80 protein-coding genes and 4 pseudogenes (1 of these 84 cut by a window edge) are annotated in these 90,711 nt (G+C 54.1%); 31 read left to right on the forward strand and 53 right to left on the reverse strand.

The features are described 5' to 3' along the window. From K1V27_RS17150 to K1V27_RS22940, 14 genes and pseudogenes are all read right to left on the reverse strand, one after another. Positions 1-1,209 carry the 5' portion of an alpha/beta hydrolase gene (locus tag K1V27_RS17150; RefSeq protein ID WP_258931275.1) on the reverse strand. The gene continues 291 nt to the left of window position 1, outside the view, so only the first 1,209 of its 1,500 coding nucleotides appear in the window; the start codon lies at positions 1,207-1,209; its stop codon lies beyond the left edge, outside the window. Between the two features lie 242 nt (positions 1,210-1,451). Next, entirely contained in the window at positions 1,452-2,645 is a 1,194-nt protein-coding gene (locus K1V27_RS17155) for an alpha/beta hydrolase (protein ID WP_258931276.1), read from the reverse strand. Next, positions 2,624-2,809 carry a DUF202 domain-containing protein gene (locus K1V27_RS22930; protein ID WP_353740610.1) on the reverse strand — a complete coding sequence of 62 codons (186 nt, stop codon included), beginning with the start codon at positions 2,807-2,809 and terminating at the stop codon, positions 2,624-2,626. The genes K1V27_RS17155 and K1V27_RS22930 overlap by 22 nt, the downstream gene beginning before the upstream one ends. Positions 2,810-2,935: 126 nt before the next feature. Further along, the gene (locus K1V27_RS17160; RefSeq protein WP_258931277.1) at positions 2,936-3,523 is read right to left on the reverse strand and encodes an HdeD family acid-resistance protein; all 588 of its coding nucleotides are present in this window, start codon (positions 3,521-3,523) and stop codon (positions 2,936-2,938) included. 192 nt (positions 3,524-3,715) lie between these two features. Continuing rightward, entirely contained in the window at positions 3,716-4,189 is a 474-nt protein-coding gene (locus K1V27_RS17165; protein WP_258931278.1) for a DUF1269 domain-containing protein, read from the reverse strand. A 215-nt stretch (positions 4,190-4,404) separates the two neighbouring features. After that, complete coding sequence (locus K1V27_RS17170) at positions 4,405-4,707, reverse strand: putative quinol monooxygenase (RefSeq protein WP_258931279.1); 303 nt, start codon at positions 4,705-4,707, stop codon at positions 4,405-4,407. A gap of 42 nt (positions 4,708-4,749) precedes the next feature. Next, positions 4,750-5,034, reverse strand: a complete 285-nt coding sequence (locus tag K1V27_RS17175; RefSeq protein WP_258931280.1) for a DUF4410 domain-containing protein — start codon at positions 5,032-5,034, stop codon at positions 4,750-4,752. A 254-nt stretch (positions 5,035-5,288) separates the two neighbouring features. Next, the gene (locus K1V27_RS17180) at positions 5,289-6,626 is read right to left on the reverse strand and encodes an ArsB/NhaD family transporter (protein ID WP_258931281.1); all 1,338 of its coding nucleotides are present in this window, start codon (positions 6,624-6,626) and stop codon (positions 5,289-5,291) included. Positions 6,627-6,659: 33 nt separating this feature from the next. Next, positions 6,660-7,136, reverse strand: coding sequence for an ecotin (locus K1V27_RS17185; protein ID WP_258931282.1), 477 nt, complete (start codon positions 7,134-7,136; stop codon positions 6,660-6,662). Positions 7,137-7,152: 16 nt separating this feature from the next. Further along, positions 7,153-7,563 carry an SH3 domain-containing protein gene (locus tag K1V27_RS17190; protein WP_258931283.1) on the reverse strand — a complete coding sequence of 137 codons (411 nt, stop codon included), beginning with the start codon at positions 7,561-7,563 and terminating at the stop codon, positions 7,153-7,155. Positions 7,564-7,604: 41 nt separating this feature from the next. Next, positions 7,605-8,639, reverse strand: a complete 1,035-nt coding sequence (locus tag K1V27_RS17195; protein ID WP_258931284.1) for a transporter substrate-binding domain-containing protein — start codon at positions 8,637-8,639, stop codon at positions 7,605-7,607. A 37-nt stretch (positions 8,640-8,676) separates the two neighbouring features. Further along, positions 8,677-8,919 (reverse strand): aluminum activated malate transporter family protein, encoded by a 243-nt coding sequence (locus K1V27_RS17200; RefSeq protein WP_258931285.1) that lies wholly within the window; start codon positions 8,917-8,919, stop codon positions 8,677-8,679. A gap of 629 nt (positions 8,920-9,548) precedes the next feature. After that, a pseudogene (locus tag K1V27_RS22935) lies at positions 9,549-10,589 on the reverse strand (sigma-54 interaction domain-containing protein); the annotation flags it as partial. Positions 10,590-11,003: 414 nt separating this feature from the next. Then, positions 11,004-12,686 (reverse strand): annotated as a pseudogene (locus tag K1V27_RS22940) (ABC transporter substrate binding protein); the annotation flags it as partial. A gap of 231 nt (positions 12,687-12,917) precedes the next feature. On the opposite strand from K1V27_RS22940, the gene K1V27_RS17210 reads away from it, so the two are divergent. From K1V27_RS17210 to murB, 7 genes are all read left to right on the forward strand, one after another. After that, the gene (locus tag K1V27_RS17210; RefSeq protein WP_258931287.1) at positions 12,918-13,145 is read left to right on the forward strand and encodes a hypothetical protein; all 228 of its coding nucleotides are present in this window, start codon (positions 12,918-12,920) and stop codon (positions 13,143-13,145) included. A 31-nt stretch (positions 13,146-13,176) separates the two neighbouring features. Next, entirely contained in the window at positions 13,177-14,037 is an 861-nt protein-coding gene (locus K1V27_RS17215; protein ID WP_258931288.1) for a transposase, read from the forward strand. Positions 14,038-14,112: 75 nt separating this feature from the next. Further along, entirely contained in the window at positions 14,113-14,346 is a 234-nt protein-coding gene (locus K1V27_RS17220; protein WP_258931289.1) for a hypothetical protein, read from the forward strand. A 95-nt stretch (positions 14,347-14,441) separates the two neighbouring features. Further along, positions 14,442-16,937 carry a plasma-membrane proton-efflux P-type ATPase gene (locus tag K1V27_RS17225; protein ID WP_258931290.1) on the forward strand — a complete coding sequence of 832 codons (2,496 nt, stop codon included), beginning with the start codon at positions 14,442-14,444 and terminating at the stop codon, positions 16,935-16,937. 104 nt (positions 16,938-17,041) lie between these two features. After that, entirely contained in the window at positions 17,042-18,079 is a 1,038-nt protein-coding gene (locus K1V27_RS17230; RefSeq protein ID WP_258931291.1) for an agmatine deiminase family protein, read from the forward strand. Between the two features lie 14 nt (positions 18,080-18,093). After that, entirely contained in the window at positions 18,094-18,969 is an 876-nt protein-coding gene (locus K1V27_RS17235) for a carbon-nitrogen hydrolase (RefSeq protein WP_258931356.1), read from the forward strand. 17 nt (positions 18,970-18,986) lie between these two features. Next, positions 18,987-20,009, forward strand: a complete 1,023-nt coding sequence (gene murB, locus K1V27_RS17240) for a UDP-N-acetylmuramate dehydrogenase (RefSeq protein ID WP_258931292.1) — start codon at positions 18,987-18,989, stop codon at positions 20,007-20,009. Here the strand turns inward: murB and typA are convergent. The 5 genes from typA to K1V27_RS17265 form a co-directional block, all read right to left on the reverse strand. After that, positions 19,983-21,860, reverse strand: coding sequence for a translational GTPase TypA (gene typA, locus K1V27_RS17245; protein WP_258931293.1), 1,878 nt, complete (start codon positions 21,858-21,860; stop codon positions 19,983-19,985). The two genes, murB and typA, sit on opposite strands and share 27 nt — an antisense overlap. A 325-nt stretch (positions 21,861-22,185) precedes the next feature. Continuing rightward, on the reverse strand, positions 22,186-22,704 hold the full coding sequence (locus K1V27_RS17250; RefSeq protein ID WP_258931295.1) for a cob(I)yrinic acid a,c-diamide adenosyltransferase: 519 nt from the start codon (positions 22,702-22,704) through the stop codon (positions 22,186-22,188). Positions 22,705-22,874: 170 nt separating this feature from the next. Next, entirely contained in the window at positions 22,875-23,171 is a 297-nt protein-coding gene (locus K1V27_RS17255; protein WP_258931297.1) for a hypothetical protein, read from the reverse strand. Between the two features lie 20 nt (positions 23,172-23,191). Then, positions 23,192-23,836, reverse strand: coding sequence for a zinc-ribbon domain-containing protein (locus K1V27_RS17260; RefSeq protein ID WP_258931298.1), 645 nt, complete (start codon positions 23,834-23,836; stop codon positions 23,192-23,194). 143 nt (positions 23,837-23,979) lie between these two features. Next, entirely contained in the window at positions 23,980-25,194 is a 1,215-nt protein-coding gene (locus tag K1V27_RS17265; protein ID WP_258931299.1) for a THUMP domain-containing class I SAM-dependent RNA methyltransferase, read from the reverse strand. A 248-nt stretch (positions 25,195-25,442) separates the two neighbouring features. Between K1V27_RS17265 and K1V27_RS17270 the strand changes: the two genes are divergently transcribed. The 4 genes from K1V27_RS17270 to K1V27_RS17285 all read left to right on the forward strand — a co-directional run bounded on the left by K1V27_RS17270 (position 25,443) and on the right by K1V27_RS17285 (position 28,835). Further along, positions 25,443-26,294, forward strand: coding sequence for a polysaccharide deacetylase family protein (locus tag K1V27_RS17270; RefSeq protein ID WP_258931300.1), 852 nt, complete (start codon positions 25,443-25,445; stop codon positions 26,292-26,294). Then, positions 26,287-27,573, forward strand: coding sequence for a radical SAM family protein (locus K1V27_RS17275; RefSeq protein WP_258931301.1), 1,287 nt, complete (start codon positions 26,287-26,289; stop codon positions 27,571-27,573). Before K1V27_RS17270 ends, K1V27_RS17275 begins: the two co-directional genes overlap by 8 nt. An 80-nt stretch (positions 27,574-27,653) precedes the next feature. After that, complete coding sequence (locus tag K1V27_RS17280) at positions 27,654-28,073, forward strand: hypothetical protein (RefSeq protein WP_258931302.1); 420 nt, start codon at positions 27,654-27,656, stop codon at positions 28,071-28,073. 168 nt (positions 28,074-28,241) lie between these two features. Further along, the gene (locus K1V27_RS17285; RefSeq protein WP_258931303.1) at positions 28,242-28,835 is read left to right on the forward strand and encodes a hypothetical protein; all 594 of its coding nucleotides are present in this window, start codon (positions 28,242-28,244) and stop codon (positions 28,833-28,835) included. 44 nt (positions 28,836-28,879) lie between these two features. On the opposite strand, the gene K1V27_RS17290 is transcribed toward K1V27_RS17285, so the two are convergent. The 14 genes from K1V27_RS17290 to K1V27_RS17355 form a co-directional block, all read right to left on the reverse strand. Continuing rightward, complete coding sequence (locus K1V27_RS17290) at positions 28,880-31,171, reverse strand: LPS-assembly protein LptD (RefSeq protein ID WP_258931304.1); 2,292 nt, start codon at positions 31,169-31,171, stop codon at positions 28,880-28,882. Positions 31,172-31,210: 39 nt separating this feature from the next. Next, complete coding sequence (locus K1V27_RS17295; protein ID WP_258931305.1) at positions 31,211-32,515, reverse strand: bifunctional folylpolyglutamate synthase/dihydrofolate synthase; 1,305 nt, start codon at positions 32,513-32,515, stop codon at positions 31,211-31,213. A gap of 254 nt (positions 32,516-32,769) precedes the next feature. Next, on the reverse strand, positions 32,770-34,062 hold the full coding sequence (locus K1V27_RS17300; protein ID WP_258931306.1) for a phenylacetate--CoA ligase family protein: 1,293 nt from the start codon (positions 34,060-34,062) through the stop codon (positions 32,770-32,772). Positions 34,063-34,064: 2 nt separating this feature from the next. After that, on the reverse strand, positions 34,065-34,808 hold the full coding sequence (locus K1V27_RS17305; RefSeq protein ID WP_258931307.1) for an ABC transporter ATP-binding protein: 744 nt from the start codon (positions 34,806-34,808) through the stop codon (positions 34,065-34,067). 5 nt (positions 34,809-34,813) lie between these two features. Then, positions 34,814-35,605, reverse strand: a complete 792-nt coding sequence (locus K1V27_RS17310; RefSeq protein ID WP_258931308.1) for an ABC transporter ATP-binding protein — start codon at positions 35,603-35,605, stop codon at positions 34,814-34,816. Further along, complete coding sequence (locus tag K1V27_RS17315; protein ID WP_258931309.1) at positions 35,553-36,506, reverse strand: branched-chain amino acid ABC transporter permease; 954 nt, start codon at positions 36,504-36,506, stop codon at positions 35,553-35,555. Before K1V27_RS17315 ends, K1V27_RS17310 begins: the two co-directional genes overlap by 53 nt. Positions 36,507-36,652: 146 nt before the next feature. Then, positions 36,653-37,528 carry a branched-chain amino acid ABC transporter permease gene (locus K1V27_RS17320; RefSeq protein ID WP_258931310.1) on the reverse strand — a complete coding sequence of 292 codons (876 nt, stop codon included), beginning with the start codon at positions 37,526-37,528 and terminating at the stop codon, positions 36,653-36,655. Positions 37,529-37,601: 73 nt separating this feature from the next. Further along, complete coding sequence (locus K1V27_RS17325; RefSeq protein WP_258931311.1) at positions 37,602-38,762, reverse strand: ABC transporter substrate-binding protein; 1,161 nt, start codon at positions 38,760-38,762, stop codon at positions 37,602-37,604. Positions 38,763-39,011: 249 nt separating this feature from the next. Continuing rightward, the gene (locus K1V27_RS17330) at positions 39,012-39,443 is read right to left on the reverse strand and encodes an ACT domain-containing protein (protein WP_258931312.1); all 432 of its coding nucleotides are present in this window, start codon (positions 39,441-39,443) and stop codon (positions 39,012-39,014) included. Between the two features lie 53 nt (positions 39,444-39,496). Then, on the reverse strand, positions 39,497-40,798 hold the full coding sequence (locus K1V27_RS17335; protein WP_258931313.1) for a phenylacetate--CoA ligase family protein: 1,302 nt from the start codon (positions 40,796-40,798) through the stop codon (positions 39,497-39,499). Positions 40,799-41,152: 354 nt separating this feature from the next. Next, on the reverse strand, positions 41,153-41,917 hold the full coding sequence (locus K1V27_RS17340; protein ID WP_258931314.1) for a YfgM family protein: 765 nt from the start codon (positions 41,915-41,917) through the stop codon (positions 41,153-41,155). Positions 41,918-41,952: 35 nt separating this feature from the next. Continuing rightward, positions 41,953-42,435, reverse strand: coding sequence for a hypothetical protein (locus K1V27_RS17345; RefSeq protein WP_258931315.1), 483 nt, complete (start codon positions 42,433-42,435; stop codon positions 41,953-41,955). 407 nt (positions 42,436-42,842) lie between these two features. Then, positions 42,843-43,406: a tRNA (cytidine(34)-2'-O)-methyltransferase gene (locus K1V27_RS17350; RefSeq protein WP_309574024.1), complete on the reverse strand. Its 564-nt coding sequence runs from the start codon at positions 43,404-43,406 to the stop codon at positions 42,843-42,845. Next, positions 43,369-43,752: an Lcl C-terminal domain-containing protein gene (locus K1V27_RS17355; protein WP_258931317.1), complete on the reverse strand. Its 384-nt coding sequence runs from the start codon at positions 43,750-43,752 to the stop codon at positions 43,369-43,371. The genes K1V27_RS17350 and K1V27_RS17355 overlap by 38 nt, the downstream gene beginning before the upstream one ends. A 316-nt stretch (positions 43,753-44,068) precedes the next feature. Between K1V27_RS17355 and K1V27_RS17360 the strand changes: the two genes are divergently transcribed. Further along, positions 44,069-44,872 (forward strand): alpha/beta fold hydrolase, encoded by an 804-nt coding sequence (locus tag K1V27_RS17360; RefSeq protein WP_258931318.1) that lies wholly within the window; start codon positions 44,069-44,071, stop codon positions 44,870-44,872. 34 nt (positions 44,873-44,906) lie between these two features. Here K1V27_RS17360 and K1V27_RS17365 read toward each other — a convergent pair whose 3' ends face one another. After that, complete coding sequence (locus K1V27_RS17365) at positions 44,907-45,545, reverse strand: alpha/beta hydrolase (protein WP_258931319.1); 639 nt, start codon at positions 45,543-45,545, stop codon at positions 44,907-44,909. A 124-nt stretch (positions 45,546-45,669) separates the two neighbouring features. Here K1V27_RS17365 and K1V27_RS17370 point away from each other — a divergent pair, with 124 nt between their 5' ends. Beyond that, complete coding sequence (locus tag K1V27_RS17370; protein WP_258931320.1) at positions 45,670-46,626, forward strand: patatin-like phospholipase family protein; 957 nt, start codon at positions 45,670-45,672, stop codon at positions 46,624-46,626. Positions 46,627-46,628: 2 nt separating this feature from the next. Here the strand turns inward: K1V27_RS17370 and thiD are convergent, their stop codons facing one another. The 7 genes from thiD to K1V27_RS17405 all read right to left on the reverse strand — a co-directional run bounded on the left by thiD (position 46,629) and on the right by K1V27_RS17405 (position 53,447). After that, positions 46,629-47,441, reverse strand: a complete 813-nt coding sequence (thiD, locus tag K1V27_RS17375; RefSeq protein WP_258931321.1) for a bifunctional hydroxymethylpyrimidine kinase/phosphomethylpyrimidine kinase — start codon at positions 47,439-47,441, stop codon at positions 46,629-46,631. 144 nt (positions 47,442-47,585) lie between these two features. Continuing rightward, positions 47,586-48,608 (reverse strand): thiamine-phosphate kinase, encoded by a 1,023-nt coding sequence (thiL, locus tag K1V27_RS17380; RefSeq protein WP_258931323.1) that lies wholly within the window; start codon positions 48,606-48,608, stop codon positions 47,586-47,588. 56 nt (positions 48,609-48,664) lie between these two features. Continuing rightward, positions 48,665-49,318, reverse strand: a complete 654-nt coding sequence (thiE, locus tag K1V27_RS17385; RefSeq protein ID WP_258931324.1) for a thiamine phosphate synthase — start codon at positions 49,316-49,318, stop codon at positions 48,665-48,667. Positions 49,319-49,323: 5 nt separating this feature from the next. Continuing rightward, complete coding sequence (locus K1V27_RS17390; RefSeq protein WP_353740611.1) at positions 49,324-50,520, reverse strand: type IV pilus twitching motility protein PilT; 1,197 nt, start codon at positions 50,518-50,520, stop codon at positions 49,324-49,326. Positions 50,521-50,680: 160 nt separating this feature from the next. After that, positions 50,681-51,763 (reverse strand): type IV pilus twitching motility protein PilT, encoded by a 1,083-nt coding sequence (locus K1V27_RS17395; RefSeq protein WP_258931326.1) that lies wholly within the window; start codon positions 51,761-51,763, stop codon positions 50,681-50,683. A 26-nt stretch (positions 51,764-51,789) separates the two neighbouring features. Further along, positions 51,790-52,716, reverse strand: coding sequence for a radical SAM protein (locus K1V27_RS17400; protein ID WP_258931327.1), 927 nt, complete (start codon positions 52,714-52,716; stop codon positions 51,790-51,792). Between the two features lie 92 nt (positions 52,717-52,808). Further along, positions 52,809-53,447, reverse strand: a complete 639-nt coding sequence (locus K1V27_RS17405; RefSeq protein ID WP_258931328.1) for an MBL fold metallo-hydrolase — start codon at positions 53,445-53,447, stop codon at positions 52,809-52,811. A gap of 168 nt (positions 53,448-53,615) precedes the next feature. Here K1V27_RS17405 and K1V27_RS17410 point away from each other — a divergent pair, with 168 nt between their 5' ends. Together K1V27_RS17410 and nusG are read left to right on the forward strand one after the other, a co-directional pair. Beyond that, positions 53,616-56,564 (forward strand): DEAD/DEAH box helicase, encoded by a 2,949-nt coding sequence (locus tag K1V27_RS17410; protein WP_258931329.1) that lies wholly within the window; start codon positions 53,616-53,618, stop codon positions 56,562-56,564. A 295-nt stretch (positions 56,565-56,859) separates the two neighbouring features. After that, positions 56,860-57,459, forward strand: coding sequence for a transcription termination/antitermination protein NusG (nusG, locus tag K1V27_RS17415; RefSeq protein ID WP_258931330.1), 600 nt, complete (start codon positions 56,860-56,862; stop codon positions 57,457-57,459). 110 nt (positions 57,460-57,569) lie between these two features. On the opposite strand, the gene K1V27_RS17420 is transcribed toward nusG, so the two are convergent. Beyond that, complete coding sequence (locus K1V27_RS17420; RefSeq protein WP_258931331.1) at positions 57,570-58,811, reverse strand: molybdopterin molybdotransferase MoeA; 1,242 nt, start codon at positions 58,809-58,811, stop codon at positions 57,570-57,572. A gap of 254 nt (positions 58,812-59,065) precedes the next feature. Between K1V27_RS17420 and K1V27_RS17425 the strand changes: the two genes are divergently transcribed. Continuing rightward, positions 59,066-59,431, forward strand: coding sequence for a winged helix-turn-helix domain-containing protein (locus tag K1V27_RS17425; RefSeq protein ID WP_258931332.1), 366 nt, complete (start codon positions 59,066-59,068; stop codon positions 59,429-59,431). On the opposite strand, the gene sucD is transcribed toward K1V27_RS17425, so the two are convergent. Both sucD and sucC read right to left on the reverse strand, forming a co-directional pair. Continuing rightward, on the reverse strand, positions 59,428-60,294 hold the full coding sequence (gene sucD, locus K1V27_RS17430) for a succinate--CoA ligase subunit alpha (RefSeq protein WP_258931333.1): 867 nt from the start codon (positions 60,292-60,294) through the stop codon (positions 59,428-59,430). The genes K1V27_RS17425 and sucD overlap by 4 nt on opposite strands. A gap of 12 nt (positions 60,295-60,306) precedes the next feature. Then, positions 60,307-61,470 carry an ADP-forming succinate--CoA ligase subunit beta gene (sucC, locus tag K1V27_RS17435; RefSeq protein ID WP_258931334.1) on the reverse strand — a complete coding sequence of 388 codons (1,164 nt, stop codon included), beginning with the start codon at positions 61,468-61,470 and terminating at the stop codon, positions 60,307-60,309. A 478-nt stretch (positions 61,471-61,948) separates the two neighbouring features. Between sucC and gatB the strand changes: the two genes are divergently transcribed. Together gatB and mtnA are read left to right on the forward strand one after the other, a co-directional pair. Then, positions 61,949-63,385: an Asp-tRNA(Asn)/Glu-tRNA(Gln) amidotransferase subunit GatB gene (gene gatB, locus K1V27_RS17440; protein ID WP_353740612.1), complete on the forward strand. Its 1,437-nt coding sequence runs from the start codon at positions 61,949-61,951 to the stop codon at positions 63,383-63,385. 23 nt (positions 63,386-63,408) lie between these two features. Continuing rightward, a complete protein-coding gene (mtnA, locus tag K1V27_RS17445; protein WP_258931336.1) occupies positions 63,409-64,458 on the forward strand; it encodes an S-methyl-5-thioribose-1-phosphate isomerase in 1,050 nt (349 codons plus the stop codon). A gap of 227 nt (positions 64,459-64,685) precedes the next feature. Here mtnA and radA read toward each other — a convergent pair whose 3' ends face one another. Then, a complete protein-coding gene (radA, locus tag K1V27_RS17450; RefSeq protein WP_258931337.1) occupies positions 64,686-66,053 on the reverse strand; it encodes a DNA repair protein RadA in 1,368 nt (455 codons plus the stop codon). A 433-nt stretch (positions 66,054-66,486) separates the two neighbouring features. On the opposite strand from radA, the gene trxA reads away from it, so the two are divergent. The 3 genes from trxA (at position 66,487) to rho (ending at position 69,616) form a co-directional block, all read left to right on the forward strand. Beyond that, positions 66,487-66,819, forward strand: coding sequence for a thioredoxin (gene trxA / locus K1V27_RS17455; protein ID WP_258931338.1), 333 nt, complete (start codon positions 66,487-66,489; stop codon positions 66,817-66,819). 452 nt (positions 66,820-67,271) lie between these two features. Beyond that, on the forward strand, positions 67,272-68,051 hold the full coding sequence (locus K1V27_RS17460) for an outer membrane protein assembly factor BamD (protein WP_258931339.1): 780 nt from the start codon (positions 67,272-67,274) through the stop codon (positions 68,049-68,051). A 317-nt stretch (positions 68,052-68,368) separates the two neighbouring features. Beyond that, positions 68,369-69,616 (forward strand): transcription termination factor Rho, encoded by a 1,248-nt coding sequence (rho, locus tag K1V27_RS17465; RefSeq protein ID WP_258931357.1) that lies wholly within the window; start codon positions 68,369-68,371, stop codon positions 69,614-69,616. Between the two features lie 90 nt (positions 69,617-69,706). Here rho and K1V27_RS17470 read toward each other — a convergent pair whose 3' ends face one another. From K1V27_RS17470 to K1V27_RS17480, 3 genes are all read right to left on the reverse strand, one after another. After that, a complete protein-coding gene (locus K1V27_RS17470) occupies positions 69,707-70,522 on the reverse strand; it encodes an ATP-grasp domain-containing protein (protein ID WP_258931340.1) in 816 nt (271 codons plus the stop codon). A gap of 176 nt (positions 70,523-70,698) precedes the next feature. After that, positions 70,699-71,379, reverse strand: a complete 681-nt coding sequence (locus tag K1V27_RS17475) for an ISAs1 family transposase (protein WP_353740514.1) — start codon at positions 71,377-71,379, stop codon at positions 70,699-70,701. A gap of 53 nt (positions 71,380-71,432) precedes the next feature. Then, positions 71,433-72,485, reverse strand: a complete 1,053-nt coding sequence (locus K1V27_RS17480) for a Druantia anti-phage system protein DruA (protein WP_258928225.1) — start codon at positions 72,483-72,485, stop codon at positions 71,433-71,435. Between the two features lie 276 nt (positions 72,486-72,761). On the opposite strand from K1V27_RS17480, the gene rpmE reads away from it, so the two are divergent. From rpmE to K1V27_RS17510, 6 genes are all read left to right on the forward strand, one after another. After that, positions 72,762-72,995 (forward strand): 50S ribosomal protein L31, encoded by a 234-nt coding sequence (rpmE, locus tag K1V27_RS17485; RefSeq protein ID WP_258931341.1) that lies wholly within the window; start codon positions 72,762-72,764, stop codon positions 72,993-72,995. Between the two features lie 41 nt (positions 72,996-73,036). Then, the gene (prfA, locus tag K1V27_RS17490) at positions 73,037-74,110 is read left to right on the forward strand and encodes a peptide chain release factor 1 (protein WP_258931342.1); all 1,074 of its coding nucleotides are present in this window, start codon (positions 73,037-73,039) and stop codon (positions 74,108-74,110) included. Between the two features lie 14 nt (positions 74,111-74,124). Next, on the forward strand, positions 74,125-74,997 hold the full coding sequence (gene prmC, locus K1V27_RS17495; RefSeq protein WP_258931343.1) for a peptide chain release factor N(5)-glutamine methyltransferase: 873 nt from the start codon (positions 74,125-74,127) through the stop codon (positions 74,995-74,997). A gap of 3 nt (positions 74,998-75,000) precedes the next feature. Continuing rightward, positions 75,001-76,257: a UDP-N-acetylglucosamine 1-carboxyvinyltransferase gene (murA, locus tag K1V27_RS17500; RefSeq protein ID WP_258931344.1), complete on the forward strand. Its 1,257-nt coding sequence runs from the start codon at positions 75,001-75,003 to the stop codon at positions 76,255-76,257. Positions 76,258-76,326: 69 nt separating this feature from the next. After that, a complete protein-coding gene (locus tag K1V27_RS17505; protein WP_258931345.1) occupies positions 76,327-78,813 on the forward strand; it encodes a DNA internalization-related competence protein ComEC/Rec2 in 2,487 nt (828 codons plus the stop codon). 7 nt (positions 78,814-78,820) lie between these two features. Then, positions 78,821-79,642, forward strand: a complete 822-nt coding sequence (locus K1V27_RS17510) for a metallophosphoesterase family protein (protein ID WP_258931346.1) — start codon at positions 78,821-78,823, stop codon at positions 79,640-79,642. Positions 79,643-79,749: 107 nt separating this feature from the next. Here K1V27_RS17510 and hldE read toward each other — a convergent pair whose 3' ends face one another. The 3 genes from hldE to galE all read right to left on the reverse strand — a co-directional run bounded on the left by hldE (position 79,750) and on the right by galE (position 83,147). Further along, the gene (hldE, locus tag K1V27_RS17515) at positions 79,750-81,204 is read right to left on the reverse strand and encodes a bifunctional D-glycero-beta-D-manno-heptose-7-phosphate kinase/D-glycero-beta-D-manno-heptose 1-phosphate adenylyltransferase HldE (protein ID WP_258931347.1); all 1,455 of its coding nucleotides are present in this window, start codon (positions 81,202-81,204) and stop codon (positions 79,750-79,752) included. Between the two features lie 24 nt (positions 81,205-81,228). After that, positions 81,229-82,056: a DsbC family protein gene (locus tag K1V27_RS17520; RefSeq protein WP_258931348.1), complete on the reverse strand. Its 828-nt coding sequence runs from the start codon at positions 82,054-82,056 to the stop codon at positions 81,229-81,231. A gap of 137 nt (positions 82,057-82,193) precedes the next feature. Further along, a complete protein-coding gene (galE, locus tag K1V27_RS17525; protein ID WP_258931349.1) occupies positions 82,194-83,147 on the reverse strand; it encodes a UDP-glucose 4-epimerase GalE in 954 nt (317 codons plus the stop codon). A gap of 426 nt (positions 83,148-83,573) precedes the next feature. Here galE and tnpA point away from each other — a divergent pair, with 426 nt between their 5' ends. Beyond that, the gene (gene tnpA / locus K1V27_RS23185; RefSeq protein WP_435051676.1) at positions 83,574-83,720 is read left to right on the forward strand and encodes an IS66 family insertion sequence element accessory protein TnpA; all 147 of its coding nucleotides are present in this window, start codon (positions 83,574-83,576) and stop codon (positions 83,718-83,720) included. Continuing rightward, a pseudogene (locus K1V27_RS22945) lies at positions 83,687-83,794 on the forward strand (HepT-like ribonuclease domain-containing protein); the annotation flags it as partial. The gene tnpA and the pseudogene K1V27_RS22945, both read left to right, overlap by 34 nt. A gap of 16 nt (positions 83,795-83,810) precedes the next feature. On the opposite strand, the pseudogene K1V27_RS17530 reads toward K1V27_RS22945, so the two are convergent. Together K1V27_RS17530 and K1V27_RS17535 are read right to left on the reverse strand one after the other, a co-directional pair. Further along, positions 83,811-86,696, reverse strand: a pseudogene (locus K1V27_RS17530) (TOTE conflict system archaeo-eukaryotic primase domain-containing protein); the annotation flags it as partial. Between the two features lie 252 nt (positions 86,697-86,948). After that, positions 86,949-87,245, reverse strand: a complete 297-nt coding sequence (locus K1V27_RS17535; protein WP_258931351.1) for an AbrB/MazE/SpoVT family DNA-binding domain-containing protein — start codon at positions 87,243-87,245, stop codon at positions 86,949-86,951. 785 nt (positions 87,246-88,030) lie between these two features. On the opposite strand from K1V27_RS17535, the gene K1V27_RS17540 reads away from it, so the two are divergent. Continuing rightward, a complete protein-coding gene (locus K1V27_RS17540; protein WP_258931352.1) occupies positions 88,031-88,975 on the forward strand; it encodes a PAS domain-containing response regulator in 945 nt (314 codons plus the stop codon). Between the two features lie 39 nt (positions 88,976-89,014). Then, complete coding sequence (locus K1V27_RS17545; RefSeq protein WP_258931353.1) at positions 89,015-90,580, forward strand: coiled-coil domain-containing protein; 1,566 nt, start codon at positions 89,015-89,017, stop codon at positions 90,578-90,580. Positions 90,581-90,711 lie beyond the last annotated feature (131 nt).

Genomic DNA, 90,711 nt, shown 5'->3' on the forward strand with positions numbered 1-90,711 from the left:
TGACAGATCGAGGTGTGTGATCTCTGCAGCGGCCCTTGCAAAGGGAGCCTTGCGGCGGGCGATCACACTGCGGCTCTGCGGGCTTTCGTTGGTGACCAATGTGACAGTGAACGGCAAGGTCGCGTCGGTCATCAGCCGATCGGACAAAGGGCTCGGATCGTCGATCAGCAAAGTGGACTTGGCCGCGAACCGATTGATGTCGAATAAAACCAGCTCATGGCCGTCAGCCCCCAAGTGTTTGAGCAAATTGTCAACCACGGCATCTGCCGAAACCGTTGCATCGACAGCAGATTTAAAGACCAACGTCGGTGGGAAGCCTCTTATGGGACCGGACCGTCCTCGAACAGCGATGCGCCTCGCCACATCACGGGTCAAGCGAGAAACCTGCATGCCGGCATTGGTCGCAAAGGAATTGTATTTGAAAGGATCGAATTCAGGCTCTATCGACAGCCAGGCAAGACGAGCCAGTCCGGGTACAGCGGACAGCCGGTTGAGGACGCCTGCCAGTTTGGCCGCCGGATGGAGTCCGACGGCCGGAGAAATCAGCACCAGGCCGGCAGGCAACGGCGAGGCTTTTCCTTCCAACGCATCGAGGGTGAAATTTAGAGCTAACGGAGCCCCGGTCGAATAGCCAAGGACATGGATCGGTTGATGTCCCACCTTGGATGCGAGGTGCTCCATTCCCAGTTGCACGGCAGCCGCCATGTCCTCCCAGGTAATGTTCAACAGCCCCGATGGAGCAGTTCCGTGACCGGGCAGGCGCAGCCCGACGACCCAATATTTACGCTGGTTGAGGGCCACACCCAAGGCCCGAAAGGTGTATGGAGAATCCGACATGCCGTGCAACAACAGGGCACCGCCGACGGGTGAATCGGTTGCCAGCTCGAAGCTGCGGTTCCAGTTGGGAGCGTAGAGTTGCGGGTCAGCGGCACTGCCGGAGCTGTAGCGAACGAGCGCATAGGCGGGCCCGGTTCCAACTCGGAGGTAGACTTGCTCTTCCAGTTGGGCGAACAGTTTGCCCTCCAATTGCCTGTAGTCGTCAAAGGTTCGTACGGCATCCACTTCTTTTGCCGTAAATTCCGCCGACAGTGCTTCGGTGTGCCAGGGTTCAAGAGAAGGACCGCCGCGTCCGACAAAATACCAGGTCATTGCGACTCCGATACAGCCGAACAGACCCCAGATGAGGCACCGACTAATCCGTCCAATCATGCGGGAACTCTCCTCCCTTACCGAAGAATCATGATCAGTGAGGTCACAAGACCGTTAAGTAACTCGTTTTTTGAGCAGGTCAGGGTGCGAGTGAAAGGAGCTCCCTGACATGACGATTTGTCAGGGAGTGCTTCGCGCACCCTGACCTCTGAAGGGTTGCACGCACACTCCGAAACATTTTACAAAATTCTGCCGCAAGGAGGACTAGACGGTTAAGGCCGACCAATAACCCGGCCACTGCATCACCGTCCCCGGGTCAATACCCAATATACCGCGCCCGATGGTGTTGTTATGCGATACTCCGGTCGACTGCTTGGCATAACGACATTGACCAGCCGCAGATACAAATCGTCGAAAAACTGCGGTGTTTCGAGGCTGAAATTGTGAAAATTGCGGGTCCGATTCACCGGCGTCACGTCCACCAGGGTGACCAATTCCTTATCCGGTTCAACCAATTCGAAAATTCTAGCGGCCGCTTCCAACTGGTCCGGATTCTGTGGATTCAGCGTGCTTTCGCCCAAACGTCTGCCGCGGTTTAGAATGCGGCTGATCAACAATGCGCGATCATTGGAGGACACATACACGGTGAGGTTCCTGGCCAGGGCGGCGATCTCTCGTTTAAACTGACTGTTGAACTCGTCTTTGTCGACATCGGGCGCCGTCAGCACCACTTTTTCGATCTCGGTTCCCGCATCGGCCAAGTCGGCAGCGCGATAAAGAATGTGAAAAGCATGAACGACCACCTGACCGCCCATGCTGTTGGCAACCAGCCACAACCTGGCCGGCTCAACCTGGTGAATGATCAGGGACAGGACCGAGGCAAGTTCAGCTCCGGACTCACTGGCAATTCTCTGTGCGCGCCGATAACCCTGCGGCGTCGATCCCTGATCGCCCGGCCAGTCGAAAACCAGTACCGGGGAGTCGATGTCCAGGACGTGACTCAGAAAAGCAGTCTTGCGCAAGGCGGAGGAAAAGCGCTCACGGAATCCGTTCACATTGACGAGAAGCGAGCGTAATGGGGAGGCTTTAACCTGTTGCCGGATCTTCGCAATGAATTCATTCCGGTCGAGCGGCTGCACTTGTTTGAGCTGTATTTCCCTATTCTGGAACCAATCGGTCGGATTGATGATCATACCGATGCCTAAAGTGGGTTCAATCATGGTGTCAAAATAACCGAACTTGAGCATCTCCGCCCGCTGGTTGCCGAAGCATTCCTCCAGCGGTCCGTCCTGGCATTCCAAGCGACGATTGGTGACATAAAAGAAGCGATATGCATCTTGCTCGCCGAGCCTCGTCACCAGCATTCGTCGGAACTGAAAAGATTCGGCCCGTTCCAAAGCCACCCGCGTGGGCCGGTAGAAGAACAGCGCCAGCCCTGTGAGAAGGAGCACGATCAGCGACGTGCTAATCCATATCAGACGTTTGAAACGCACCACGACGCCCTCCCCTTATGGTGCTCCCCACGAGATCTGAACGCGATCCGGTCGATAAAACTCATGCCTGCATTGATGCCGAAGCCAAAGCCAATCAGGGATAGTGAAGTGCGGATCCACCCGATTAGAGTACGGTCATCCGCCCAAGGGGTTCGGTCGGCAGCCATGGCGGTGCGCTTGCGGGCCGGTTCAGTGCGCTCCCGGGCGAACTCAGCGGTCGTCTCGACCTTTTGCAAATCCTGGGTCAATTATTTCACTTCGCCTTCTTAAGAATCCCGGCGCATCCTGAGAGCTCACGAACTTGAGACATTTCGAACCTGCCAGGCAAGGTAACCGATGGCGGCACCTTCGCTGAGCAGCACGATGCCGAACAGAGGACACAAAACCCAGATCGCCGTAACCGGAAGCTTACTCCAGGTGAGAATGGCCGCCACAATTGCGATCAAGCCGCTGACAAGAACCCATTGCCAATTGGGCAAGGGCCGGATAGTCAGGGACAGGATTAGTTTGGAGATGCCCTCCGTAATGAAGTAGACAATGAGAAGCATTGTCAGAACAAAGAGCCGATCTCCGGGAACGCGCAAAAACATCAGCCCAATGATCACAGAAATAAGGACTGACAGCAGTTGCACCCAGAAATGGGGCACATCCCGGGCTCCAATCAAACTTGCGCCCTGGACAATACCGCTGGCGATGAGCAGCCAACCGAGGAGATGCGGAACCGCGGAAGACGGCAGAATGGGGTACGCGAATGCAAACGCGCCGGCCAGCATCATCAAGCCGCCCTGCACGACGTACCAGATTGAATAACGTTTGATCGTCTGCCGCATGGCCTCACGCATTACTCGAGAAGCGGATTTTAGGGATATTGTATCGTTCATGTAGCCTCCCATAATGTCATCCGGCGTTTGCTCGAGACCGAATGGCAAGAACAGAGCGCCGCGCCCGCGCAGGAACCCTCACCAGATAGCCGATGGCTGGCGGCAGCTCAAACAGCCACAGCAACAGGAGGAATTTATCGATCCCCACGGGGTCTCTTCATGTTCCTGCTTGCTCTCCGTGGTGTGAATCAATTAACTTTCAAGGACTTTGCGAAGCTCGTCTTCCGTGTCAACGTTTAGCGAAGTTTGAAGAACTTTTCCTTTGAAACCCTTTTGCTTCAGTCTTTCGAAAACTTTTTCGCCGGTCGCATGGCGAACGAGAATAAAAAGGGCCGACGTCCCATTTGTGAGGTCTGCCGCCAATTCCTTCATGAATTTGTCATTGATCCCGATGTCGTGCAATTTGCCCGATAGCGCACCGGCGCCAGCCCCTACGGCGACGCCTAAAAGTGGGTTGAGGAAGATCATGCCGATCAGCAGTCCCCAGACTGAACCACTCGCCGCTCCCGCCGTGGTTAAGTTATAGGCCTGGTGCAACTTGACCTTGCCTTTTTCATTCTTGGTGACCACCACGATGTCGTCCATTTCGAGCAAATACTCTTTCTCCATCTTGGCAAGCTCGGCACGCATTTGAAAAGCCGCTACCTGATCGTCGAACTCGATCACGACTAGATTACTCATGAGTCATACTCCTTTCCTATCATACCGGTTAAGCATTAGATGTTTCATTGTTTGCAGGCCTTGTTGACGGGTTCCGCGACGCTCCACCCATCCTGCATCACGGTGGTTGCGGGCAGTGCCGTAATGCCGAAGCAAGAGAGGGTGGAACGAAACGAAACTCATCAGTGACTGCGGGTATAGAAGTGCATGCAGCGTCTCCATTAACAGACCAATGCCGATGACTCGGAAACCGTGTTGACAATGATTTCCGGAGGACGAATCAACAGGCTCCTGGCCCCCATCAACACGGCAAATCGTTCTGAGCATAGATGTTTATCCAAAGCTTCCCGATTCACCCACTGAAGTAACAGAGTGAAGTAGTTTTCGTGTTCGATATCGCGGAAGACGTGATGGCCCAAACACCCCTTTTCATTGCGCGTGGGCTTAATGAGTGCGAGCAGCGTTTGTTGGAGCTCCAAGCACTTTTCAGGAAGGGCTCTCATATTTATGATGGCAATGACCATAAGCACCTTTCTGTGACCTGGGAGACATGTTTCCGTAAGACCTCACGCCGACCGATTACTTCCAAAACCCGAGAAAAGGGCATTTTCGCCAGCTCCAGCCCTTTCACCTTCTACCTCTGCGATGCGCTGCGCCCGGCTTCCCTCCTGGATGGTAATGAGCTGACCCTTCACGACCAACGCGTGAAGCGGGACCGGAGTCGAATCCTTGGCGCGCCGCGCGGCAATGCCGACCGCTTCAAGTTTTCTCACCACCGCCTCGCAGAAGGACTTGGCAATGGCCCGTCCACGTTTGATCTCCTCAGAGGGCGGAGATTCCTCGGGCGCCACGGCAAACTATTTGACCCGTCTGTGAAATTTGCGGGGGAGATGCCACAAGGCCCGAAGGCACAACTAAGCCATTGTCAAGATCCGTGCCAGCAAAATTCGTTTGCGATTTGTAAGGCTAAGGTATTGTTTTCGATACACTTTTTGTGACAATAAGCAGTCGGAAGATGTCACTTCTCTATGCCCATATGTGGACAGCTGCCCATATATGGGCAAAACGGGTACAGGAAGAGCGATGGTTGAGAGCACATTATGCTTCATAGCAACCGCGCCAAAATAAGGACATAAATCACCGCGAAGGTCAGTTGCACTGCAGTCAAGGGAACTCCATAGCGAGCGAAAGTAGCAAAACTCAGAGGTCTGCCGTAGCTGGCGCAGATCCCGGCGCTCACCACATTGGCGGAAGCACCGATCAGGGTGGCATTGCCGCCCAACGTTCCACCGAACATCATGGCCACAAATACAGGCAAAGTGAAAGCGGGCCAGGCAGTGAAAGCCGCCCCCAGAGCCAGCTCCGGCACGAATTCGGCTGCCACCAGATACCCTTTCACCACCAGAATCATCGCCGCAACCACGGGGATGTTGGCCAATAAACTGGACGCCACGGCTACGCCCACGAGCATGACCACGGCCACCGTGAGCAATTGTGTTCCAAACCATCCATACATACTGTGAGAAATGCTCTGCAGAATGCCGGTCCTGGTAAAGGCCTCCACCATAAGAAACATGCACATGAGGAAAAGCAGGGTCTTCCAGTCGACGTCCTTAAGCACCTTATCTATCGGTTCGACTTTCACCCCATAAACGACAAGAAGCGCCAAAGAAGCGCCAATAATGGCCACAGTAGGAGGAACCAGCGGGTTCGGCAACATTTCCCCGAAAAGAAAAAGCAAAATCATCACCACCAGCACGAGCAGAGCCAATATGCAAAAGCTGGGGCGATCCAGGCGCGGCAGCGGAAGATCTGAAGGCAGGGATCGTTGCGTCTGCCAAATGTCCTTCATGAGCCACGGGAGGACCGGAGCCACCGTGAGAACGGCGAGCAGCCCGCCCAGACTCACCTTTCCGAGGTAAAAACCGAAGCTCATGCCGATAGAACTGCCAACCAGGAAGGTTGCAGGGTCTCCCACCAAGGTCAGCAATCCTGCGGAATTGCTGACAATAGCCGTAAGAACAACGGGCGCTACGTAATCAATGTCCAGAACTTTGGCCACACGGATGATGATAGGGGCCAGCAGGATCACGGCCGTTGCATTGGGGAGAAAGGCGCATACAGGGGCCGTTAGAACAATGATGCCCAACAGGAAGCGCTTGCCGCTCCCCCCGGTCGCCCGCAGAAAATGCGTACCAAGTTGATCGAAAATTCCCGTAGGCACTAAAGTTCGGGCAACCACCATGCCCCCAAAAAGAAGAGAGATGGATCCTCCGGCAGTCTGCGCTGCATTGAGAAACTCCTGGCGAGTGAACACGCCGAACAAAAGCATTGTGCTGACTCCCATGAGGGCAGCCAAAGCCATGTCCAGGACATTGAAGGCGATGGAAAGAATCACCCCGGCAAAAACGATAAGGGTAACAGCAACTTGTACGTCAGTCATGGGAGACCTCACCTGAGGGAATCATTGGGCTGCTTATCCCTTTTCTATCGGTTTTATGTTAGGTTCGGCCCGCCATATCCGATAGCGTACTTCAACGCCTTCAGGTACGTAAACAACGACGGGCAAACGGCTGTTGTAGCGGATGAGGTAAGGCTCTCCGCCAAGCGTGACAAACCGGGACACCTTCGGTTCGTTTGGATCGACCGCCATGAGGGTCCCCCCCATCGGACCGAGCTCCTTGACAATGTATTTTGTGAATCCCCAACCCTCGATGGTTTTTTCCTCAATCGTACCGCCGAAAAAGTAGATGTTCTTTGCGTCAAGCAAAACGGTTTTACCGACCATCAATTCCACCCGGCATAGAGATTCATCATCCAGCTCTGGCAGCTGAAGAACATGTCGAGCCATACCCTTCTCAGCTGGTGGGAAAGCTACCAGGTTGTCCGCCGCCTGGCCGACCAGGACTCCCGAGAAAAACGAAAGAAACGCAATCAGTACCAGTCTTTTCACGGACTCTCCTTTTCCGTCACGATTTGGCTCCTGCGGCCGGTCGGGCCGAATCTTCCGGCGTCGAGGGTGGATTGCTGTCTTCCATCAGATAGCGGCCGGCAACCCAGCCCACAATGCCCCGGTAGCGTACCTTGCACCAACGGTTCCGACCGGCTCGCTTGCGCTCGGCCTCGCTCATCTTTAGCCATTCGGCAAAGGTTGGCCCGCCGGTACAGCCAAGATTTCGAAGACCGCGGGCGTCGTATGGAATTTCACCAACTTTCCTGCTCTCTGCCGAAGGTTCCGCTCGAATGTTTAAGACACCCTTGGCGGCAACGCCGGTGACGGCATAATAATCCGGTCCACCGTCCGCTGTGGCCGTAGCGCAGGCATCCAACAGAACCAATCCGAACACGACCCAAATTGCCCACACCTTTTTTGACATCATGACTCGCCTTGTTCCGGAAGTTGTCATATTTTCGCTTATTCTCATCGAAAAGGCGGAGCGTACATGAGACCGCCGTCTTTCCAGAGTTTGTTGAGGCCTCGTTCTAACTTCAGCACACTGTGCTCTCCGAGGTTGCGCTCAAAGATTTCACCATAATTTCCGGCGCTTTCCACCGCGCGGATTCCCCAGCCGGCCTCGATGTTCAGGGATTTGGCTATGAGCCCATCCAGCTCTTTCCAGGACCTTGCCCGATAGTCGTCCGAATGGTCGAGCCGCGCGCGGACGTTGGCCTTAGTGTAGCCCCCATCCTCAGCCCTTATCAGGGTAAAAAGGATCCATCGGACAAGGGTAAACCACTCGTGGTCCCCCCCCAGAACTACCGGTCCCATGGGCACCGTGGAAACCTCTACCGGTAAAATAAGGTATTGGTCGGGTCCGCCGGCAGCCCCCCCCATTGCAGCCATCAGTTGAGGTCTTTCGGAAGTGTAAGCCTTACAGCTTCCCTCACGCAGTGTCTCTACCGCCATCGCCGGGGATTCCACAAGCACAGGCTGAAAGTCCCAGCCCTTGACACCGAATATCTGTGACAGCTGTCCTGCATGATTGGTTCCATTCACAACACAAATTGTGGCTCGGTTTAACTGCGACAGCTCCTGGATTCCGCTTGATTTTGAGACCAGAAATCCCTGTCCCTCGTAATAGAGAATGCCGGTGAAAAGTACTCCCAGAACGGCTTCACGTTCCATGGTCCAGGTGGTGTTGCGAACGAGAACGTCCACTGAGCCTCCTTTGAGCGCTGAAAATCGGGCGGAGGCCGCAAGGGGCACGAAGCTCACGTTTTCGGAATCGCCCAGAACCGCAGCACCCAAAGCCCGGCAGAAATCCACGTCGATGCCCGACCATCGCCCGTTTTGGTCCTGCATGGAAAGTCCCAGGATGCCGTCGCTCACCCCACAACGGAGGTTATTGCGGGCTTTGATGCGAGTAATTGTATCCCCTGCCTGCACCGGCACAGATAGAAGCAAGAGCGTCCAAGTGGCCAAAATGCCAACAACGATCTTTCCCAGTTGACTCATGCTACCCCTCGCTCCAGGTTCTTTTGTAGTTGTTTGTCTAAGAGCCGATGCGCTCTATTAGGGCGGGGTTTATCCCCCTCCCATGGACATCAATGACAAATCCCGCCCCTACCGACACAGTGTAAATTTGCTGATGGCTCCAGGATTGCTCCGCTTTGGTCATGACCTGATCGATGGTAAAGCCGGCCGGCTTCATCCGCGGCGGAAATTCGGCGAACGTGGCCAGGAACCGGGTCACCGGGGATTGCGTGGCATAAGTCAAACAGGCCTGGTCCATCATCCAGTCCCAATAGGTGTCGGCAATGACGTCGGTCCGTTCAAAGGGTCGGTCCGCAGTTTCAGCATTTGCCTCACGGGCTTGTCGTGCTCGACCCCGTGCTTTTGCAGCAGCCGGGGGCCGCGCATTATCCGGTCAAAGGTCGGTTTGCCGCTCCCGTCCACCCGCTGGGCATTGGGGAGCCTGCGTGAACCCGCGGGGGAACACTTTTTGGGGTCATGAGAGGAATCCCATTTAATATGCAAACCTGCGGGAGTGGCGATAACCCGAAAGCACGACCACCCAGATGTCAAGATGTGTGCCAACGGATCAGTTTGCGGCCTGCCAGGCGAGCATGCGGCTTTTTTGGGCGAAACTTATGGCGGTTAGAAACTGCTGCAAGTCACACGGACGTGCCCATATATGGCCAATTGCCCATATCTCGGCAGAAAATGATCCAAAAAGATCGGCTTTGTATTCAGGGAGGGATTGTGGGGGATTAGATTTGTGAACTCCGCTGGTCATCAACGTGAACTGCGGGAAGGTGTCGAAGATTCTTGCGAGATTATAAGTCATCATGCTGGGTTAGGATCTATGATATTTCGCCCCGTCGGGAGAGCCATATGAGTCAATTACGATGGCACGATGAAGGCCTACGGCTTGTGGATACCCAGCTTCTTCATGCGCGCCAGCAGCGTGTTGCGCTTCAGCCCGAGAATCTCGGCGGCCCCGCCCTTGCCGCTGACTTTCCAGCTGGTCTGCTTAAGCACACCCAAAATATGGTCGAATTCAACTTCCTGCATGGTTTTGGGTAGCGCCGGTAATGCCAATGGCGACGGCTTCAATTCATCCGCCAGCCGCAGCTTGGGACCAGACGATGCAATCACCGCCCGCTCAATCACATTTTCCAATTCCCTAACGTTTCCAGGCCAATGGTACTCCTGCAGGTTCTTCATAACGTTCGCCGGGATTTGTTCAATGGACTTGCCAAGCCTTTTGGACGCATTGCGAGTAAAGAATGTGGCGAGCAAGGGTATATCTTCAAGCCGTTCCCGCAGGGGGGGCACGGTGATTGGAAAAACGTTGAGGCGGTAGAAGAGATCTTCCCGAAACTGGCCCTTTCGCACTTCCTCCTGCAGGTTGCGGTTGGTGGCGACAATGATCCGCACATCGACTTTGATCGTCCGAGAGTTGCCCAACCGCTGGAACTCCCCATCCTGGAGCACCCCCAGCAGCTTGGCCTGCAACTCAAGCGGCAATTCACCGATCTCATCCAGAAAGAGAGTGCTGCCATGGGCCACTTCAAACCGACCCGCACGCGCCTGGGCACCCGTAAACGCGCCTCGCTCGTGCCCGAACAGCTCGCTTTCGATGAGGTTTGCGGGCAAAGCGGCACAGTTCACTTTCACCAGGGGGCGTTTCTCACGCAGACTCGTGCTATGGATGGCCCGGGCAACCAATTCTTTACCCGTACCCGTTTCCCCAAGTATCAGAACAGAAGTATCTAAAGCAGCGACTTGCTTGACCTTGAAAAGAACGTATTGGATGGCGGCACTACTGCCGATGAACTTGTCAAAATTGTGCTCCAGCTTGATTTCCTCCTGCAGGTAGTTGCGCTCGGCTTCGAGTTGATCCTTCAAATGCTCGATCTCCCTGTAGGCATGCTGCAGAGCGGTTTCCGCCTGTTTTCGTTCAGAGATATCAATGTGGGTGATGATCACTCCGCCCTTGGGCCCGCTGAAGGGAATGACTCTCATCCAGAACCAGCGCCTTTCAACCGGCGAATCGCAGGGGTATTCCAGCTCGAATAGCTCGAGGGCCCCATCGAGCACCGATTTTATTCCGTCCAGCACGGTTTGTGCCAATTCAGCACCGTCGGCGGCGCTTCGGCGGCAAACCTCTAAATAGTTGCTGCCAACCCCGATGCGATCCAAACCGTGTGCATCATTTTGGCGGGCAAATTGAATCCAGCTTTCATTGACATCCAGAATGTTTCCTTCGCTATCCGCAACCGCAAGGAGGTATTTGAGGGAGTCCAGCACAGACCGCTTGAATTGTTTGCTCTCGATAAGAGCTTCATCGGATCGTTTGCGCGCTATGGCATTGGCGAAGACCGCAGCCACCAGCTTGAAACGACGTATTAAGCTGTCGCGCCATTCTCTGCGGTGTCTCAGCATCGCCATGGTCAGTACACCCAGGGTCAACTGACCCGCCACAAGGGGGATCACGACCGCTGACTGGACCCCTTGAGAACGAAAGTAGTCCTTCTCGACCCCGGCCTCAGCGGGCAATTCATCAATGTGGGAAAATATCACCATTTCCCCGTTGTAGATCTTTTGTCTGCCCCAGGTGAGCCCGGTCCAATCAACCTTTGAGGGTGGGGCAGCGATATCAGAGTTCGTGTAATAATGAAAAGCGATGAGCATTTGTGTGTCTGCAGAAATTTCAAACACACTGACCCGATCCACTTCGAGCTGCCTGGCAATCGTCTCCAAGTTGCGCCTTATTTCGGGACCTACCTGATCCGGGGGCAGATTCACAAAACGGACCGACAACGCAGATAACATCTCCTCAAAGCGCAATTCTCTCTCGAGCTCGGATTCGGACCGCCGAAGCCGCCTTCGCTGCACCAGCAGAACCGAAACAAAGCCATAGCCAAACACCAGGAGCAAAACGCCGGCAATGATGTACTTGCGGTAGAGTTGCCATGGTGTCGGGGTCTTAAACCGTACAATGCTTTCGGGAGGCAAACGATCTTCACTGATCCCCCAGCGCTTTAGCTGGCGCCAGTCATACATCACGTGATTGAGCAGTCGCGCGGGATAGATGTCCGCCGGGGACTCGCCTGTCAGAATGCGTACGGCAATTTCAGCGCATCTTCTCCCCTGCTCTTCGGCGCTGAGCAGGTGGCCGCCAACAATTCCCTCCCCGAGGTAGGAATCCAGAATGCCGAACACGGGAGCGTTGGCTTTTGCGGAAACGGCACTCACAAAGCTTTTCGAAACAACGGGGGCTCCTGTAGCATCAAGGCTGACGACGGTGTAAAAAAGCGCCGAGTCTGCCGGCAACCGGGCAACCCTTGCAAGCAGGTCTTCTTTGCTACAATTGCCGATATAATTGATTTCAAAAGGTCCCCTATACTGCTGCAACGCCTTCCGCACCACTTTTTCCGCTTCGCGGTCGGTCCGCGAGGAACCCGAAATAATATAGAGATGGCGGGTTTGGGGAACCAATTTTTCAATGAGCTGTATGTTGCTCGGGACATCAGCCTCCCAAACAAGAGACGTCATGTTTGGTTTCAAAGAATCCCGCTGCAATGTCTTGGGGTTGGCCGAAACGATGACCATTGGCATTGTTCCGAACAATACTTCGCCGTTTGCGATCAAAAAATCGGCTGCTTCATCTCCCACGCCGATGATAAGGTCCATTTGAGGATAACAATATTTGTAGCGGTACAGTTCGACCAGTTTCTGCCGGTAAGCTTCGTCAGTATAGCTCACAAGATCCGAATACTCGATGTGCAGCTCGATGGGATAGGGCGAATCTGACTCAAGTTTGGTGCGCAGGCTTTCGGCCATCTCATCCTGCCAGGGTATACCTGCATGCATAAAGAAGATCACCAGAATCCGCCTGGGAGGCACCGATTTTTGGACGTCTGAGGCAAAAGCCAACGTGCTGATCGCCGGCCACGCGAAGCACAGAAAAAGAATGGCTCTTTGGACTCGTCGTACGTTCAAGATTCTTTGCAGTCCAACAAGGAAATCCAAGCGAAACGATCTCCACCAAACCATTACCAACTGCCGTGATTGAAGAACCGCGGCAGACTGCCGGGGCGAAGTGAATCTCTCATCTGCAAACGTACCCAAAAAACTTTATGGGAATCTGCTTGCTGATTGCAGTTGCCGGTAGGATTATGACCGACGTCTGGTAATTTTGCAATGACTTCGCTTGTTCTCCAGCAATTCCCATTTTGGGTTTTGTCGGAATGACTCGAGCCCGGGAAACGCTTTGAGCTTCTGGGAATGCAGGATATTGACTTGAGCTTTGCTGCCCGCTACCCTGCTCAACACAAGATCCATGCTCGTCTTGCCAGGCTCCAACCAGGGGATGCGGCAACCCTGAAAACAGGAAATGGCAAGTTGGAAATAGTCGACGACGAAGGCTGCTGCCGGGCACAGTTATCCAAGGCGGCAAGCAGGTTGTGGTCATCCCGCCTGGCTCAAATCGTGGAACACAGGGTCAGGTCTTGAAATGTAATATTTCGACTGCTATGGATAAGCTATGGCACGGCCTTTAAGAATCGAATATCCCGGCGCAGTGTATCATGTCACCTCGCGCGGCAATGCACGAGCCGACATCTTCCTTGGGGACGGCGACCGTCAGACATTTCTCAATGTTTTGGCCGATACCATTGAGAAATACAACTGGCTGTGCCACGCTTTCTGCTTGCTCGACAACCATTATCACGCCATCATCGAGACGCTCGATCCCAATCTGTCGATGGGCATGCGGCAGCTAAACGGCGTCTACACGCAGGCCTTCAATCGCTCGCATAAAAGGATCGGCCACGTCTTTCAGGGTCGTTACAAGGCGATTCTTGTCGAAAAGGGAAGCCACTTGCTGGAATTGTGCCGTTATGTGGTTCTCAATCCGGTGCGGGCCGGTATGGCAGCCACACCCGGTCAATGGCAATGGAGCAGCTATAAGAGCACGGCCCATGCCGGGAAGGTGCCGCAATATTTGACCGTCGACTGGGTGCTGGGACAATTTGCCAGGAACAGAACCACAGCCCGCCAGCGATATCGTGAATTCGTCGCCGACGGCTTGAAAAACCCGGTGTCTCCATGGAAAAAGCTTACCGGCCAGGTTTTCCTGGGTAGTGAGAATTTCGTTGCGTGCATGCGCGAGCTTGTAGGAGACAGTGAAAAAATAAGAGAAATTCCTCGTGCCCAGCGATATCCCGGACGTCCGCCACTCGATCAGCTATTTGCCGATATCACCGGGGGCGACCGGCAACGTCGAAACAACCGGATTATGCAGGCTCACATCACCCATGGATATACCTTGAAAGAAATTGCCGATTGTCTCGACATCCATTATACGACGGTCAGCAAAATAGTGGCCGCTGAAAGAAAAAACTGATTTTTCAAGACCTGACCCCTAACGCAAAGCCGGGCCAAGCTCAAAACGACTGCAGACGACCCGGAGCCATGCCGGGTGACTGAGACTTGCATAGATGAAAGCCGGCTGGAACTGGAGCCAATCGTTTTTGACCAAAGACTCAGGCGCAAACCGGATGAACTGATCTCTGTCAATAAAGAGCAGGAGGGAAAACCTGAAAGCAAACGGATAAACAATGGATGGCTTGGCAAACCGGATAAAAAACATTATTGGTACAACATTGGTAGTGAAACGATTGATGCGGATCCTGAGCACTGCCAATTTATGTGAGTATACCCAAAGCAGCGAATGGCCGGTCCTTCATTATGGGGTTGCCGGCCGCCACCGATTGCCGATGTCAAGATGAAGAATTGCGGAGCTCTCAAATGGAAAATGCACCCTTGGTCCAAGTGGAGGAGGCCAGAGGCAAGTCATTGCAGGAGCTTTTTGGGGAATTGCAGAGCAGCACCGACGGCTTGAGTGGTTCCGAAGCAGTAAGCCGGCTTGAACGATACGGCCCGAATGCCCTGGAGGAGCACAAAACTCATCCCCTGCTCAAATTTCTTTCCTATTTTTGGGGACCTATCCCCTGGATGATCGAGGTCGCAGCGATTTTATCGGCGCTGGTGAAGGACTGGGTTGATTTCACCATCATCTGTTCTTTGCTTGGTTTTAACGCCGTGATCGGCTTCTGGGAAGAACATGAAGCGGATAACGCCCTGGACGCGCTAAAAGATCAGTTGGCTTTGCTGGCGCGGGTCAGGCGCGACAACAAGTGGGAGGAAGTTCAAGCACGCGAACTGGTACCGGGCGACGTGATTCGCTTGCGCGCCGGCGACATCGTTCCCGCCGATTTGAAACTGTTTAACGGCGATTATGTGAGCATTGACGAGTCCGCTCTGACGGGGGAATCTCTGCCCGTGAGCAAAGAGCCGGGAGAGATTGCCTATTCCGGTTCGATCATCAAGCAGGGCGAAATGGAAGGTCTGGTAACGGCCACCGGCGGCAACACCTATTTTGCCCAAACCGCCAAACTGGTCGAAAGCGCGGGTGCGGTATCCCACTTCCAGAAGGCTGTAATGCGGGTGGGGGATTTCCTCATTTTCATTGCGCTGGGTCTGAGTATCGTACTGGTCGTAGTTCAACTGCTGCGCGGCGTTCCCGCCCTCGAGCTTGTGCAATTTGTGCTCATCCTGGTCGTGGCTTCCATTCCCGTCGCCATGCCGGCAGTGCTCTCGGTCACCATGGCGCTGGGTGCATTGGCCCTATCGCGTATGAAAGCCATTGTGTCCCGTCTGCAATCGATAGAGGAAATGGCGGGAATCGACATTCTCTGCTCTGATAAGACGGGGACTTTGACCCAGAACAAACTCACCCTGGGTCATCCCGTCACCTTTGCGGCCAAAGACGGTCAGGAACTGATACTGGCAGCTGCTTTGGCTTCCAAAGAAGAAAACCGAGATGCCATTGACCTAGCGGTTTTGCAAGGGCTTGCGGATTCGTCTCGGCTGAATTCCTGCCTGCAGGTTGATTTTGTGCCCTTCGACCCCATCAACAAACGTACTGAAGCGACGATCAAGAAAGGAGATGAAACTTTTAAAGTAGCCAAAGGGGCTCCTCAAGTGATCATGGAGATGTGTCGCCTGGATCAGGAAAGCAGCGCAAAAGCTGAAGAGGCGGTCAATGCCCTCGCAGCCAAAGGGTACCGCACAATTGGGGTCGCCCGCAGCCCGGATGAAGATTCCTGGGAATTTTTGGGTATTCTGCCGCTCTACGATCCGCCACGCGAAGATTCCGGCGAAACCATCGCCAAAGCTCAAGCATACGGCATTCAAGTCAAAATGATAACGGGTGACAATGCGGCCATTGCCAAGGAAATTGCCAGGCAACTGGGAATGGGCGCTAACATCCAGCCTGCCGCCAAACTTTTTGCTGGCAACGAGTCCGAAACCCTGAGCAGGGACGCGGCCGGCATAATTGAAGCGGCGGACGGCTTTGCCCAGGTTTTTCCCGAACACAAATACCACATCGTCAAGACCCTGCAGGATCGCGGTCACTTGGTGGCCATGACCGGCGATGGAGTAAATGACGCGCCGGCTTTGAAGCAGGCGGAGGTCGGCATTGCTGTGTCGGGTGCAACCAATGCCGCTCAGTCGGCCGCCGCATTGGTTCTCACGCAAGCCGGGCTGTCGGTCATCATCAAGGCTGTCGAAGAGGCGCGCCGCATTTTCGAGCGGATGATGAGCTACACTATCTATCGCATTGCCATGACCATAGACATCATGTTTTTTGTGGTTTTGGCCATGCTGGCGTTCAACTTTTATCCTCTGACCGCCGTTATGATCATCATCTTGGCGCTGCTCGACGACATTCCCATCATGACCATTGCCTACGACAATACCTATCTCAATCCCAAGCCAGTGCGCTGGGATATGCATCGAGTCCTGACCGTGTCCTCGGTTCTTGGCTTGTTGGCGGTGCTGGAAACTTTCGGTCTGCTGCTGATTGGAAAACTCTGGATGGGTCTCGATACGCCTCACGTTCAAGCCATGCTCTTTCTGCAGTTGGTAGCCGGCGGTCATTTGATGCTCTTTGTCACGCGCACGAAGAAGGCGTTCTGGCGGTCGCCCCACCCCTCCTGGTCTTTGTTTTGTGCCATTGTCGGCACGCAGATCTTCGCCGTATTGATGTGCGGGTTCGGATGGCTGGTACCCAAACTACCGTGGCGTCTAATCGGCATCGTGTGGGTGTACAATCTGGTTTGGATGCTCTTTCAGGATATGGTCAAGCTTGGCGTCTACCGGCTCGTTGAGAACCGGGCAAGGCACAAGCGACGCTTTCTCGAGGTCGTCAATCGCTCGCTGCGTTCCCATGTTTTCTGATCACGCGCCGTCAGAGCTTATCTGGGGAGGCAATCGTTCGGTGCACAGATGGCGGAGTGCGCGGAGACGCAACAAGCCGGCAAGGGAAGCAAGGCAAATCTGCGATGAATCATTCCGACTGTTTTTGGCCCGCTGAATGGCATCGCCAAAGTGCCGTCCAGATCAGCTGGCCCGATGAGCAAACCGACTGGGGCAATGATCTGGATGAGGTGCTGGCGTGCTACCATGAAGTGGCTCGAGAAATCACCCAAAGGCAAACTTTGATCATTGTCTGCCGAAACCCGGCAACAGCGCAGCGACAGATCAAGCTCGCCGGCCTCAGCCGGGAGAATATGCTGTTCGTTGAAGCGCCCATCAATGACACCTGGGCCCGCGACTATGGTCCCATTACCCTACTCTGCGGGGGGAAGCCGGTTCTGCTGGATTTCAAGTTCAACGGCTGGGGACTCAAGTACCCGGCCAATTACGATAATCAAATCACGGCGAAGATCTACTCGTCCCGCATCCTCAGCGACGCAGCGCAATACCGCAACCACCTCAATTTCGTTCTGGAAGGCGGCAGTATCGAATCGGACGGCCAGGGCACCATTCTGACCACAACTTCGTGTCTTTTGTCACCCAACAGAAACGGGGGATACACCCGAGCCGACATCGAAGAGGCTTTAATTGGGCACCTCCACGCCCAAAGGGTACTGTGGCTGGAAAACGGCCAACTGGCGGGAGACGACACCGACGGTCACGTGGACACCCTGGCGCGGTTCTGTTCCGTCGACGCCATTGCCTATGTCGCCTGCAACGATCCCGCAGACGAACACTACGCCGCCTTGAAACACATGGAACAGGAGCTCCTGCAGTTCAAAACACGCGCCGGCGATCCTTACCAACTGATACCGCTACCCATGGCCGATGCCGTTCTTGACGATCAGGGCCGGCGTCTTCCGGCGACTTATGCGAATTTTCTCATCATCAACGGAGCGGTTCTGGTCCCCTTTTACGGTTCGCCGAAAGATGATTTAGCAGTGCAGATATTGCAGCCGTGGTTCAGGGAAAGGAACATCATCGGCATCGACAGCCGGGCCCTCATAAAACAGCATGGATCCCTGCACTGCATGGCCATGCAATATCCCGAAGGAGTGATCTGATGGTACATGGCGCGATGCGGATCGGCCTGGTACAACAGGCCAACAGCTCCAATGCCGAAGCAAACTGGCTGAAGCTGCGCCGGAACATCCGGCAGTGTGCCGCCGCGGGGGCGCAGCTTGTGATATTGCAGGAGCTGCACAACACCCTCTATTTTTGCCAGACGGAGGACGCCGCCAATTTCGATCTGGCAGAACCGATTCCCGGCCCGTCCACCGAGAGGTTCTCTCAGCTCGCCAAAGATTCGGGGATTGTCCTGGTCACGTCGCTTTTTGAAAGGCGAACCGCCGGGATTTATCACAACACCGCCGTCGTTATTGAAAAGAACGGTCAAATAGCGGGCAAGTACCGCAAAATGCACATTCCCGATGATCCCAACTACTATGAAAAATTTTATTTCACGCCGGGCGATCTGGGCTTCCAGCCGATCGACACTTCGGTGGGGAAACTGGGAGTGCTCGTCTGCTGGGACCAATGGTTTCCCGAAGCCGCCCGCCTGATGGCCCTCAAAGGTGCGCAAATCCTCATTTATCCTACGGCAATCGGCTGGGAAGTGCCGGAAAAGGACAGGCCCAGGCAGCTGCAGCTGGATGCCTGGGTGGTTTCGCAAAGGGGTCATGCCATCGCCAATGGGCTTCCCGTCGTGGCCGTGAACCGCACGGGGCATGAAGCGGATCCCTCGGGGCAAACCGCAGGCATTCAGTTTTGGGGAAACAGCTTCGTGGCAGGCCCGCAGGGCGAGATCATTTACCAGGCGAGCGCCGATGAGGAAGTGCAACGAGTGGTGACGGTTCATCTGGAACGTATCGAGAAGGTGCGCAGGATCTGGCCGTTTTTTCGCGACCGACGCATCGATCAGTACCACCAGCTGGCCCGCCGGTTCATTGATTGAGCCAGGTTGACAAGCCATTGGAACGGTTCACCCTCATCAGAAACGCGCGTCTCGATCAGCGCACCACTTTTCGCGTGCCGGCTCGCGCGGCATGGCTGGCGGATGTTTGGAAGAGTTCCGCGCTGCCGCCGTTGCTCGCCGAAACGGCAGCCGGAGAGAGGCCTTTGCTCCTGCTGGGCGACGGCAGCAATATTTTGTTCACACGGGATTTTGAAGGGCTGGTCATCCACCTGGCCACTCGCGGCATCGAAATTCTCGCGGACGATGGGCAGCAAGCGACAGTACGGTCGGCCGCCGGAGAGAACTGGGACGGCTTCGTGCGCTGGACTCTGGCCCATGGGTTTAGCGGCCTCGAAAACCTTATCCTGATTCCCGGCACCGTCGGGGCCGCGCCCATTCAAAATATCGGCGCCTACGGTGCGGAGGTACGGGAATTTGTGCAGGCAGTGGAGGCGTTCGATATCATCGAGCAGCGCTTTACCCGACTGAGCAATGCGGCATGCGAGTTCGCCTATCGCGACTCCCTATTCAAACGGCGGCCGCAGCGCTACATTGTTACCGCGGTCGAATTCCTCCTGCACCGGCAAAGGCCCATGCAACTGGCCTACTCCGGTGTGCGCCGGCAACTGGACGTGATGGGAATCAACCGACCGACGCCCACAGATCTTGGCCGCGCCATCGAGTGCCTGCGTCGGGGCAAACTGCCGGACCCAACGGTGATCGGCAATGCGGGCAGCTTTTTCAAGAATCCCGTGATACCGATCGAGCATCTCAAGCTGCTGCAGCGCGCGCATCCCGATGTGCCATACCATGCGCACGACCACAGGGCGTGCAAACTCTCGGCTGCATGGCTGATTGAAGCGTGCGGTTTCAAGGGAATGCGCGAAGGCGATGCCGGCGTCGCGGATACCCATGCATTGGTTTTGGTCAACTATGGAGGCGCCGACGGGGCACAAGTCTGGGCCCTTGCCGAGCGCATTCGTAACACCGTCGCAGACCGCTTTGGCGTCAGTTTAGAGCCGGAGCCGCTGGTCATTTGATGCGGCCTGGCCGTTTTCTTCCCGTTTCCTGGAAGCTCTCTGATTATGCCTTTCCTGTGCGGACAGGATACTTTTGCGCAGACGCAGCGACCTGGGCGTGACCTCGACCATTTCATCGGCGCGGATGAAATGTATGGCACGTTCCAGGGTCATGGGAACCACCGGCGTGATGATGATATTCTCATCCTTCCCTGCCGCGCGCATGTTGGTGAGCTTCTTTTCCTTGCACGGATTGACATTGATGTCTGTATCGCGATTGTGCTCTCCCACGATCATGCCTTCATAGACGAGATCTCCGGGAACGATGAAAAGCTGCCCCCTGGGCTCAAGATTAAAAAGAGCATAGGCAACGGCATGACCCTGCCGATCGGAAACGATGGAACCGGTAAAACGGGTGGGAAAATCGCCGCGGTAATCCTCGTAGCCAACAAAATAGGAATTGAGAATGCCGGTTCCCTTGGTGTCCGTCAAAAACTCGTCGCGGTATCCGATCAAGCCGCGTGACGGAATCGTGAATTCGATGCGAATCCGTCCGGTCCCCTTGTTGACCAGATTGAGCATCTTGCCGCGGCGAACGGACAATTTTTCCGTCACTATCCCCAAGAAGCTCTCGTGACAGTCAACAAACAGGTGTTCAATGGGCTCCATGCGCGTGCCGTTGGAGAATTTACAAATCACTTCCGGCCTTCCGACACACAGCTCAAAACCCTCGCGTCGCATGGTTTCGATGAGAATGGCCATCTGAAACTCGCCACGCCCCTTGACGATGAAATGTTCCTTGTCTTCTGCTTCTTCCACACGAATGGCCACATTGCGCAGGGTTTCCTTGAGCAACCGTTCACGGATTTTGCTGGACTGCACAAACCGTCCGTCTTTTCCTGCAAAGGGCGAAGAATTGATGGTGAAGCTCATGGAAACCGTCGGCTCGTCCACCCGGATGCGCCTCAGCGGTTTGGGGGAATCCTTGGTGCAGATGGTGTCGCCGATCTTGACTTCTTCGATACCCGACAGAACAATGATGTCTCCCGGTTCGGCCCGCTCCACCTCCGCGAAGCTCATTCCCTGGTAAACCTGCAGTCTGGAAATTTTTAAGGGGATCTGCCCGTTCTGTTCGGTCATACACACCAGGCTGTCGTTGCACTGCACGGTTCCGTTGATGACCTTTCCGATGGCCAGGCGACCGAGATAGTCCGAGTACCCCAGGTCCGCAACCAACATCTGGAAGGGTTCCAGAGGATCATAGGCAGGCGGCGGAATTTCCTGCAGGATGGCGTCAAACAGCAGGCCCAGATTGCTGCCCTGATCTTCCAGAGCCCCCTGCGCAATGCCTTCTCTTCCCACCGCATAGACAATGGGAAATTCGAGCTGTTCATCGTTTGCGTCGAGATCGATAAACAAGTCGTAGATCTCGTCCAATACCTCGTGCGGCCGCGCGTCCTTGCGATCGATCTTGTTGATCACGACAATGATCTTCAGCCCCGCATCGAGGGCCTTTTTCAAGACAAACCGTGTTTGCGGCAGGGGCCCCTCGGATGCATCGACCAACAGTAAGGCACCGTCTGCCATCGCCAGGGCGCGTTCCACCTCACCGCCAAAATCGGCGTGCCCGGGGGTATCGATGATGTTGATTTTGGTCTCTTCCCAAACCACCGAACAGTTCTTGGCCGCAATGGTGATCCCCCGTTCCCGTTCGAGGTCCATGCTGTCCATGAGTCTTTCATCGACTTCCTTACCCGCTCTGAACAACCCGCTTTGCTTGAACATGGCATCCACCAGCGTGGTTTTGCCATGATCCACATGTGCGATGATCGCGATATTTCTTAAGCCTCTATTTTCCACGATGTTTGCCACTGGTACCGGTTCCTTCCTTATTTCACGGATCAATAATGGTGCGCCGCAATATGAACCTTTTATTGCGAGCAGGTCAATCACCGCTCATTTTGCACCGCTGTCGAACTGCCGCGGGGACTGTAAGCGGGTGCGCAATCTGCGGGTGAACCCAAGTGCAGAATAGAGTGTCCGAGATGCAGCGGACTTGCAATGGCGTAGTAGGTTGGGTTTCGCCGCACTCAACCCAACCTGCGGAATTTGGCCACTTCATCGTGTGGGGCTGCACTGAGAATCTATGGCTTGAGGGCTTTTAACGAGAAAAACGCAGGAGAAATGATGGCGGGGGTTAGGCCTTTTTTTCTGCGTACCTGGCCAAAGTGAACAGCAAATCCGCCAGCCGGTTAAGATACGCCTGCAGTTCGGGACGAACATGGCCATCGGCTTCCTGCAAAGCCACGACATTGCGCTCCGCTCTGCGTATGATGGTCCGTGCCAGATCCGCCGAGGCGCTGCAGGGATTGCCGCCGGGATAGACAAAGCAGCGTGGCAGAGGAACATCCTGCTGCAGTTCTTGAATCCACTGCTCGAGTCTGCCAATCTTATCCGGCCCGACCATACACTTTTCATCCACTGAGCCCTCACAGGAGAGCTCCGCACCGACCATGACCAGATCCTCCTGCACGGCGCTGATCATCTGCCGGATGTTCTCATTTTGGGTGAAGACTTTACTGAGTCCCAGTGCTGAGCTCGCTTCGTCCAGGGTTCCGTAGGCTTGAGGCCGCAAGCTCGCCTTGGAAACTCGCTCACCCGTCAGCAGACTGGTCTCTCCCTGATCCCCCCTCTTGGAAAATGTAAACGCTCCCACCCCTCGACTCCTTCCATATCGTATTTCGTTCAGGACCCGCCTTGTAGACCATTCTTGCATGAAGATCAAGGGCGACCCATCAGAAAAAATGGTTCACAATCTCAAAACGAGTTTACCAGCCGGAAAAAGTGGGCACAGATATGTATCGATCCAGGTTCCCGGCATCCCATTCAGTGGGTCAGACCTTTGAACAGTGTGTCAATGGGCTTCCCTTCGTAGGCAACGCGAATTTCCGCCAGAAGTTCGTTAGTTGCCTGCTCAATGCGATGGATATCCTCTTCGTCCACCTGATCATCCTTGACGTAGCGAAGGGATTCCTTCAGTCGCTCGAAATGCTGGACGATTTCCGGCTTGATCTTGCCCTCGCCGAGGGACTTGTTCAGCTCCAGCACAATGGTGACACAACTCTCGATGCGCTTGCGAAGATGCCTGTTGTCGTGCTTATGACGTGAGCGTCTTAAGATCATCAGCTCAACCCCTGCATGTATTATAATTGTCCTTTTTGGGCAAGTTCTTCTTCAAATATTCGATAGTTATGCTCGTACACCTGGATGGCGCGATTCACCACAGTTTTTGCCTTATGTAAATCCTGGATGTTGAGAATCATGTTGACGCCCATCCTGAATGCCTGCAGTTGATCCAAAGTGGGCATGGTCCGGCTGAGCAAACAGAGGAAGAATCTCCTCCTCACGTGCATCGGCAACAGGTTGACTTGCTCCAGGAGATCATTTTCCCGCGAGGCCTCATCAATCACGACCAAATCATAGGGGTTGTGGCGCAGTCTGTTGATGGCGGCCTGTGGCTTTGCCACCTCGGATACATGGAAATCCATTGCGTGCAGGGCTTGCGCGATCCGCCTGGAGATGGTCTCCCGGGATATGCAGGTGAGGGCGCTCTTGAGTCCCTCTTCCACAATTTCCAGAGGAGGAATATCTTCCCCCAGGTCATCCGCCTCAAATGAATCTGCTTGCTGCAAACCGGTGCCGGTGGCATGCTCCGAGGACTGATCCTGCACGTTCAATTCAATCGCATTGCCGCACTTCGGGCAGGCGATTCTCAGTTCTTTGCTCTGCGGAATCTTCTCATCGGCGATGGTGAAAACCGCACGGCATCCAGGGCAACTGAATTTCACTGTGGACTCCACAATCCGACACGGGGCAGCATAGGCTCATTGATCGATCCATTTTGTACAATACAGGTGGACAACCCCATTTGACAATGCAAAAAGCTGCCGCCGAAAGAATTCACAGCCGCACGAGCAGCTGCAGGATGCCGTCACAAGCGGGTAAATACCACAACTATGGGAAGGCCGCCATGTTTGATGTGCCAGTAGCGTGCCCTGGCCAATTTCAGGCGCAGCGCCCGCGGTCTGTCGGGAGCCATGACGGCCGCCTGCCAGCCGGGATAAAAGCGCCGCAGGTGTGCACCCAAACGTTCGTAGAAATCGTCCTCTTGCGGTAATCGCTTTCCATAAGGCGGATTCAAGAAAAGCAGCCCGGGTTCGACATTCAGTTCCTGCGGCCGGATGGAAAAGAAATCGCGCTGATGCCACACGATGTCTTTCCCGACCCTTGCATGATCAGCATTTTGCCGAGAGGCAGCGATCGCCTCGGGATTTTCATCGATGGCGATGATGGGCACAGGCGCCTTTGCCAAAGCATGATCGTTAGCCTGACGCAATAGATAACGCCAGGTTTTAGCCTGATAAGACGGCCATTGCTCGAAGAGAAAAGCCCGTCCGGAGCCCGGCGGCAGTCGTCTTGCCAGCAAAGATGCTTCAATCGGAACTGTCCCCGACCCGCACATCCCGTCTACGAGAGGACGATCTCCATGCCACCCGGCCTTCATGAGGATGGCAGCCGCCAGAGTTTCCCGCAGCGGCGCGCCGGTGTGCACCCGGCGATAACCGCGCTGGTGGAGATGAGCGCCGCTGCTGTCCAGGCTGATTTCACAGGCATTGTCCACCACTCGGACCAGGAGTCGTTGCACCGCGTCGGACGCGCAATCCTCTTGCGCATGGAGCGCTTGGCACAGGGCCGGCGGCACTAAACGCAACTCTTCAAAACGCCTCTGTATTCCCTGCAGAACGGTTTTTTCGATCAGGCCTTCATGCTGCATGCGCGAACGTCTGACATAAACATCGATGTGCAAGCGAAGCCCTGAGTGCAGCCACAATTCCCAACGAAAGGTGCTCACTTTATGAAACAACTGTTCGACGGCGCCACAGCGAAAACGGGCAAGGCGCATCACAATGCGGCCGGCGGTTCGCAGCCGGAGGTTGCACAGATAGCCTGCGGTCAATTTCGCCGAAAACTCTATTCCCGCCTCGGTTGGGGCAAGCTCGAGCAAGCCGATCCCTCTCAGCTCCTGCTCGCAGAGCGGGATAAATTCCGGTGCAGTGATTGCCGCCATGCGATGTTCGACGGCCAGCACATGGCGTTTGAGCTGTCTTCCAAGAGCCTTGTTGGTTTTAACCGCACACTCTTTCATCCGTCCTCCCCTTCTTCAGTCGCCTCGTCTCGTGGTTTGTTTGTGAAAAACTTTTTTAGCACGCTTATCAAGGCGTTATGCTTTTCCACAAATCGTTGCTTGACGAATAACTTTGGTCGGTTCTAATATGTTTCATCGCGCTGGGGCTCAGCTACGTTTAGCTTTTGTGCTCTCCCGACTCCTGCTACGGTGCATTCAGACAAATAGACTTACCATTCCCCATACAATTCGGAAGGGAGTAGTATGTTTTGAAACATGACAGCAGTCCAACACCGCAGGATTTGAAACTACCGGAACACTATCGCCCACGACACTATGCAGCCGTCTGGCGTTCACCACTGCACGGTTGGCGCGAACGGCTTACACAAATTATCGAGCAGACCTCGGCCAGTCACACGGCCGAGGTTTTCTTTCGTGCCGACGACATCGGCGCCGGGGGGCGCGCCTTCGAAGCACTGTGTCACATGTTTCGCCGCCATGCTGTCCCGCTGGGCATGAGCGTCGTGCCGGCATGGCTGAGCACCATCCGCGAACAGCAGCTGTTTGCCAGTGCTCCTGTGGAAGAACCGCTCTGGGGCTGGCATCAGCATGGCTGGCGCCATGTCAACTGGCAGCGTTCCGGCAAGAAATCCGAGTTTGGCGACCATCGCCCCTTCGAAAAGCAGTGGCGCGACATCTGGCAAGGGCGGCAAAAAATGGTCAGCATCTTTGGAGAGCACTTCCTGCCGGTTTTCACACCCCCCTGGAATCGGCTTTCGGGATGCACTCTCAAGATACTTCAGCAACTGGATTTCAGAGCCGTATCCCTGTCCAAACCCTTTCCCAAAGGTCACAAGAATCCTTTGGGCTTAAACAACTTGAAGGTGCCGCTGGACCTCCATACCAGAAAATCAAAGGACGCGGCGAAAGATTTTGACGAACTGCTCGCCCAGTTGACCACCTTGCTGGGTCGCAAAGAGCCTGTCGGAATTATGATCCATCATCAGAGGATGACCACTTTTGCCTATCAGTTCCTTGATGCCCTGCTGCAGTTGCTGAACGGGGCCGAACATATCACCGTTCTTGGCTTGCAAGAACTCCTGGACAGGGGAAATGAGTAGCAGGCCAGTCCTGGTTTACGCCGATGCCAAGGGGAACATCTTTGATTTTCCCGAACTCGAAATGGCAGGGAGCAGCGCCGGTAGATGGCATCGTGTCAGTCCACGGGACTGGATACCGTTGCCGGAAGGCAGCGAGCTCTTCCTTCTGCCGGAGCGTCTCCCGGTCGGCTACCATTCCAGAAGCAAGACCTTCAGAGTCCTCTCGCACGACCCTTACGAATCGGCCAAACCGGTGCAGGCGGTAGCCGCTTTTGCAGCTCCCGCCCACACACAGACCTATTGCGCTGCCTATCAAAAATTGCCTGGAGCAAAACTCCTTCCATTGTTTGCTTATACGGCAGTGGGCTGGCAAAGGGATCGTTTTGTGGTAGCGGCTCGTCGGGTAGACCCTGATGAACGTCAAGACTTCCGTCACTTTGATTTGGCGAGAATTGATAAAAACGCCCGCAGGCGCATGGCGCAGCAATCCACCAACAGGCTGATGCAACATCTTGGCAAATGCGCCCTCACCTACGGCTGCCCTGCCGCCAGAAACCTTTTTTTGGATCGCTGGGAAGCTCCACTGCCGACTTCACCCGATTGTAACGCCCGCTGCCTGGGGTGCATCAGCCGCCAGGACCACCCCGGACTGTGTGCCACCCAGGACCGTATCACCTTCGTACCAACCGCGGAAGAGATAGTGGCCATTGCCGGCCCTCATCTGCAGAATGCTCCCGGGGCGCTGGTCAGCTTCGGCCAGGGTTGCGAGGGGGAGCCGCTGCTGCAGGCCAAGACACTGCAGCAGGCAATCGTTTTAATGAGGGAGACCACTCGACGCGGTACCATAAACCTGAACACTAATGCCAGCCTGCCCAGGGCGGTCGAGAAGCTGCGCAGAGCCGGCCTGGACAGCATGCGGGTGAGCCTGAACAGCTGTCAGCCTCAATTTTATGGAGCCTACTATCGGCCCAGGGGTTATACTTTCGACGACGTGATGCAGTCCGTCAGGATAATGAAGGCATCAGCAGGGTTCGTTTCGCTCAACTATTTCGTGCTGCCGGGGTTCACCGACGATCTGGAGGAATGGAACTCGCTGCGCCGGCTCATCGACGCAACCGGCATCGACCTCATTCAGCTGCGGAATTTAAACATTGATCCGGAGTGGTATCTCAGCAGTCTTGACTTCCGACCTCACGGAAAGCCAATCGGCATCAGCAGACTGATTGAAAAATTGCGAACTGAATTCCCTCGTGTCCGGCTGGGCTATTTCAACCCGCCGTTGAATTCCGCCGAGCACTGATTACGGTCCGGCGGGTGGCCGATCCGCCCGATGCTTACAACTCAACTCACGTCTTATGGCGTGACATCGAAGTGGAAACGATGCTGCAAAGACTTACCCCCTCGGTACAACGCCACTGGCTATGCCTTTTGTCGGGACTGTCGTGGTCTGTTATGGGCATCATGCTCTGCACCATGGCGGCCCATTGGCTGTCGGAGATTATCTGGCCGGTGAGCCTGCTGGCATCCGTTGCCGGTCTCCTGCTCGGCACATGCATCTACCGTTTTGCTTTTGCACCCATGGCCCGAAAGAATGTCGAGCGCATCCTGCGGCTACCCAGCCGAGTGTGCCTGTTTGCATTTCAGGCCTGGCGGAGCTATGCGCTCATTCTCGTCATGATGCTTTTGGGCTTTGTTCTGCGCCATTCGCCAATACCGCGGGTTATCTTGAGCGTCATCTATTTGACCATCGGTACCGCACTGACCTTTGGCAGTTCGCTGTATTACGAGAAATTCTTTTAGGTTGCATCAGAAAACCAGCTGACAATAGTTGAATTTTTCACCTTTTCAAAGTAGCCTTCGTATGTTTTGTAAAAATGAGCTGAGGCGTTCGAGCCTTGGCGGCTGGACTAGCCAGACCGGGTCAATGCGGCAGCCAACAGGAGTATCGCGGAAGGAGTCCACCGACGAATGAATTCAGAACTTATTTATCAGATCTTTGCCGGTAGCTCTGCCATCGTTTTTATTTTTGCGGCCGGCTTTTATCTCGGGCATCGCAGGAGCTCTCGCAAATACCACGCACAAAGCGCCCATGATCGGGCAGAAATGCTGAGCATTGAACGAGCACTCAAACAGTTTTGGGATCATGAAAAGCAAAAGCTCGAAGAGGAAAAGCTTGAATTGCAACGCCGCATCGACTTCCTGGAGGGAAGGCTTGCGCAGTACCGCAGAAAGGCGGCCGGAATCGGCATGATGGGATTGCGCAAGAGCAAGCTCAGCGATATGTTCATATCGCTTCTGATTGAAAACGAAACCCTGGAAGAAAAACTGTTCCTGCAGAATTTAAAGCTTAAGCAGGAAAGGGATGAATTTCTGGAAAATGAGCTCAGGCACATCAGCTACAAGAGAATTCTGCTGTCGGAGCTCATCAGCCAGGGCGAAGTACGTCGGGAAATGGAGCGGGTGATCAATGACAAGGGTCACTGGAAGCGTCTGGAAATCAAACAGCGGGAATTGAAACCCGTGTCATCGGAATCACTGGTCGAGGAAGGGGAGTCCGCCTGACATGATCACCATGGCCGTTCCAACCTCTCAATCTTTTGCCCGCGTCAGCGCGCGCCAAACTGCCCCAGTCCGAGCAAATCTATAGAAAAAGCCAAACGATTGTCCTCGCCTTCTCTCTGGTAAGTCAGCCCCACTCCCCAGCATCCATGCTGGTATTTAAGACCGTAGCCCTGCTTGAAAAGCTCATCTTTGTCAAATGAGTAGTCATGGTAGGTGGTCAAAAAAATACTTGACAACACCTTGACCCCCGCCTCGATGATCATCTCATCGACAACCGTATCCTTGAAAAACTGGTACCCGGCTCGCACATAGTAGCCCGTCCCGCTGTCGAGAGTAGCGTACAAATCATGCCGGTTGATGGCTCCCTCGTCGGGAGAGAACTGGGTATCGTAGGTCACAGTCAAATAGCGACCCGGGAACACGTCCAACAACAGGTTCACGGGAGAAAACCGCTTCTTTTCAAGGGCAGGACGGTCTGATCCGTCGTCTTCATCCTCATCTTCGTCACTGACCAGGAAGTCATCAAATTTGGGATTGGAAAAGTCGGAATCGGATGTGCGCGCCTCTCTGATGTTCAGCGTCTGAAAAATCTGCAGCCGTGCCAGTTCGCGATAGCTTGCGACTTGATTGCCCTGGCCGTCCGACTGAACCCCTTTGGCAATCAGAAAATTGGATAACCCATAAGTGATTCCATGGCGTTCCTCGATATCATCGAGACGGTCGAATTGCGGCAAATCGCCCTGCTTGACGTCGGGCTGGTATTCATAGACGATTTCCGGGCGGATTCCATGCTGCATAGCAACATAATTCCATACCTTAAAGGGATAGACACGATTGAGGCGGCTGGTCATTGCCAGTTTGACGTCCGGCAGAGTCCTCTGTTGCCATGCGTCCCGTGAATCTTCTTCCCAGTCTACACGATAACTCGTGGATCGCAGTCCGACCGAGGGCTCGACATCCAGATAGTTGTTCCAATGGAGGGGGTAGTTGACGCGTGGATACAAGTCCAAGCGGTAACCCTTGTCCCCTTCCCGGCGCCAGTAATTGACCCCTGAGGTCTCGAGGCTGTAGTAGAGAGGCAACCCGTCAATCCAGTCCGGGATGACATTGAAGGATAATTCGGGAAGCCTCTGCAGAGTGAACTGATCGATGGAACGATCCAGCTGATCCCAATAAATCGCGTCCATGAAGAGCAGTGTGGAATCGCCACGGCGGTTGAGATAAAGGGTGTTCTCCCGTGCCTGGATGGTTTCATCGTTGAGGATTCCACGGCCGGTGGACTTGCGGAATAAATCATCGGTGAAATCGTAGGAGGTTGAACCATTCTTAAATTCTTTCAGGTAATTCTTGTCACTGGCAATATCGAGGTCCAGCTTGCCCTCGATTCCGTAAGGCAATTCGATGGAATGGCGGGCGCGGATCCAGTACCGGTCACTCTTGATGAAGGGGTAGTTGAGGTCGGCCAAATGATCCTTGCTCGCCTGATCGCGCAAATAGTTGCCGAACCAGATCCCCTCACCCCAGATCGGATGGTCGATGCGATACTCGAGACCGCTCATCCATCCGCGCTCCTGCATGTAACGACCATAAAAAGTCATGTCCATATCCTGGCGCATTGCCCAGTAGTAGGGAAGCTCAAACTGCAGGCCGTTGAGGCTTGATGAACCTGCCCAGGGAAGCAGAAAGCCTGACTGCCTGTCTTTGTCCACCGGCAGGGCGACCAGCGGCGCATACAGGAGCGGGATGCTGCGGGCATAAAACGACGTGTGCTTCGCCCAGGCAAACCCGTCGGTATTCACTGTCATCTCTTTGTATCTGACTTTCCAATCGGGATTTTGCGGATCGCAGGTGGTGATGAATCCATCTTTGAGCTCGTAGTCGGTCGGACCGGTCTTGGCTATGTGCTTGCCCTGCACATAAAAATGATTTCCCGCGAAATAGAGCAGACCGCCATCCACGTTGCCGGTCTCTTTTTCCAGGTCCCATATGACATGTTCTCCCTTGAGCCAGTCGCCGCCATATTTCAGGAACACACTGCCCTTTAAATCGGCCGTGTGATGTTGGGCATCCAGACGCGCCCAATCGGCCTCGATGGATCGGTCTCCGGAACTGATCTGAACATCTCCCTGGGCTTCATAGACATGATTCTTCTTGTCATAGCTGACCTGCTGCGCACTGATCTGCCACGTGCCCTTGGTTTCACTGACAAAGGATTGCTGATTCAAGCCGTTGCTCATCAAACTCCGGCTGAGCGCTTCGTCCGCCGCAAGAATCGTCACACACAAGGACAACGCCCACAGGGTGAGGGCAAACGCGGCAGCTGCCCTGGGATGCACCGAAAATCTCTTTGGAAACATGGTATCGTAAGCCCGTTTTCAGCCCGTAAGGTCCGCCTGTGCGGAATCAAGAGCCCGCTCACCAAACAATTCTTTCACTTCTCCCGCAAAATAGAGGGACCCCGTTATGCAAATCAAATCGCCTGCTTCCGCCTGAAGCTTGGCCTGTTCTATGGCAGAGGCAGCATCCGGGATAACGTACTGCTTTTGAATATAGGGTCGTGCCAGCCGTTTCAGCATCTCTGCCTTGGCGGCACGGACATACCTTGGCTGGGTGAAGATCACCGACTCGGCCATCGGCAGCAGCCTCCGGAAAATGCCTCGTATATCCTTGTCTTCCATAATGCCCAACACGAGATGCAGCTTATTATAGGAGAAGGATTTTTTTAAAGCTTCCCGCAGCGATTCCGCACCCTGAGGGTTATGGGCACCATCCAAAACGATGAGCGGGTTCTCCTGGAGAATTTCCAGCCGTGCCGGCCACAAAACTGCGCTCAGCCCAGCTTGAATTGCCTGCGGGTTGAGCGACAAACGCTTTTGCATTTCCAGAACTTCAAGTGCGCCGAGAGCAACAGCGGCATTATTCACCTGATGCATGCCTTTGAGGTTGAGCCTTAAAGACGGCAGCTGAAGCCGTAAACCCCGGTACTGGAACGAACCGTTGGGATTGCGCCGCACTCTGAAATCGGTCTTCAACGAATACAACGGCGCTTTGTGCCGAAAGCATGTGGCCTTGAGTATGCCCGTAACCGACGGTTGGCCGGCACCTGTAACGACCGGCACTCCCGGCTTGATGATGCCGGCCTTTTCCCGGGCTATGGCACTCAGGGTGTTTCCCAAATATTCTTGATGATCCATGGCGATGTTTGTGACGATGCTCACCCTGGGCGAGATGACATTGGTGGCATCGAGCCGTCCGCCCATCCCCACCTCGATGACCGCCCAGTCAACCTGCTCCTCGGCAAAGTACAAAAAACCCATGGCCGTCACCATTTCAAAGAAGGTGGGCGGCTCACGACCATTCAACACCTTCTGAATCCTGCCGAATACGTCTAAAATGCGCTGGACCGGGGCTTCCGCATCATTGATTCGAAACCGTTCGGTGAACCGCACCAGATGCGGCGACGTGTAAAGACCGACCCTGAAACCGTGCTCCCTCAATATGCTCGACAGCATGGCTGCAGTGGACCCTTTACCATTGGTTCCGGCAATATGAATGCAGCGCAATTGTTCATGCGGATTGCCCACTCGGCTCAGCATATTTCCGGTACTGTTCAAACCAAATTTAATGCCGTGTTTCTGCAATCCATACAGATAGTTGAGGGACTCTTGATAGCTGAGCAAGTAATGTATACTCCGTCCATTCCTGTCGTTGGCGTCCATGCAGAGGTCGGGGCACGGCGGCAAATGGCGCTGCCGGGAGTTCGTCCCCGAGGCTCTATACTATTACCACACTTTGTTTTTGTGCAAAATGAGGAAAATCAGCCCGGCAGGTAACAAGCACCGGGAAAGCGCCGGCTCTTGCCGACAAACAATAAGGATTGCGGGAAAGTACGCAGAACCTGTGCGCATATCAGAGGAGATTAAAGGCGCCGCGCTCAGCGCAAGTCCTCCAGCGAGGAACCGGTAAAGGCTTCCATGGAGCGCCTTTCCTTGAGGCGAATTGTCACGGGAAGCCCCAACTCCTGAGTCAATTCGGCCGTTAAATTGTGGATGATTCTTTCCACTTCTTTTATTTCGTCCGAAAACAAATGGTCGTCCAGGCCCAGCCATACCTCGATAAAATCTCGACATTCCTGCCGTTTTATAAGGATGCGGACAGATTCGGGGAGATATCCCAGGGAGCGTTCGAGCAACAGCATGATCTGCTGATGATGGACCTTTACCCCGCGCACGACCACCAGTTCATCAGTACGTCCCGGGGACCACACGATCCGTCTGAGAGTTCTGCCGCACGGGCAGGGATCGGCCATAAGGCGCACCCGGTCGCCCGTCCGAAATCTGATGAGGGGAAACGCGCGCGTCGTCAATGTCGTGAGAACCAGCTCCCCTTCCCCACTTTCGATTACGCTTTCGCCCGATGTGGGATCGACCACCTCGGGGAAAAAGTGATCTTCATTGATGTGCAGTCCACACCGGTGTTCGCATTCAAATGCGATGGCCGGTCCGGGAATTTCACTCAATCCGTAATGCGCCCATGTCTCCACATGAAGCTGTTCTTCCAGGCGATTGCGCACGTCCGCCGCGGGCGCTTCCCCCACAAGAATGAGAGTGCGCAGTGCCAGGGCATTGGGATTGAGATTGAGATGAAACAACAGGTTCATCAGCTGGCAGGCGGCTGAAGCACTGGCGATGAGCACCGAAGTCTTGTAATCATGCATGACCATCAGATTTTTTTCCGGTGGCAGCACAGTCAATGGAATCACGCTCGCTTCTATGGCCTCGGCACCGTCCTTATAGTCGCGTCCCCAATTGGCCAGGCCGGGATCGAGTACAATCTGCAGGATATCCGAACTGGTCACTCCGGCAGCCGTAAAGGCCCTGGCCACCATCTCCTGCCAAACTTGCAGATCATGCCTGGTGTAGCCGCTCACCATCGGCTTCAAAGTCGTTCCGGGAGCGGTATGGATCCGAACTACATCACGCAACGGCACGGCAAACAGTCCGTACGGGTAATTGGCGCTCAGGAACTCTCGTTCAGTGAACGGAATGCGGCGCAAATCAGTTAATGTTTCAATGTGCGACGGATCCACTCGGTTTGATTCAAACTGATTGCGATACAGGGGAACATTCTTGAAAGCGCGATTGAGAGTACTCTGCAGACGTTCCAATTGCTGTTGGGCGCGCTCTTCCAAATCAAGGCATTCCTCCGTCTTGTTCCGTATGGGCATGGTCACTCCCTCCCGTCGTAAAATTCCCGGTAATCCTTACCCAGATAAGCCCGCTTGACTTCCTGATCGGCCAACAGATCGGATGACAGCCCCTCGAGGACTATCTGACCATTTTCCAAAACATAGCCCCGGTCGGCAATTTGTAAGGCGGCACGGGCATTCTGTTCAACCAGCAGCACCGTCATGCCCCGTTCTTTCAGTTTGAGCAGCACGTCCAGAATGAGGCGCACCAGGAAAGGAGCCAGCCCCATGGAAGGTTCATCGAGCAACAGCAGGCGGGGCCGCGCCATAAGCGCTCTCCCCATGGCGAGCATTTGCTGTTCACCGCCCGACAGCGTTCCAGCCGCCTGCCTGGATCGTTCCCGAAGAACCGGAAACAACTCCAGGACTTCCTCGAGATCCTTGCCGACATTCTCATGATCGCGTTGTCTATACCTCAAGTAAGCGCCCAATTTAAGGTTGTCGAGAACGCTCATGGGCGGGAAAAGCAATCTGCCTTCAGGAACCAGGGAAATGCCTTTTTTTACAATCTCAGGGGGCTTCAGCCCGTGCAGCGAATTCTTCTCAAATTCGATTTCCCCCTCCCAGCTGGGCAACAGCCCGCAAATGGTCTGCAGCAGGGTGCTCTTACCCGCTCCATTAGCCCCGATAAGGGCGATCAGTTCCTGCTCTCGAACGGACAGGCTCACACCGCTGATGGCACGGATTCTCCCGTAATAGCACTTGAGATTGCGAATACGCAGCATGCCGTTCACTCTCGACCAAGGTAGGCATCGATGACGGCATCGTCGGCCTGAATTTCTCTCGGCGTCCCTTCTGCCAGCTTTTTGCCCTGGTTTAGGACCAAGATCTTGTCCGAAATACCCATGGTCAGGCTCATGTCGTGCTCCACCAAAAGAAGCGTAACCCCTCTTGCCCGGATCTGCTGCAGGAGTGCTGCAAGCTGCTCCGTTTCCACTGCATTGAGTCCCGAAGCAGGCTCATCCAGCAGCAGCAGGTGGGGCTCAGCCGCCAAAGCGCGGGCAATTTCGAGGAACCGCTGCCAGCCGAACGGCAGATCCGCACTCCGATGCCCGCCCACATCTTCAAGCCCTACAAACTTCAGCAGCTCGACGGCTTTCTGTTGAGCATGCTGCTCCTCCCGCTTCACCCATGGCCAGCGGCAGATGGCACCCCAGAAGCCACATCGAGTTCTGACGTGCTGCCCCACCAGCACATTCTCGAGCACCGTCATGCTGTCAAACAGTTCAACGTTTTGAAAGGTTCGGGCAATGCCCCGCCGGACCAGCTGGTGCACACTCCTGCCCCGTATCGGCTGCTGTTCATAAAAGACGCCGCCCTCTTCCGGCGTATAGATGCCGGTGATTACGTTAAACAAAGTGGTCTTGCCTGCCCCGTTGGGCCCGATCACGGCATAAATATGACCGGCCGCCACCTCAAAGGAAACGTTGTATAAAGCCTGGATGCCGCCAAAGGATTTGGAAACGGCTTCAACCTTGAGGAGAGGTTGAAGGACGCGAGTATCTGCTTCTAGCCCGTTCATATATATCTAACATTCCTCGGGTGAATCCCTGGGGAAGAAAAATCATCACCACCATCAAAATGAGCCCGTAAACGACCATTTCATAATCAGAGAAAACATGCAGCCAGTCCGGAAGGAAAGTCAATACCGACGCCCCCAGAAGCGAACCCCAAATGCTTGCCATGCCCCCGATCACAACCATCGTCACAATGCGTATCGAAACAATGAAATCGAACGAGTCCGGGCTGATGAAAGTCACCAGATGCGCATAGAGGAATCCTGCCAGCGAAGCGAACACGGCGCTCAAAACAAAGACCCAAACCTTGAGCCTGCTGGTGTCGACACCCATGGCGGCGGCCGCCCGTTCGCTGTCGTGAATGGCGCGCAGTGCTCGACCGACTCTCGAATTCACGATGCGTTCACATATGACAAAACAGACGACCACAATGCCCCACACCAGATAAAAGTAACCGCTTCCGGTATCCAGAGTGAGCGCACCAATAGAAAGGGGGGGGATGCCCACCAGACCGGATGTGCCCCCGGTGAACCCGGTCCACTCACGAAACAGGATATAGAAAATCATACCGAATCCAAGCGTTCCCATCCCCAGATAATAGCCGGTCAGCTTGAGCATCGGCAGAGCAATCAGGAAGGCAATCACAGCCGTCAGCCCCAGAGCCAGGAGAAGACCCAGCCACGGCGGCCAGTTCCAGTGCACCGTCGCGATGGCGGTAGTATAAGCTCCAATGCCGTAAAAAGCCGCATGTCCGAGAGAGATTTGCCCCGCGTAACCCATGAGCATATTGAGGCCGAGGGCCAGGACGGTGTAGATTCCGATGAAGGTCAGAAGCTGCAAATAGTAGGGATTTGACACCCACCATCCGGTAAGCACAATAGACAGGGAAAAAAGAGCGTACTTCATATGGCTGTTTCGATTCTCCAAACCGCGCATCGGGTTGGCTGCACACCTCTGTTTTTATTGATTGACGCCGCTGCCGTTGAGCCGGTCGCGCCCGGGCTCCATCCCAGGGCAGCATGTGCGCCCAACCCGGCGGATTGCCGTCCCCGTCAGAAGCGCTGAACCGCTTTGGCGCCAAGGATTCCCGTCGGACGTACATAAAGGATCAGGAGCAGCAGAATGAACGCGATGGCATCCCTTAGACTGGAGGAGACAAAACCTACGCCAAAAGCTTCCAGGATACCCAGCAGCAGCCCACCCACAATGGATCCCCAGGAGCTCCCCAGACCACCGAGCATGGCGGCACAAAACCCTTTGAGTCCCAGCATTGTGCCCATGTCGTAGCTGCTCATGGTGATGGGAGCAATCAATATGCCACCAACACCTCCCATGGCAGAGCTCAGGGCAAAAGCAAGCAGCACCATGCGCTCGCTGGGGATGCCCAGAAGCGAAGCGGCTCTCTTGCTGATGGCACACGCCTGCATGGCCTTGCCCGTCAAAGTTTTTTTGTAGAAGAATTGCAGGCCAAGCACAATCAGCAGAAGGCTTCCCAGTATCCACAACGTCTGGGGCAGCAAAGTGGCGCCGGCCAGCTCGAAGGAGGAGAGCCTGGAGAACGACGGAGCACTGTGAGCATCCTTTCCCCACTGCAGCATGCCCACCCCTCTGAGCAGGATCGAGGCGCCGACGGTTATGATGATCAACACGATGGGATGCGGTTTACGTACGCTGCGGATTGCCAACCGCTCGAGCACCAGTCCCACCAGTGAGACTCCTGCAACTGTGGCAACAAAGGCTACGGGGAGAGGCAGCTCGAGCCCGCGCCAGAAGGTGATCAGCCCTAAAGCTCCGAGCATGACAAACTCGCCCTGGGCAAAGTTGATCAAACCCGTAGCATTGTAGAGCATGCTGAATCCAAGGGCGATTATTGCGTAAATGGCACCGTTGGTTATTCCGGAGAAAAAATACTGAAGCAATTCCTGCATGATTATCGCGAGGCCGCAATCCGAAGGGAACCAGGGCGAGCCCGCAAGTCAGCGCCGCCCAGGTTCTGGTTGATTATTCGTCCAGGAGCTTCCACTGGCCATTTTCAATGTTGACCATCACAAAGGCATCCGATCCCAATCCGTTATGATCCTCCGGTGTGAAATTGAATGTGCCCGTTACACCGGTAAAACCACTGACCTTTTCTATTCCCTCGCGAATTTTGTCGCGCTCTCCACCACTGCCCTCCAGGGCCCTGGCCAAGATATGCATGGCATCATAGGCATAACCGCCAAAACCGGAAACGGGCATGCTGTAAAGCTTTTCGAACTGGTTGATATAGTCGAGCAACACCTGTTTCTGCGGATCACTGTCCGGCAATTGCTGTGCAATCAGGATCTTGCCGGTAGGCAGCAGGTTGCCGTTGGCCGCATCTCCGGCCAGTTCAATGAACTTGGGAGAGGCCACTCCATGGCTCTGGTACAAAGGAATGTCCAGCTTCATCTGCTGCACGTTTTTGGCCACAACGGCAGGACCGGGATTGGTTCCCCAGCAGATGATGGCGTTCGGTTCTACAGCGCGGATTTTAGTCAACTGGGCGGTCATGTCGGTATCCTTTCCGCCGAACGTTTCCGCCTGCACCACCTTGATGCCAAACTCGGGCGCCTGCTTAAGCAGCTGCTCCTTGCCGCTTTCTCCAAATGCATCCTCTACGGTCAGTATGCCGACGGTTTTGATGCCCTTGGACTGCATGTGAGTGTACACGGTCTTCACCGCCAACATGTCACTCTGAGCCGTCTTGAACACATAGGGCTTGACCGGCTCAGTGATCTTGATACCCGCAGCGCAGCTTATCAGAGGAATTTGAGCTTTTTCGAAGATCGGTATGATAGCGAGTGTGGTGGGGGTCAGACTTGGTCCGATGACAGCCAGAACACCATCTTTGCTGATCAGCTTATTGGCCGCCAGAACGGCTTTGGTCGGATCACCCTCGGAATCATAGATGACCGCCTCCAATGGATGCCCGTCGATGCCGCCGTTCTTGTTGATTTCATCAACGACCATTTCAAGGCTCTTCTTTTCAGGATCTCCCAGAAAGGATGCGCGCCCGGTGATGGAAAAAATTCCCCCGATCTTGTAAGTATCCTGGGACCAGCAGGCCGGCACAGAAATTCCACCAATGATCAGCGCCAGCACAACACAGGCTGTCAACAAAACAGATCTCCCGTACCTCATAATGTCCTCCTTTGCAATTTTCGATCAATTGTACGGCTGCGCACGCGGCCTTGTTCCCGCATATTCCTCCAGTCGTCTCACAGACAGTGCGACACTTATGAGCCCGCTGCGGCAGGCCGCGCCGCTGTCATTCCCCTGAAATACCGCCACGGCGGCAGCAATCCAGAATGTTACAGAGTCTCCCGGCCCCCCATCGCCGGGTGACGGTTGCACCGAGTCTTTCAGGAGGTTCCCATGTAAACGCTGCCATCAAATGGCATAGAGCTTTTCGGCTTCGATCACTGTGACGCCGTTGGCCTGCAGCACCTTCACGGCTTCGTCAAGGTTATCGAAACGGAAGATGATCACCGCATTACTGCCGCTTTGCTGAACAAACGCATACATGTATTCGACATTCACATTGGCGTGGAAAAGACTGTCGAGGATTTTGTGCAACCCGCCGGGCCGGTCCTCTACCTCAACAGCCACCACATCTGTCTTGCCCACGGTGAATCCATGCTGCTTCAGCGCTTCCTTGGCTTTGTTGTTGTCGTTAACGATGAGGCGCAAAATGCCAAAGTCCGAGGTATCCGCCAGGGACAACGCCCTTATGTTAACGCCGGCCTCAGACAGAATTCGGGTCACCTCAGCCAGACGGCCCGCCTTGTTCTCAAGAAAGACTGAAATTTGCTCTACACGCACTTTTAAGTCTCCTCTCCGGTCTCAAATAGTGTTTAAGGAAATGATTTTGGAAGCTACAGCTTACGATTGTCGATGACTCTCTGGGCTTTGCCCTCACTGCGGGCGATGGTCTTCGGCTCGACCAGCTTGACCTTGGCAGAGACCCCCAAGAATTCTTTGATGTTCTTGGCGATTTTCTTTTCCAGCTCCTGCAGTATCCTCACTTCGTCGGAGAATGCGTGTTCACCCACTTCCACCATGACCGTCAGGCTGTCCAGGTTGCCCACTCGATCCACCATCAATTGATAATGAGGCTCCACTTCCTCGATTTCCATCAAGACGCTTTCAATTTGTGAGGGGAAGACGTTGACACCGCGGATGATGAGCATGTCGTCCGTGCGACCGCTGATACGGTTCATGCGCACATGAGTTCGCCCGCAGATGCAGGGTTCCGGATTGAGGGCCGAAATATCCCTGGTGCGGTAGCGAATAACCGGAAATGCCTCTTTGGTGATGCTGGTGAACACGAGCTCTCCGGTTTCGCCGTACGGCAACACCTCTCCGGTTTCAGGGTTGATGATTTCAGGGATGAAGTGATCCTCAAAAACGTGCAGTCCTTTCTTGGCCTCCTGGCATTCCACCGACACCCCCGGCCCCATCACCTCACTCAAGCCGTAGATATCCACCGCACTGAGATGAAGCTTGCGCTCTATTTCTTCGCGCATTCTTTCCGACCATGGCTCGGCACCGAAAATGCCGGCGCGGAAACGCAGCTCCTTGAAATCGATCGCCGCTTCCTGGGCAACTTCGGCAAGATGAAGCGCATAGGAAGGAGTACAGGTGAGGATGGTCGGCCCAAAATCTTTCATGATCAGTACCTGCCGACGGGTATTGCCACCCGAAATGGGTATTACCGAAGCACCCAGACGCTCCGCCCCGTAGTGAATTCCCAGTCCTCCGGTAAACAGCCCATATCCGTAGGCGTTGTGTATGATATCGCCGCGCCCCGCCCCGCCTGCCGACAGCGCCCGGGCCATGAGCTCAGACCACGAAGCAATGTCCCTTGCGGTATATCCCACCACGGTGGGCTGCCCGGTGGTTCCCGATGAAGCATGGATGCGCACGACGTTGTCCATCGGCACCGCAAACATTCCGAACGGATAGTTGTCCCGCAGATCCTTTTTGGTTGTGAAGGGCAGTCGCTGCAGGTCATTGAGGGTCTTGACATCGGCCGGGGTGATTCCCGCCTCTTGAAATTTCCTGCGATAAAACGGCACCATCGCATAGGCCCTCTCCAACACGGTTTTCAGGCGGCGAAACTGAATCGCCTCGAGAGCTTCTCGCGGCAGTGTCTCAAATTCGATGTTATAGATCATCCTCGCACAATCCTCCCTTAGTTCAAACCTTCACTTTTGCCAAAAAAAAACCGTGAGTTTTTCACCCACGGCTCTTCAAACAATATCACCACGGGCTTCGTCGTTGAGTCTACCCGTGGTTTTCTTCATTACCAGGTGCGGTACTGCCTACTTAGCACGCCCACAGGTAGACTTCCTAAAAAAGAAGCCCGAAAAATATCGAAAGCAGCTATAGCAGAAAGACCGTCCTTTCACATCACTCCTCACCAGCAACAGTGTGATCTCTGTTAGCCAAAATGCTCTGCACTGTCAAGGGAAAACTATGGAAAACAATAATAATTTTATGCAACACCCATGATTTCCGTGGAGTGCCGGTCAGCTGTCTCGTCCCTCTTTCGAAGGAGCCTGAGGGGCTTCCTTGTGTGATTCACTCGAGGCGGGAGCAGCTTTGAGCTTTGCCATTTCCAGGTCTTGCTGCACCCGATGAGCGCTGGGATAAGAACCCTCTGCTTTCAACGCAGCCTCATACTGTTCGACCGCTTTGGCATAATCCTTCTTGACGGTATAGAGTCTTGCCAGGTGCCAACTCACCTCACGCTCGAAACCCTTCAGCCCGCTTCCGGCGAGACTCTTCCACTGCTCCATGGCCGCATCGATGTTACCCACCTGTTCATAGGTTAGAGCCAGATGATAGCGCACCAGAGGCCGCAATGAACTGGCTGGCGGGGTTTCCTTCAGCACCGCCTCGGCAGCCTTGACGGACTCATCGTAGCGTTTCATGTGGAAATATGCCTGAGCCAGATCAAACTGGGCGTTCAAAGCCGGCTGTGTCCCTTGATGTTGCTCGCTAAATTTCTGCAACTCGGCCACCAGATGATCCCAGTTCTGGTAATCGGTGATGTCGTTGGTCGGCCATTCCTCTATTATTTTGAAATATTCCGCGCGCGCGCGCCGTTCGTTTGCCTCCCGATAGCTGTTGACTCCCCACACAATCCCCATGATCAACAGTACCCCTGCGACTGCAGCGATGATCCAGTGCGGGTTTTCTCTGGCATAATCGGATGCACGCTGCGAAAAACTCAGGAGCTCCTCGCTGGCTTCAAAACGCTTTCTTGATCCTTTAATCTTCGTGAAACTCAAATATCACCTCGTCAAAACGTTGACATCGACCAGCCTCAATCGCGCTGTTTGCGAGCCGATTCGATCCGGTCTTTGATTCTATTCATTTCTGCCTCGCTCGTCTGGCGGGTCAGGCTGCACTCTGCACTATCCAGGGCTTCAATGTGGCCTTCCTGGAACATCTTGATCCAGAAGGGAATGCTCTCTTCGTTGGCGTTCTTGACACGAATGATGCCCGGATCCTCCACATAGAGCTCTCCCTTAAAAATCCTTTTGAGATATCCCAGGGCTTCTCTGCCGCCACCTCGTCTTTTCGGCCCCATGACCTCCAAATAGTATAGCGTGATCTCCTTTGCGCCGTTTTCTGAAAGCGACAGGCTCAACTGCCCACGGAATGTCCCGGGTTTTTCAAACTGCAAGATCTCCATTGGGCCGAAGCCTTTCAAAATCGTCAGCAATTCCTTGACCGAAAGGTCACCATAGGCAGCGCTCCAGATGATGCCTTTCCACTCGATGTCCGCCAATTTTCCCAACCTCATTGTTTCTGTTACGATATCTGCCAGGATGCGGTTTTCTTGCGACGGGCTTTTTAGGCGCAGCAGTGGTTTTCAACTTGGCTCCCGCCTCCATGACTGCGCGGCGCAAATCCTCTTCCCAGGGAGGCGCCATCGAAACCACATCCACCATTTCCTGATTGTGTCTGATTTTGAAGGAGCTCAACGGAGGATTCTTGCGAGAGCAATCCTTGCTCTCGAAGAAAACCACTCAGTAGCGCGCTCCCTTGCCGATTACTATCGGATATAGACCCAGTTGATCAATCTCGGGACAGAGTTCATATATTCTCGCCTTTAAACCATCCTTATCCTGACCGCTCATGTGGCTTCACCTCTTTGGACTGGTGGCTGCCTGTGAATTGACGACTCAGTAAAAACTACTCCGCATGGCGCTAAATCGACCGTTTTTCCAGCAATGCAGACTGTCGCAGAGCCTCGAACAAGACGATCCCCACGGCTGAAGAAAGATTCAAACTTCTGACTCGAGTCTTATCTACCGGGATCTGCAGAACCGTTTCCTGCTCACCGGCCAGCATCTGCGCAGGGAGTCCCCGGGTCTCGGAACCAAACACCAGGCAATCGCCCGGTTGAAAGGCAAAATCGAAATAGGATCGTTGCGCATGGCTGGAAAAATAAACCCATCGGCTGTGCGCCAATTGTTCACGCACAGCCTCAAAGCTCGGATGAACCGTTAAATCAACATATGGCCAATAGTCCAGCCCCGCCCTCTTCAGATAGCGGTCAGTCAATTGAAAACCAAGAGGTTCGACAAGATGAAGGGGAACATGGGTCGCCGCACATGTTCTAGCAATATTTCCTGTGTTCTGAGGGATCTCAGGCTGAAACAATATCACCCTAAACTGGGGTTGATGAAGATATAGCTCCGTCTTTACCTTGTCACAGCTGCGCATCCGCTGATTATTTGCTGCGCACGGCTCGGACAAAGTGGTTGGCATAATTTTCTTCTACCAGATAGATGTCGCCGTAGTAAAAGTCGGCATAACAGGCGCGATGATGCTCCGCTGTGGTGGAGCTCCAGCAATTTCTTTGATTGCCGAATTGGGGTGCGACATAGAGTCCACTGTGGCGGTCTTCTTCGGGAAGAATGATGGTCCGCAATTCATCCTTTGAAGGGTAGTGCCAGTCACCATAGCCTGCAAATTCCTTCTCATTGAGCTGATCAATGTAGGCAAAACCGTCTTTCCAAACCATACGATCTTCAGATGCTGCGCGCTGCCACATCAGACCCGTCTCTCGGTCCAAGACGATGAGGTTTCCCTGCAACACGAAACGTTCGCTCATGACATCTCCTTCACTTCAGACGACGATTACTGTGTGCTCGAACGGATTCAGAGGATCGGACGGAGGATTTTGGATGAACGATTTAACGTCCATATTGAAAGTGTTGAAAGGCCATCACGTCCGTTTCCGACAAGTTGAAATTTTTATCACAAAATATGCTCCAAACAAAAGCGAAAACGAATCGGTCCATGAATTTATCTTTTCCGCTTTCATCTTGACGAGTCGCAAGGCCTTAATCTACCATACCCCTTCCTGATGCGGCGAATTCAGAGCCGAAAGTTTGTGGAACCGGCAAGCACATCTGCGAGGAGGGAAGATGCCTTCGTGTCACTGCCAGGGAATCGACATCTACTATGAAATCCAGGGCGCGGGACAGCCGCTCTTGTTTATCAGCGGCCTGAGTGGCGGAACCTGGTCATGGTATAAGCAAGTTCCTTTTTTTCAAAAACACTTCCAAACCATTGTGTTCGACAACCGAGGCGCCGGACGTTCCAGTATGCCCGCCGGCCCTTACTCCGTCCGGCAGTTGGCAAACGATGCCGCCTGTCTGCTGGATCACCTCGACAACAAAAAAATCTTTCTCGTGGGTCTCTCCATGGGAGGGATGATCGCCCAGGAATTGGCTCTGCTGCAACCGGATCGAGTTGCAGCCATGGTTCTCGGTTGTACTCATTGCGGCGGCACTCTCCGTGTGGCGCCCTCCCCGCATGTGCTGGCAACCCTTATGAACAACGAGGGGCTGGATCAGGAGCAAATCATCGATAAAAACCTTCCCTTGTTTTTCAGCAACCGCTGCAGGGAGAAGCACCCGGAAGTGGTCGCGGCCTACCGCCAGGTGCAGCTGCAGGCGCCGCTTCAGCCCGAACACGCGTTTCACGCCCAGCTTCAGGCCATCGGCAACTTCGACTGCTGCGACCGGCTGCCTCAAATCCGAATTCCCACACTGATCCTCACCGGCACCGAAGACGTCCTGGTACCCCGCCAAAACGCGCACCTGCTTGCCGAACGTATCGCTGGCGCCCAATTGGTTGAATTTGCGGGGGCCGGCCACGCACTTCACGCAGAATGCGCCGATCAGTTGAATCAACTGAGCCTGGATTTTTTCAGCCAACACAGGTGAAGCGCCCGCAAGATTTGCGACCCCGCTCAACACCTCACTCGTTTTTGAAGTGCCGGGCGAGGAACATGCCAATCTTTGCCGACAACAGCGCTTCATTGACCCCATAGAAGTGATCGCAACGGGGTAACAGCTCGACCTCGATCAATGCTTCGTCGACCGTTTGTTGCGCAATCCATTGGCGCAGAGAAGCCAACCTGCAGAAATCATCTCGATCGCCCAGGGTAATGAGACACGGGGTGGAAGGCAACGCCAGGTTTGCGAAGCTCAGAAAGTCCACCGGGGGTGATACCAGAATCGTGCAAGCCGGAGACAATTGCGGTCCGACTGCCTTCAGGGCGACCCATGCCCCAAAGGAATACCCTCCCAAGCAGATCGTATCGAAACCTTGTTGAGAAAGATATGCAGCGACACCTTTGGTGTCTTCCGCCTCTCCTTCGCCTTCTCCATAGGACCCGCTGCTCCCTCCAACTCCCCGGAAATTGAACCTCAGGGTACTCCACCCGCAACTTCTCAGCGTTTTCTGCATGGCCACCACCACTCCATTATCCATGTCGCCGCCATACAGAGGATGAGGATGACAGACAATGGCGGCCGTTGACGGATTCTCTCCCCGGTCGAACAGACCCTCCAGCATGTGTTGCCCGGTGTCGATCATCAGGTTCCCTTCAGACATGGCTATCCTCTTGTATTTGATTAAAAATTACATTAGATGTAGGGCTGAATTAAAAATAGCATCGGTGGGATGAATGTTCAATCCGATGACGACCGAACGATTCGCTATGCTGCGGAGCTGATGTATGCCGCGTCAATTGTTCAAAACCGCTCTGGCACTGAGTGGGGGAGGTTCGAGAGCGCTGGCTCATCTGGGGGCCCTGGATGAGATCGTCAAGCATCGCGTTCAGCTGGATTTGATCACCGGCACCAGCATGGGCGCCATCATTGGAGGCTTATACGCCTACTATCAGGACTTGCCAACGGTAACCGACAAGCTGCGGAACTTCCTGGAAAGCGAACTTTTCATCAAAACCCTCGCGCTGGCCACCGAGAACGAAGCCGAAGACACCTCGGAAAACCTGGTCAGTCGATTTTTGGGACTGTTCCGCAAGGGGATCTATTACACACATTCCATGGTCCGCTCGACTCTTGTTTCCGAGGAGCTTTACCTGGAGGTGATGAGCCGGTTGATTCCGGATGACCCCATCGAGGGATTGCCCATACCCTTTGCCGCTGTTGCTCTGGACATTGTCAATGGCGAGGAGATCGTGTTGCGCAGGGGCAGCTTGCGCAGAGCAGTTTCTGCCAGCGTTGCCATTCCGGGAATCCTTCCCGGCGTTCGCTACGACGGACGCTGCCTGGTGGACGGCGGCTGGATAGACAACCTGCCGGCCACACCCGCCATTGCCATGGGAGCCCATTTCGTCATAGGAATTGATGCCTCCTCCCAGGTCGGCCAACTGGGACCTCTGCCCAATTCCGCCCTGGACACTCTGCACAGGTGCAATGACATCACCCGCATGCACTTGAGTCAGGAAAGAGGAGCCTGTGCTGACGCATTGCTTGTTCCGCACCTGGGGCACCTCTACTGGGCGGATTTCAGCCGTGTGGAAAGCTGCATCGAGGCCGGCCACGAAGTGGTTCGAAAAAACATCGGCAGGATCAGAAGAAAACGAAAGTTGCGGCGCATGATGACATTGAATGGCTCCGTCTATCCGGGACGCGCACCGGGATGGCGACGCCCTTTGATATTTTATTGAAATCATTCAAAGTCTCGCCCGGCCAGCGGATACAGATCAAAAAAATGATGGACCGGACCCCGACCTTTGCCGATGGCGAGCCCCTTCTCAATGGCGCCCGTAATATAGTCCTTGGCCGACTCAACAGCTTTTTCCACCGAAAAGCCACGCGCCAGTCCTGCAGCTATGGCCGACGCAAAGGTACAGCCGGTGCCATGAGTATGCGGGGTATTATGGCGTACGTTGGCGAATTTTATAAAGTGCTTTCCATCGTACAAAATGTCCATTGGAGCGCCTTCCAGGTGGCCTCCTTTGATGACCACATAACGAGGGCCGAAGTCTTTGATGATGCGGGCTGCCTCTTTCATGGCAGGGGCCTCTTCCACCGCCATGCCGGTCAATGCGGATGCTTCATGCAGATTCGGCGTAACCACCATCGCCAGGGGGAAGAGACGATGAATCATGGTATCGATGGCCTCTTCGCGCAGCAGACGATCGCCGCTCTTGGCAATCATCACCGGATCGACCACCAGGTTTTCAATGGCGAATTTTTCCATATCGGCAGCCACTCTGGCAATGATGGGCGCACTTGAAAGCATGCCCGTTTTCACTGCATCCACTCCGATATCGGTAACCACCGAATGGACCTGCATGGAAACAAAATCCGCATCCAGCTCGACGACAGCCTGCACTCCTACGGTGTTTTGAGCCGTCAGGGCAGTGATAGCACTCATGCCGTATACCCCGAGCGCGGCAAAAGTCTTGAGATCGGCCTGAATGCCGGCTCCACCCCCGGAATCTGAGCCCGCAATGGTGAGTGCTCGATAAATTCGCATAGGATCAATCCCTATTCCTCTAGCTTTTCACTGTTATGGCAACATGTCGGCAGACTCTTCCCGGCCAATCCGAAAGACTAAAGGCTGCACCGGGCCGCCTGGAGTCTCTCCAAAACGGCTGCAGAAAAGACCATTTGCCGCGCTTCACGGTGGCGCAAAATGATCCCATCCTCTTTTTTCCATCAAATAGGACAGCCTGCGGCCGTCCGGAAACAGCAGGTCAATGTCGCCCTGCGCAGCCGTTATTCGCCCTATCGCCCGGCAGGAAGTTCCTGTTTCGTTCACCAGCAGGCTCTCGATTGCGGCGGCCTGATCCGGGGAAGCGGTGAACAGCAATTCATAGTCTTCCCCGCCGGACAAAGCCCAGTCCAATCCTTCCACCCCTGAGGCCAAGGCCACTTGGGAACAGGCGGCGCCGACCGGCACCTGGTCGGCCCAGATTTCGGCTCCCACCCCGCTCGCCCTGCACACATGCTCCAGATCTGCCATTAAACCGTCGCTGACGTCCACCATGGCGTGCACCTTGCCGCAGCGGCCGAGCACCCGACCCTCCCGCAAGCGCGGCCGGGGGGTGAGGTGTTTCACCATAACCCGCTGTCGAACCTCTTGCGCGACTTTGAGGCGATCATCACGCAGCACCTCAAGACCTGCCCTGGAGTCTCCCAGGGTGCCTGTAACGAGAATCAAATCTCCCTGCTTGGCGCCGTTCCTGAGGATGAGATTTTGCGGCTCTGCTTTCCCCATAAGGAAAAGATCGACCACCACCCCGCCGTCATTCTTGCTGACATTCCCTCCCACAATGGCGGCGGCGGCAGCCTCGATTTCTTCCAGCATGCCGCGGTACAGTTCATCGACAAAGCTCACGGGCCGGCTCGCAGGCAACGCAAGAGAAATCAGTGCCCACGCCGGAATTCCCCCCATGGCGGCAATGTCACTGACATTGATGGCGACGATTTTTCGGCCCAACTGATAGGCGGAAATCCTTTCGGGCAAAAAGTGCACGCCTTCGATCTGGATGTCACAGGTGGCGAGCAGGTACTCGCGAGACCCGGTACGCAGGACCGCTACGTCATCGCCAACGCCGACCACCACATCGGGAGGTCCGGCAGGCAGGAAACGGGCTATTCTGTCGATTAAACCAAACTCTCCAAGATCGCTTATCAGCATGAGCCCCTCTCACCCGACACGCCGCATACCTTAAAGAAAGCTGGTACGGATCGCCGTCAACGGCGCTCCGCCTTGGCAGCCTGGATCACATGGCACAACGTTTGCGCGGCTGAAAATGGGTCGTCTGCGGACAGCACCGCAGAGACCACACAAACGCCCTGCACCCCGCTGCGAATCAATTCGGCCGCGTTGGATTGGTTGATCCCGCCGATGGCGACTACAGGCAGATGCGCCTCAGCCGCCAGCATTTTGATTCCATGCGGGCCCAAGGGAGTCTGGTGGTCGGGCTTGGTCGATGTGGCAAAGACGGGAGCCAGCGAGAGATAATCGGCCCCGTCCCGCTCTGCCTGCGCGATTTCTACAGCATTGTGCACCGTAACCCCGACCATCTTATCCTTCCCCAAAAGCCTTCGGGCAATGACGGCGGGCATATCCTCCTGGCCCACATGCACTCCATCGGCACCCACTGCAAGGGCAACATCGACCCGGTCGTTCACCAGGAAAAACGCCCCCAGTCGATGGCAAATGTCACATAATGCGGCGGCGGTCTCCACCATCTTTCGCGTGCCCGCCTGTTTGTCCCGATACTGGACGATTCCTGCGCCACCCTTTACGGCCGCCTCAACCGTTTGAGGGAGGGGGCGGCTTTGCGATAGGTTCGGATCGGTCACCAGATAGAGAGACCAGTCGACCGCTTTGCTCCTGCGCATGCCGTTCACTCCCCGGCAAACCCTTTGGATTGGCCGATTCGTTCAGAGTATTCCTGGTCGATTTGGAGCCCTTCAATGTCGGTAGTCTTTTCCCCACGTGCGGCTTTGATCTGGTCTATGCCGCGCTTGACCACAGCTCTTTTGGAAGCATATGCCAGCGCCGTTTCCTCGGTAATGAGCCCGTGCTGATAGAGGTCGATAATGTTGTCGTCGAAGGTGATCCAACCAAACGGCCGGGCCTGCTGTATCATTTCGTAAAATGTTTTGCCTTCCGACTCACCATGGACAATTGCTTCCCGGACCCGCAGATTCGTTCCCATGATCTCGAGCGCAGCCACGCGCCCGGTTGCGCCGGCTTTGGGGAGCAGCCGCTGGGATACAACCCAGCGCAGACTGTCAGCCAGGCGGATGCGGATCAGTCGTTCTTCTTCCAATTCGAACATGCCGATGATTCTGTGAATGGTCTGACCGGCATCAACCGTGTGCAGCGTGCTCAGCACCAAATGGCCAGTTTCCGCTGCACTCAGAGCAATTTCAACCGTTTCACGATCCCTCATTTCTCCCACCAGAATCACCTTCGGCGCCTGTCGCAGAGCCGCCCGGAGTCCGTTGGCAAAACTATCGAAATCGAGGCCGAGTTCCCTTTGATTGAACGTGGCCCTCAGAGGCTCGTGGACGAATTCAACGGGGTCCTCCAGAGTGACCACGTGAACCGCTTTTTCGCGATTGATGATGTTGAGAACGGCCGCCAAGGTTGTGGATTTACCACTGCCGGTGGCACCCGTGACCAGGGCAATACCGTTCTTTTCCCGCGCCACTTCGCTGAGCACCGCGGGCAAGCCCAACTCATGCAAAGTCGGGACTTTGGTCGGGAGCTGGCGCATGACGATAGAATAGTTGCCGCGTTGCGAAAAAATGTTGACTCTGAAGCGGGCTCTACCGGACAAATAATAGGAGACATCGCAGGAGCCATGGGTCAGGAGGTGGCGAATGCCGCGCCGATCATTGCCGACCAGGTTCAGCATCATCGTCTCGGTGTGATACGGGGTGAGCTTCTCGATGCCGAGATCTTGGCAAACGGCTTTGAGGAAACCGTCGACCTCCGCCTGCAGGGGCTTACCGACGGTAAAGTTTATGTCCGACAATCGCGGGTTTTCGTCGAGCATGCGGCCAAGGATAAAATCGAATTCTTTGCGCGTCACCGAATGAACCTCGATTGGACCGTTGCGTGCCGGCGGATCTTTCCCGCAAGCACATCGCTGCTGCACGATGGGCAGCAGCACCTATACTCATGGAGATCAATCGCCGGTCGGCGGTAAGGGCTGCCGCAATCGGCGCGACTCCAGCGATGCCCCCCGGGCATCAGACTTCGGTGAAGTCTGCGGGAGTCTCTGTCAAATAAGGCTTGAATTTTTCTTTGTCCACACACTTCATGTAAGCCTCATTGGGGTCAATTCGCCCCGCCTTGAGGTGAGCCATGATGCCATCGTCGAGAGTTTGCATGCCGTACTTTTTGCCGGTCTGGATGGCGGAGGGGAGTTGATGGGTTTTCGCTTCCCGGATCATGGCACGCACACCGTGCGTGGCCACCATGATTTCCAAGACCGCGATGCGGCCCTTGACGTCCACGCGTTTAAACAGGGTCTGGGAAATGACGGCACGCAGACCATCTGCGAGAGTCGAGCGAATCTGCGGCTGTTCCCCGGTGGGAAAGACCTCGATGATACGATCGACGGTCTTGGCAGCACCGGTGGTGTGCAGCGTTGAGAAAACCAGATGACCGGTGGCAGCCGCTTCTATGGCCAGGCGTATGGTTTCCAGGTCTCTCATTTCACCCACCAGGATGATGTCGGGATCCTCACGCAACGATGCTCTCAGTGCACTGGTGAAAGACTGCGTATGGGTGTTGATCTCACGGTGGTTGACCACACAGTTTTTGCTGGTGTGCACAAATTCAATGGGATCTTCGATGGTGATGATGTGGTCTTTGCGCTTGCGGTTGCATTCGTCGATGATGGCCGCGAGGGTTGTGGATTTACCGCTGCCGGTGGGACCGGTCACCAGCACCAGGCCGCGCGGGAGCAGGGCAAGCCTGCTGATCACCGGGGGAAGCCCCAACTGCTCTACGCTCATAATGTCACTGGGGATTTCACGAAAGACAGCGCCTATGCCGTTTTTTTGCCTGAAATAGTTGGCACGATAGCGGGCCAGACCGGTGATCTCATAAGAAAAATCGAGATCCCCCGTTTCTTCAAAAATTTTGATCTTGTCCTCAGGGGTAATCTCATACAGCATGGACCTCAACTCGTCATCGTCCAGAACCTTGAATTTGACTCTCTCCAAATCGCCGCGAATTCGCAACACCGGCGCCTGACCGGAGACGAGATGCAGGTCGGAAGCCTTCTGTTCATGCATGAGCTTAAAGAATGCATCAATTCTGGCCATAAAAGGGCCCTTTCAGTTTGGTCTTTCTAGAGGAACAGCCAGTTCTTCAGTCGCTTATCAAGTCGTTTGAGCCCTAAGTCCTGAGCCATTTGCAGGGCTTCAGCATATTCGTCGTGGGTGATGCTTCTACCCATGTGAGGCTTTCCCAGGGCACCTCCACAAGGCCGGTATTGATCCATAATATTGAGGTAGGTATTCTTGGAAATCTCACTGGCCAGAAATTTCAGTATCGGGCCGGTCCCGGCCAAACCGGAGGGCATGACCAGATGCCGCACCAGGAGACCGCGCCAGGCGATCCCGCCCGCTTCCAATTGCAGATCGCCAACCTGACGATGCATTTCTCTGAAGGCTTGGCGCGCTCTTTCGGGGTAGTCGCGGGTGCCGCACATCTGGTCGGCCACCTGTGGGTCCCAGAACTTGAAGTCCGGCATGTAAATGTCCACAATTCCATCCAGCAGTCGCAGGGCCGAAACCCGCTCATAGCCTCCGCAATTGTACACCAGGGGCACCTTCAAACCCTTTTCAATCGCCTCGGGGAGCGCCTCGAGGATCTGCGGAATCACATGCGACGGTGTAACCAAGTTAATATTGTGGCACCCGCGTTTCTGCAGATCAAGCATGATGTTGGCCAGCTGTCCTGCCGTAACCGGAACACCTTCACCCCCGTGACTGATTTCATAGTTCTGGCAAAAAATGCAGAGCAGATTGCAATGGGAAAAAAATATGGTACCCGAACCGTTGCTGCCGACCAAAGGTGATTCTTCGCCAAAGTGCGGTCCATAGCTGGCCACAACGGCCAAACGTCCGGTGCGGCAAAAGCCCACCTGGTTCTGCACGCGGTTGACTCGGCAAAACCTCGGGCACAGGGTGCATTTGGCCATCCAGCGAAGGCTCCGCTCGATGCTCCGCTGCAACCGACCATTCTGATGTGCTTCACGGTAGGCGGCCGGCATTGGCTGCCTCCTCACGCCAATTGATTCGGGCCACTGATCGAGCCTTTCATACCATTTCACAGGCGGGCCGTGCAGGCACCCTCAATACTATCTCACTCTTGTTCTTTGGCAAGGATAGCCACCTCAACGACTCCGTCAAGAGCCTTCTTGAACTTTCCGGCATCCTCTTCGGTTCCCACGATGGCTCCATAATGCATGGGAATCGCAGCCAAACTTGGCTTTATGGTCTTGGCGGCCTGCACGGCCTCCTCAGCTGTCATGACATAGGTTCCGGAGACCGGCAGAAACGCGATATCTGCTTCAATCTCCTCCATTTCCGGAATGAGGTCGGTGTCTCCTGCGTGAAAATAGCGCACACCATCGAGCGTCACAACAAAAGAAAGCATCCCCGCTTTCTTGGGGTGAAAATCTTTGTTGACATTGTACGCAGGCCAGACCTCAATACTCACTCCTTTCACCTGCAGGCGATCCCCCGGGGCAACGACCCGGATGTCGCCTTTGAGTTTTTTGGCTGAAGCGGCATCCGTGACAATCACTGTGTCCGGTTTCTGGATCTTTCCTACATCCTCTGAAGAGCAATGGTCGAAGTGTTCGTGAGTGATCAAGATGAGATCGGCGGGTTGCGTTGTGGATATTTGATAAGGGTCGAAATAGACCACCTGACTGCCCTCGATCCTTACCGTGTCATGACCAAGCCAGTGGATCTTTTTCAGGGCTTCTTGCAGATGCATTGTCTCCTCCTTTTTGAAAAGGCAACACTTGCCGGCGACTTTTCAATTGGGTAACCTATTTTCCGATAACAACCTGCGGCAAATGCTGTCAAGTTCCGCACAGCCGGGGGTGGGCACTTCACATGCACGAACCTTGTACAAACCCGATACCTTGTGGGGAATATTCCCGTGATTCAAAATTTTCTCGATATTTTGCTCACCAGGCGCTGGCGCGGAGCCAAAGTCATTCATCATGCCGTTTTGCCGCACCGATCAGGCGATTACCTTGACCTCCCGCCACCCCCTCTGCCAAAAGTTCTCACTGCGGCCCTGGGCAAGCTCAACATCTATCGCCTCTACAGTCACCAGGCTCAGGCGCTGGAGCAGATTCGCGCGGGCCGGAACGTGGTGGTGGCTACCCCTACCGCCAGCGGCAAATCGCTCATCTACAATCTCGCGGTCACTGAGGAGCTCCTTTCCGACGCTGAACTACGCTCTCTATACCTGTTCCCTATCAAGGCCCTCAGCAGAGATCAACTGGCAACCCTCGAGACGTTCCTGGATGCCATAGAGTGCCGCCGGCGCTTTTCCGCCGCTGTCTACGATGGCGACACCGCACCGTACCACCGAACCAAAATACGGCAACATCATCCGCACATGCTCCTGACGAATCCTGATATGCTGCATTATGCGCTACTTCCTCACCACAGTAAATGGGAAGCTTTCTGGAAGCATCTGCGTTTTGTGGTGGTTGACGAGATGCACACCTATCGAGGGATCTTCGGCAGTCATGTTGCTCAGATCTTTCGCCGCTTCCAGAGAATCTGCCGGTTTTATGGAAGCCGCCCGCAATTCATTTTATTGTCCGCTACCATTTCCAACCCCGCGGAACTGGCACAGCAGCTGCTCGGATCCAGTGGAGACCACATAGCCGTCGTGCGAGATCACGGAACTCCCCAAACGAAGCGGCATTTTATTTTTCTCCAACCAGAGGAACAACACGGCAGCTATCTTCCCGGTCTGGCTGCTCGACTGCTCGTACTGGCGGCGGAATCGGGGCTCAAAACCATCGTCTTCACTCAGTCCAGAAAGCTGACGGAATTACTCCATCTGAGCGTCATTCGGTCGGCGCCCACACTGGCAAAGCGGGTTAGCTCCTACCGTGCGGGATTTCTCCCGGAGGAGAGGCGCGCCATCGAGCAAAAACTGGCCAATGGCTCGCTTGCCGCGGTCATTTCCACAAGCGCCCTGGAAATGGGTATCGATATTGGTGGCCTGGACCTGTGCATTCTGGCCGGCTATCCCGGAACCGTCATGAATACCTGGCAGCGCGGGGGACGGGTTGGACGAAGCGGGCAGGAATCGGCCATCATCCTGATTCCTCAACTGGATGCGCTGGACCAGTACATTGTGCAACACCCGGATCAATTTCTACGGAGCCAGTATGAACTGGCGGTGACCAATCCATTCAACCAGGAAATTCTAAAAGCTCACCTTCCCTGTGCCGCTGCAGAGCTCCCCCTCGACAAACGGGAAATAGAACAACAAGACGCAATCGTCGCACGCACTGTGGCGCAACTCACCAAGTCGGGTAAACTACTCCAGACCGCTGAAGGAGAGCGATGGCTGGCGCGCAGCAGGCGCCCGCACAAGGATGTCGATATACGCTCCATCGGCAGTGCATTCGCCATTGTCAAAACCACGGACGAAGGCAAGAAAGTCCCGTTGGGCAAAAGTGACGGCGTCCGGGCTTTCAAGGAGTGTCATCCGGGTGCGGTCTATCTGCATCGAGGTGTGCCCTATCAGGTGGAAAAGCTGGATGTGAAGAGCCGATTGATCGAAGTGACAACAAACCACACACCCTATCTGACCAGGGTCAAAAGCGAGAAGGAGACCGAAATACTGGAAATTCTCGCATCCAAACCGGCAGCCAACTTCATTGCCCGGTTGGGACGGCTGCGCGTCACTGAGACAATCACAGGGTATGAAATGCGAAGATTGTTCTCTCAGGAGCTTCTGGGCTTCAATAGCCTTGATCTTCCCGAGCAAGTCTTTGAAACGATCGGGCTATGGATCGAAATAGAGCCGCTCATTGCCGAGCGGGTGCGGCAGGACAAACTGCATTTCATGGGTGGAATACATGCCATTGAACACGCCATGATCAGCATGTTCCCGCTGTTTGCCCTGTGCGATCGAAATGACATCGGCGGCATCGCATCGCCGCATCATCCTCAGGTCGGCAAGAGTGCCATTTTTATCTACGATGGCTTCCCCGGCGGCATCGGTTTAACGGCGCGAGGCTATGAAATCGTGCTGCCTCTGCTGGAAAAGACTCTCGAGTTGCTGACATCATGTTCTTGCTCGGAGGGCTGCCCGGCGTGCATCCATTCCCCCAAATGCGGCGCCGGCAACAAGCCCCTCGACAAACAAGCCGCCCTCGCCATCTTGAACTGCCTCACCGGAAAACGGCAGCTGGCAGAACCGGCGGCAGTGGCGACGGCCCCGGAAGACGAGCCTGACTGGATATCAGTGGAGGTCTTGCCGGCAGTGAGCCAGTCCGGCCCGCGCATTGGTTTCTTTGATCTCGAAACCCAACGCCTGGCCAACGAGGTGGGAGGCTGGCAAAACAAACACCTGATGCGGGTCGCGGTAGCCGTTCTTTATGAGGTTCCGACCGAAACATTCCACGTCTACTTCGAGGACGATGTGCCCCGGCTGATCAAACATCTGCAGGAACTCGACCTGATCGTTGGGTTCAACGTTCTGGGATTCGACTACGAAGTGCTCAAAGCCTATACGCCGATCGACTTCAACAAGCTTTCCACCTTCGATCTGCTCAAGGAAATCCACCAGCAACTGGGTTTCAGACTCAGCCTGGATCACCTGGCCACCCATTGCCTGGGCAGAAGCAAATCGGGCAACGGCATTCAGGCCGTCCAATGGATGCGGGAAGGCAAAGTCGATTGGGTGGTTGACTACTGCAAAGAAGATGTGGCATTGACGCGGGATCTTTTCTATCATGCATTGGAGAAGGGATATCTGCTGTATCACAACAGGCAAGAGCAACTCTTAAGGATTCCGACGGAATGGAAACTGGAAGAGATACTTTCGACAAGACAAAAGGCCCCCTTGACATAATGGATCATGCAATCGGATCAATGTGCCCGATTGAGATATGTTTTTACGCCCTCTTGACCGCCCACGGTTGATCGGACCCGTTGTCCGCTGACGCAAAATATTGTATGAAATATATCCATGATGCATCGGCTTTGTCAGCCCTGTAAGGGCAAGTTCGGATATCCCGCCGGACAACGGCGAGTGCGCAGCAGCACAATCGAACCACGAAAGCCTAAACCCGTTCTGTATCGGTTGACTGAATGCCCCGGCGTTTCTGTGGGGACGATCACTGAATATAGGAAGAAACGAAAGCACCATGGCCGAAGAAATAAAAATTCCAGGAACAAGTGATGAGGGTGTTTCATCCGGGCGTCGTCTGGTATACCCAAGCCTGACCGGCGATGAAAGTGCATGGTTCGCACTCTATGTGCAAGTGAACCACGAAAAGGAAGTAGCGAAGCGACTGGAACAAAAGTCCATCGATGCTTTTCTGCCCCTCATGGAGTCGTGGAGCAAACGCAAAGATCGGAGGAAGAAAATCCGTGTTCCGTTGTTTCCAGGCTATGTTTTCATTCACACGGTTCTTGACAACTACACCAACGTCAACGTTTTAAAAACACCGGGTGCTATCACCATCTTGCGGAATTCGGAAGGGCCCTTACCCATTCCCGAGCAACAGATTCAAAGCCTCCAGACCATGTTGGGGGCCGGCTGCGACCTGAGTCTCCATCATTATCTCAAAGAAGGCGACTGGGTGCGGGTCAGGCGCGGTCCTCTGAGCGGGTGTGTGGGCTTGTTATTGCGGCACAATCCCAAAAAGGGACGGTTGGTTGTCAGCATTGACATCATCAAGCAATCCGTGGCCGTCGAGTTGGATATAGAGGATGTCGAGTTGCTGCCGGGGTCTGCCAATTAGAGACAAAACAACCCGACGGCAATTGCAGCGGGAGAAGGACGCCCATGCCTGCGCACCCGCCCCGGCCGGCTGACGGTTATTTGCTGCCGGTGTTCCCTGCATCCGGGAGTTCAGCGGGAAAAGAGGTGAATTTCAACCTCACTGCCCTGTTCCAGGCCTTCCACATGCTCCGGCACGATCACGTATCCATCGGCTCTTGCCAATATGCTGATCATGGCCGATTTGCCGAATATCGGGACCGCCCAATCCTGCCCCTCGCTCCATGAATGCATGACCGGCACATAATCGGTTCGCCCCTGGACTGACGGCAACTGGCGCTTGAGGGTGGCTCTGATGGGAGTGCCACTCAGTCCGGCAATGTCCACCTGGCCTTCCAGCCGCGCCAGCGAGGCAAGCACAAAGGTTCTGTAGATCATCAGAGCGGACACCGGCTGGCCGGGCAGTCCCCAAAATATTTTGTTGCCCACCCGGGCCAATATCGTCGGTTTGCCGGGTCGAATGGCGACTCCATGGACCAACAGCTCAGCTTCTGCAAAGTGATCGAGAATTTGCAGGGTAAAATCCCTGGCACCGACCGAGCTCCCCCCTGAGAGGAGCAGCATGTCATTTTCCACAAGTGCGGATTGGGTCGCCGCCACCAGTGCATCCAGATCATCGACAACCACATCTCTGGTAGTGACGATCGCCCCGGCTTCTTCCAGTTCTGCAGCCAGTGTGGTGCTGTTGATGTCCCGTACTTTGCCGGCCGGCGGTGGATCTGCCGTTATCGGAACAATCTCATCGCCCGTCGAAACGACCGCAACCCGCGGTCGGCGATGCACTTCGAGGCGGGAAATTCCCAGTGCGGCAAGCACGCCCAAATCCTGGGGACGCAGCCGCCAGCCGACAGAAAATAGATTTTCGTGATGCTTTATGTCCTCCCCAATTCTTAACACATTGTCACCTGGAGCGACGGGCTTGATCACCTCGATGGTTTTTTCGTCCAGATTGTACGTATACTCCACCATCACGACCGAATCCGCATGGACCGGGAGCATGCCTCCGGTCGGCACAGCGACCGCCTGTCCCGGCTCGAGGCTGGCCGAGACTTGAGTTCCCATGGTAATCTCGCCCACAACCTCGAGGAGTGCCGGCAGGCTTTCCGTGGCACCGAAGGTATCCCGGGCACGCACCGCGAAACCATCCATAGTGGCCCGCTCAAAATGCGGCAGCGGTTCCGGTGCCTTTACGGCCGCCGCAAGCACACGTGCACGCGCCATTTGCAGGGCAACCGACTCACTGGGGAGCGGTTCGAAATTTTTTATGATGTGCAAAACTTCTTCCGCGCTCTTCACCTTGAGGAACTGAGACATGATTTTCTCTCGCATTTTATTGGTGATTTTATCCGTACTGCTCCAGAGTGCACCCGAAAGCAACATAGCCCATGGTCAGTCCTGCAGAAGCACTAACAATCAGTCCATTGACGTCAAAATAGGGATGTGCCACTATGAGCCAGCCAGAGCAGTATTTGCACGGCGGCCGCTGGTGAGATGCTGTGCGTCGCTTGAGTAGTCGGCTCCCCGATGGCGCCTGCATCCTGTATCGGCATAAAAAGGGAACTGAGAAAATGCCCACAAAGCCTAAAAGACTCGTTATCAAGTCTAAGATCTGGATTGAAGACCAGGACGGCAACATGGTTTTTGGTTCGGGCCGTCTGCGCATCTTAACTGCGATCGAAGAACAAGGATCCATTCTTGCGGCAGCCAAAGAGCTGCACATGAGCTATCGTGCAGTATGGGGGAAAATCAAAGCCACTGAAGAACGGCTGGGGCAGCCTTTGTTAAGTCGTCGAGTGGGAGGCGCCCAGGGGGGAGGCTCGGAACTGACCCCCCTGGGCAAGGCCCTTGTCAAACGCTTTCGCCAACTGCAGAAATTGACCCAAAACAAAGCGGACAGTATTTTTCAGGATTTATTCAGCAACGAGGCACTCTAGAAGACCTTCTTGCAGGTTTCTCCCAGTTTGCCCAGGTTCTCTACCACGGTGATCCCCGCTTTGCGCATGGCTTCTATTTTGGCCTGAGCGGTGCCGCTGGAACCGCTGATGATCGCTCCAGCATGCCCCATGCGGCGCCCCGGAGGAGCGGTCAAACCGGCGATGAAACCCACCACCGGCTTGGTCAAATTCTCGGCAATGAATTCGGATGCTTCTTCCTCTGCTGAACCGCCGATCTCACCAACCATGACGATGCCTTCAGTGTCCGGATCCTCTTGGAACGCGCTCAGGCAGTCTATAAAATTCGTTCCGTTGACCGGGTCTCCGCCTATACCGATACAAGTGCTTTGCCCTATCCCCTGCTGAGTCAACTGATGAACCACCTCATAGGTTAGAGTCCCCGAGCGTGAGACAACGCCCACCGGCCCCGGTTTGTGTATGGGACCCGGCATGATTCCTACCTTGCACTGTCCGGGAGTGATGATCCCCGGGCAGTTGGGACCGATGAGGCGCGAAGGCAGGTTTTTCAGGTACGTCTTCACCTTCATCATGTCGAGAACGGGAATACCTTCGGTGATAGCCACTATCAACGGCACTCCCGCCTCCGCCGCCTCCAGGATGGCATCCGCCGCGAAGGCAGGAGGCACAAAAATCATGGCGCAGTCGGCGCCGGTCTCACGCACAGCTCCTTCAACTGTGTTGAAAACGGGTATGCCTTCTACCTTCTGCCCCCCCTTGCCGGGGGTAACTCCCGCCACTACATTGGTCCCGTATGCAACGCACTGCATGGTATGGAACTGACCTTCACGGCCAGTTATCCCCTGCACCAACAAACGAGTGTTCTGATCCACCCAAATGCTCATGAAATTCCCCCTTTAACCTTTAGCGATTGCTGCAACCTTTTGGGCGGCATCGGTCAAATCTGATGCTACTGTCAAGTTCATTCCGGATGCTTCAAGAATTTTGCGGCCCTTCTCCACATTTGTGCCTTCCATGCGAATAACGACCGGTACGCGCACATCAACCTTCTTGGCCGCTTCCACAACTCCCTGAGCGAGTATGTCACAGCGGAGTATCCCACCAAAAATATTGATAAAAACTCCCTTGACAGCGGGATCGCTCAAGATGATACGAAAACCGTTTTCAACCATTTCCTCGCTCGCACCTCCGCCCACATCAAGGAAATTGGCGGGATCGGCCCCGGCCAGTTTGATAATATCCATCGTAGCCATAGCCAGGCCGGCACCATTCACCATGTTGCCAATGTTCCCATCCATTTTGATGTAGTTGAGGTTGTATTTGGAAGCTTCGACTTCCGCGGGATCCTCCTCGTCATGATCCCGATATTCCAGTATGTCTTTGTGCCGAAAAAGCGCATTGTCATCAAAGTTGACTTTGGCATCCAGAGCCAAAATGTTCCTATCCCGTGTAATGATTAAGGGATTGATCTCCACCAGCGAGCAGTCATATTCGCAGAACAGCTTGTAGAGCCTGGCCACCATCGGCACGAAGAGCTTGACCAGATCCGGCTCCAGGTTTAGACCATAGGCCAGCTGTCGCGCCTGAAACGCTTCAAATCCAAGCAATGGATCCACCTGGACCTTGATGATTTTTTCGGGCGTTTTTGCAGCCACCTCCTCAATATCCATACCGCCGGCTTCGCTGACCATAATGGTCACCCTGGCACTGGATCGATCGGGCAGCATACCCAGATAAAGCTCTTTTTCAATCGCCAGTCCTTCTTCCACCAGAACTCTGCGCACCAGCCTTCCCTCGGGTCCCGTCTGGTGGGTGACCAAGGTCATTCCAAGGATCGCTTGGGCCACCTCTTCCACTTCGACAGGTGTCTTCGCCAGCTTGACGCCGCCGCCCTTGCCGCGGCCTCCGGCATGAATCTGAGCTTTAATCACCACTGGCAATGTTCCTAATTCTGCCGCCGCGGATTTGGCTTCCTCAACATTGAAGGCCACCTGTCCACGAGGTATAGGAACTCCGTATTTTTGAAAAAGCTCTTTTGCTTGATACTCATGAATTTTCATTTTTCTCCTCGCTCGCCCTAACAATTGATTTCTGTAGGAAATTAGAATAGCTGCTGAGAATGCCCATGCAAAAACGGCTTTATTGAGATCCCGTTACACCTAAATGAAAAATCTCACAGTGTCAAACGTTGTTTGGGCGGCCAGGAAATTTTGCCCACCTGCCGAGCCCTCATGCCTTCATACATCCCCATCCTCGCAATCAAGGCAGCTGTGATCATCGGCATTCTCGCAGGCACAAAAGGCGGCTCCCACTGTTGGTACCGAACCCCGCATGGAAGTTGCCCGTCTTTGAGGTTGGTGCTATAAGATGCACGGTGACGCTGAACACTCGACAACGTGGAGCCCATGAGCGTCCAGGCACGTGCACCGATAAGCCACCAAGGGAGAATATTGCCCACTGGCAGAGACACTTTTCACCGTCCGAGTTTGACTGCTATAGAATCTGCCGCAAGGTGCGTACCACCATGTTTTGATAATCATTGGAGCCCTTATGGAATATGAACCAATCATTGGACTGGAAGTACACGCACAACTGCTCACCCGGAGCAAGATCTTCTGTGGTTGTTCCACCACTTTTGGAGCGCTGCCCAACACGCATACCTGTCCGGTCTGCCTCGGTATGCCCGGGTCTTTGCCGGTCTTGAATGAAAACGTGGTTGAATTCACCATCAGGATGGCCCTGGCGACCCACTGTCAAATTGCAGCAATCAGCCAATTCGCCCGAAAAAACTATTTCTACCCCGACCTGCCTAAGGGATATCAAATTTCTCAGTATGAACTGCCGCTCGCCGAGAAGGGATGGGTAGAAATAGAAACACAAAGAGGACCACAAAGGATCAGGATCAACCGCATTCACATGGAAGAAGACGCCGGCAAACTCATCCACGATGAATTTCAGCCGGTAAGCCACGTGGATTTCAACCGAACCGGCGTACCTTTGATTGAAATAGTCAGCGAACCGGATCTGCGCACCCCCGAAGATGCCGCATCCTATCTCAAAATGCTCAGGGAAACATTGCGCTACCTGGAAATCTGCGACGGCAACATGGAAGAGGGAAGTATGCGCTGCGATGCCAACATCTCGCTTCGTCCGGTCGGCACAGAAAGGCTTGGCACCAAGACTGAGCTCAAGAACATGAATTCCTTTCGCAATGTGCAGCGGGCATTGGAATTTGAAATTCGAAGACAGCGAGCTCTATTGGAGAAGGGCGAAACAATCATTCAGGAAACAAGGCTGTGGGATACCGGCCGGAACACCACGGTCAGTATGCGTGGCAAAGAAGAAGCACACGATTACAGGTATTTTCCAGATCCCGACCTGGTCGCCATAGTCATTGATGAACAATGGATCGAGCGGGTCAGAGGATCTCTTCCGGAGTTGCCCGACGCCAAAAGGGAGAGGTTCATGCGTGACTACGAACTGCCGCCATACGACGCCCAGGTACTCACCTCTTCAAAGGCACTGGCAGACTATTTTGAAGCCGCAGTGCAGCGGTTTGCTCAACCGAAGCTCGTCAGCAACTGGATCATGTCGGAATTGTTGAGAGAACTAAAAAAGGACGAGAAGGACATCGAGGGCTGCCAGGTGACTCCTCAGCAATTGGCAGAGCTGCTGGAGCTGATCGATAAAGACATCATCAGCGGCAAAATTGCAAAGTCCGTGTTTCAAGAAATGTACACGACGGGTAGGAGCGCCGCCGGGATCATTGATGACCAGGGCCTCAAACAGGTGAAAGACGAAAGTGCCATCGAGTCAGTCATTGATGAGGTGCTGGCTGAAAACAACAAAGAAGTGGAACTATTCCGTGGTGGAAAAGAAAAACTGTTCGGTTTTTTTGTCGGGCAGGTCATGAAGAAAACCAAAGGAAAAGCAAACCCTAAACTGGTCAACGAAATCCTACGCAAAAAACTGTAAAGCAACCAGGAGGCAACCAACCAATGCCGGAACAATACTTGCCGCCCATTTACTGGGACGGAGACGAAGTGGCGATGATCGATCAAAGAGTACTCCCGCGGCGGGAGAAGATACTCAAATTCACCACACCGCAACAGATCATCAAGGCCATAAAAAATATGACCATTCGAGGCGCCCCGGCGGTCGGCGTAGCGGGCGCCATGGCTCTGGCCGTAGGGGCCCGGCGCATCGAAACAAACGATTCGAAAACCTTCAGTAGAAAATTTGAACAACTCTGCCAGTTGGTCAAAAAGGCACGCCCTACCGGCAACAATCTGAGTTGGGCCGTTGAGAGGATTTATTCCGTGGTGGTGGAAAACCCGCGCACCGAAGTTGCCGAATTGCAGCGGCTCATCCGGCAGAAAGCGGATGAGATCCTGGCCGAGGATGTGGCCGCTAACAAGTCCATCGGAGCTTGGGGGAAAAATGTCATCCCGACTGGAGCAAGAGTGCTTACCTATTGTAATGCCGGCGCTTTGGCCACCGCTGATTATGGCACGGCACTGGGCGTCATACGCGCAGCCTATGCTGCAGATTCTTCCATTCAAGTTCTGGCGTGCGAAACCCGCCCTTTTCTACAGGGCAGCCGGCTGACGGCTTATGAGTTGATGCGCAGCAATATCCCGGTGACCGTTTTGACGGACAATGCCGTGGGAAGCATCATGCAGCAACAAAAGGTGGATGTGGTGGTCGTGGGGGCTGACCGCATCGCGGCCAATGGCGATACAGCCAACAAGATCGGCACATACACAGTGGCCGTTTTGGCAAACACCCACAACATTCCATTCTATGTGGCGGCTCCCCGTTCTACCATTGACGCGAGCATCGCCGATGGGAGCGGAATTCCCATTGAGCAGAGGAACCCCTCCGAAGTCACGCATTTAGGCGGGAGAGCCATAGTGCCTCCAGGAGTTCCGGCGCTGAACCCCGCCTTCGATCTCACCCCAAGTAAATACGTTACGGGAATCATTACAGAAGTTGGAATTCTTAGAAAACCATACAAAAGATCTATTCGAAAGGCTCTGGAAATTTAGACCCGCGGGTAAGTACCGCGTATGACGCCTGCAATTTGCACTTCAGGGGGTGCTTTTCTGCGGGCCGACAGGATGCCGTGCCAGCACGGGTGAGCGTCATTGCGGTTGGTCCAGGTCCAAGACCCGCACCAACCGCGCAGCTCAGCCAAGAACCATGGGCCGTCTCGTGCCCGATCTGCCAAACAGTGTTGTTACCCTCACCAAATCTGATAACAGACACCACTTTCTCAGCGACTGCCTGTGAACACGGCCTCGAGTAAATCCTGCAGGGATCTCACCCCGACGCACTCCCCATTCAGTTCCGGTGCGAGACGGTCGGCGTTGCTTACGGGAATCACATGCCGGGAAAAGCCAAGCTTCCGGGCCTCGCCTATCCTTGCGGCGGCATGCCCTACCCCCCGCACTTCACCGGCCAATCCGACCTCCCCCCAAACCACATAATCGGCGGGAACGGCGCGATCCAGATAAGTGCTTACCAAAGCGGTAATCAGGGCCAGGTCTGCAGCCGGCTCCAACAGACGAACACCGCCTGCCACGTTTACAAAGACGTCCTGCTGCGCAAAGTTGAAACCCGCTTTCTTTTCCAGGACAGCCACCAGGAGTGACAACCGATTGTTGTCCACTCCCATGCAGGTACGACGCGGCTGCGTCCAGCCGGTGGCCGACACAAGGGCCTGCAGTTCCACCAGCAACGGGCGCGTGCCCTCCATGGAACACACCACCACCGAACCGGAAACTCCCCTCGGTCGCTCCGACAGGAGCAATTGCGAAGGGTTTGGAACTTCTTCCATACCTGCCTCCTTCATTTCAAATACGCCTATTTCGTTGCAGGACCCATAGCGGTTCTTCATGGCACGCAAAACACGAAAAGCGTGGGTGCGGTCCCCCTCCAAATAGAGCACCGTGTCCACCAGGTGTTCCAGAGTTCTGGGACCCGCGATGGAACCTTCCTTGGTGACATGGCCCACAAGAAAGATGCTGATGTTTTCACTCTTTGCCATTCTCATCAACTTTGACGCACATTCACGGACCTGGCTGATGGACCCGGGAGCAACTTCCAGCATGTTCGAGTAGATGGTCTGGATGGAATCGATTGCCAGGATTGCCGGTGGGTCATGCAAGATCACATCGATGATGCTTTCAAGCAAAGTCTCTGCATAGATGAACAGGTTGGTCGCATCAACCTTTAATCGCGCAGCTCTCATTTTGAGCTGCTGCGGGCTCTCCTCCCCTGAAACGTAAAGCACCTTTTGCTGCTGTGCCACCCGTGCTAGATTCTGCAAGAGTAATGTAGACTTACCGATACCGGGATCCCCGGCCAGCAGCACCAGGCTGCCTGGAATCAATCCCCACCCCAAAACCCGGTCCCATTCTCTAACCCCGGTCAGAATGCGGTCTTCCTTCAGTTCCGGGATTTCTGCCAGCACCATGGGGACGGATCGGCCAGGGAAGGGACCGGCCCCTTTGCCTTCGGCCTTGCGTGGACTCTCCTCCAAGAGAGTGTGCCAGTGCTGACAATCAGGACAGCGCCCCATCCATTTGGGGCTCACATAACCACACTGCTGGCAGCGAAAAACTAGTTTGCGATCACTCATGCGCATTTCACCTGCATTGGAAGCTCATCGTCGCCCTCGGCGGCAACCTCAAGCGAAGTCAATAAAACCCTTGCAGTACTGTATGTGCGGCTGCGGATACGTCCGACAATCGCATGACAGACATCCCACATCACCGATCCCCCCGCACGGGCCCCCGGCAGATGGTGCGACAGTGCCGGTCGTAAGCCATTCCGACACAAGTTGAAATGCGGAAAGGCTGACCATTACTGACTACAGACTTGCGCCGGCAGGAAGAATGGGTGCGACGAACTCAATTTCCGACAGCCTCCCGGTTTCAAGCCGATTATTGTTAGATTGACAACCCCCTTCTGTTTAGTTTATATGACATATCTAGTTGTTCCTTTGAAGCATAGAATCAAGATGCAAGAGTTTTTATTCGTTCTCACTGGCGCTGAAGAGAGGAGCATTCGTAATGGCAGGAGCAAGTATCATAGAGATTAACGACGGCACTTTTGAACAGGAAGTATTGCAATCCGATGTGCCCGTTTTGGTTGATTTTTGGGCTCCGTGGTGCGGACCATGCCGTGCTATCGCCCCGGTCATTGAAGAACTCACTACGGAATATGCCGGCAAGGTAAAAATGGCTAAATGCAACGTGGACGATAATCCCAAGACGCCGTCCAGATACGGTATCCGTGCCATCCCTACGCTGATCATTTTTAAGGGAGGCAACGTAAGCGAACAAATAACCGGCGCGGTCGCAAAATCTCAAATAGCTGCAGCCATTGATAAAGTTGTCAGTTAGGATCTTTGCTTTTTCGGGGAAAACCCTAAGCGGGTAGCCACTAAGACACCCCGGCAGCATCATTCCATCTCGTCCGAGAGCGCATATTCTATTAATCTCATGAGTGCCCCCTATGCATATTGTGATTGGAGAAAGTAAACCGGCTGACATGGCAGCCGGTTTTTGTTGTATGCGGGGTAGACTCTGCAGGACTTGTCGCCCGCCCCTGGAGCAGGTACATTGACTTTGCCCCGGGAAAGGGCTATTCAATGTGCGCCCAATTTGGTTGTTAACATTACTGATAAATTTTCCTTGGGAAATGGAGGACTTCGAGGTTGCCGGTAGATGCCTGTAACCACTTGCTGCGATTGTGTTTGACCACTGAATGGAAACCAGGCATGATATTTGTGCCCAAGAGGAAGCGTCTCGAGCGGACGGCCCCCCTGAGTCTCACTCAAGTCACAGGATAGTGCATGTTGGTTGGTTTGGAATACTTGAAGAACTTCTCTAAGGCTTCCCGAATATTTTGCGGCGTATTGCTTGCCTTCATCCTTGTGGGAGCCTCCGGATGCAACTCGTACCTGGTGAATTTCTATTTTGGCGATTTATTTGGCGACGGGGCATCGGAAACCGAAAGAAATGCACAGCAACTGGCCTTCGACGGTATGCAGAAGATGAAGGATAAGGATTACGGCGATGCTGTGAAGGATTTCCAGCAGTTGAAAGAACGCTACCCTTACAGCAAATATGCTATTCTGGCGGACCTCAAACTGGGTGATGCGTATTTTTTCGATAAAAAGTACACGGATGCTTCCATTGCCTACGAAGAATTCGTACGATTGCATCCGCGCAATGAAGTGGTGCCCTATGTCCTCTACCAAATCGGCATGTGTCATTTCCTGTCATTCAGCACCATCGATCGAGACCAGGAAGAGACGCGCGTAGCCATGGAGAGTTTTCAACGGGTCATTCAGGCCTATCCGGCATCTGAATATGCGCGCAGGGCGGAAAAGCAGCTGTTCGAGTGCCAAAAACGCATCGTGGCCCATGAATTTTACGTGGGCGAGTTCTACTACAAACAAGGGAAGTACACACCGGCGCGAGATCGATTGATGAACATATCCAACAACTACCCGAGGGCTGTACAAGAGCTCGGGTACCAGGATCGCGTTGCGACAATGCTCGCAGAATGCCAGAAACACGTCGATGAAGGGGAAAGCAAACCCAGCGTCTGGACGCGTCTGGGATTCTGACCACCTGTCCTCTCACTCCATTGCCTTTGTGCCCCTTCGGAGGAATATACACAAACATCTTTTACAGGTTTTATGCAAGCGGGACTATGGACCCAGTTCTTCGCATTGAAGCAACTTCCTTGGAAGCATCCTGATTCCCAGCAATAGATCCAACCCTTATGGTCAGCATATCCTGCAATCAAAATAAATCGTGATAAATCACTGAGACGTTGTCAACGCAAAGGAGATGAGCAATCATGGCAGAATCTGCAAAGAACCAAACCAAGGCGGTCGCAGACGACAAGGATCAAGAGATTGTCGGTCGGCAGGATGAAATGATGAATCTGGTAGAGCTCAAGAATAAGAACATCAGAGAACTGATGGGGATGGCCAAATCCCTCAATATTGAGGGTGCCAGCTCCATGCGCAAGCAGGAACTGATATTTGCCATCCTGCAGGCGCAGGCGGAACTGAGCGGTCTGATTTACGGAGACGGTGTTCTTGAAATTCTGCCCGATGGATTTGGCTTTCTGAGGAGCCAGAACTACAACTACCTGCCCGGTCCCGATGATATTTATGTATCTCCTTCCCAGATTCGACGTTTCGGCCTGCGCACGGGAGACAGCATCTCAGGACAAATTCGTCCTCCCAAGGACAACGAACGCTACTTTGCGCTGCTCAAGGTCGAGGGAGTCAACTACGAGGATCCCGACGTCGCTCGAGACAAAATCCTGTTTGATAATCTCACTCCCCTCTATCCCGATCGGCGGGTCCACCTGGAATCGATCCCCGATAACTTCTCGACGCGAGTGATGGATCTCCTGACCCCGATCGGATTCGGCCAACGCGGTCTGATCGTTGCGCAGCCGCGCACAGGAAAGACCATGCTGCTGCAAAACATCGCCAATGCCATAACCATAAACCATAGAGACACTTACCTGATCGTGCTGCTCATCGATGAGCGTCCTGAAGAAGTGACCGACATGCAGCGCAGCGTGCGCGCAGAAGTGGTCAGCTCGACATTTGACGAGCCGCCGCAACGCCACGTTCAGGTCGCTGAAATGGTGAGTGAGAAAGCCAAACGGCTGGTCGAGCATAAGCGCGATGTGGTCATTCTACTGGACAGCATCACGCGGCTGGCCCGTGCTTACAATACCGTTGTCCCGCCAAGCGGAAAAATTCTTTCAGGCGGTCTCGATTCCAATGCCCTGCACCGTCCCAAACGGTTCTTTGGAGCCGCACGCAATGTCGAGCAGGGGGGCAGTCTGACCATCATTGCCACCGCCCTCATCGACACCGGAAGCCGCATGGATGAAGTTATCTTTGAAGAATTCAAGGGAACCGGCAATATGGAAATCGTATTGGAGCGCAAACTTGCTGATCGACGTATTTTTCCCGCGATCGACATCAATAAGTCGGGCACTCGCAAAGAGGAGCTCCTGTTGCCGGCCGACGATCTCAATCGCATTTGGATCCTGCGAAAACTCTTATCACCACTCAACCCGGTCGATGCCATGGAGTTTCTGCTCGATAAGATGCAGGGAACCAAGAACAATGCAGAGTTTCTGGCTTCCATGAATCGCTAGACGGCCTCCTGTTTGCGGTTTGGCAATTCGTCGCGGAAGGCTTTGGATATGCAGGGCTCACAACCAGGGAATCAGCCGATTGACCCGCTGTCATGCATGAGCAAGCACACCTGCCCGCCACTCTGTGACAGCCTGCTGCAGTCTCTTCTGATGCCCGGAGGGGCCGCCTAGACCTTTGCGACCGAAGTGGAAGTTGATCTCTATGAAAACGGGCTCCCCCTCATCGGGAAACATTAAGTCAAAGCCGGCGATATCGATGACGGCGCGTCGGCAGAATTGCAGAACAGCCTGGACCCCGGTCTGCTGTTGCGCGGGATAGAGTTCGTGATCGATGCGTCCGCCGCGGCATACATTGTTGTAGAAGCCGCCGTTGCCCAAACGGAAGTAACTTACAGTCTGACAACCGTATATCACTACGCGCAGATCCCTGCCCCCATGCCTCACCCATTTTTGCAGCAATACCGGTTCGTGGCGGGGAAGCTTCTTGAGCCGTCTGGCGATGTCGGCTGAAGAATAGACCGGAAAGACGGTGCTGCCGCCTGCGCCTTGATCCCCTTTCAAGACCAGCGGGTAGTCCCACGGGATTCCCCCTCTGTGAAGCCGCTCCATCAGTTGAGACGGATCTCTGAATAGCAGAGTCTCCGGGCAATTGACGCCGATCCGTCGGAAGAGTTCGATCTGCTTGCTCTTACCCTGGTAAGCAAAGCGGGTCTCCAGTCTGGGGAACCAGTGTCTGGCCAACCGTGTGATATCCCGGTAGCGCCATGGAGGCACATAGGGGGGCAGTAAAACTCCGGCGGATCTACTCAGCAATTGGTGTGTGTTGTGGTCATGCAGCGGTTCAAAAATGGACAAATTTTCATCCAGCGGAATGCGAGGATAAAAGGAAACAAAGTAGGTGACCATATGACAGCCTCAAAACGAGTTGATGGTTCTCTTTTTAGGTTCCTAACACCGTGGCGGCATTTTACCGGGATGACGCTGGCAGTTTTGCCTGAGACAGGCGGCTCAATCCAGGTAACATATGTACTTAACATGGAGCTTGAGGAAAGAGGAACATTGAACTCACGGTAAATTTGTTCTCATTCTAATTGCCGGTGAGCAGGGGTACATGAGTTTGTTGTCATACACAGATAGTCGAGAACTGAGCGGACATTGCGATTGAGTTGACGCATTTTCTGTGCGACGCTGTATACACCCTTGGACTTGATGAGCCCGACGGCAAATCGCCTAAGCCGGGTGATATTTTCGGGACCGTAGCCCTTGGATATCCTGCTGCGGTCCTCGTCATAGTTCCAATCGATGATATAATGGCAGGAATTTTCGATGCTCCAGTGGCCTCGATTAGTGTTGAGAACGTTTTGTGCGTCGGCTTCTTCCGGGGATTTGCTGGTGATGCCATAGACGGTCTCACAAGATTCTTTGCCTGATTTTTTGTCTATTGAGTGACGTTCGATTGCGAACGCTTGCCCAACATGAGGAAAGTTGAGGTAGTCGTTGAGCTCGGTGGTGGTCCAGATTTTACGGGTTTCAATCCGTCCATGATCACAAGAGTCGTTGTCGATATAATCCGGCTCTTTTGGGTTTTGGAAGAAGAATTCGATGTCTGTACGAAGTGTGGGTTGGTTATCCTTAACGGTGAAATGATAGTGAGCTTTGCGCTCCAGAACCAGATAATCGGCGAAGGCGCGTTGCGTTAGAAGGGCATCCGCCGTGATGACTTTGTCTTGAATATTGATAGGATCAAGGAGTGGGGCGGCCATTTTTATCTCGTTTGTTCGCTTGGCCTCCTCATCCCCTTCCTTGGGAAGGGTACCTACTTTTTTTGGGTGTAGCAATTCTTGGTCTGATGACCAATGGCGCTCATGATGTGGGTCTGATAGCCCTGCTCATCGATAGCATTGCGCATGACCTTGCCGTCGATTGCCAGGCTTTCATCCTTTTCGCCGTGGGTTTTATTCCAATTTTGCAGGGCGTGGTCCAGGTCCAGTGGATCGACACGGATAAGGACATTCCGGAAGACGTATTCGCTTGGAACCACACATCGGCCGTTTTCCACACGACACCTGAAACGTTCACGCGCCTTTTGGCCAAGGCTGTTTGCCCAGTCGGTGATAGCCTTATAGCCTCGCATTCCGCACAAGATTGCACCGGCCGCGATGGCGAGTACGGTTGAAAGCCTGTGGCGACGTCCTTGTGCACGACGGGGATCTGGTATATCGGTGAAGAATTGCGGCAAAGACTGCATATGCTCGGCAGTAATCATGATTTTGGCTCCTCCTGTATTAAAGGCCGATTCGAGAAGTGGGCGCGAGAGCAACTCTCGTGCATTGGGTCGCAGTGGTCTTACGAAGATCATTTTGGGCGGGTGGGTTCTAGCACTGTAGCCATTGCCGGTGCGGCGGAAGCCCCTGGTCTGACCGACACAGTGCCAGTTAGCTGCTCTATAGACGGTGCCCTGAAAGCGTCGAGGGTCCACAAAGGTTTCAAGCAACAACAAAGGATGGCCAAAGATATCTTGCCAATCGCGAGGGATTCTCTTCTGGCACAATGATAAGACGCGAGAGCCCAAATTCGGAAAGTGCCAGTCGGGAAGAATAAGAAAACGACTGTTGTTGGCTACCAGTTTCAACCGATCATACTGATGGCGTGGGCTCCAACCGATCCATTGGTCCCGCGCCGCGCACTTCCATGCGGCGGCGGAAAAGCTCAGAAGCGCCACCCACTGGTTGCGCCATAGGCCAATGTACCAAAGCGTTTCGCTGATCTTAGGCATGCGTCCCAGATAATGATGCTCATCCATCACTTCCTGATAGCGACCTTCCTCTGATCGCTCAACGGGCCTGACATGGACCTCCCATAGGTTCAACGTGGATCACCTCCAAAGTGAAGTAAGTAGCGTACTTTCTATACACCAATGGGAGGCAGTTGACCAGAAATAAGTGTAAGTCATGGAGTTTACTGGAAAATATATAGAGCACCTATTCACCGTGACATTGAACTATGCTTGCTTTCCTTCTTTCGGCAGCAATAGGGGATTGCCAGATTGCCAAATGCCATTTTTCCATTGAAAAGTGGGTTTTTTGCGTCTATATTTTATGATTCTCTAGTTAAATTTACAAAAAAAGCTGAGGAGGAGACCTTAATGAAAGAGAATATTCACCCCGCATATCATGAAACCGTCATTCGCTGTGCTTGTGGCAATGAGATCCAAACCGGCTCAACAAAGCAGGACATACGCGTGGAAATCTGTTCCAAGTGTCACCCTTTCTACACCGGAAAGCAAAAATTGGTTGACTCTGCCGGCCGCATTGAACGTTTCAGGAAAAAATACGAAAAATATCAGACCAACAAAGATGAACAACGCGCGAGTGAATAACACTGCATGTGTGTGGAGTTGCGCAACAGGCAACGGCAAATATGTTTGAACGACTGGACACCCTGGAAGAGAAGATCCGTAAACTGGAAGAGGATCTGAGCAACCCGGAGCTTTTGGCGAATCCCAAGGAATATCAGAAGGTTGCCAAAGAGCACGCCGAGCTCGCTCCTATTGTGGAGAGATACCGAAACTACACCAGGGCAAGAACCGAGCTGGCGGAAAACCAGGAGCTCCTCGAAACCGAAGATGATCCTGAAATGCGGGAATTCATCAGGCAGGAGATGTCGCTCCTCAAAAGGGCAGTCGATACTTCGGAAGATGAACTGAAAGCAATGCTCTCCCCCAAGGATCCCAATGATGAAAAAAACGTGATCCTGGAAATCCGTGCGGGCACAGGCGGCGATGAAGCTGCCCTGTTTGCTGCGGACCTGTTTCGCATGTATTCCCGATACGCCGAATTACGGCACTGGAATGTGGAAATAATCGACAGCCACCCGACAGGAATCGGCGGATTCAAGGAAATTATCGCTGCCGTCAATGGAAAAGGGGCTTACAGCCGCCTGAAATATGAAAGCGGAGTGCACCGGGTGCAGCGGGTGCCGGTCACGGAGAGCCAGGGGAGAATACATACATCGGCGGTCACTGTGGCCGTTCTCCCCGAAGCCGAAGAAGTCGATATCTACATCGATCCCAACGAGCTTAGGGTGGACGTGTTCCGCTCCTCGGGCCCGGGGGGACAGAGTGTCAACACCACGGATTCGGCTGTCCGCATCACCCATTTACCCACCGGACTGGTGGTCATTTGCCAGGACGAAAAATCGCAGCACAAAAACAAAGCTAAAGCAATGAAAGTGCTGCGCGCCCGCCTGCTGGATCAGATGCAAAGCGAGCAGGAAGCCAGGATAGCGCAGGAACGCAAGAGCCAGGTGGGAACGGGCGACCGCAGCGAGAGAATCCGCACTTACAATTTTCCCCAGAACCGGGTTTCCGATCATCGCATCAACCTTACCCTTTACAAGCTTGACGCGGTTCTCAGTGGATCAATTGATGAAATCATTGATCCCTTGATCACCCACTTTCGGGCGGAAGCTATCAACAACGACGAACAGCAATGAACTAAGGACAAAGGATGGAAGAAATTTGGACCATCCTCAAAGTGCTCCAGTGGACCACGGACTATTTTAGCCGCCACAAGGTGGAGCAGCCCCGTGCCAGCGCCGAAGTCCTTCTGGCCTACGTGTTGGGAAAAGAACGTATCCAACTCTACCTGCACTACGACCAACCTCTCACCGCAACCGAACTGGCCCGATACCGCCGGGCAATCCAGAGACGTGCCGCACACGAACCGACTCAGTACATCACTCAAAAACAGGAATTCTGGTCCCTCGAATTTGAAGTCAACCCGTCGGTATTGATCCCAAGACCTGAAACCGAGTTGCTGGTTGAAATGGCCATTGATCTTTTGGGCCACCATGCACACACGGTGCTTGATCTGGGCACGGGTTCGGGGGCCATTGCCGTGGCCATCGCCCACGAGCGTCCCGCTGCCCGGATACTGGCTGCCGACATTTCTTACGCCGCTCTTCAAGTGGCCAAGCGCAACGCTTTGCGTCACCATGTGCAACACCGCATATGGTTTGTGGCAGCCAACTGGTTCGACAGTTTGGCTCCGCTTCGGGCCGGCTTCGACCTCATTGTGAGCAATCCCCCCTACATTGGGGACGATGAGCTCGCCGGGCTGGCCCCTGAAATCGAAAAGTACGAACCCGCAACCGCCTTAAAGGGTGGAGGTCCCCAGGGACTGGACACCATCCGCACCCTTCTTGAAACCGCACCGGATTATCTGCGGCCGGGGGGGGCAATTCTGCTGGAAATCGGACAGGGTCAGGCTGATATATTGCAGAACGAGTTGCAACAAAACCTGAATTTTCAAGGCTACCGCATCAAGAACGACTATTCCGGAATACCCAGAATTTTGCACCTAACCAGAGCGCGAAGGTAAACCATGGACAAGCTGATGATCGAAGGCGGTATCGCACTGCGCGGCCATATTCCGATCAGCGGAGCAAAAAATGCGGCCCTGCCCCTGTTGGCCGCCTCCCTTATCGCACCCGGAGAACATACTCTGGTCAATGTGCCGCGACTCAGAGACATTCGCACCATGCAGCGGCTCCTGGAGCACATGGGGGCAGAAAGTCAACAGGACGAACATTTTCATATCGATACAAGCCGGATACACACTCCGGAGGCACCGTACGAACTGGTCAAAACGATGCGCGCTTCGGTGCTTGTCCTCGGCCCTTTGGTAGCGAGATTTCAGCATGCCAAAGTGTCCCTGCCCGGCGGATGCGCCATTGGAGCCCGCCCCATCAACCTCCACTTGGAAGGTCTGGAGCGCATGGGAGCGGAAATTCAATTGCAGCACGGTTATGTCATGGCTAAGGCCAAACGCCTGCAAGGGACAACCATCACTTTCGATCAAATCACGGTAACCGGCACGGAAAATCTGATGATGGCGGCGAGCCTGGCTGACGGCGTAACGGTGCTGGAAAACGCGGCGCGTGAACCGGAGGTGATTGCACTGGCTGAATATCTTAATGAAATGGGCGCTCATATTCGCGGTGCCGGTACCCCGCAAATCACCATTGAAGGCGTTCCCAACCTCAGCCCCGGTACTCACACCGTTATTCCCGACCGCATCGAAACCGGCACCTACATGATAGCTGCCGCCATCACCGGAGGACACCTCACCCTGTCTCCATGTCATCCCGAACACCTGGAAGCGGTGATCAGCAAACTCGAAGGGACAGGGGCGACCATATGCGTCAACGACGGCACGCTGGAGATTCAGGCGGCTTCCGCTATACGCAGCGTGGACGTGAAAACCTGGCCGTTCCCCGGATTCCCGACGGATATGCAGGCCCAGTTTATGTCTTTGATGGCATTGGGAGACGGGGTCAGTCTTATTACCGAACAAATTTTCGAAAACCGTTTCATGCATGTCCTCGAGCTCAGGCGACTCGGCGCCGATATCAACCTGGACGGCAGAACCGCCGTGGTTCGCGGCGTCGAGTCCCTTTCAGGAGCCCCCGTCATGGCGACCGATCTACGCGCATCGGCTTCTTTGGTCCTGGCGGGGCTGGCTGCCGATGGACTGACCGAGATCAGACGTATCTATCACCTGGACAGGGGTTACGAGACCATCGAGCAGAAGCTGACAGCCGTGGGCGCCAGAATCTGGCGCGAGCGAGACCAGGACTAGCGGGAATCCGACCCCTGAGAAAGTGCACCGCTCAAACCGTGTGTGCTTCAGCCACCATTGAGGAAGAGCATGGGAACTCGCCCTCTTTGCGTGATTTCAATCGCTTTTGTGGCAGGAACTGGTGCTGCACAGTGGATTTCTGCCGAGCATCCCGTCCTGATCTTCCCGCTCGTGAGTCTTGTTTTTCTAGTCTGTTTTATCGCCGCGATCTACCCTTGCCCTCCTCTTGTTCGTCGTGCCTGCGGAATTGCCGCCTTCCTTTGCCTTGGCCTTCTGGCCGGTCTCCTGGTACGTCCTGAATTGCCCGCGCCAGCGAGCCTTAAACCGTTCCTAAATGAACCCGACATCCTGGTAATGGGTGAAGTGACTCGGCCGCCCGACTACCATCCCGATAAGATGTTACTTCCGGTTGAACTGCAGCGAGTCGTCACTCCGCAAAACAGTTTTCCGGTGCGCGGCGGCATTGTCATCACTCTTCGTCAAACGGACATGGAACCGGGCACCTGGCTCCCGGGAGACAGATTACTGGCACGGCTTCACGTGAAGCCATTCCGCAATTTCGGTAATCCCGGCGCATATGATTATGTCGGAAACCGGGCAAATCGAGGATTCTACGGCCGAGCCCACATTTCCAATCGTGGTCTGTTGCTGAAATTGGCTCCCACGGGCAGCCTATTGTCGCCTTTCAAAAACCTGGGCAGAAGCCTCGAGCGGTTTCGACAGAGTGCTCTCCTATGGTTGCAGAACAACGCATCCTTTGACGTTGCCGCCTTCTACTCGGCACTGCTGCTCGGATACCGCCAACAATTGAGTGCCCAGTGGCGAGATCACTTGAACCGTGCCGGAGTGACCCACCTTCTGGCCATCTCGGGACTGCATCTGGGAATGGTGAGCCTGGCAATCTTTTGGCTGAGCAGTCGAGCAATCCGCCTGTGTGCACCGTCCCTCCTTCAGGCTCGAAGCGATCGCCGCATCGCTTTGTGGATAGCGTTATTGTGTGCATCCATGTACGCTTGCGTGGGAGGCCTCGCGCTGCCCACCTGGAGGGCAGCCATAACGCTATTGCTGATCTGCTGGTCCATTCATCTGTATCGTCGGCCGGACCCGGCCACATTTCTGGCAGCCGCAGCCCTGTTAATTCTTGTGCTCTTTCCCAACCAGTTGCGGCAAATCTCCTTCCAGCTGTCTTTTGCGGCGATGATCGGCATCCTGTTATTCTTTCCCCGACTCTACAGGATCTCCAAACATCTCCTTCCCTCTGCCACTGACCGCGCCCTGCACCCGGTACATCTGTTTAAACCGTTCCTGGATGCCTTGCTCCTTTCAGCCGCCGTAACAATCACTGTTGCCCCCCTCATCGCCTACCATTTTAACGGAATTTCCCTGGCGGCATTGATCGCCAACTCGTTGCTGGTTCCGCTGATAGGATTCCTGGTTTTGCCGATCGGGCTTGCAACGCTCGTCGCGCTCCCGCTGAACGAAACCGTTGCAAGGCTCTTGCTCAAGGCCGGCGCATGGCTGGTGGAGATTTGCCAGCACATCATCCACTGGTTCAGCCACCTCTCATGGAGCTTCATCTGGGTTGGCATCGTGCCCCTCATCTGGGTAGTGGGCTTTTACGCATTTCTTGCCGTGTCATTGTCCCGGTGGAATTGGCAGAAGAAGTTGACAGTCCTCGTGCCGATGATTCTTGTATTGTTGGGTTACACGGTCTCAAGGGGCATCTCGGCGGCTGACGGCAGACCCGATCAGCTGCTCACCGTCACTGCAATTGATGTGGGTCAGGGAAGCTCCACTCTGGTGCGCTTTCCCAACGGTGCGACCATGCTCGTGGACGGAGGCGGCTTTTTCGATGACTCCTTCGATGTGGGACGCCATGTACTGGCACCGTTCTTCCGGCACACAGGCATCGGCAGGCTCGACTATGTGATCCTGTCACACGATCATCCGGACCATCGAAATGGTTTACGGTTCATTCTCGATCATTTCGAGGTGGGTTCTTTTGTGGAAACCGGCATCGAAAGCCGGGATGGAGACGAGCACTTAAATGAACTGAGAGACATCGTACACCAACGCAAGCTGCGCCGGATGCTTATGCCCGAGATCCTCCACTTTCCCGGAAACATCGGCGAGTGCCGGGTCAACATTCTTCATCCCACACCCGACTATCTCCAGAAACAGTGGGATCACAATTTGAATAATGCATCCCTGGTGCTGCAGATAACATTCGGCAAGACATGCGTCATCATTCCGGGCGACATCGATGCCTCCGTCGAAAAACTCATTTTTGAAGACCATTCCCCTTGCCAGGAGCTGCTTCTCATTTCTCCTCATCATGGCAGCGCAAGTTCCAACAGCAGCTTCTTGTTCGACCGACTACAGCCAAAGCACATAATTTTTTCATGTGGATTTGATAACTGGTTTGGCTTTCCGGCACGGCAAGTACTGGAGGAATGCCGCAGACGAAACATAATCATCCATCGAACAGACATCGGGGGAGCCATCAATGCCTCCTCCAACGGTCTGCAATGGAACATCACGAGCTACTTGCATTGAGGGGTTCATGCGCTATTATTTTTTCGGCGACATCCACGGAAATGAAGACGCTTTAAAGTGCTGCATCAACCACCTGAGCGAAACCCGTATCGACCGGGTTTACTGCCTCGGCGATATCGTCGGTTGGCTGCCGTTTGGTGATCGCACCTTCAAGCGACTGCAATCTTTGCATCTTCCGACCGTAGCCGGCAACCATGATCTGCTGGTGGCCGGTCTTTTCACCGATCATCCGCAGCAACTGGATCGCATGCAAGCGAGCGCCTACAATGCCGGTCTTCTGTCAACAGTACCCGGTGCCATCGATTATCTGAGTCAACTGCCGCTTTTCATCGAAGAAGAACACTTCATTATGACTCACCACAGTCCTTTTCATCTGCCGCGATCAGGGGAGGCCGTCACCATCGAATCATTCAACTATTTGGACAAGACGGCCCTTGAGGAGAGCCTGGAAAGGTGGCGGACATTTCCACACAGTATTATCGTGAGCGGCCACGACCACATCCCGGCAATTTATGAATTGCCGCACACCCATCATTCCCCCCGGTTTGAAGACGTCATCGTCCATCGCTGCGAAGCAATTGCCCCCTTCGTAGTGAGGCTGAAACCGCATGCAAGATACTGGATTAAAGCGGGAAGCGTCGGTGGCCCTTACCGCGACGGCATTGCCGTGTGCAATTCGGCACTGCTGGATACCGACCGGATGACTGTGACTCTCTTTCGGCTGCCATTCCCGCTGCAGAGACTTCACGAGGAACTGGCCAATCATCCATTTTGCAGAAATCTCCCGACCCTTAAACGCTACATGGAACTGTTGGAAAAATCCGCATAGATCCGGGTTCGCAACTTCCAAGATGACGTATTTTATGAAGCAATAAATGCTTACGGCACTACTCTGTGATGGGCAACCATCACTGCTTGGAGGGCATGAAACGGGTGTCAGTGGAGAGAAGAATTTTTTTGAATCATTTTCACAATGTTGGTGGTACTGGAGCCGGCCGCAAGCGGCACCAACACCACTTGACCGCCCCAGGCTTCCACCAGTTGATGGCCGACAACGCCGGTGCGTACATAGTCGGCACCTTTCACCAATACCTCGGGGCGCAGCACCTGGATCAGATTCAAGGGCGTATCTTCATCGAAAATAACAACCATATCGACACACTCCAATGCAGCCAGAATGGAAGCGCGGTCCTGCTGTCTCAAAATTGGTCGGCCGACACCCTTGAGCCGACCTACCGAAGCATCCGAATTCAGTCCTACCACCAGCTTGCTGCCTTCCTTGGCAGCGGCCTGCAGTAGCTTAATGTGGCCGACATGCAACAAATCAAAACAGCCATTGGTAAAAACCACCCGCTCGCCCAGCACGCGCCAGGCATCCACCTGCATTTTGGCATCGTCAAGATTAAAAATCTTGTGCAGGGAACCGATTTCATCCAGGCGCAAAGCCACCTGTAACTCATCCATACTGATGGCATGCGTGCCGACTTTACCAACCACGGCTCCGGCCGCGGCATTTGCCACCCTGGCCGCATTGGACCAGCTCAGCCCCGCCGCCACGCCGGCCGCGAGTACCGCTATAACGGTATCTCCGGCACCTGAAACATCGAAGACTTCTCTGGGCTTCGCTGCTATTACGGCCGGTTCCCCGTCCCGCCGGACCAGGATCATGCCTTTTGCTCCTCGGGTAACGAGCAGGTGGTCCAGGCACAGCTCTTTTTGAACCTTGATGGCCCCTGTCAACAGGTCCTGCTCGCTCTTGCCGGGCCCGCCCAGCACCGCTTCCAACTCGCTTTCATTGGGAGTAATACAGGTTGCGTGCCGGTATCGATCCCAATCCTTGCCTTTGGGATCCACCAGGACGGCGACATTCCTTGCACCGGCGTGACCGATCATATCACGGCAAAGTGCCCCGGAAAGCACTCCCTTGCCGTAGTCGGACAGAATAACCGCCCGCTTGCCCGGCAATAGCGCTCTGTACCTGGAAAACAGCTCCTCGGCCGCCGCAGCTGACAGAATTCCGATTTCCTCTTCATCAAGGCGAATCAGCTGCTGACCCTGGGCAAGTACGCGAGTCTTGGTGGTGGTGGGTCTATGCGGCTCGATCAACAACTTGTCTTCAATCCCAGCCGAGCGCAAATGATGCGCCAGTACCCTGCCTGCCTCATCATCGCCTCTGGCACCCAGGAGGACTGTTTTGCAGCCAAGCCCGGCAAGGTTGGCCGCCACATTGGCGGCTCCCCCCAACACCGAGGTCTTGTCTCTCACCCTCACCACGGGCACCGGAGCCTCAGGGGATATGCGGGTCACTTCACACCATTGGTAGTAGTCGAGCATCACATCACCGACAACCAGGATGTTCACTCCGCAAAATGAGGATAACCTGTCAGACATACCGGTCACTTCGTTAGGTTCAAATCAATCCTTTTTCTCTTCTGCAGCGGGCTCCGCGGGCTTTGTCGCCTGCCCCTCAGGGGCCGCCGGTTGCGGCGCAATGCCCAACTTTTCAAAAAGTGTTTCTTCAGGCAGCAGTCCCGGGTGGTAAGTGCCGTCAGGAAAGATGTAAACAGGAGTTCCACTGACCCCTTTGGCCTTCAAAAATTCTACCGTATCTTTAACCTTCTTAACTCCCTCCGGGCACTGATTGTCGGATTTATAATTACTCTCCAACCCTTCAAGGCCTTTATTATCGCAGATGATGGAAACGCACTCCTGTTCGGCCCCTTCATGCATGGGCAACGGAAAAAATAGAAAATTGACAGTGACCTTGCCTGCTTCAGCCAATTTCTTCAGGGTTTCTTCCCCCTTCTTACAATAAGGGCATTGCGGATCTGTTACGTAGTAGAGAGTCTTGTCCGACGTACCGATCGAGAAGGCAGTGAGAGATTCCAGTTTGGTCATCTCTTCAGCACTCAACCTGTTCAGCTCAGTCATGGCATCCTGCGTCAGATTGCGCCCACCCTCAACATCCAATATCTGGCCCGCAAAGAAAAATTTTGCATCGGGGTCGATGTATAATATTCCTTTTCTGTTGTTCACCATCATATCCACTTCACAAAGCCCCGGCACAATGCTCTCTTTAACATGGATCACCTGGCCTTCGCGCTTGAATACCTTGGAGAAAGCTTCCATAACCTTTTCCGGTGGCGGGCATTTCTCAGCCGCTGTCGCAATAGCGGGAACCACCCACACAGCAGTAACGATCAAGAACATCAGTCCTGCCAAAATGTGCTTAGTTTGCTTCACCTTATTTCTCCTTGTTTTGCTTGAAGAGATGCAATAACTCTGAGTTTGATGGATTCCCATCCGCTCTGCTGCTTCCGGCATCCAGCAGGAAGCGCCTGCGCCAATGGCTTTAAGGTAGACATGAAACAATGCCGGCCTCATTCCATCTTGAAACTTGCCAAATCTTTGACCACGTCTCGCAAGCTCTTAAAATCATAATTGAACCAGGTCTTCAGGTAACTGTTGTCAGCCACCAGCCGGGGTGGATCCCCCGGACGTATGGGATGTTCTACGACTTGAAGCTTTTTACCGACGGCCTCCTCCACAAGGTGCACCAGCTCTCGAACCGATACCCCTTCCCCTTTACCCACGTTGGAGATGAGTTTCGGGCGGGACTCGATGATGTCGAGTGCGCGGATGTGTGCACGGGCCAGATCCATCACGTACACATAATCGCGGACAGCCGTGCCGTCTTCTGTGTCGTGGTCGGTACCAAACAACGAAAATGAGGCAGCGGATCTGGCCGCCTGCATCAGGTTCGGCAGCACGTGCGTTTCCGGTTCGTGTCTCTCGTAAATCTCTCCCTCTGGGTCGTTTCCCACCACATTGAAGTAACGCAACGCCGCGAAATGAACCCCCACCACCGGTGCGACTTCGTTGATCACCTGCTCGCATTGCCACTTGGAGAGGCCGTAGGGATTTTTCGGATTCTTGGGATGATCCTCGCCTATGGTTGGAGTTTGAGCATCACCATAGACCGCACAGGAACTGGAGAAAACCAGCCGCCTGGTTCCCGCCCTCTTCATTGCCTTCAGCAAAGCGATGCTGCCGGAGACATTGTTGTCGAAATATTCTTCGGGCAACCGGGTGGATTCTTCCACATAGGCTTTCGCTGCAAAATGAATCACTGCGTCCACCTTAAACCCCACCAAGGCCCTGTAAAGACTTTCCTCACTGCGGATATCACCGAACACAAACGGACCAAAGCGCGCCCATTCAGCCCAGCCGTTGGAAAGGTTATCAAAGGCAATCGGTACGTGCCCCTCTTGCTTCAACAACTTCGCAGTGTGGGAACCTATGTAGCCGGCCCCGCCGGTAACAAGAATATTCAATGGCACCTCCCAGCGGTATGAGTATGATTTTACGGGACAGGTTGCATGGCTCTCTAACATGAAGATTTGAGAATGGAAAGTCAAATTTACTGCGCAATTCGTGTGCGCTGATTTCCACTCCATTGCGGCATGGCACAGCTTGCTTTAAACCCCTTGGGGACAGGATGGTACCCTTGCGTCAGGAGAAAGGGGAAATGTGCGGCGCGGTTTTGCACCGTTGTCTCGCAGGGCTTATTAAGTCGACTTGCTGCACGGGAGAAGGGCTTGCCTGTCTTGTTGATTGACAGCGGAATATCTGCGTAAGCGTTCTGCGAACCCCATATTTCGCGGCAACTTAGGTTGTGGGAAATTGGCCTCCAGAACAGCCGAAGGAGGTCAAGCATCGAGACTATCAAGCCGTAGGATGGGTAGAGCGAAGCGAAACCCATCAACAAGGCTAAGGGCGAAGACCGCGAAGCAAGACGAAGATTTTGGGAAGAGCACCTCGGCGAATGGGAGGCAAGCGGGCCTTCTCAAAGTGAATATTGCCGTCGAAACGATCTGAATCTACCCAGCCTTTGTCCCTGCACCTGAAATCCGCTCATCCGGAAGTGGACTGGAGGGGCATTTCTGGTTTTCGAAATATCCTGGTGCATGATTATCTCGGCGTCGGTATCTGATTGATTTACCAAGATCTTTTATCAATTCCTGTGCAATATTTAGACTTTCCAACCGCATTATGCTTTCTTGCGCACTCCCGTAGCTCAGCAGATTGATGCTGCCGTACCAGACAATTTTCTGATCTATGATGGCAAACTTCTGATGTATGTTGGCCTTCAACAGAAGGCGCACCCCTGCATCTTGCAGCGATGCCAGAGTCGCCTCCAAGACTGATTTATCTTTATACACATCTACCGGCCTTGTGACGACCACCACAGAAACCCTCTTCGCCAATGCCGCCAGGTCTGGAAGCATCTGCGCGGCTCTCCATTTTGTAACAAACGGGCTGACAATCACCGCCTCCCGAACACAATTCGTCATATCGTTCTGCAAGACGGGGAGGAAGTTGGTATTATCGAAGATGATATCGGCGGGGTTATCAGAGAAGCTCTCCGCCTTTGTCCGATAGCCGATGTCAGCATATCCAGAAATCCTTTTTCGATACATCTTCTCCAGAGCCCTAACGTGAATATCGACGTAGTCATAGATCTGGACTTCTTTCTTCTCTTCGAACAAACGATGTAGTCTGCCTGCGTACTGCTGCAGCGTTCCTTTCCAAGATATTGGCATTGCCAGAAATAGGGTATCCAGCCGCGGCTCATCAAACCCTTCTCCTGCGTATCTCCCGGTGGCGACTATGGTCAACGGGGCGGTGACTGGGACCTCAGCGATTTCCGCCATAATATCCCCGTTCGCTTTTGTTCCCTTCCCGCCGATTAGAGTCACCACATGGGGGATCTTCTCACGAAGCTTTGCTGCGAGCAATTCCACATGGGCCGTCCTCTCCGTTAGGATGAGCGAGTTTCTGCCAGCTTCATGGCCTCTGAGGACGTCGTCGAGAATCTGCTCGTTGCGAAGTCCATCCGTCACCATCCACGAATAGAGCTCTTGGATCGATATATCAGCTTCTTCCCGATCAGGGGGAATCCTGAAACCGGTGAACCGGGGTATGACGTAGTGATCGAATGGCCGTTTCTCCGCCTCCTTCTTCGCATTTGCCCGGTACCTTATGGGACCGCAGTGCATAAAGATAATCGGATGGCGACCATCCCGACGAAACGGTGTGGCAGTCAAGCCATAGACGTATTTTGATCGGACCTTCTTGATGATTTGCTCGAAGCTCACGGCCGAAATGTGGTGGCATTCATCAACAATCACCATGCCATAGTCTCTCACACATTCTTTCACCTCATGATCGCTGATTAAAGACTGCATGATGCCAACATCGATGATACCGTTGGCGCTGTTCTTTCCAGCGCCGATTTGTCCGATGACGCTCAATATCGGCCGCCGACCTCGCTTCCCGGGTATCGAAGGTAGTTCTTCGTTGATTTTAAGAAATTGGGACAATCGGGCCATCCACTGTGAGAGAAGTTGCTGTCGGTGGGTCAGTATGAGGGTATTCACTTTTCGTTCGGCGACCAGTCTGGCTGCAACTACTGTCTTCCCAAACGCCGTGGTGGCAGAGAGGACCCCGCAATCATGCTTTAACATCTCCTCCGCAGCAATTTCCTGATCCTCCCTCAATGCCCCGGTGAAGGTGACTTTGATAGGCCTTCCGGCATAGGTTTTGTCTGTCCATTGAATCTCCACTTCAGCGTCCCTAAGCACGGTTTCAATATCAATGTCGCACCCTCTTGGCAGGCAGAGGTACTGCTGTGTTTCTTCAGAGCACGAGATGATTGGCGGTTCTCTGTAGGTCGATTGGCGCATTGCCTGGAGACGGTAGAACTCAGGATTCTTGAAGGCGGCCAGCCTTTTCATTACATTTAAAGCCTTCTGGGAAATGCCGGATTTGTCAATGAAGAGCATGTTGGCTTTGACTACCTGCACTACACTCGGAAACTCCTGTCGTGAGAGTTTGGCCCTGTTTGCATCTCTTCTTTCCCACGGTTTGGTGGGTTCCTCATCGTTTTGTTTCAGGTCCCCGAGTTCGTTGCCAAGGCAAAGCTTCGAAATTAGAACGCCGATCTCGTCTTCGGAAAGTCGCCTGATTTTGGCCAGGAATTCCCACTGGTCCTCGTAGGGGAGGAAACTCTCATCGATGAAAACGCTGTTGCCATTTCGACGTGCCTCTTTTTGAAGCGGTAAGGCAATCAGATTGCCGAATCCGCCCCTCGGCATTGTGGCCTGATTAGGAAATAATCGGTCGTAGGATTTGAACTTGATTTCGTGCCGCTTACTCATGGCGTGGGTCAGCAAGGCGCTCCCGAATCTTCGGGCCAGACTCGCGGACACCGGATCCGCGAAAAAGAACCAAGCGTGAGCGCCCTGACCGGATCGAGAACGCTCAAAGGCTACGGGGATGTTGAAGGCTCCACAGACGTCCCTGAGGGTGGATGCATCTTCCTGCCACCCCTCTTTGTCAAAGTCGATCGCCAGAAAATGGCAGGTTTCATCTTGGAGTAGAGGGTAAACGCCGGCAACAATTATACCCCTCAAGTGGGCATCGATGGCATTTTCATCCAAGGGTGCATAGGATCTGTGGTTGCAGGAGGAACACTTGACCTTGAACTTTCTGCAAAGACCGGGCTTTCTTTCATTTTCACAGACGGGTGTGTATCCAGCCCTGGCGCCATCCTTGCCTTCCCACCTTCTTGCATAGATGCCCTCCCGCCCCTTGAACAGCGACATAAAAAGGCGTATCTTTTCCGCCGGATCAGCCTTGGCGGTGACAAGAGAGGATGGCTCCGCCAGCGAGGCTTCTTGCCGCGCCGACTTTGTAACAGACGTTCGATCCAATGGTTCTGCCAGACCAAGCTGTATCTTTAAGGACAGGTTCTCTTCCTTCAAAGCTTCGTTCTCGGCAAGTAGGGCATCATGTTTTCGAAGTAACGTTTCAAAATCCATTTTACCCGCTCTGCCAGTGGATAATGGATCCAGAACCATTGGAGTCAAGTGCATACCCCGGGTTCTCTTTTATTATTCCCCGATGCCGATTTTCTCTAAAAACGTGACCGGCTCCAAAATCCTAATCCCCTCATACGCTTTCAACGCTTTCAAGTGCTCATCGCCTGAAATGATGAAATCGGCTCCCCCTTCAATCGCGCAAGAAAGAAGCATATCCGCTAATAATCACATTGGTGTCAAGGACGTACTTTATCATTTCTTTGTTTTCAGCTTACTTTCCTTTTTCCTCGTTTCCCTTAATGCTTCATCTACCATTTCTTGCGTTTCATCGGGATCCGTCTGCCCGATTTCTTGCCACACACCTTCCAGGGCCTTGACCGCCCTTCCCCTGTCCTTTTTGGTGACCCTTCTTATTGCAACTGGCCGAATAACTATCTTGCCGTTTTCAATATCGGCTTCCACATAATCACCTTCCGCAAGATTGATTTTTCTGCGTAGACTTTGTGGAATGGTCAATTGATAATTCCTTCTGACTTTTAGCAGCTCCATTTCGTTTTCCTGTTCCCGCCCTCATTCGCGTTTTTAGATTATTCGACGTGCCGGAGGAGAGGATCAGAGCTTCGGGTAAAGAACCGAAAACGGGTTAAAGCAAAAAGCGTTGCGGCTTACCGGGCGGTTTGGGAATTGGGCATGGCCGGCACCGAGGGGGGAAGGCCATTGCATGATTTCATGGGCGTTCCTCTCTGAGTCCCCCTCTGACAAATATCCGAGCTGTTCTGGATTACCTGTGCAGGACAAATGACTCCTGCGCCCTCGTCAACACTTGAAAAACTTAAGACAAATTAACCGTGTATCAGGCATGGACAAGCGGCATAGAAATGGTCTAGAAATGACCCTGGCAGTACCCGAAACTTCCGTTACTGCGCAATCCCAGTATGGCGCTTCCCTGCAATCAAGCTGGTAGATGGCCGGTCCGTGTTCAATGTGTATCCCGGGAGCTGCTGCGAGAGTTAAAAAGTTCTGGAAAAATACACCGCAAAATGCCGTGCCTTTGTGTGAACCAGTCTGGCTGGCGTGCTGCTGGAGCGGACACAACGGTGTCGTACTCTGACCCAAGAGGCACCGATCCGCGGTGCCAGGCCTGCCATGAAAGAGCGATCCGATCAGCGACGGTCAATCCGGCCTCTGCCGAGATGTTTGGTTATTCCCTGGAACGGTCGTTTTTCCAACCGCCGAACGCCGGAATTTACTCACGCCGGCCGCGCATGATAGGCGGATATTCCATGGCTGTGCCGCTTAGAAACAATTAATGCAAGAAGGGGAGGAATAAATGGATGGATAGCAACGCCATAAAGTCTGTCTTAGTTGTGGATGATGAAGAGGGTTACCGCAGGTTACTCCAAACCTATATGGAAGTGCTCGGTCTCGCTTGTGATATGGCCGCGGGTGGCAATGATGCAACCGCTATGTTGCACTGCCGGAAGTATGACCTATTGATCTCGGACATTAGAATGCCCGGCAAGGATGGTCTTACACTGACAAGGGAAGCTGTGTCGTTGCAGCCGCATCTCGCTGTCATAATCATGACGGGCTATGCCAACGATTATACTTACAGTGACATCATCAGTGCGGGTGCTGCCGACTTCATTGTCAAACCCTTCGAGATTGATGAATTGAAGGCCAAGGTCGAGAGGATCGATCGCGAGCGCAGGATCGTCTCCGACTTGCTGCAAGCCAAAAATGACATTGAATACGTGTTTGATAACACCGTTGAAGCCATTTCTTTTGTTGATCGTCACGGCAGACCAATCCGATGGAACAAGGTGGCCTGTGACACCTTCGGATACAGCAGACAGGAAATGCAGGGCAGGAAAGTGTTTGATCTGTATCCGGACAAAGATGCCCTGGCCAAGATGCTCGAAATTCTGCGCCGGGAAGGTTCCGTCAAGCGCTACGAGATCGACATGATCAATAGGGAGGGGCGCATCGCGCCGTTCGAGGTTTCCATCAGGCTGGTGAAGAACAGCAAAGGGGAGACGACGGGCAGTGTTGCGGTGGCTATGGATTTGAGTGAACTGAAGAAGGCCATGGCGGACCTCAAACAGGCTAACCAGCAATTGCGGCAGGAAGTCAGTGAGCGCAAACGCGTGGAAGAGCAGCTTCGTCAGGCGCAGGAGCAGCTTAGGCAATTGCTTGAAGAGCGCACTGCAAAATTGTCCAAGGCTGGAGAGGTCATGAAGAGAAGCATCGACCGGTTCAAGTCGATTGCCGAAGAGTGAGCAAATCCCCAATGGGTACCGGTCTGGAAGGGGAGAAAATTGGGTGAGCAAAAGGACAAGACCTGGATGAAAAGGATTCTTGCCGGATTTTTTGAGGCACGCGAGGGATCACAGGAGAAACCATCCGAAGGACGATCTGAAACGGCAGCTACAGGCCGCGAGCAGAAAGCCCCAAGCAAGTTCCCGATTGCGGGTGGGAGAGTGTCGCACACCACTTCCGAAATCGCGGGTAAACTGGCCATCCTAAAAAAAGCTCTGGAATTCGAAGAGGCAGACAAATCCCGCCTGGGCCAGATCGGCTCGCTCCAGGAACTGCTGCTGTATGTGCACGATGTGGTCCTGTTCAGATTCAATAGGTTGGGTGAAATCGGGCTGCTCAGTGCCAAGTCAGCTGAAACCGTTGACCACATAAACCATAAGCTTGAGAACTTTCTGACGAGCCGGTCGGATCCAGCGTCAGCCGACCCGCATAGGCTGGAAGAACTGAAAGCCGAAATGGAAGAGTGGCGGCAAAAGTATGAAGCTTTGCGGGTAAAGCACATGCAAACGGGCGTGATCACCGCAAGAGAAATCGAAATTGAAAAAGAATGTAATTACCTGAAGGCCAGAATCCGCGAACTCAACACATTTCTACGGATCGCCAATAAACAGATTGAAGTCCTGACGGCCAGTGCGGAAATGGTTCAGAGCCTGCGCGCCAAAAACAGCCTGCTGGGCTCCAAAGTTGAACATCAAGCCCGCCTGCTCAGTTCCCTCACCACTGGTCAACCGGAAAATCGGGAACTGCTTGCTACAATCGAACAGCTCAACAGCGAAAATACCCGCATGAAAGCCCAGCTAGAGAGCCAAGGGTCCCTGCTGGAGCAGTTTCAGGCGCACCTGCCCACTGATTCAGCGGCCGGCAGTTTGCTCAAGGGACTGGTCGATGAAAACATAGGCCTGTTGACTCAGTTGGAACAAAGCCAGGATCGCCTGGAGACTCTGGCCACCAACCAGCAAAGCAGTGGAGTGTGGGACGACGTGGATCGCCTACAGGACGAGAATATTGAGCTCAAGAGTCGCCTGGAGGCTAATCAGTCGATGTCCCACGTGCTTGCCGCCTATCGAGAACAGGGACAGGAAGCCAATACCTTGGCAAAAATGATTCAGGCGGAAAATGTGCGCCTGCAGCACCTACTGGCTGCCAGGAAAGAACAGATCAAGGTGTTCTCCCATAGTCCGGTCAACAGACGACTTGTGCAGGCCATCACCCGGTTGAAAGATGATAATCGGCAGCTGTTGCGGATCAATGAGCAAAAAACAAATCATACCAACCAGCTGCTGCAGGAAAGAGAACAATTGCGAGAAAAACTGCGCCAATCCCTAAAGCTGACCAAGGACTCCGGACGCCTCAGGGGCCAATTGGAGTTCACCCAGAAACTGGTCGCGTCTTATCGCAAGGATCAATATCAGCACGAGCTCTTGAAGAAAAAGTATGCTGAAATGCGCAACAAATATGAAATTGCCCACAATGAAAGAGCTCTGCTGCATAAGAAGTTGAATCGTCTTTCCGCTGAATACGAAACGCTGGTCAAAGAATATGAAAACCTGTTTGGAAAAGGCTGAGTTCGACCAGGCGTGGCCGGATCTGACTCGACTGTCGTCGTCACCGGAAGCAATGTCGAGAGACCAATACAGACTATTCTCGACCGCCCAGCGACCAAATGCGGCCCCGGCGAATCGCTTTGCGTCACTGG

The organism is Desulfoferrobacter suflitae, from assembly GCF_022603395.1.
Taxonomy (GTDB): Bacteria; Desulfobacterota; Syntrophobacteria; order Syntrophobacterales; family Syntrophobacteraceae; genus Desulfoferrobacter; species Desulfoferrobacter suflitae.

Bases quoted from the DNA above. Each gene is read 5' to 3' on its own strand.
- hldE (WP_258931347.1), bottom strand. From the start codon at position 81,204: ATGTCTGACAGGTTATCCTCATTTTGCGGAGTGAACATCCTGGTTGTC.
- prmC (WP_258931343.1), top strand. From the start codon at position 74,125: ATGGAAGAAATTTGGACCATCCTCAAAGTGCTCCAGTGGACCACGGAC.
- K1V27_RS17215 (WP_258931288.1), top strand. From the start codon at position 13,177: ATGGCACGGCCTTTAAGAATCGAATATCCCGGCGCAGTGTATCATGTC.
- radA (WP_258931337.1), bottom strand. From the start codon at position 66,053: ATGAGTGATCGCAAACTAGTTTTTCGCTGCCAGCAGTGTGGTTATGTG.
- K1V27_RS17310 (WP_258931308.1), bottom strand. From the start codon at position 35,605: ATGAACGGGCTAGAAGCAGATACTCGCGTCCTTCAACCTCTCCTCAAG.
- K1V27_RS17160 (WP_258931277.1), bottom strand. From the start codon at position 3,523: ATGAACGATACAATATCCCTAAAATCCGCTTCTCGAGTAATGCGTGAG.
- K1V27_RS17285 (WP_258931303.1), top strand. From the start codon at position 28,242: ATGAATTCAGAACTTATTTATCAGATCTTTGCCGGTAGCTCTGCCATC.
- K1V27_RS17405 (WP_258931328.1), bottom strand. From the start codon at position 53,447: ATGCATCTGCAAGAAGCCCTGAAAAAGATCCACTGGCTTGGTCATGAC.
- K1V27_RS17325 (WP_258931311.1), bottom strand. From the start codon at position 38,762: ATGAGGTACGGGAGATCTGTTTTGTTGACAGCCTGTGTTGTGCTGGCG.
- thiL (WP_258931323.1), bottom strand. From the start codon at position 48,608: ATGCTGATAAGCGATCTTGGAGAGTTTGGTTTAATCGACAGAATAGCC.
- K1V27_RS17370 (WP_258931320.1), top strand. From the start codon at position 45,670: ATGCCGCGTCAATTGTTCAAAACCGCTCTGGCACTGAGTGGGGGAGGT.
- K1V27_RS17420 (WP_258931331.1), bottom strand. From the start codon at position 58,811: ATGTCTCAGTTCCTCAAGGTGAAGAGCGCGGAAGAAGTTTTGCACATC.
- K1V27_RS17280 (WP_258931302.1), top strand. From the start codon at position 27,654: ATGCTGCAAAGACTTACCCCCTCGGTACAACGCCACTGGCTATGCCTT.
- K1V27_RS17365 (WP_258931319.1), bottom strand. From the start codon at position 45,545: ATGTCTGAAGGGAACCTGATGATCGACACCGGGCAACACATGCTGGAG.
- K1V27_RS17225 (WP_258931290.1), top strand. From the start codon at position 14,442: ATGGAAAATGCACCCTTGGTCCAAGTGGAGGAGGCCAGAGGCAAGTCA.
- K1V27_RS17470 (WP_258931340.1), bottom strand. From the start codon at position 70,522: ATGGTCACCTACTTTGTTTCCTTTTATCCTCGCATTCCGCTGGATGAA.
- K1V27_RS17275 (WP_258931301.1), top strand. From the start codon at position 26,287: ATGAGTAGCAGGCCAGTCCTGGTTTACGCCGATGCCAAGGGGAACATC.
- K1V27_RS17265 (WP_258931299.1), bottom strand. From the start codon at position 25,194: ATGAAAGAGTGTGCGGTTAAAACCAACAAGGCTCTTGGAAGACAGCTC.
- K1V27_RS17335 (WP_258931313.1), bottom strand. From the start codon at position 40,798: ATGATCTATAACATCGAATTTGAGACACTGCCGCGAGAAGCTCTCGAG.
- K1V27_RS17510 (WP_258931346.1), top strand. From the start codon at position 78,821: ATGCGCTATTATTTTTTCGGCGACATCCACGGAAATGAAGACGCTTTA.
- mtnA (WP_258931336.1), top strand. From the start codon at position 63,409: ATGCCGGAACAATACTTGCCGCCCATTTACTGGGACGGAGACGAAGTG.
- rho (WP_258931357.1), top strand. From the start codon at position 68,369: ATGAATCTGGTAGAGCTCAAGAATAAGAACATCAGAGAACTGATGGGG.
- K1V27_RS17235 (WP_258931356.1), top strand. From the start codon at position 18,094: ATGCGGATCGGCCTGGTACAACAGGCCAACAGCTCCAATGCCGAAGCA.
- K1V27_RS17535 (WP_258931351.1), bottom strand. From the start codon at position 87,245: ATGGAGCTGCTAAAAGTCAGAAGGAATTATCAATTGACCATTCCACAA.
- K1V27_RS17460 (WP_258931339.1), top strand. From the start codon at position 67,272: ATGTTGGTTGGTTTGGAATACTTGAAGAACTTCTCTAAGGCTTCCCGA.
- trxA (WP_258931338.1), top strand. From the start codon at position 66,487: ATGGCAGGAGCAAGTATCATAGAGATTAACGACGGCACTTTTGAACAG.
- K1V27_RS17305 (WP_258931307.1), bottom strand. From the start codon at position 34,808: ATGCTGCGTATTCGCAATCTCAAGTGCTATTACGGGAGAATCCGTGCC.
- K1V27_RS17315 (WP_258931309.1), bottom strand. From the start codon at position 36,506: ATGAAGTACGCTCTTTTTTCCCTGTCTATTGTGCTTACCGGATGGTGG.
- K1V27_RS17355 (WP_258931317.1), bottom strand. From the start codon at position 43,752: ATGAGCGAACGTTTCGTGTTGCAGGGAAACCTCATCGTCTTGGACCGA.
- K1V27_RS17170 (WP_258931279.1), bottom strand. From the start codon at position 4,707: ATGGTCATTGCCATCATAAATATGAGAGCCCTTCCTGAAAAGTGCTTG.
- thiD (WP_258931321.1), bottom strand. From the start codon at position 47,441: ATGCGAATTTATCGAGCACTCACCATTGCGGGCTCAGATTCCGGGGGT.
- thiE (WP_258931324.1), bottom strand. From the start codon at position 49,318: ATGCGCAGGAGCAAAGCGGTCGACTGGTCTCTCTATCTGGTGACCGAT.
- K1V27_RS17395 (WP_258931326.1), bottom strand. From the start codon at position 51,763: ATGGCCAGAATTGATGCATTCTTTAAGCTCATGCATGAACAGAAGGCT.
- K1V27_RS17540 (WP_258931352.1), top strand. From the start codon at position 88,031: ATGGATAGCAACGCCATAAAGTCTGTCTTAGTTGTGGATGATGAAGAG.
- K1V27_RS17425 (WP_258931332.1), top strand. From the start codon at position 59,066: ATGCCCACAAAGCCTAAAAGACTCGTTATCAAGTCTAAGATCTGGATT.
- K1V27_RS17190 (WP_258931283.1), bottom strand. From the start codon at position 7,563: ATGATGTCAAAAAAGGTGTGGGCAATTTGGGTCGTGTTCGGATTGGTT.
- K1V27_RS22930 (WP_353740610.1), bottom strand. From the start codon at position 2,809: ATGGCTGCCGACCGAACCCCTTGGGCGGATGACCGTACTCTAATCGGG.
- K1V27_RS17360 (WP_258931318.1), top strand. From the start codon at position 44,069: ATGCCTTCGTGTCACTGCCAGGGAATCGACATCTACTATGAAATCCAG.
- K1V27_RS17200 (WP_258931285.1), bottom strand. From the start codon at position 8,919: ATGATGGACCAGGCCTGTTTGACTTATGCCACGCAATCCCCGGTGACC.
- K1V27_RS17345 (WP_258931315.1), bottom strand. From the start codon at position 42,435: ATGAGGTTGGGAAAATTGGCGGACATCGAGTGGAAAGGCATCATCTGG.
- K1V27_RS17505 (WP_258931345.1), top strand. From the start codon at position 76,327: ATGGGAACTCGCCCTCTTTGCGTGATTTCAATCGCTTTTGTGGCAGGA.
- K1V27_RS17230 (WP_258931291.1), top strand. From the start codon at position 17,042: ATGAATCATTCCGACTGTTTTTGGCCCGCTGAATGGCATCGCCAAAGT.
- prfA (WP_258931342.1), top strand. From the start codon at position 73,037: ATGTTTGAACGACTGGACACCCTGGAAGAGAAGATCCGTAAACTGGAA.
- sucC (WP_258931334.1), bottom strand. From the start codon at position 61,470: ATGAAAATTCATGAGTATCAAGCAAAAGAGCTTTTTCAAAAATACGGA.
- K1V27_RS17255 (WP_258931297.1), bottom strand. From the start codon at position 23,171: ATGATCTTAAGACGCTCACGTCATAAGCACGACAACAGGCATCTTCGC.
- K1V27_RS17320 (WP_258931310.1), bottom strand. From the start codon at position 37,528: ATGCAGGAATTGCTTCAGTATTTTTTCTCCGGAATAACCAACGGTGCC.
- K1V27_RS17180 (WP_258931281.1), bottom strand. From the start codon at position 6,626: ATGACTGACGTACAAGTTGCTGTTACCCTTATCGTTTTTGCCGGGGTG.
- murA (WP_258931344.1), top strand. From the start codon at position 75,001: ATGGACAAGCTGATGATCGAAGGCGGTATCGCACTGCGCGGCCATATT.
- K1V27_RS17350 (WP_309574024.1), bottom strand. From the start codon at position 43,406: ATGCCAACCACTTTGTCCGAGCCGTGCGCAGCAAATAATCAGCGGATG.
- K1V27_RS17400 (WP_258931327.1), bottom strand. From the start codon at position 52,716: ATGCCGGCCGCCTACCGTGAAGCACATCAGAATGGTCGGTTGCAGCGG.
- K1V27_RS17475 (WP_353740514.1), bottom strand. From the start codon at position 71,379: ATGGCCGCCCCACTCCTTGATCCTATCAATATTCAAGACAAAGTCATC.
- K1V27_RS17300 (WP_258931306.1), bottom strand. From the start codon at position 34,062: ATGCCCATACGGAACAAGACGGAGGAATGCCTTGATTTGGAAGAGCGC.
- rpmE (WP_258931341.1), top strand. From the start codon at position 72,762: ATGAAAGAGAATATTCACCCCGCATATCATGAAACCGTCATTCGCTGT.
- K1V27_RS17210 (WP_258931287.1), top strand. From the start codon at position 12,918: ATGCAGGATATTGACTTGAGCTTTGCTGCCCGCTACCCTGCTCAACAC.
- K1V27_RS17195 (WP_258931284.1), bottom strand. From the start codon at position 8,639: ATGAGTCAACTGGGAAAGATCGTTGTTGGCATTTTGGCCACTTGGACG.
- nusG (WP_258931330.1), top strand. From the start codon at position 56,860: ATGGCCGAAGAAATAAAAATTCCAGGAACAAGTGATGAGGGTGTTTCA.
- sucD (WP_258931333.1), bottom strand. From the start codon at position 60,294: ATGAGCATTTGGGTGGATCAGAACACTCGTTTGTTGGTGCAGGGGATA.